Consider the following 113,628-nt stretch of genomic DNA (forward strand, 5'->3'; position numbering starts at 1 on the left):
TGGTGGCGCCTTCCGTGGTGGGGGGGGTTTTTATCGTCGGGGTGTTCTTGGGGGGTTATTTTTGTGGGGGGGGGGGGGGGGGGGCCCGGCGGGGGGGCCCCCGGGGGGGGGGGGGCGGGGGCGCGGCCCCCCGCGCCGCTGGCCAGGTCGGCGGGGGCGGTTCAGACCGCGGAGCGGCGGGACGCGGACGACGGCGAGGACGCGCCGTCGGCGGTGCCGTCACCGGCGGCGGCCTGCGCCGCTGCCGTGGCGTGGCGTTCCTGGATCTTCTCGGCGACCTCGGGCATCTCCGCGGCGACGTCCTCGAGCGCGGCCGGCATCTTCGACAGCCAGGCGGCGGCGAGGCGGCGTTCGTCCGCATCGGGCTCGGGGACGAGCTGGCCCTTGGCGAGGACCGTGATCCCCGAGGCGGTGACCTCGAAGCCGCGGCGCCGGTCGAGCTTCTCGTCCACCCCGATCGTCGCGCCCGGGGGCACCACGACGTTCTTGTCGACGATCGCCCGGTTCACCACGGCCCCGGCCCCGATCTGGACTCCGTCCATGATGACCGAGTCGAGGACGCGCGCGGCGGAGTTGACCCGGACGTCGTGCGAGATCACGGACCCCTCGACGATGCCGCCGGTGATGACCACGCCGCTGGAGACGATGGAGTCGAGCGCGATGCCGACGGTGCCGCCCTCGCCGCGGACGAACTTCGCCGGCGGCGAGACGCTCTGGTGGGTGTAGATCGGCCACCGGGAGTTGTAGAGGTTGAACACCGGCAGCGGGGAGATGAGGTCCATGTGGGCGTCGTAGAACGAGTCCAGGGTGCCCACGTCGCGCCAGTAGGTGCGGTCGCGTTCCGTGGCACCCGGGATCTCGTTCTTGGTGAAGTCGTAGACGCCGGCCTCGCCGCGGTCCACGAAGTAGGGGATGATGTCCCCGCCCATGTCGTGCTTCGTGTCGAGCCGCTCGGCGTCGCTCTTGAGCGCCTCGACGAGGGCATCGGCGTCGAAGACGTAGTTGCCCATCGAGGCCAGGAACTGCGCGGGATCGTCGGGCAGCCCCGGCGTCGTTGCCGGCTTCTCGACGAACGCGGAGATCATGGACGGCTTCGAGGAGTCCGTCTCGATGACGCCGAACTGGTTGGCCATGTCCAGCGGCTGGCGGACCGCGGCCACGGTCGCCTTGGCGCCGGAGGCCACGTGCGAGGCCACCATCTGCTCGAAGTCCATCCGGTACACGTGGTCGGCGCCGACCACGACCACGATCTCCGGCTGGGCGTCGTGGATGAGGTTCAGGGACTGGTAGATCGCGTTGGCGCTGCCCAGGAACCAGCTCTTCCCGACGCGCTGCTGGGCGGGCACGGACGCCACGTAGTTGCCCAGCTGGGGGGAGAGCCTCCACGTCTCCGAAATGTGCCTGTCCAAGGAGTGCGACTTGTACTGCGTCAGCACCACAATCTGCAGGTAGCCGGAATTCACGAGATTCGACATCGCGAAATCGATGAGCCGGTACCCTCCCGCGAACGGCACCGCGGGCTTGGCCCGGTCAGCCGTCAGGGGCATCAGCCGCTTGCCCTCCCCACCTGCGAGGACGATCGCCAATACCTTCTTCGCTGCCACTGCGCAACCCCCGTCATCTCTCGTTCAAGACCAGTTTTCCCGGCCTCCGCGGATGCGAAACGCGGTCCCCTTCACACTAGTTCAGGTTCCAATGACCGACTACGTTGAAACCGTGCGAATCGACATTGTGACCAAGGAATTCCCCCCGGAGATCTACGGCGGCGCTGGGGTGCATGTGGCCGAGCTCAGCAGGGTCCTCGCCCGCGAGGTGGACCTGCGCGTGCACGCCTTCGGAGCCCCCCGCGAGGCCCAGGTCAACGGCGCGGCGGTCACCTCGTACCAGGTCCCCGAATACCTCTCCGACGCCAACGCCGCGCTCCAGACCCTCGGGATCGACCTCGGCATCGTGCCCGACGTCGCCGGCGCCGACCTCGTCCATTCGCACACGTGGTACGCGAACATGGCGGGACACCTCGCCTCGCTCATGCACGGCATCCCGCACGTGCTCTCCGCGCACAGCCTCGAGCCCCTGCGCCCGTGGAAGGCCGAGCAGCTCGGCGGCGGCTACCGCCTCTCGTCGTGGGTGGAGAAGACGGCCTACGAGGCCGCGGACGCCATCATCGCCGTCTCCCACGGCATGCGCGCCGACATCCTGCGCTGCTACCCGGAGGTGGACCCGGCGAAGGTCAAGGTGGTCCACAACGGCATCGACGTCTCGCTGTGGGGCCGCGACGAGGGCACCGAGCACCTGGCCGGCCTCGGGATCGACCCGGCCAAGCCCTCGGTCGTGTTCGTGGGCCGCAATACGCGCCAGAAGGGCGTGCCCTACCTGCTGCGCGCGGCGTCGAAGCTCCCCGCGGACGTCCAGCTCGTCCTCTGCCTCGGGGCCGCGGACACCCCGGAGCTCGCGTCCGAGACCGCCGCGCTGATCGACGGCCTGCGCGCCGAGCGGGAGGGTGTGGTCCTCATCGAGCGGATGCTCCCGCGCGCCGAGCTCATCCAGGTCCTCAGCCACGCGACGGCCTTCGCGTGCCCCAGCATCTACGAGCCCCTCGGGATCGTGAACCTCGAGGCCATGGCGTGCGGCGCGGCGGTCGTGGCCACGGCCACCGGCGGGATCCCCGAGGTCGTCGACCACGGCACCACGGGTCTGCTCGTCCCGATCGAGCAGGTCAGCGACGGCACCGGCACGCCGCTGGACGCGGAGAAGTTCGTGGCCGACTTCGCGGCGGCGCTGACCGAGGTCGTGGCCGACCCGGACAGGGCCCGCGCCATGGGCGAGGCCGGCCGCGTCCGGGCCGAGGCGAACTTCTCGTGGGAGAGCATCGCCGAGACCACCCTCGAGGTCTACCGGTCGGTACTCGCGTAGGCTGGAGGCGAGAAGCGAGCGCACGACGGCGGCGGCGCACCCCGTAAGGGGAGCGTCGCCGCCGTCGCTGTGCCTGCGGCCCTGACGCCGGGATTCAGTCCCGGCTCACGTTGACCTTGGTGGGCCCGGGCCCGGCCTCCGGCGCGACGGGAACCCGCACCTCGAGCACGCCGTCGTGGTAGCTCGCCTTGACGTCCTCGCCGCGCGCCCCGCGCGGGAGGTCGACCGTGCGCGCATAGGTTCCGTAGCGGAACTCGCTGCGGTACCCGCCCCTGGTGCGGTTGGCCGTGTCCTCGCGCCGCTCGGCCTTGATCGAGAGGGTCGAGTCGTGGACCGTGACCTCGACGTCCCGCTCGGGGTCGATCCCCGGCAGCTCGGCGCGCACCACGAGGTAGTCGCCGTCGCGGAACTGCTCGGTGCGCAGCCACGTCGTCTCCCACTCGTCGACGAAGCGCTTGAACTGTTCGGGGAACCCGAACCTGCGCATGCCCTCCGGCATCATGTCCCATGGGCCCCTGCGGCCCCATCCCTCGACCATGGATTCCTCCTGACGTGCCCCGGGCACCGGTGCGGCCGGGTCCTGCCTTCAGGCTAGACCCGGCCGCGGGGAGGGGGAAAGGACCTACTTCTTGAGGTCCTTCTCCTTGGTGGGCGCCTCGCCCGAGGCGCGCTGCGCGGCGTAGTAGGCCGCGGCCTCCTCCTGCCGACGGGCCTCGATGCCGCTCGCCACGGTGGCCCGCAGGTGGTCCTGGGTGTAGCCGAACGCCTCGACCAGGTCGAGGGCGTGCGGGCGCAGCCGGGCGAGCAGGCGGTTGATGTACTCGCCCACGGTGCGCCCGCGCTGCATGGAGAGCCGGCCGTTCATGAGGTACCACTCGAGGTGCGCCTCGATGAGGGTCAGGCCGAACAGGTCGCGCAGCCAGGTGAGGACCTGCTTGGTGCCCGGGTCCTCGATCTTCTCCAGGGCCTCGGTGAACGCCTCCCACTGGAGCAGCTCGCCGTGGGCGCGGGCGGCCTCGATGAGCTCGTTCTGGTGCGCGTTGAAGCGCGCGGCGGCCTCGACCTGGGGGAGCTTGGTGGCCCCGGCGAGGGCCTGCGCGGCCTGCGCCACCATGGTCTGGACCCGCTCGGCCAGCAGGAGCCGCTGCGTGTCGGGGTCGCGCAGCGCGAGGGCGGAGCGCTGCGCGCGGCCGGAGTCCGCCGCGAACTGCGCCACCGCGCCCAGTCCCGTCTTGAGGGCCACGCCGCGGGCCTGGCCGAGCGCGAACTTCGCCAGCGCCCCGACGTTCATGGAGCGGAACTCCTTGGCGTAGTCGTTCAGGAGCCGCTTGGCCACGAGCTGCAGCAGCACGTTGTTGTCGCCCTCGAAGGTCACGTAGATGTCGAGGTCCGCGCGCAGGGACGCGAAGCGGTTCTCGATCATGAACCCGGAGCCGCCGCACGCCTCGCGGCACTCCTGGAGCGTGGTGAGCGCGTGCCACGTGGACAGGGGCTTGAGGGCCGCGGCCAGCGTCTCGAGGTCCTGCCGGTCCTCGTCCGTGTCCTGCGCCCCGGAGAACACGCCGTCGAACTTCGCCAGGAGCTCCTCGTGGGCGAAGCTCATCGCGTAGGTCGCGGCGAGCAGCGGGAAGAGGCGGCGCTGGTGGCGCTGGTAGTCCAGCAGCACCTCCTCGGCGGTGTCCGAGGAGGCGTTGAACTGGCGGCGCTCTGCGGCGTACCGGATGGCGGCCGTGAGGCCCACCTTGGAGGCGGCGACGGCGGCGCCGTCGAGCGAGACGCGGCCCTGCACCAGGGTGCCGAGCATCGTGAAGAAGCGCCGGCCCGGGGTGGCGATGGGCGAGCTGTAGGTGCCGTCCTCGGCCACGTCCCCGTAGCGGTTGAGCAGGTTGGTGCGCGGGATGCGCACGTGGTCGAACGCCAGCCGGCCGTTGTCGATCCCGTTGAGGCCGCCCTTGATGCCGTCGTCCTCGCTCGAGACGCCCGGCAGGCACTCCTTGGTCTGGGGGTCGCGGATGGGGACGTAGAAGGCGTGCACGCCGTGGTTGACCCCGCGGGTGATGAGCTGGGCGAACACCACGGCGGCGATGCCGTCCTTGGCCGCGTTGCCCAGGTACTCCTTCCACGCGGCCCGGAACGGGGTGTTGAGGACGAACTCGCCGGTCTCGGGGTCATACGTGGCGGTGGTGCCGATGCTCGCGACGTCGGAGCCGTGGCCGATCTCGGTCATGGCGAAGGCGCCGGGCACAGTGAGGTCCATGATGTCCGGCAGCCACTTCGCATGGTGCTCGGCGGTGCCGAGGTGCAGCACGGCCGCGCCGAACAGGCCCCACTGCACGCCGGACTTGATCTGCAGCGACGGGTCGGCGGTGACGAGCTCCTCGAACCCGGCGATGTTGCCGCCGTGGTTGTCCTCCCCGCCAAGCGCCTTCGGGAACGCGCGCTGGATGGCGCGGTGGTCCACGAGGTACTTGAGCTGGCCGAACACGCGCTCGCGGTGCTCGGTGTGGGTCAGTCCCTCGAGCTTGTGCAGTTCGGGGCGGGCGGCGAGCTCGCGGGCCTGCTTGCGCACGTCGGCCCAGGTTCCCAGCAGCAGCTCGCCCAGCGCGGCGACGTCGATCTTCGGCGACTGCTCGAGGTCGGCCACGTCGGTCTCCGCCTCCGCGGAGGGGGAGGTGGAGAGGCCAGCGGTCTGGTGGGTCATCGTGTCTCCTGTGGTGGAAGGGGTGGGGCCTGCCTGCGGTCGGCGTCGGCGGCTGATCCGACGGGAACGGCCGCCTGGGCGGCGATTCCCGCGAAGAGCCAGTCGGCGATCAGGCCTGCCATGTCGTCGAGGGAGGGCTTGTGGTCGGAGGGCGCGGCGGTGAGCCAGCGCTCGCCGGCGGCGCGGACGAGGCCGATCGCGGCGGGGGGCCAGTAGTCGAGCGTCGCGGAGGCGGCGGGGCCGAGGTACCGGGCCATGGGGGCCTGGATCATCGACCCCACGGCATCGAAGAAGCTGCCGAAGGCGCGGTCCGGGTCCGCCGGGACCCGCGTGACGAACTCGTACACGTGCGGCGAGCGCGCGGCCATGCCGAGGTAGGCGGCGACCATGGCCCGCAGCCCCTCGTAGGGCGTCTGCGCGGCGGCGGCCGCTGCTCCGATGCGCTCCTGCATCTGCGCCAGGACGAGCGAGCCCATCGCGGCCTGGAGGCCGGCCTTGTCCCGGAAGTACCGGTAGAAGACGGACTTCGACGTGCCGGCCGCGGCTGCGATGTCCTCCATGGGCACGTCCGGGCCGAGCCGGTGCACGGCCCGGCGCGCGGCGTGGACGAGGTCGGCGCGGCGTTCCTCGCGGTGGCTCGCCCAGCGCGCGGTGCGGCCGTCGACGCCGGGCGAGGGCACGGCGTCGTTCGCAGTGGATTGGTTCACGGTACTCAGCGTATCAGGTACGCTAGGTATCGGTAATTCAGATCACAGCTCTCGACCGGAGGACGCTATGCCCACCTCTTCCTCGCCCGGCATCCGCAAGGCCGTCGTCGTCGGCGGCAACCGCATCCCGTTCGCGCGGGCCAACGGCGCCTACACCCGGACCTCGAACCAGGACATGCTCATCGCCGCGATCGACGGGCTCGTGGCCCGCTTCGGCCTGCAGGACGAGCAGATCGGCGAGGTCGCCGCGGGCGCGGTGCTCAAGCACAGCCGCGACTTCAACCTCACCCGGGAGTCCGTCCTCGGCTCGGCCCTGCGCCCCGAGACCCCGGCCTACGACGTGCAGCAGGCCTGCGCGACGGGCCTCGAGACCGTCCTCCAGCTCTCGGACAAGATCAAGCTCGGCCGCCTCGACTCGGCGATCGCCGGCGGCGTCGACTCGGCCTCGGACGCCCCGATCGTGGTCAGCGAGGGCCTGCGCGAGACGATCCTCGAGCTCAGCCGCGCCAAGACCCTCCAGCAGAAGCTCAAGGCCGTCTCGAAGCTGCGCCCCAAGGACCTTGCGCCCATGGCGCCGGGCACCAACGAGCCCCGCACCGGGCTGTCCATGGGCGAGCACCAGGCCCTGACCACCAAGCAGTGGAACATCACCCGCGAGGCCCAGGACGAGCTGGCGCTCGCGTCCCATCGCAACCTGGCCGCGGCCTACGAGCGGGGCTTCTTCGACGACCTCGTGACCCCGTACCGCGGGCTCACGAAGGACTCGAACCTGCGCGCCGACACCTCGATGGAGAAGCTCGGCAAGCTGTCGCCGGTCTTCGGCCGCCAGCTCGGCTCCGGGGCCAGCATGACCGCGGGGAACTCGACCCCGCTCACGGACGGCGCCTCGACCGTGCTGCTCGCCTCCGAGGACTGGGCTGCCGAGCGCGACCTTCCCATCCTCGCCGACATCGTGGACGGCGAGGCCGCGGCCGTGGACTTCGTGCACGGCAAGGACGGCCTCCTCATGGCGCCGGTGTTCGCGGTGCCGCGCCTGCTCGGCCGGCTCGGCCTGACGCTCGAGGACATCGACTACTTCGAGATCCACGAGGCCTTTGCCGGCACCGTGCTCGCGACCCTCGCCGCGTGGGAGGACGCCGACTTCTGCCGCGAGCGCCTCGGTCTCGACGGCGCCTTCGGCAAGGTGGACCGCGCCAAGCTCAACGTCAACGGCTCCTCGCTCGCCGCCGGCCACCCCTTCGCCGCGACCGGCGGCCGCATCGTCGCGAGCCTGGCCAAGCAGCTCCACGAGCGCACCGCCGCCGGCGACCTCGGCCGGCCGGCCCGCGGGCTCATCTCCGTCTGCGCGGCCGGCGGCATGGGCGTCGTCGCCGTCCTCGAGGGACGCTGAGGCTGGGGAAGGGGACAGGCATGGCTGACAAGTACACCGACTTCGTCTCGCGCGGCTGGGGACGGGACCTCGCCAAGCGCCTCGGGCTCCCGCAGCCCGTGGCCCTGCGCCGCTACGAGCCAGGAGCGCCACTCGTGCCCGGGCCCGTCCTGCTCATCGGCGCCGGCGCCGGGGCGGACGCCCTCGAGACGGCGCTGAAGGGCTGGGATGTCGAGGTCGTCAGGGACCCCGCAGTGGTCCCCGCCGACGGGGGGACGCACGACGCCGGTGCCTCGCCGGCGTCGTCCGCCTCGCCCGCCGCTTCGGCCGGCTCCGGAAGGGGAGGGGCGGCGAAGCTCGGCGGCATCGTGCTCGCCCTCGACACGGTGGCCCGGCCCGAGGACCTGTCCGCGCCGATCCTCGCCGCCGGCCGCGCCCTGCGCTCGCTGGCCCCCAACGCGCGCGTCGTCACGGTCTCGCGGCGGTCCTCGACCGCGGACGAGCCGGCGCTCGCCGCCGCCCGGGCCGGCGTGGACGGCATCCTGCGCTCGCTGGCCAAGGAACTGCGCAGCGGTGCGACCGGCAACGGCATCCTGCTCGCCGAGGGCGTCGGGGCGGACGCCCCCAGCGCGCTCGGGGCGCTGCGCTTCCTGCTCTCCGGGCGGTCCGCCTTCGTCGACGGCCAATTCGTCACCGTCGGCACGGCCAAGGGCGAGCGGCCCGGCGATCCCGAGAAGCCCCTCGCCGGGAAGGTCGCGGTGGTCACCGGGGCCGCGCGGGGGATCGGCGCGGCGATCGCCCGCACGCTGGCCCGCGACGGCGCCAAGGTGGTCGTCGTGGACGTGCCCGCGGCGGGCGACGCCCTCGCGAAGGTCGCCAACGAGGTCCGCGGCACCGCCCTCCAGCTCGACATCACCAAGCCCGAGGCGGGCGAGCGGATCCTCGAGCACGCGCTCGGCCGGCACGGCGCCCTGGACATCCTCGTGCACAACGCCGGCGTCACCCGGGACAAGCTCCTGGCCAACATGGACGCCTGGCGCTGGGACTCGGTCATCGCCGTGAACATCGCGGCCCAGCTGCGCATCAACGACGCGCTGCTCGGCTCCGGCCGGCTGGGCGAGGGGTTCCGCATCGTCTCGGTCGCCTCGACCTCGGGGATCGCGGGCAATCGCGGGCAGACCAACTACGCGGCCTCCAAGGCTGGCGTCATCGGGATGGTCCGCTCCACCGCGGCCCGGCTCGCCCCGATCGGGGGGACGGCGAACGCCGTGGCCCCGGGGTTCATCGAGACCGAGATGACGGCCAAGATCCCGTTCGCGACCCGCGAGGTGGCCCGGCGCCTGAACTCGCTCCAGCAGGGCGGGCTTCCGCTCGACGTGGCCGAGGCGATCGCGTTCCTCGCCTCCGACGCGGCCGGGGGCATCTCCGGCAACGTGCTGCGGGTGTGCGGGCAGAACCTGGTGGGGCAGTGAGCGCCCCGGCGCGCGGGATCGAGACGGTCGAGCTGCCCGAGCTCCCCAGTCTCACCCGGCTCTACGCGGGCGCGGCGGCGGCCGCTGCCCGCCTCATGATCGCTAAGCGCGACGGCGCGCGGCGGCTGCCCCGAGCCCGTCACCACGTGGCCGCGGTGCGGCCGGAGCTGGAACGGCTCACCGCCTACCAGCACCTGGTCGGGGAGCCGGCGCGTGACGTGCTGCCCGCAGGCTACCTCCACACGCTGGCGTTCCCGGTGGCGATGAGCGTGATGGCCCGCGAGGACTTCCCTTTGCCGTTGCTCGGCATGGTGCATGTGCGCAACCGCATTGAGTACCGCGAGCCCGTCGCCTACGACGATGAGCTCGAGATCACGGCATGGACGGAGAACCTCGCCGGGCACCGGGCCGGGACGCTCGTGGACGTCGTGGCCGAGGTGCGCCGTGCCGGGGGAGGGGAGCCGGTGTGGCGCGGCGTTTCGACCAACATCGCCAAGGGCGTCTTCCTGCCCGGCGTGGACAAGGCCCTCGCCAACGGGGAGCGGGAGGACTTCCGGCCACCGCTGCAGACTGCCCTGTGGCGTCTCGGGGCGGAGACCGGGCGCGAGTACGCGGCCGTATCGGGGGACTACAACCCGATCCATCTCTCCTCCCTGTCCGCGAAGGCCCTCGGCATGCGCCGCTCGATCGCCCACGGGATGTATTCGGCCTCACGGGCCCTGGCCGAGGTCGGGACTCAGAAGGGCGACGCGTTCGCCTGGGATGTGAAGTTCGAGGCAGCCGTGTTCCTGCCGGCCCGGGTCTCGCTGAACATCGCGGACTCCGTCGACGCCGAGGGCGCCTGGGAGCGGTCCGAGTTCGTCGGATGGAACCCCAAGTCGGGGCGGCGGCACTTCGTCGGGAGCGTCTCCCGGCTCGGGTGAGCGCTCGGCCTGACGCGCCGCTGCGCGGCCCGTCCCCGTGGGGGGGCGGGCCGCTCCGCGTTCACATCCTCGTCGGCACGTGTGGCCATTCGATCGGGAGCCCCGAAGTGCTGCGCGGCCGCTCCTGCGGCGGGCGCCGCGACTGTCGCAGCGCGCCATGCACAGCCTCGTCTGATGCTGCTGCGCGTGTGCCCGGCCCCGTCGCCGGCGTCGGTGCTGACTTCCTCTGGTCACCATAGGCGTGACTCTTGGCATCAACCATGGTCCGTGTCCCCCCTCGGAACGGTGGTCTCGATGGGTGGACCCTAACCAAGGGGTCCGACATTCCTCGGCCACGCCCGGTGCGGCCGTGCCGCCACAGCGGGAGGGGGCCACGTCGTCGTGTGTCGACCAACGCCGCTGTACCTCTCAGGACGGCAACTGCCGCTCGTCGTGTACTCGAAGGACCCGGGCCTCGGGGGGCGCAGGTCCTGGACCCGGTCCGGATGTTCATCGCCGGCTTCTACTACCTGAGCTACGCCAACGTGACCGAGCGGCTCCGATCGCCCCGAAGCCGAAGGCCGAGCGGCCCAAGCCCGCCGCCGTCCTCCGCTCCCTGGCCCCCAACCGCGGCCTCGTCTCCCTCATCGTCGCCGCGCTCGTGCTGCTGGTCGCGATGGGCATCACCCAGGGCGTTACGGCGTCCCTGTGGCTCGACTACTTCGGCAACGGCTCGCTCAAGGCGCTGGCGAGCCTCGCCACCTACCTCCCCGCCTTCGTCATCGCGCCGTTCGCGACCCGACTGGGCCTGCGGCTCGGCAAGAAGGAGTTCGCCGTGGCGGGGCTCGTCCTCACCGTCGTCGCGCTGACAGTCCTGTACTTCAGCCACTCGCACAACCCGTGGGTCTACACCGTCGCGAACCTCATCGCCGGCGTGAGCCTGGGCCTCTTCAACATGCTCATCTGGGCGTTCATCACAGACGTGATCGACTTCCAGGAGGTCCGCACCGGGCAGCGCGACGACGGCACCGTCTACGCGACCTTCTCGTGGGCCCACAAGGTCGGCCCAGCGCTCTTGGGCGGCCTCAGCGGCGCCGTGCTGACGTTCATCGGGTACCAGGCCACAACCGGCAAGCACGTCCAGCAGTCGGCAGGGACGCTTGACGGGCTGTTCGCCTTCTCGACCGTCGACCTCGCCGCGTTCTACCTCGTGATCGCCCTCGTCCTCGTGTTCTCGTGCCCGCTCAACCGGCGCGCCGTGGAGCAGAACGCGGCCATCCTCGCTGGGCGGCCTGAGGTGGTCGAAGTCGCGCGGGGGGCTCCTTCAGACGCACGATGGCGCCGCTCACCTTCCCGGTGAGCGGCGCCGTTCGGTGTGGTTCAGTCCCAACTCCGGCCTAGCAGTCCTTCGTGGCGAGATTTGTGCCACGAGCCCGGCGGTCCGAGATTGAGCGGCGGCCCGCTCGCCCCGGAGCGCACTGAGGCTCTCTCGTCGGCGATACCGTTCCTCGAATCGCGTCGTGCGCCGGGCAGGCGAATCGCCGCGGCGTTCTCATATCGTCGGTAGCGTGACAGCCTCCGTCAGATACGGTCGCAGTTGCAAACGGAAAATTTGCTCGAAATTCCGAGGTTCGTCCGCGTTCTTGCGCGCCAACCCCACGCACGTTCGAAGGAGCCTGTCAATTTCATGCTTCCCCATTTCTATAGCGGCTTGACGCAGTGGTCGCAGTTCGCGGACAAGAACTGAATAGTCTGACATGTCGACCCGTAGCGCTAGCCGTGCCAGATAGCAGTTCACATCTTGCTCCGAAACGATGGGTTCACCATTCTTGTTCCAGGTCGCGTACAACTTCAATAGTTCCAGCCCGGAGAATCCTTCATGGTCCGAGTGCGGCACCGACCCGTCGTAGATATCCCCATCCAAAACGTAACGGATCCGTTTGGCCGATTTGGATATGATCGAGGAAAGGGCGGCCGCAAGTGTGAGTAGCGGCGTATTCGGGCGATCTTCGAAGCTCATCACGAGACAGTCCCCTTCCAAAGCAACCGCAGGCCTCTCGCCAGTGAACCCAAAGGCCAACATCCGAATTGCCTCGAGCGTACCTATCCCCAGATCGTCCAATGCAATCTCTGGGTTTACTGTTGGATACCCAGTGTGAAGTACTACTCGGAAGGCAATAAGCGCGGAGGAGGCAGTCAGGATTGCCGTGTAGATACGATCAATAATTGCATCGAGTGTTGTCTCCTTTTGAACCGACCTAGCGTCCAAGATGATTTTCTCGCCAGCAAGCCGAATTGCGCCGTGGCTTCCCGCATTTCGAATGTCTAGGTCGAAGCCGGACAAATACTCACTCATCCCAGCTTCACGGGCTCGCTTGATAAGCGCGGATGCGTCCTTATGGCGAAGGGTTGAATACGGGGTGGTTCGAGTTCTGGCGGACAATAATGCAACGGCGGCCAAGCACTTGCCTGCGTTTTCCATCAGGTCGTTGTGAACGGCTACCAGGGCCAGTAATGACTGCCGGGAGGTCTGAGCGGACTGAACCCTAAAGAGCAACGCATGCGCTGCGTCGAAAACACTCAGGAGTGCCTCGCGCGTATCGCCCGCAAGATTGGAAAGGTCCTCGGCGCTAAAGGAATCCAATGGAAGTGAAGAAGAGATTCGGTGGAATCCTTTCATCAATCGACGCGCATCGTCTTGCTGCTTGGCGCTGCTCCGCTGAGCGAGCACAAGTGCATAATCGAGCACGAGGTCATCAGATGACTTCTCACCAAAAACGGTCCTAAACTCAGCTGAGGCAGCGCTGCGAAGCTCAATTAAACTCTTCGCATGGAACATTTCTTGTGCGTTTTCCAGACTGAACTCGACTAGCTGCGACACCGACTCTGCCGACGCAAGCTTTTCGATTCTCAAGGATTCCTTGTTGTATGCTGCGAGGGTAGCTGTGGCATGATCAAGAGCCAGTTGGCCGGATCGGGCGTGATGCTTTGCGCCTAACGGGGTTATGTCAGCTAAGGCGCGCAGGAAGGATAGAGCAAATTCAGTGCACGATTGTGCCAATTCTGACATGAGCTCATGTTGCCTGCGGTCGACTTCGCGTAGTGGCGTGGCTCGAATAGATGCGTCAAGGTTCAGGATCCAGGTCAGCTTGCCCTCGAGGGCTTTGCGTTCCTTATCGTGATTTTGGGAGAATCGTTCCAAGCATTCCGTAAAGTCTTGTATCCATGAAGTTACACCGTTCATTGCCTCCAGCCCACTGAGCTCTTGCACGCTGAAAGGAGTTCCCACTCTAATCTGAGACGTTGCGGCGCTTATGACACTGCGGGCGGATCGACTTCGAAGGGCTTGCTCGCTGCCTACCTCGTGATGCTCAGGTTTCTTGCCGCATTCTGGGCATGACAGTCCCCTGAGCCGCCGAGCTCCGCATCCTAGGCACTTAACTTGCTGGAAGGCGAGCTTGATCACTTATCACCAGTTGTTGCCCGGACTGCATATCTTCCCGCCATCGTCTCCATCTGCTCCATCACCAGCTTGATGGCGCCCTGTTGCTTGTCCGGCGGGTAGCCGTTCTTGACGAGTAGTCGTTTGATGGAGGTCCGCAGCTTGGCCCGGACGTCCTCTCGGACAGTCCAGTCGGTGCGGACGTCGCGACGCAGCACTTCGACGAGCTGCCGAGCGATTTCGGCCAGGATGCCGTCGCCCATCACGTCCACCGCGGACTCGTTCTGGGCCACCGCGTCGTAGAACGCGAGTTCGTCCGAGTTCAGCGGGGGAGAGAACCGCTGCCCGCGGTTTCCCTCGGCAGCCACCTCGCGCGACATCTCGATCAGCTCGGCGATCACCTCGGCAGCAGTCAGCTGCGAGTTGGTGTACTTCCGCATGAGCTCGGTGATCCGCTCCGAGAACGCCCGCTGCCGCACAACGTTGTTCCGCGTCGCCTTCGCCGACTCCTCGGCCACAAGCTTTCGCAGCCCCTCGATCGCGAGCTGCGGGTTGCGCGCGTGCCGCGTCTTCTCGATGAACTCCGGCGTGAGGTCGTCCAGAGACGGCTTGGGCATGCCCGCGGCGTCGTAGATGTCCAGGACCTCGCCGGACGCGGTCGCCGTCGCGATCAGCTCGCCCAGCAGCCGCTGGATCTCCTCGGGCACGGGCTCGCCCGAGGCCTGGCGGTCGGCGGCGTCGAACTTCGCCATCCACACCCGGACCTCTTCGTAGAAGCGCACCTCCGGCTGCAGCTCCGCGAGCGTCGTCGAGCCCGAGCACAGGGCCCAGGCCCGGGCGAGCTGCCCGGACAGCCGGCGGAACTTCCCGCCGAGCGAGTCGGCGCCGTTCCCGTGCTCCGGCGACCGCAGGTAGGAGGTCGCCCCGGTCGTCGCGTTGAGGAACGCCTTCGGCCCCGGCTTGGCGAGCACGGCCTTCCAGTCGTAACCGGCGAGCGTGCCACGCAGCTGTTCTACGAGCTGCTGCGTGAGCTCAACAGCCGCGCCAATGTCGCGCCCCGCCGGCTTCTTCGCCCGGTCGGTCTGCGTGTACTCCTCAAGCGCCTTCGCGAGGTTCTCGGCCAGCGGCGCGTACGCCACGAGCAGGCCGTCCTCCTTGCCGCGGAACGTCCGGTTCACGCGCGCGAGCGTCTGCATCAGCAGCGCGCCCTTGAGCGGCCGGTCCAGGTACAGGGTGTGCAGGGGAGGGGAGTCGTACCCGGTGAGCATCATGTCCTTGACGATCACGATCTCGAGCTCGTCGTCCGGGTCCTTCAGCCGCTCCTTGATGGCGGCGTTCTGCGAGTCCCGCCGCACGTGGTCGGCCACGGGCGGCTGGTCGGACGCCGTCCCCGAGTAGACGACCTTGATCCGCCCGCGGTCCAGCTCGTCCGCGTGCCAGTCCGGCCGCAGCTGAACGATGGCCGAGTACAGGTTCGCGCAGATCTCCCGCGTCGCCCCGACGATGAGCGCCTTGCCCGGCCCCTCGATGAACTTGTGCATCTGCGCTCGTCGGTTCTCCCAGTGCGCCACGAGGTCCGCGGCCAGCGCGCGGATCCGTTCGGGCGCGCCGTAGATCGCGTTGACGACGGCGACGCTCGCCTCGATGCGCGCCCGCTCCGTGTCGTCGAGGCCGACCGTGGCCTCGTCGGCGGCGAGGTCGAGCTGCTCCTCTGAGAGCTGGTTCTCGACCTTGATGAGCCGCGGCTCGAAGTACACCGGCACGGTCGCGCCGTCCTCCACGGCCCGGGTGAGGTCGTAGATGTCGATGTAGTCGCCGAACACGTCGCGGGTGTTGCGCTCCTCGAAGGAGATCGGCGTACCTGTGAACGCGATGAGCGTCGCGTTCGGCAGGGCGTCGCGCAGGTGCCGGGCGTACCCGTCGAGGTCGTCGTAATGCGAGCGGTGCGCCTCCTCGACCACCACGATGATGTTCTTCCGGTCGGACAGCAGCGGGTGGTCCTGGCCGGCCTCCTTCTCGGCCTTACTGAGCCCGAACTTCTGAAGCGTGGTGAAGTAGATCCCGCCCGTGGTCCGCCCGGACAGTTCGGAGCGCAGCTCGGCGCGCCGCCGGATCTGGCGCGCCTTCTCGGGGAGCAGTAGGCTCCGCTCGAACCCCGAGAACAGCTGCCCGTCCAGCTCGTTGCGGTCGGTGATCACCACGATCGTGGGGTTCTTCAGCCGCGGGTGCTGCATCACGAGGTTCGTGTACAGCTCCATCTCCATGGACTTCCCGGAGCCCTGCGTGTGCCACACGACGCCGGCCTTGCCGTTGCTTGCCACCGCCTGCACCGTGGAGCCCACGGCCTTGGTCACGGCGAAGTACTGGTGCGGCTTGGCGATGCGTTTGACGAGCCCCTCGGCTCCCTCGTCGAACGCCGTGTACGAGCGCACGAACTGCAGGAACCGCTCCTGGTTGTACAGGCCGGCGAGTGCTGTCTCGAGCGGGGTGACCACATCGCCGTCGAACGTCGCGCCGACGGGGACGGGCACGCCGTCGTCGTCCACGTTCCACGGCGAGATGTGGTTCAGGGGTGTGAACGGGGTGCCGTACTTGGCGTCGATCCCGTCCGAGGCGAGGTTGAACACGGCGAAGCGGAAGGCGAGCGGGAACTCGCGCAGGTAGGTGGCGAGCTGGGCGTGGGCGGCGGCGACGTCGCCGTGCTCGGCGCCGGCCTTCTTGAGCTCGACGGCGCTCACCGGCATCCCGTTGCAGTACAGCACCACGTCGAAGCGGCGCCGGTAGTCGCCTTGGACGATCGTGACCTGGTTGGCCACGAGCCAGTCGTTCTGATCGGGATCCTCGCTCAGGATCCGGATGGTCGGGTTGCGCTCGGTGCCGTCCGCGTCGAGGTAGCTGAGCCGGTAGCCGTGCACGAGGCACTCGTGGATGCGGTGGTTCTCGGTTATCGCGTCCTGCGACTTGGGTTGCGCGAGCTCGGCGAGGGCTTGGCGCAGGTATTCCGCCGGGACCTCGGGGTTGAGCTTCTGCATCGCCGCTAGCAGGCGCGGCCGGATGAGCAGCTCGTCCCAGGACTCCCGCTCGCCGGAGCCGGGCGCGATCTGCTCGCCCGCGACCGGCGCCCACCCGAGCTCCGCGAGCGACTCCTTGGCGAGGCCTTCCCAGTCGGCCTCCGTGTACGGCGCTGACGTCGTGGTCATGCTTCCCCCATAGATGGTTTGTACCACGTCAATGTTGCAGCGGCGCGTTGCAACATTGGTCTTGAGGACGACGGCGGGCGGCCGCCGCTGCGTATTCGCGGACTTGCGCTGTGGTCGCCACGGCGGCCTCCCTTCGTCTACCTCGTTCCACTTGTCGTCACACTGCTGCACCAACGACCTTCTCGGCATCCTTGACCCGCAGCTTGCCGGACATAAGCTGGGGGAGGAGGGCGTCGCGCGTGGCGGCGAGAGCCCGCGATTCGCTCAGAGTCGCGTGCATTGACGCCCGTAGGGTGCCAACTTCCTCGTTGAACTTTTGGAGCAGGCCGATTTCGGGAAGATTCAGCGCGGTGTTGACTATAACCTTGGCATTCATGTTCTTCTGTACAGAGCCCTGCATGGCGCCTTCTGCATAATTCCTGTAGGCCCCGGAGCAGAGGAAGTGATAAATGAACAATGAATGTGCTGGGTTGAGCGCCTGGAGTCTCACAAGATATGACGCAAATGCCGCCGGTGGTGTCCCCGCATCGATATAAGCTGCCTTGCCAGGGTCAGCCATTCTCGCGACGACAATATCTCCGGCTGAGAGAAGATACTTGCTGATGTCGTTCTGATCGGTCGTGAATCCAGGGACATTCGACCAGTCGATCCAGGGCTGCTTGTTTATATCCATGACTCTGAGGAATCGTGGGCCGTCCTGATCGCTCGCCGAAGCCGTCAAGCCGTATTGGGTCGTCACGGCTTCGCTGAGGTGAACTCGTTGGGTGGGTGATCCAGCAAGTGTTGAATAGAGGGTCTGGGAAAGCTTGGCATGGACTGCGACCAGCTTGGTGTTGGCGGCGATCTTGTCGTCGAGGGCACCCAGAACCTCCGCGATGGCCTGCTGCTGGGCGAGTTCGGGCAGCTCGATCCCGAGAGCACGCACGTCGGCGACGTTGAGATGAGCGACAGTTGAACCGGCGCCCAGCGACAGGATTCGATCTTGCTGGACTGGCGAACTCAACCAGTAGAAGAGAAAGTCAGGGGATGCAAAGAGCGGATCAACTCGTAAGAGCACGGTGCGCTGTCCGGGCGCTACGTTCTCCTCAGGAGGTATGCGCACGACTGGACCGACTGGGGCCTCACGCGCAAACAGGAGGTCGCCGGCCTTCGGCGTCAAACGCCGTGTCCATGCACTGTATGTTTCCGCTGAAATTCGGCGCGCCTCCGAATAGTTGATTACGTTCCCCCGCATCGCCGGGGTTCCCACAGCGAAGTAGGCGCCTGACTCATCGATGGGTGCGGTCTTATGTTCGCAGTCGACGATGTGAGAGCAGATCGCGGCAAGGGTTGCCTTCATGACACCCTCCCCAGCTGCTCCCGCACCAGGGCGGCGAGGCGCTCAGACTCGGCGAACTGCGCAAACAGCTCCGCCTTGAGGCGAGCGATCTTCTCCTCGATCGGTTCCCCATCATCCTCGACCTCGGCCGCGCCGACGTACCTACCAGGAGTCAGCGCATAGTCGGCAGCCTTGATCTCCGCCAAGGACGCCGAGTAGCAGAAGCCGGGGACGTCTTCGTATGGTTTCGACTCCGCTTCGCTCCGCTCAACCACCGTTTTGCCGCGCCACGCGTGGTACGCCCCCGCGATCTTCGCGATGTCCTCGTCGGAGAGCGCCCGCTCGGCGCGGTCCACCATGTGCCCCAGGTTCCGGGCGTCGATGAACAGCACTTGCCCGCGCCGGTCCACGGACCCTTGCGCCCCGGCCGACTTGTCCTTCGCAAAGAACCACACGCACACCGGGATGCCGGTGGAGCGGAACAGCTGCGTGGGCAGCGCGACCATGCAGGAGACCAGGTCCGCCTCGACGAGCTGCGCCCGGATGTCGCCCTCGCCGCCGGAGTTAGAGGACATCGACCCGTTCGCCATGACCACGCCCGCGGACCCGCCCGGGGCGAGCTTGGAGAGGATGTGCTGGATCCAGGCGTAGTTCGCGTTCCCGGCCGGCGGCACGCCGTACTTCCACCGCGGGTCGGACTCGTTGCGCGCCCAGTCCTTGATGTTGAACGGCGGGTTGGCCATGACGAAGTCGGCCATCATGTCCGGGTGCTGGTCGCGGGCGAACGTGTCGCCCCAGCGCGAGGCCAGGTTGCCGTTGAGCCCGTGGATCGCGAGGTTCATCTTCGCCATCCGCCACGTGCGCTCGTTGAGCTCCTGCCCATACACGGAGATCGCGGTGCGGTCGCGGTGGTGCGCCTCGAGGAACTTCTCCGCCTGCACGAACATGCCGCCCGAGCCGCAGCACGGGTCGTACACGCGCCCGTGGTCAGGCTCGAGCACCTCGACGAGCACGCGCACCACGCCGGCGGGCGTGTAGAACTCGCCGCCCCGCTTGCCCTCCGCGCGGGCGAACTTCTCGAGGAAGTACTCGTACACCTCGCCCAGCAGGTCGCGGGCCTTCTTCGCCCCGGCGCCGGCGAACGAGAGGTTCCGCGCGTTGAAGAGGTCGATCAGCTCGCCCAGGCGCTTCTGGTCCACGTTGTCGCGGTTGTAGATGCGTGGGAGCGTGCCCTGCAGCGACTCGTTGGACGCCATGAGCTTGTCCATCGCCTCGTCCACGAGCTGCCCGACCGACTTGGCCGGCTCGCCGTCCTGCGCCGGCAGCCCCTTCGCGTGCTCGGCCAGGTACTCCCAGCGGGCGTGCCACGGCACCCAGAACACGCCGTTGCCCGTGTACTCGTCCACGTCATCGGTGAACTGGCCGAGCTGGTCCTCGCCGATCCCGTCCGCGAGCAGCTCCGCCTCGATCTGCGCCCGTCGCTCGGCGTACGCGTCCGAGACGTACTTGAGGAACACGAGCCCCAGGATCACGTCCTTGTACTGCGACGCGTCCATGGAGCCGCGCAGCTTGTCCGCGGCCTTCCACAGCGTGTCCTTGAGCTCCTTCATGGTCGACGGCGCGGCGTCCACCTTCGCTTTGCGCGGGGGCATCAGCGTCCTTCCTCTCGTGCGGGTTCTGTTGGTTCTAGGGCGAGCGCGCCGGAAGCGACGGCATCCGCCAGTAGTCTGTTCAGCTCGGCGAGCCTTTCGAGGCGCACCCTCGCCGCGGCCTGTTCGCGCACGACGGCGCCCATCGCCTCCGCGAGCGGGCCCCGTTGGGCTTCGGGGAGCCGCCGGGCGCGCCACTGCTTCCAGTGGCGGTCGCCGGCCGGGCGGGCGTTGATATCGGCGGCGAGGAGCGCGGGGGAGAGGCCGCCGGGATCGGCCTGGCTGATCCGGAGGATCCGCGCGGGGTAGGGCACGGCTGAGGCCCCTTCCTCGTCCACGACGGCGGCCGGCCGCGGGCTCGTGCAGAAGACGACGTCGCCGGGCTCGGTCAGGCGCGCGCTCGGGTGGAGCGCCGTGAACTCGAGCAGGTCCACTGTGCGGCGGATCGCCGTCGGGTCCATCAGCTCGCGCACGCCCAGCAGCCGGGTGCCGTCTCCCGCGGAGGAGGCCTCGCCGCTGTCCATCCTGGTCCCCGGCAGGCAGGCGAGGTTCCCCGCAGCTATGAGGCGCTCGATGGACTCGGCCGGGAGGGGCGTGTGGGCGCCCGGAGACAGCGTGTGGCCCAGGAGTTCACGTGCGTCGGTGCCGAGCGCGTCGAGGAGCGCGTCGAGGTGCAGCTCGAGCTCCGCGGGGCGGCTGCTGGGCTTCGCGGGCTGGCCGGCGAGCTGAACCAGGGAGCCGCGGGTTGCGAGGAGGGTGCGCGTGTAGGTGATGCGCGCGAAGCGGTACGAGTGCGTCCAGATGGAGTCTTGGTCGAGGAGGGACGCGGCGATGTCCCCCACCAGGTCCTCGCGGACGGCCCGCGTGAGCTGGTGGCCGGTGAGGTCGGCGACCATGGTCCACCGGTCGGAGAGCTCCACGTCGGCGTGGGCAGGTCCTAGGATCCAGAGCGCCTGTGCCTCGCGCGGCCTCGATGGCAGCGCGCCCTCGGGCAGCCGGACGACGGCGCGGACACGCCCGCCGCGGAGGAGGTCGGCGCGGAGGGCCTCAGCCGCCTTGTCCGAGAGCGGGTCGGTCAGCGCCCGCGCGGGGGCGAGGACAACCGCGCGCTGGCGGTCGTCCATCTGCAGCGCGATGTTCTCGACGCGGCCCAGGGTCTGCTCCTGGCCACTCCCGACGAGGTGCGCCACCAGGACCGCGGCGCCGGTGACTGCAAAGTGCCCCTCGGAGTCGACCGCGAGCGCCTCCGGCTGCGTGCCGTGGACGAGCAGGCGGCGACGTGCCCCGCGGCAGGAGGGCCCGCCGTCGTCCGCGAGTAGGATGCGAGGCTCGGCGCCTTCGGGGAGCGCGCGCAGCACAGCGAGGGTGAGCTCGCTGCAACCCGGGACGGGGTCGGCGAGGGCTGCTTCTGGGATAAGGCCCCGCAGGAGTTCCGCGCCGGCGGACCCGATGAGGGCTATCGCCTCAGGGCTGGGAAGGGAGGTGCGCTCGAGGTGGGCCGCCGTGAGCTGTTCGAAGGCGGCCGCAGGGTTGTACGCGGCGTTGATGAGCCTGCGGGTGTAGCGGGCGGCCGTGGAGAGCTCGTCGCCCAGATCGTTCAGCTCGGTCCAGAGGCAGGAATCCTCTGGATCGGCGTCGTCGGCCTCGTCGAGGAGTCCGTCCGAGGAGAGCGTGTCGAGCGGGCTGTCGACGAGCCGCGCGAGTGCGAGGAGGGCTTCGAGTCCTGCGGCAATCCGGGGGCTGCCGTGGTCCAGGGCGCTGCGGATGCTGAAGGCATCGGCGTCGGCCAGGGCTTCCGGGTTGTTGCCGCGGCGCGTGGCCTCGAGCCATTCGCCGATCTCGCTTGCATCGAAGAGCTCCTGGTTGGCGCGGGTACCCCGGGCGGCGGGGAACGGGTGGTCCGTGCCGGCGGCGCGGGTGCGCCATACCGAGACGACGGGGCGCTTCACCCGTGCGAGGCGGGCCACGTCGGGGAGGGTCAGCAGTGGCGCGTCGAGATGCTGCGACATCGGGTCCCCCTCCCATGTGGTGCGCCGCGGGTGCGGTACTGAGACGAGCTTATGTGCTGGTCCGACAATTTCCGGACGCGGTGCGATAAGAGGGGTTATCAGGAGTTCTACGTCAATGCGGATCCCGGGTCTCCTAGCGTCTGGCTTAGCACCACAGCGCACCGAAGGAGCACCGATGAGCCTCAGCCCAGACGACCACGCGGCCCTGCCGCAGCCCGGCGGTCAGACTGCCCCCACCGACGAGCATCCTGTGCCGCCGGCCGCCGGCAATGCCGCCCCATCCTACTCGTCCACGGCACAGGCCGAACGCGAGGACGCAGCGCCGCGTCGCCGGCTCCGTCCCTGGATGCTGCCCGCAGCCGGCGCGCTGGGATGCGTCGTCATCGGAGGGCTCCTTGGCTTCGGTCTCGCAAAGGTTGAGTGGCCCACGGGGTCGCCGTTCCCTGGCGCGCTCAAGGCGTGCGATGTCGCCGACAGCACCTACTTCCGCTTGGGCGACATAGATGCGTCGCTGACCATCCAGTCCGAAGGCAAGGAGGAGGTCGGCGCGGACTACGCCAAGGTCGCCTGCGTCCTGCAGCAGCTCGAGGTGCCGGACTCGGTCGTGACCCGCATGGACACGACCCGCGCTCTCGACGGCCGGCAATCGGCGCACTGGAAGGACCTCGAAGCGTCGTGGACCTACCACCCGGACAACGGCATGAACCTCCTGGTCGAGCTCGCCTCGCACTAGCCGCAGACTCCCGGCCCGGGTGCATTGGGGGCATCCGGGCCGGGTCCACCTTCCCCAACATCACTCAAGGAGAAGCCATGAAGAAGACCATCGCCGCCACCGTGACCGGGCTCGCGCTCGCAGGTGTACTTTCGGCGTGCGGGACCACTGCTGCCGGCGCGCCGACTTCGACGCCGTCGGTGGCACCGGCGGCCGCTGGAGGGAGCGCCCAGGCCGCGCCGACGTCGTCGTCCGCCGCAGACGGCGCGAAGAGCAGCCGCGGCAACCTCGTCAAGAAGGTCGGCGAGCCGGCGAGCGAAACGTACAACGGGGAGACGATCGCCACGTTCGTGGCGAAGTCCATCAAGGTGGTGCCGTCCTGCCCGGGCCAGTACGCTTCGGCGCCCAAGAACGGGCAGATCGTGGTGGCGACCTTCGACGTCGAAACCACTGCGGCGCTGTCGAAGACCATCTCGAAGGACTTCTCCCTCAACATGTTCGGGTGGAAGGCCATCGCGGGGAATGGGACCACCGTGAACGGGAACATCGTGCCGATCATGTGCCTCGACAGTGCTGAGGAGCTGCCCCACGCGATCGGGCCGGGGGAGAAGGCCACGGGCAAGATCGCATTCGACGTCCCTGCCGGAGCGGGAACGCTGGTCTACACCGAGCCCGGCGCGTCCGCAGGGTGGGAGTGGAGCTACGGCAAGTAGCCGTCCGAAGGCCGGCGGCGTCGCTCACGTGGGGAATGAGCGGCGCCGCCTTTCGGCGTGGCATTGGTCCTCCACAGGGCTGGGCGCGAGGAGGCCGGTTCGGTAGAATCGAAACTATATTCGAATAAACGGTGATGCCAGCAGCAGTTGGGAGGGCCGCAGGATGCGGCCGACCTCTCGCGGCTCATCGCTGACGTCCTCGTGGCCGTGGGGGAAGGCTGCCGCCTCGGCGAGCCAGGCCCGCTACAGCGTCCTGCTCGAGCAGCGCATCCGGGAGCCGCGTGCGGGTGGCGATGAGGCGGCATCTTGCTCGATCGAGTGGGGAGATGCAGAGGGCGGCGTACGGCCCGGAGTCGTCGATCCGTCGACCGAGGCGCGGCAGGCAATCGCGTTGGCCCGCGGCGAGTCACCCTCGCGGGGCGGTCGGCTCCTCGGGCTCGCCAAAGCCCTCGTTCACGAGATGCCGCACACCCTCAACGCGCTCGCGGCCGGCCACATCAACGAATGGCGCGCCACACTGGTGGCCCGCGAGACCGCCTGCCTCGAGGCCGAGGACCGTGCCCGCGTCGACGAGGCGCTCGTACCCGCCTACGCGCGGGGTGGTGTCGGCGACCGCCAGCTCGCCGCCGAAGCGCGGGCCCACGCGAAGCGGCTCGATCCTGCGGCCGCAGTGAAGCGGGCACGACGGGCTGTCGCGCAGCGACGAGTCTGGCTCAAGGCCGCCCCGGATTCCATGGCGGTGCTGTCCTGCCTGCTTCCCGCTGCCCAGGCGGTGGCCGCCTACAAGGCCCTGTGCGCCGCCGCTGATTCTGCCCGGACCTCTTGCACTCAGGCGCCGGGCGGCGGCCCGCGCACCCCGCGGGATGGCGACGGCCGCACCAAGGACCAGGCCATGGCGGACACGCTCGTCGAACGGCTCACCGGGCAGGGCAGCGCCGGGAACATCCGGATCGCTGTGAACCTCGTGATGTCAGACGCCGCCCTGATCGGCGGAACACCGGAACCCGCCGCGCTCGCGGGCTATGGAGTCCTGCCGGCCCAGATCGCCCGGGACCTCGTCCTCGCCTCCCCGGACGCGACGCTCCGTCGTGTCTACGCGTCACCCGCCACTGGATCGATGACGGCCCTGGAACCGAGGTCCCGGGCGTTCCCGGCCGGGCTCAAAGACTTCATTGCCCTGCGGGACCACACCTGCCGGAACCCCTGGTGCGATGCCCCGATCCGCCATCACGACCACGTCATCCCGGCGGCACGAGGCGGCCCCACCAGCGCCGTCAACGGACAGGGCCTGTGCGAACGCTGCAATCAGGCGAAGGAAGCACCCGGCTGGGGACACGCGACCACGCCGGCGATCCGGCACACCCTCACGGTCGCCACGCCGACCGGCCACCGGTACAGATCGACCGCGCCCCCGCTGCCCGGGACGCGGGAGCTGATCGGCCACAGGGTCGAGTTCCCCGGCGGCGAGTACGTCTTCCACACGGCTGCGTGAGCGTTTCGCGTGCCGGCGCCGCGGATGGCGGGCCGGGGACTGCCGACGGGCAACGCAAAGGAGCCCCGGTCAGAAGACCGGGGCTCCGTCTGTGCGCGGAGGGGGACTTGAACCCCCACGCCCTATTCGGGCACTAGCACCTCAAGCTAGCGCGTCTGCCATTCCGCCACCCGCGCGGGCAGCCTCCGAAGACCTCGGAAACCACGGTTTCCGTCCTCGGCAGCGGTATATAACCATACACCATTCCAGTCCCCGCTGCGCACGCGGGGCCGAGCGGACAGGCCAGCGAGAGGGCGGCCAGACCGCCCGGACAGACGCAAGGAGCCCCGGTCAGAAGACCGGGGCTCCATCTGTGCGCGGAGGGGGACTTGAACCCCCACGCCCTATTCGGGCACTAGCACCTCAAGCTAGCGCGTCTGCCATTCCGCCACCCGCGCAGGCGGCAACCTCGGAAGCGAAGCGATCACTCGTTTCCCTCCCGGGCGGCGAGAAAGACTCTACACGATCCGCGTCCCAAGCCGAAATCGGCGCCCGCGGCGCCAGCGCACAGGGCCGCACGGGCGCGGGGCTAGGCTGGGGGCACCGGAGACGCCGAGGAGGACCCATGACCGACCATGCCGCCCAGGGCCAGGCCACCGCCGAGGACGAGGTGGTGGGGATCTGCCAGGACCTCATCCGCATCGACACCTCCAACTTCGGAGACGGCTCGGGGCCGGGGGAGCGGGCCGCGGCGGAGTACACCGCCGGCCTCCTCGCCGAGGTCGGGCTCGAGCCGGAGCTGTTCGAGTCCGCGCCCGGGCGGGCGAGCGTGGTGGTGCGCCTCGAGGGCACGGATCCGAGCGCCGGAGCCCTCGTGGTCCACGGCCACCTCGACGTGGTCCCCGCCCAGAAGGAGGACTGGAGCGTCGACCCCTTCGCGGCCGAGCTCAAGGACGGTCTCATCTGGGGCCGCGGCGCTGTGGACATGAAGGACATGGACGCCATGATCCTGTCGGTGGTCCGCGAGATGCAGCGCACCGGCACCCGGCCGCGCAGGGACCTCGTCATCGCCATGTTCGCCGACGAGGAGGCCGGCGGTGCCTACGGCGCGAGCTGGGCGGTCGACAATAGGCCCGAGCTGTTCGACGGCGCCACCGAGGCCATCAGCGAGGTGGGCGGCTTCTCGGCCCAGATCGGCGGCAAGCGGGCCTACCTCCTCCAGACCGCCGAGAAGGGCCTCGGCTGGCTGAGCCTCAAGGCCCAGGGCCGCGCCGGCCACGGATCGCAGGTCAACGACGACAACGCCGTGACGCGCCTGGCGCGGGCCGTGTCCCGCATCGGCGACTACACCTGGCCCATCGAGTTGACCGACACCACGCGGCGGTTCCTCGACGGCGTCACCGAGCTCACCGGGGTCGAGTTCGATCCCGAGAACCCCGAGATCCTCCTCAAGGAGCTCGGCACGGTGGCCCGGTTCGTCGGTGCCACTCTCCAGAACACCTCCAACCCGACCGTCCTCAAGGCCGGCTACAAGGACAACGTCATCCCCGGCACCGCCGAGGCCCGCGTCGACACCCGCACGCTCCCCGGCCAAGACGAACTCGTCCTGGCCAAGCTCAAGGAACTCGCAGGCGACGGCGTCGACTTCAGCTACATCCACCACGACGTCTCCCTCGAGACCCCGTTCGAGGGGCCCCTCGTCGACGCGATGGTCGGCGCCCTCGCCGCCGAGGACCCGGACGCGGTGGTGCTGCCGTACACGCTCTCCGGCGGAACCGACAACAAGTCCCTGAGCAGGCTCGGCATCACCGGCTACGGCTTCGCCCCGCTCCGGCTCCCGGCCGAGCTGGACTTCCCCGCCATGTTCCACGGTGTGGACGAGCGGGTCCCCGCGGACTCGCTGCAGTTCGGCGCGCGCGTGCTGCGCCGCCTGCTGACCACGTACTGACCGGGCCGAAGACCCCGCAACGGCCTGCCAGAGACCCCACAACGAGAGGAGGGGGAGCAGCGTGGCCCTTGACCCTGCCGCAGTGCTGGCCGACGGGCTCCTGGAGGAGATCCGTTCGCGCGCGCCCGGCTACGACGAGCGCAACGAGTTCTTCCAGGAGGACCTCGACGCCCTCGTCGCGGCCGCGTACCTGAAGGCCTTCGTCCCGGAGGGCGAGGGCGGGCTGGGAGCCGGGGTGGCCGACGTCGTCCGTCTCCAGCGGCGCCTCGCCCAGGCCGCGCCCGCCACGGCCCTCGCCGTCAACATGCACCTCGTATGGACCGGCGTGGCGAAGATGCTGGCGGACCGGGGGGACGCGAGCCTTGCCTTCGTCCTCGACGAGGCCGCCGCGGGGGAGGTGTTCGCCTTCGGCGTCTCGGAGGCCGGCAACGACGCCGTGCTCTTCGACTCCGTGACCGAGGCCGTCCCACAGCCCGATGGCGGCTACAGCTTCACGGGCACGAAGGTCTTCACGAGCCTCGCTCCGGCCTGGACCCGCATGGGGACGTTCGGCAAGGATACGACCGGGGAGGAACCTGCCCTCGTGTGGGGGTTCATCCGCCGCGACCGGCCAGGCTGGCGGCACCTCGACGACTGGAACACGCTCGGCATGCGCGCGAGCCAGTCACGCACCACGGTCCTGGAGGGCGCTGTGGCGCCGTCCGACCGGATCGTGCGCCGGCTGCCGGTGGGCCCGCACCCCGACCTGCTTGTGTTCGGCATCTTCGCGGTGTTCGAGACGCTGCTCGCGGCCGTGTACACCGGCATCGCCGAGCGCGCCCTGGACCTCGCGGTCGAGGCCGCCCACCGCCGCCGCTCGCACCGCAGCGGCGGCCGGCCCTACTCGCAGGACCCGGACATCCGGTGGCAGATTGCGGAGCTCGCCATGGCCGTCGACGCGATCGTCCCGCAGCTCGACGCCGTCGCCGCGGACCTGGACGCCGGGGCGGACCGGGGGAGCGCCTGGTTCCGGCACCTGAGCGGCCTCAAGCACCGTGCCACCCAGACCGCGAAGGCCGTGGTGGACGGCGCGATGCGCGTGGGCGGGGGCGGCGGCTACTTCCGCGGCCATGAGCTCGAACGGCTGTACCGGGACGTCCTCGCGGGCCTCTACCACCCCTCCGATCCCGAGTCGGCGCACTCGACCGTCGCGACGAACCTCCTGGGGCCGCTCGAGGATTAGCGGGCCGGGCACCTCCAGGGATCCGGCTATCCGGCTCTCACGGGCCCGACCGGGTCTGGAACGGCATGAGGAGCGTCGCCCTGTCCGTGCGCGGACTGCCGCAGCTCAAGGATCCGTTCCTTGGCCCGCTCGGCCTTGAGGGGGATGCCCGCGTACCTGAACTGCTCGTGCGCCTCCTCCAGGGCCCGCAGCGCCTCGTCGTCCTGGCCGAGGTCCTTCAGGCACTGGCCGTACAGGAGGCACGCCTCCGCCGTGACGTGCGGGCCGAGGAGGTTCCTCTCCCTGTGGATGCCCTGGAGGATCTGGGCCGACTGCGCCAGCTGCCCCGTCAGGTAGAGCCACCGGGCACGGACCAGCGCGGTTTCGAGCTGGTCGGCATCGCTGCCGCCCGCGATAGCAAGCGCCAGTTCGGCGCGCTCGATCGCCGTGATGGTGTCCGGGCCGAGGATGCCTCCATCGAGCCGCGCCGCCGCAGCACTCCTGTTGAAGCAGGCCCATAGCTCGATGTCCTCGAGGGCCAGCAGGAACTGGGCGGCCCGCTCGTGGTGCCGCGCACCCTCGGCCTCGTCTGACCGCACGAAGGCAACCTTCCCGATGACCCACTCCGCCCGGCAGACCAGGCGGTCCATGGCGGCCTTCGCCACGAGCGCACCGAGGTTCGCGCACCACTCCCACGCAGCCTCGGTCCTGCCGCTGTCCGCGAGCGCGTGGATGAGCGTGCACAGCGACGCGACGCGGGTCGCGGAGCGGCCCGGGAGGCCCTCGGAGAGCTCGGTGGCGCGGTGGGCGTGCTCGACCGCGGCCTCGAGCCGCCCGTGGCGGTGGCAGATCTCGGCGTAGAGCTGGTGGGCCCGGGCCTCGAGCTCCCGGTCGCCGGCGAGCGCGGAGTGCTCGAGCAGGTCGCGCGCGGTACGGAGGGACCTCGTGAGCCGGCCCTCCCGCATGAGGCATTCGGCCTGGATGAAGGTCATCTCCCACCAGCCGGACGTGTCCGACCCTTCCTCGGCCAGACGCGCGGCAATCGCGGCGTGGGACGAGGCCCGCGCGTACTCGCGGACGTCGCAGGCCGCCTGCGCGCACAGGCTCGAGAAGACGTACTCGGCCTCCCCGACCATGGGCGGCCCGCTCCACCACGGCATGGCGTGGGGTGCGCTGGCCAGCCGCCCCGCGAGCTCCTGGATCGCCTGCGCCGAGGGCTCGAGGCGCCCGGTCTCCAGCATCGAGATGTAGCTCGGCTCGTAGGCGCCTTCGCCCAACTGCGCCTGGGTGAGTCCGCGCCGGAGGCGTTCGGCCCGGAGCATCCTTCCGAATTCGATCCCCATCAGCTGTACCTCTTCTGAGACAGGGTGCTCCGAGGGCACCGGGCACGAGAGCGGGGCCGGCGGTTCCGCTCCCGCCCTGCCTCCGCGATGGCTCCTCCCGGGACGTCTCGACGACGGGCCATTCCCGGTCCCCCTGCCATCGCAGACGAGTGAATCCCAGCACCCGTTGCGCCCGCGTTATCGGCCGCCGGCGCCGAGCGGGCGCCCCCGCCCCGAGCGATAACGGCGACGCAACGGCCCTCCCGCTCTACTCCTTCTACGGAGCCAAAAGCTCACCGGGCCACCAGGGAGACCGGACAGCCAGTTCACTCCGGCGCGTGCAGTGCACGAGCCGAGGGCCCTCCCCAATCCAACCGCGCTGCCTTACTTCTTGGGGGTTCCTCCATGAGACGTCCGCAACCCGGCGCAGGGAAGCCCGTCTTCTTCGACCCGAGCGGAAACCGGTGGTCGCGGGTGCTCGGCACCCTCGTTACGGTGCTCATCGTCCTGACCGTGCCGCTCGTGTGGATCCTGCCCAGTGCCACGGCTCCGCTGTGGGCCGTCTCCCAGAACGGCGACCCGTCGTATCCCCGCCAGCTGCTGGCCAAGGACGATGTCGAGGACATGCCGGTCGTCGGGGACGAGAACGGGATCTTCCAGAGGATCGAGCTCACCGTGCGCCAGGGCCGGAACGTCTACCTCAAGGACCCCTTCAGCAACACCATCTTCCGGCAGGCGACTCCGGACGAGGCCAGGACCATCGGCGACCACCCGTACGTCATCGACAACTGGGGGGTCCCCGACGACAAGCAGCTGATCCTCACGTTCGACGACGGCCCGGACCCGCGGAACACGCCGGCTCTCCTGGACCTGCTGTCCAAGGAGAAGGTGCCGGCGACCTTCTTCAACGTGGGCTACGAGATGTCTGCCTTCCCTGAGCTCGTCCAGCGGGAGGTCCGAGAGGGCCACATGGTCGGGAACCACACCCTCACCCACGCGAGCTTCACCAACAACCCCGACGTCATCAACCGCGAGGAGCTGATCGGCAACGACCACCTCATCCGGGGCCTCACCGGCTACGCGTCGCGCATGTTCCGCCTCCCCGAGGGCAACCCCCAGGGCAACCCCGTCGGTGTCCTCGAGGCCCAGCAGCTCGGCTACATCCACGTGGACTTCGACCTCGACACCGAGGACTGGTCGTACCCGCCGGGCGTGCCCGTCCCCACGCCGGAGCTGGACGGCAGGGGCCACGTGGTCCTCATGCATGACGGCGGCGGAGACCGGACGGCCACCGTCCACATGCTCCAGGACTTCATCACCAAGGCCAAGGCCGAGGGCTACACCTTCACGACGCTGGCACCTCTGCTGACCCCCCAGGAGCTGCCGCAGAAGATCACTCCCAACGCCGATGACCTGACAACGGTGGCGGTCGGCGCATCGCTGACCCTCGTCCCGGACATCGTCATCTCGTGGCTGTTCTGGTTCGGGATCGGGTCGCTGACCCTCATGTCCGTCCTGTACGTCATCCTCGCCCTCATCTCCAACGGCCGGCAGCACCGGAAGCGCTGGGAGGCGATCCCCGAGGCGCAGCTGCCCTTCGTCAGTGTGATCCTCCCGGTCTTCAACGAGGAAGCCGTGGTCACCAAGACCCTCGATGCGCTCCGGGCCAGCGACTACCCGGCCTTCGAGGTCGTGGCGGTGAACGACGGATCGACCGACCGCACGCTGGCCATCCTGCGGGAGTATGCCCGCTCCTGGCCGCAGCTGCGGGTGGTGGACCAGCCGAACGGCGGCAAGTCCGCAGCGAGCAACAACGGGATCGCCCACTCCCGCGGCGAGGTCATCGTCACGCTCGACGGCGACACGATCTTCGAGCCGCAGACGATCAGGATGTTCGCCCGGCACTTCCTGGACCCGTCACACAAGAAGCCGCTCGGCGCCGTGGCAGGCCACGTGAAGGTCGGCAACCGGCACAACATCGTCACGGCCTGGCAGGCCCTCGAGTACATCTCCGGCATCTGCGTCACGAGGATGGCCGAGGGCGCCGTCGGCGCGATCTCCATCGTGCCCGGGGCCTGCGCCGCCTGGCGGCGGGAGGCCCTGGTCCGCGCCGGCGGCTACTCCCACGACACCCTGGCCGAGGACTCGGATCTCACCCTCACCATCCAGAGCCTGGGCTACAGCATCGTCCAGGAGAACAAGGCGGTGGCCTGGACGGAGGCCCCCATGACCCTCAAGGGCCTCGCCAAGCAGCGCCTGCGCTGGACCTACGGCAACATCCAGGCGCTGTACAAGCACCGGCGCATGCTGTTCAACCCCCGCTACGGGGTCCTCGGACTCGTGAGCATGCCCTACGCGCTGATCTCGGTGCTCATCCCGCTGGTCTTCATGCCGATGACCTTCGTGGTCGCCGGCCTCATCCTGGCCCAGGGCCAGTGGGCGCCGATCGCGATCTTCGCCGCCTTCGTGGCCGGTGCGCACCTCATCATCTCCACCGTGGCCGTGGTCATGGTCCGCGAGAGCCCGCGCCACCTCCTGATGGTGCCGCTCTATCGGCTCATCTACGAGCCGCTGCGGGCCTACGTGCTCTACGGGTCCCTCGTGCACGCCGCACGCGGGCGCATGGTGGGCTGGTACCGCCCCGAGCGGACCAACAGTGTGGCGGTCCCCTCGGCCGCGACCCAGACCGTCCAGGCACCGGCGCGCGAGAAGCCGCGCCCGGGCAAGCCTGCTGTCGTTCCCGTGCTCTCCACAGAAGCAAGCCCTGCCCGCGCTGTCCAAGGACCACCGGTGAGCACGGGCTGACCCATGGCCCCTCCGTCCTCACAGCGCAGAACCCCCTTCCAGCTGCTCAGGCTGGGACCTCTGGCCGCCGCCGTGGCGCTGGGCGCGGCGCTCGCAGCCTGCTCGGCCGGCGCTGCCGGCGGCCCCGGCAGCCAGCCGTCGGACGGCCAGGCATCGGGGAGCCCGGCACCGCCCACCGACTCCGCGTCGCCCTCGCCCTCCTCGTCCACCCACGGCAGCGCGCCGTGGTTCGGCGGCTATGCCGACGTGACCCTGAAGCCGCTCTACCCCTTCGACGACACCACCTCGGACGGCAGGGCCGTCCTCGCCTTCGTCATCGCGGAGCCGGGCAACCCGTGCGAGCCGTCGTGGGGCGGCCAGTACTCGTTGGACAAGGCAGCGGCCGAGCTGGACCTCGACCAGCGCGTGAGCCGGCTGCGGCAGAAGGGGCACGGGGTGGCGCTCTCCTTCGGGGGGGCCGCGGGCGAAGAGCTGGCGAGGGCCTGCCCGGACGCGCGGGCGCTCGCCCAGGCCTACAGGAAGGTGATCGACCGGTACGCCCCCGATGTCCTCGACTTCGACATCGAGGCCAAGAACCTCTCCGATGTCGGGGCAACCGAACGGCGTGCCCAGGCCCTCCGCCAGGTCGCAGGGGAGGTGGGCGCGGCCCGCATGCCCCAGGTGTGGCTCACGCTGCCCGTCACGGCCCAGGGGCTGACCGCTGAAGCGTCCGCCGTCGTCCTCCAGACGCTCCGCGGAGGCGTCGACGTGGCGGGCGTGAACATCATGACCATGGACTACGAGGGCCCCGCGTCGGGCCAGAAGATGCTGGCGACCTCGATCCAGGCCGCCACGAGCACGCACGGGCAGCTCGTGCAGCTGTTCGGGCTGGGGCGCGGCCAGGAGGCTGCCGCGTGGAAGAAGCTCGGCCTCACCCCGATGATCGGAGTCAACGACGTCCTGGGGGAGACGTTCGACCTCCAGGCAGCCCAGGGCCTGAACAAGTTCATCCACGACCACGGAATCGCCCGCCTGTCCATGTGGTCCCTCAACCGGGACCGCCCCTGCTCCCCGGGAGAGAGCCAGAGGCAGGACGGCACCGGCGAGCCCGAGGCCGCGGACACCTGCAGCGGCGTGGGCCATGCCCGCGGCGCCTTCGCGGCGGCGCTCTCCTCCGGCCTCCTGCCCTCCGCGCCGGCGGCTGCCGCGTCCTCCTGACAGCCTCCGGCGGCATTCCGGCGCCGGAGGCGTCAAGAAGCACGACGACGGCCGGCGCCCTCCGCGGGGAAGGCGCCGGCCGTCGTCGTGCTTCAGAGGCGGCCCTCAGCGTTCGGTACGGCACTCACCGTTCGGTCCGGGAGGCCGCTGCCCTCGCAGCCCATCCGGCCTGGGGGCGCGCGGCGGCTGGGCCGCGGTTGACGACCTGCCGCTCGGCCGGGGCCACCCCCATCTCGGTCCACAGCCTGCGCCGGAACTCGAGCAGGGTGCGCTGGGCGTCCGCACGGCTTCCACTGTCGGTCTGCGCCCGGCTGATGAGCTTGTGCGCCGACTCGCGCAGCGGCTCGAGCGCGGCCGCATAGCGGGCGGCCGAGATCGCGGCCTCGTAGTTGCCCGTCGCGAGATGGTTCCGGGCGATCGCCTCGAGCGCCAGCACGCGCAGTCCGCGGAGGCGCTCCTGTTCGTACATGACCCAGTCGTCGTACCACCCCGGCAGCAGCTCGGAGCCGAAGAGGAAGTCCTCGGCGCCCGGCCCCGGCAGGCCGCCGGCGAGCGCCTTCTGGGCCACCCAGCGCAGCCGGTCGAGATCGACGATGATGCCGTCGGCAAGCCGGAGCGGGTCCAGGCTGCGGTCCAGCAGGTCCGGCAGCTGGTGGCGGAGCTTGAAGACGGAGGACCTGAGATTGCCGGCGGCCTGGTGCTCGCTGCTCTCCGGCCACAGGAGCCCCGCGAGATAGCTGCGGGGACGGCTGCCCATGAGGGCCAGCGAGGCGACGAGCCGCTGCTGGCGCCTGCCGATCGGCAGCGGAGTGCCGTCCCTGAGCAGCTCCCAGGACCCCAAGAGATGCAGTTCCCAAGCCACCATGGATGCTCGACCCCCTTCGCCGACTAGCACGGGAGCCGGGGCGGCCGGTGCCGTCCCGGGCTCGTCGGGCCCTCCGTCTCCCGCATCACATCCGTGTGTGAAACTCGGGGCCCGGCTCCAGTAGACAACCCCCGCTCCGCCGCGGTCACGAGTGGTGTCCACGCGAATGGGCGGGGGCGTCCGGGCGGCCACTACTCGAACGGTACGCACCCGCGCGCGGCCGACTACTCGGGCTGAATCTGCCGGCAGAAGGGCTGCGAAAGGCCCTTGACCTCGTCCCGGAAGGGCGCGCACTATCTGTCCACCGGACGCCAGTTCCAGGGAGGTCTGCCATGGGGAAGCGCCGCTCCCGCACGGTATCCAACGCGCCGCCCTCCCCCCTGCGCGCCGGCCTGCTGGCCGCTGCGCTCGCGGCCTCCCTCGGCCTCGCCGCGTGCGGAACGCCGCAGCCGCTCCCGACGGGGCCCGGCGCAGAGGGCGCCGCGGGGCCGACCCCCACTCTGGCGCCCGTGCCGAGCGAGACAGCGACCACCGTCCCCGCCGCCGTCGGGCCGCTCACCGATCCGTCGCAGTTCCAGAGCGCGCCGGCGCGTGCGGTCGCGATCCTGAAGACGAGCGCGAACTGGTACAGGGACCGGTTCGACCAGGGGCACCAGTACCTGCTGGCCCACGACACGGACAGGTTCGAGCTGTGGTGGAACATCATGGACCAGGGCGGGCTCGTCTCCACCGCCCAGACAGCGTTCGGTGACGCCGCCGACGTCTACGGGGGCAACGAGCCGCAGCCGGTGGACGACTGGAGCGTGATCATGGGCGACCAAGGCGAGCTCCAGGCCGCCGCGACGGCGTGGCACACGAGCCAGACGGAAGCCGACTACGCCCGAGTGCTCGCGGCCCTCGACCACGCGGACCGGACGATCGATGCGCTCGCGCCCGGCATCACGATCCCGCGCTCCCACGGGAAGATCGCGGTGCCGCTGCCCTACGTCGCCCCGCATTCGTGACAGCCCGCGCAGGTCTCCGGGAGCCGGCGCGACGTGCCGGGGGCCCCGGCTACGCCGTCCGCTCGACCAGCATCACCTTGCGGCGGAGCCAGTACTGACGGCCCCCGCCCATGTACAGGCGGCTCCGCTCGAGCTCCCAGCGGCCGTACTCGGAGTGCTCGCGCACCCGCTGGCGGGCGTCCGCGAGCGAGTCTCCGGGCCCCACCGAGAGGACCAGGTACTCGTACTGCCGCCCGGGTCCCGCGGGGCGGCCCCCCGCGGCGAGCGACTGCGTCGTGGAGAGGATCCGCTCCTTCATGGCCCTCGCTTCCTCATGCTGCTGCCGCGCCCGCCGGTGCCCGACCGGGTACCTAGGCGCGCCCAATGGTTTCAGACTACCGTTGCACCATGAGCATTGATCCGCGCGTGGCCCTCGGTTCGCTCACGGCTGCATTGGAGGAGCACCTCGTCGCGGCAGCCTCGCGGCGCGGCGACGACGACCCCGCGGTCGAGGCCGCCTTCTTCGCGGTCGCCGACGCCTTCGAGGCGTACTCCGACGCCCTGTACGACGCCTACGGCGAGGATCTGCCGCTCGACCTCCTCGATTCGGATGATGACGACGACGATGATGACGACGACGATGACGGCGAGGACGAAGAGGACGAGGAGGGCGACGACGAGGCGGAGGAGTAGGGCGGCCCGGAGGGCCCGCCCCGCCGCGGCGCTCGGCTGAGCCCGGGCACCGCTGTCAGGGAATTCCCAGCAAGGCAGGGGTGTCCACGTAGAGTGGCACGCGTGAATCTCCTCGAAGCCGCGTTCCTCGGGCTCATCCAGGGTCTGACGGAATTCCTCCCCGTGTCCTCCAGCGCCCACCTCAGGATCGTGGGGGAGTTCCTTCCCAATGCCCAGGATCCCGGCGCGGCCTTCACGGCGATCACCCAGCTGGGCACGGAGACCGCGGTCATCATCTACTTCTGGCGGGACATCGTCAGGATCATCAGGGCCTGGGGCCGCTCCCTGACCGGCCGGGTGCCGCGCAGCGACCCGGACGCCCGGATGGGATGGCTCGTGATCCTCGGGAGCATCCCGATCGTGGTGCTCGGGCTCCTGTTCCAGGACCAGATCGAGACGGTGCTCCGCTCCCTGTGGATCACGGCCACCACGCTGATCGTGTTCGGCCTCATCCTCGCCGTGGCCGACGCCCTCGGCCGGCACGCCCGCACCCTCGACCACCTCAGCACCCGGCACGGCATCGCCTACGGCTTCGCGCAGGCCCTCGCCCTCATCCCCGGCGTCTCCCGCTCGGGGGGCACCATCACGGCGGGCCTCTCGATGGGCTACACGCGCGAGGCCGCGGCCCGCTACTCCTTCCTGCTCGCGATTCCCGCGGTGTTCGGCTCAGGCCTGTACCAGCTGTACAAGTCGCTCAAGGGCGGGTTCGACGGCGGCCCGTACGGGCTCGGGGAGACGGCCGTCGCGACCGTGGTGGCCTTCGTGGTCGGCTACGTCATCATCGGCTGGTTCCTCAAGTACGTCTCGAGCAACTCCTACCGGCTCTTCGTCTGGTACCGCATCGGCCTGGGCGCGGCCCTGTATGTGCTGCTCGGATTCGGGGTCATCACGGCCGGGCACTAGAGTGGTCAGGTGAAAACCTGGAGGCAGACACCCGTCCCACAGCTGCCCGGCTCGGCCGGCCCGGTCCGGCTCTTCGACACGCGGCTGCGGGACACCGTGGAGATTCCAACGGCCCCTCAGCAGTCGATGTACGTGTGCGGGATCACCCCCTACGACGCAACCCACCTGGGCCACGCCTCCACCTACCTCGCGTTCGACCTCCTCAACCGCATCTGGCGCGACGCGGGCAGCACCGTCGCCTACGTGCAGAACACCACCGACGTCGACGACCCGCTCCTCGAGCGCGCCGACGCGACCGGTGTGGACTGGCGCACCCTCGCCCACCAGCAGATCGACCTCTTCCAGTCGGACATGGAGGCCCTGCGCGTCCTGGCCCCCGACCACTACGTCGGGGCCGTGGAGTCGATCCCGTGGATCGTCCCCGAGGTCGAGCGGCTCCTCGCGGAGGGCCTCGCCTACCAGCTCGCCGGCGCCGAGGGCGAGCCCGACAGCGACGTCTACTACGACGTGACCGAGGCAACGCGCCGCGCCGACAGCGCCGATGCGTGGCGCCTCGGCGAAGTCTCCCACCTGACGGTCGCCGAGATGATCGAGATCTTCGGCGAGCGCGGCGGCGACCCGGAGCGGCCCGGCAAGCACAGCCCCCTCGACCCGATCCTCTGGCGCGAGGCCAGGCTCGGCGAGCCCCACTGGGACGGCGGGACCCTCGGCCCCGGCCGTCCCGGCTGGCACATCGAGTGCACCGTGATCGCCCAGAAGTTCCTCCCCGCCCCGTTCACCGTGCAGGGCGGCGGCTCCGACCTCGCCTTCCCGCACCACGAGATGGGCGCCGGGCACGCGTGGAGCCTCCACCACGTGCCGCTCGCGCGGCACTTCGCCCACACCGGCATGGTGGGCCTGGACGGCGAGAAGATGAGCAAGTCGCGCGGCAACCTCGTGATCGTCTCCACCCTGCGGGCCGCCGGCGTCGAGCCAGCAGCGATCCGGCTGGCCGTCCTCGCCAACCACTACCGCTCCGACTGGGAGTGGACGGGCGAGCTGCTCGACGCCTCGGTGCGCCGGCTCGAGACCTGGCGCCGCGCCGTCGCCCGTGCCCTTCCCGGCTCGGCGGAACCCCTGCTGGGCGAGATCCGGGGCGCCCTGACCGATGACCTCGACGCACCGCGCGCCCTCGCCGCCGTGGACAAGTGGGCCGAGGACTCGCTCGCCGGCAGCGCCGCGAGCGCGGACGACGGCGCGCTGGCCGCCGCCGCGGTCGACGCACTGCTGGGCGTCGACCTCGGTTAGGCCGACCTCGGCGCGGGCGGCCGCGACTGCGCCGGCCGCCGCCGGGGGAGCCGGCCTCAGCCGCCGGCTGGCGGGTTGTCCTTGCCGCGCCGCTTGAGGTAGCGCTCGAACTCGCGGGCGATCGACTCGCCCGAGGCCTCGGGGAGGTCGGCCGTGTCCTTGGCCTCCTCGAGCTGGTGGATGTACGCGGCCACCTCGGGGTCCTCGGTGGCGAGCTCGTTCACCCCGCGCTCCCACGCCTCGGCGTCCTCCGCGAGCTCGTTCGTGTCGAGCGGGATCTGGAGCAGTTCCTCGATCCGGTGCAGGATCGCGAGCTGGGCCTTGGGGGAGGGGGCCTGCGCCACGTAGTGGGGGACCGCCGCCCACACGGACACGGTCGGGGTGCCGTGGTGGTCCGCGGCGTCCGCGAAGACGCCCACGATTCCGGTGGGCCCCTCGTACTGGGACGCCTCGAGGTTGAGGCGCTCGCGCACGTCGTCGTTCTCGCTGGTGGCGGTCACCGGGATCGGCCGCGAATGCGGCACATCGGCCAGGAGCGCGCCGAGGACGATCAGGTAGTCGACCTCGAGGTCGTCGAGGTACTCGACCAGCTCGTCCGTGAACGCCCGCCAGCGGTACGAGGGCTCGGTGCCCTGGACGAACACCAGGTCCACCGGATGGCCCTCCACGCGCGCCGTCGAGATCTTCGTGGTGGGCCACTTGATGCGCCGGCGCCCCGAGCCGGTCTGGCGCACGGTGGGCCGGGTGAATTGGAAGTCGTAGAAGTCGTCCGCATCGATCGAGCCGACGCGCTGGGCCCCGAAGGCGCGCCGGAGGTAGCGCAGCGCATCGCTCGCGGCCTCGCCCGCATCGTTCCAGCCCTCGAACGCGGCCAGCATCACCGTGACCCGCTCGCCCTCAGCAGGAACCGGGAAGAGGCCGGGGTGGGGAGCCGGGGCATCGGCGTCGAACTCGTTCATCGGTCCAGACTAACGCGCGCGCCCGTGCGGGCCCGGCCGGCACCCTAGACTGGTGCATATGCGTCTGCCGGCCGAGAATCCCGCCACCAGCCCTGCCCTCGGCAGTGCCGAGCCGCTGCGAGCCGTCCTGTGGGACATGGACGGCACGCTCGTGGACACGGAGCCGTACTGGATCACCGCGGAGCGCGAGCTGGTCGAGCAGTTCGGCGGGGAATGGACCCACGAGCAGGCGATGCCGCTTGTGGGCCAGGCGCTGACCACCTCCGCGCGCATGCTCCAGGAGGGCGGGGTGCAGATGGGCGTGCGCGAGATCATCGACGCGCTCACCGGGCGCGTCATCGAGCAGCTCGGGGCGGCCGTGCCGTGGCGTCCCGGCGCGCGGGAGCTCCTCGCGGCGCTGCGGGCCGAGGGCGTCCACTGCGCCCTCGTGACGATGTCGGAGAAGCCCATGGCGCACCGCATCGTCGACCACCTCCCGGAGGGGACGTTCTCCGCCGTCGTCACCGGCGACTCGGTGGGCCGCGGCAAGCCCGACCCGGAGCCCTACGTCCGCGGCGTCGAACTGCTCGCGCAGGGCCTCCCGGGGCTCGCGCTGACCGAGTGCCTCGCCGTCGAGGACTCGACCCCCGGCGCCACCTCCTCGAACGCCGCCGGACTGGCCACCGTCGTCGTGCCGAACGCCCTCGCCGTGCCCGTCCACCTCGGGGTGGCGCACTGGGAGACGCTCGCGGGCCGGACACCGCGCGATCTCGCCGCGGCCCTGGAGGCCTCCCTTGCCGGCACCACGGCCGGCGGTGCGGCATGAGCGGCAGCCACGAGTCCGGTGGCCGGCGCGAGGGGATCCCGCTCGGCCGGATCGCCGGCGTGCCCGTGGTCCTCGCCTATTCCTGGTTCGTCATCGCCGCCTTCACAGTGATCGTCTACGGCCCCACGCTCCAGCTGCGCCAGCCGCAGCTCGGAATCGGCGCGTACCTCGTGGCCTTCGCCTACTCGGTCCTCCTCCTGCTGTCCGTCCTCGTCCACGAGCTCGCCCACGCCCTCACGGCCCGCGCGTTCGGCTGGCCGAGCCAGAAGATCGTGCTCAACCTCTGGGGCGGCCACACGCAGTTCGAGGCCTTCACCGCGACGCCGGCGCGCTCGGTCGCCGTGGCCCTCGCCGGTCCCGCCGCCAACTTCGTGCTGGCGGGCGCCGCGTGGCTGATCGTCTTCGGCGTCCACCTCACCGGCGTCGCAGACATCCTCGTGAACATCTTCATGTGGGCGAACTTCCTCATCGCCGTCTTCAACGTGCTCCCGGGCCTGCCACTCGACGGCGGCCGCATCGTCGAGAGCGCCGTCTGGAAGGCCACCGGCTCGCAGGAGAAGGGCACCATCGCCGCAGGCTGGACCGGCCGCGCGATCGTGGCGGGGATCGTCTTCCTCGCAGTCGTGCTGCCGCTCGCCCAGGGGCAGCAGCTCGACCTGCCCTTCACCATGGTGACCCTCCTCGTCGCCGTCTTCCTCTGGCAGGGCGCCTCCGCGTCGATCCGGCACGCCGGGTTCCGCTCGCGCCTGCCCGAGGTCGTCGCCGGACGCCTCGCGCGCCCGGCCGTGGGGATCCCCAACTTCGCCAGCGTCGACGAGGCCGTGCGGGCCGGCGCGGAGGCCGGCGTCGCCGTCGTGCTCTGCTCGCCCGACGGCAAGCCGCAGGGGGTCGTCGATCCGTCGGCGATCGGGCGGGTGCCCGCCCCCGCGCGGACGACGACGCCGGTGACCGCCGTCGGCTATGCCCTCGCCCCGGGCGCCTACGTCCCGGACTCTGCGGCGGGCCAGGAACTCATCCAGTACCTCGCGCAGCTCGCCGGCACGGAGTACGCCGTGGTCGACGCGGCCGGCCGGGTCACCGGGCTCCTGAGCCAGCGCGACGTCGTCGCGGTGATCTCCGGCCGGCCCCTGCGGCCGGCGAGGTAGCAGCCCATTTCACCGTTCCGTCGCGACGTGACGGGACCAGAGAGGACACCCATGAGCTTGAGCGCCCAGCCCGCCGCGGCGGACGGACCCACCGGTGCGGCGTACCGACGAGGCCCCTTCCGCGCCGGGGAGCGCGTGCAGCTGACTGACGAGCGCGGGCGGATGAACACCATCACCCTCGCCGAGGGCGGCGCCTTCCACACGCACAAGGGCTTCCTCAACCACTCCGAGATCATCGGCAGGCCGGACGGCTCCGTCGTGACGAATACCGCAGGCCACCAGTACCAGGCGCTGCGTCCGCTCCTGTCCGACTTCGTGCTGTCGATGCCCCGCGGCGCCGCGGTGGTGTACCCCAAGGATGCCGGCCAGATCGTCACGATGGCGGACATCTTCCCCGGGGCGCGCGTGGTCGAGGCCGGCGTCGGGTCCGGCGCCCTGTCGATCTCGCTCCTGCGGGCGGTGGGCGACCGCGGCTACCTCCACTCGTTCGAGCGCCGGCAGGAGTTCGCGGACATCGCCCGCGGGAACGTCGAGACCATCTTCGGCGGCCCGCACCCGGCGTGGAGGATCTCGCTCGGCGACTTCCAGGACGAGGTCGTCGCTGCGGAGGAGCCCGGCAGCGTCGACCGGGTGGTCCTGGACATGCTGGCACCGTGGGAGTGCCTCGAGGCCGTGGCCACCGTCCTGGCCCCGGGCGGTGTCTGGATCAACTACGTCGCCACCGCGACCCAGCTCTCCCGCACCGCGGAGGCGATCCGCGCCGACGGCCGCTTCACCGAGCCCGACGCCTGGGAATCGATGGTGCGCGGATGGCACCTCGAGGGCCTCGCCGTCCGCCCCGAGCACCGCATGGTGGGCCATACCGGCTTCCTCCTGATCACCCGCCGCCTCGCCGAGGGCGTGGCCCCGCTGGTGCGCAAGAAGCGCAACAAGGCGGAGTTCAGCGAGGAGGACCTCAACGCCTGGACCCCGGAGTCGGTCGGCGAGAAGACGGTCTCCGACCGGCGCCTCCGGCGCGTTGCCCGGGACGCCCGGGCCGGCAGCCCCGAGTCCTGACCTCCCGTTTCCACGCTGCGGAACCGCCGTGTAACTGTTCGGTTTCCAAGGCCCGTCGGTGGGGTACGTGAGGTGCATGCCGCGCTAGTGTCGATGCAAGAGGGGAGTGGCTCCGGCGTCTGCGCCGGGCGCCCCGGCAGCCCGCAGGGGCGGCACGGATCGAAGAGGACGTGGTTGCGATGGTGGAGAACGGACAGCCCGGCACCGGCCCCGAGGCGGTGCCTCCGTCGGCCCCGGCTGAGCAGCTGAGCATTGCCGAGCGCCAGATCAACGTGCTGCGGGACAAGCTGCGCGCCGTCGACCGTCAGCTCGCCGCCGCGACGGGCAACAACTCCCGCATGACGGAGATGCTCAAGACCGCCAAGGCGGAGATCGTGCGCCTCAAGGCCGCCCTCGAGCATGAGGGCCAGCCCCCGTACTCCTTCGGCAGCATCGTCCAGCTCAACCGCCGGCGGCCCGCCGGCGGCGCGTCCGCGGCCGTGACCGAGGAGAGCGCCGACGTCGTCACCAGCGGCCGGAAGATGCGCGTGGGCCTGAGCCCGCTCGTGAGCCTGTCGGAGCTCAGCGTGGGCCAGGAGGTCCTCCTCAACGAGGCCTTCGAGGTCGTTGCCGGGCTCGGTTACGAGCGCTCCGGCGAGCTCGTCACCATCAAGGAGCTCCTCGGCCAGGACCGGGTGCTCGTGATCGGCCGCGGCGACGAGGAGCGCGTCCTGCGGCTTTCGGGCCCCCTCCAGCTCGAGCGGCTCCGCGTGGGCGACGCCGTCTCGGTGGACAACCGGACCGGGTACGCACTGGAGAAGGTGCCCCGGTCCGAGGTCGAGAACCTCGTCCTCGAGGAGGTGCCGGACATCAGCTACGCGGACATCGGCGGGCTCGCGTCCCAGATCGAGCAGATCCGCGACGCCGTCGAGCTGCCGTTCCTGCACCCCGACCTCTACCGGGAGCACGGACTCAAGGCTCCCAAAGGCATCCTGCTCTACGGCCCCCCGGGGTGCGGGAAGACCCTCATCGCCAAGGCCGTGGCGAACTCGCTCGCGGCGCGCGCCATGGAGCGTGCGGGCAGCGCGGACGTCAAGAGCTACTTCCTGAACATCAAGGGCCCGGAGCTGCTCGACAAGTACGTGGGCGAGACGGAGCGCCACATCCGGCTGATCTTCGCGCGTGCGCGCGAGAAGGCCTCGGACGGGAGCCCGGTGGTGGTGTTCTTCGACGAGATGGACTCCCTGTTCCGCACCCGCGGCACCGGGGTCTCCTCGGACGTCGAGACCACGATCGTGCCGCAGCTGCTCAGCGAGATCGACGGCGTGGAGCGGCTCGACAATGTGATCGTCATCGGCGCCTCCAACCGCGAGGACATGATCGACCCTGCGATCCTCCGCCCGGGCCGGCTCGACGTGAAGATCAAGATCCACCGCCCGGACGCCGAGGCCGCCGCCGACATCTTCTCGAAGTACCTCACCGAGGACCTGCCGATCCACGCGGCGGACCTCGCCGAGTGCGGCGGGGACCCGGGCGCCACGGTGGCCACGATGATCCAGCGCACCGTCGAGGCGATGTACGCCACGGACAAGTCCACGGAGTACCTCGAGGTGACGTACGCGAACGGGGACACCGAGATCCTCTACTTCAAGGACTTCAACTCCGGCGCCGTGATCCAGAACGTGGTCGACCGTGCCAAGAAGGCCGCGATCAAGGAACTGCTCATGACCGGCGCCAAGGGCCTGCGCATGGACCACCTGCTGCGGGCGGTGGCCGACGAGTTCCGCGAGCACGAGGACATGCCCAACACCACCAACCCCGACGACTGGGCGCGCATCTCGGGCAAGAAGGGCGAGCGCATCACGTACATCCGGACCATCGTCCAGGGCAAGGGCGGCGCCGAGCCCGGCCGGACCATCGAGACGACCCCCAGCACGGGCCAGTACCTGTAAGGCGGAGCAGTGAGCAGCGACCCGAGCCCCGGCCTCGCGGCCGGGGGAACCCAGCGTGTCATGGGCTCCGAGACGGAGTTCGGCATCCATGCGCCGAACTCGCCCGGAGCCAACGCCACCTACCTGTCCTCGCAGGTGATCGCCGCGTACGCGCGGCTGACCCGCTCGGCCAGCCGCGCCGAGACCGGCTGGGACTACACCGACGAGACGCCCCTGCGCGACGCGCGGGGCTTCTCCGTCGCGCGGTCCGAGGCCCATCCGGACCAGCTCACGGACGCCGAGCCCGTCCTCACCGCCGAGGCGGTGGCGCTGGCCCACGGACCCGCGGAGATCGAGCTCGACGGCGACCAGGAGCCGGCGCTGATGAACCTCGTGCTCGGGAACGGGGCCCGCCTGTACGTCGACCATGCCCACCCCGAGTACTCGAGCCCCGAGGTGACCAACCCCCGCGATGCCGTCCTCTGGGACGTCGCGGGGGACGCCGTGGCCCTTGCCACGGTGCGTTCCCTCGCCGAGGACCAGGCCCGCGGCCCCATCAACCTCTACAAGAACAACACCGACGGCAAGGGCGCCTCCTACGGCTCGCACGAGAACTACCTCGTGCCGCGCTCGGTGCCGTTCTCCGACCTCGTCCGGGGGCTGACCCCGTTCTTCGTCTCCCGCCAGCTCGTCTGCGGCGCGGGGCGCGTCGGCCTCGGGCAGGACGGCAAGGGGCCCGGCTACCAGATCAGCCAGCGGGCCGACTACTTCGAGGCCGAGGTGGGGCTCGAGACCACCATGCGCCGCCCCATCATCAACACCCGGGACGAGCCGCACGCGGTCGCGGACAAGTACCGCAGGCTCCACGTGATCATCGGCGACGCCAACGTGAGCCAGGTGGCGAACTACCTCAAGTTCGGCATGACCGCCCTCGTCCTGAGCCTCATCGAGGCCGGCAGGGCACCGCAGGTGGAGGTCCACGAGCCCGTTTCGGCCCTGCATCGGCTCAGCCACGACACCTCCCTGGGGGAGAAGGTCCGTCTGCTCGACGGGCGCCACGTCACCGGGCTCGAGCTGCAGTGGATGTACTTCGAGGCGGCGGCGAAGCTCGCGGCGGACTCCGGCGTCGCCTCCGCCGACGGCGGCGACGGGCACACCGCAGAGGTCCTCGCCCGCTGGGAGCGGGCCCTCACCGACCTCGGAGGGGACCGCGACGCGGCCGCCGGCTACGTCGAATGGCTCGCGAAGCTGCGGGTGCTCGAGGGCTACCGCAGCCGGGACGGCCTCGCGTGGGGCGACGCGCGCCTCGGCCTCGTGGACATCCAGTGGTCGGACGTGCGGCCCGAGCGGGGGATCGCCCTGCGGCTCGCGGCCCGGGGATCGCTCGAGACTCTGGTCGACGCCGGGTCCGTCACCGCCGCCGTCGCCGAACCGCCCCCCGACACGCGCGCCTGGTTCCGGGGCACAAGCATCAAGCGGTTCCCCGGCTCCGTCGTGAGCGCCAGCTGGGACTCGGTCGTCTTCGCGACCCCCGGAAGCTACCGGCTCCAGCGGGTCCCCACCCGCGAGCCCCTGCGGGGGACCCGGGCCCTGACCCAGGGGCTCTTCGACGAGCACGCCCGCATCGAGGACTTCCTCGCGGCCCTGCTCGGGGACCGCAGGACGTAGGGCACGGCATGCGTCCGACACCGCGGCCGGCACCCGTGACACGCGGCCGAAAAGTGACAGTATAGGGACCAGAAGGATCCAGACCCGGCGCCCTCACGGCGCCCGACGCAAGGAGGCGGCCATGGCCGGTCAGGAGCAGAAGAGCACGCAGCCGCGGGGCGAGGACGAGGCGGTCGAGGTCGACGTCCCGGCCCCCGCGGCACCGGACGCCGCGGCGCAGGACACCGCCAGCACCCAGGGCGTCGACGACCTCCTGGACGAGATCGACGGCGTCCTCGAGACCAACGCCGAGGAGTTCGTGCGGGGGTTCGTCCAGAAGGGCGGGCAGTAGGACCCAGATGAACGACTTCCTCGCCGAGCGTGTCGTGTCCGCCGCCACTTCATCCTTCACCGAGCACGTGGCAGCGACCCGGCCGGACCTCCTCCCCTTCCACCGGAGCCTGCCGGCCGACGCCTCGGCGGTTGCCCCGCGTGCCACCACGATCGTGGCCCTCGCCTTCGCCGGCGGCGTCATCATGGCGGGGGACCGGCGGGCGACCATGGGGAACATGATCGCCAGCCGGCACATCGAGAAGGTGTTCCCGGCGGACCGCTTCTCCGTGCTCGGCATCGCGGGGACTGCGGGCATCGCCATCGACATCGCCCGTCTGTTCCAGGTTGAGCTCGAGCACTACGAGAAGATCGAGGGGACGCTCCTGAGCCTTGAGGGCAAGGCGACGCGTCTCGGAGCGATGGTGCGCGGCAACCTCCCTCTGGCCCTCCAGGGGCTGGCTGCCATCCCCCTGTTCGCTGGCTTCGACCTCGAGACCGCTGCGGGGCGCCTGTTCTCCTACGACGTGACCGGCGGCCGCTACGAGGAGCTCGAGCACCATTCGGTCGGCTCCGGCTCGGTCTTCGCCCGCGGGGCCCTGAAGAAGCTCTGGCGCCCCGGCCTTGCCGAGGACGACGCCGTGCGGGTTGCCGTCGAGGCGCTCTACGACGCCGCCGACGACGACTCCGCCACCGGGGGGCCCGACCCGGTCCGGCAGCTCTGGCCCGTGGTCTACACGGTCACGCGCCTCGGAAGCCGGCGCGTGGCCGAGCGGGAGCTGGCCGCCATCGCCAGCGGAATCATCGCGGAGCGCAGCGTCGCTGGACGGGAGGCCTGAGCATGACCCAGCAGTTCTACGTCTCACCCGAACAGCTCATGAAGGACCGGGCGGACTTCGCCCGGAAGGGCATCGCCCGCGGCCGCTCCGTCGTGGTCCTGAGCTGCCGCGACGGGATCGCCCTCGTGGCCGAGAACCCGTCCCCCTCGCTGCACAAGATCGGGGAGATCTACGACAAGATCGCCTTCGCAGCCGTGGGCAAGTACAACGAGTTCGAGAGCCTGCGCCAGGCCGGCGTGCGGTACGCCGACGTCCGCGGCTACTCCTACGACCGTGAGGACGTCACCGGCCGGGGCCTCGCGAGCGTGTACGCCCAGAGCCTCGGCGCCGTGTTCACCGCCGAGCAGAAGCCCTTCGAGGTCGAGCTCACCGTGGCCGAGGTCGGCAATGACGTCGAGGGCGACCACCTCTTCCGGCTGACGTTCGACGGGTCCATCGCCGACGAGCGTCGCTTCGTGGTCATGGGCGGCGCGGCCGAACGCGTCGCAGAGGCCGTGATCGACGGCTGGACCGCCGAGGCGGACTTCCCGGAGGCCATCCGGCTCGCCGCGCGTGCGCTCCGCGAGGAACGCACCGAGCCGATCACACTCGAGGTCGGAGTCCTCGACCGCGACTCCGAGACGACCCGGGGCGCACGCCGCGCCTTCCGCCGCATCGGCCCGGACGAGCTCGCGGGCATGCTCGACGGCCTCGCGGAACGGCAGGGCTGAGCATGGACCGGCGCATCTACGGAGTAGAGACCGAGTTCGGCATCGCCTACTCGAGTCCCCAGGGCCGTCCCCTCGCGCCGGAGGAAGTCGCCCGGTACCTCTTCCGCAAGGTCGTCAGCTGGGGCAGGTCCTCGAACGTGTTCCTGGCGAACGGCTCGCGCCTGTACCTCGACGTCGGCTCGCACCCGGAGTACGCGACCGCGGAGTGCGACGACGTGGCCCAGCTGGTCGCCCACGACAAGGCGGGGGAGCGAATCCTCGTCGACCTCATTGCCGAGGCCGAACACCGCCTCGCGGAGGAGGGCTTCGACGGCCGCGTCTACCTCTTCAAGAACAACACCGACACGGCAGGCAACTCGTACGGCAGCCACGAGAACTACCTCATTCCCCGCCGCACCGAGTTCTCACGGCTGGCCGAGGTGCTCATTCCCTTCCTCGTCACCCGGCAGCTGCTCTGCGGCGCAGGCAAGGTGCTGCGCACCGCGCAGGGTCCCGTCTACGCGTTCTCCCAGCGTGCGGACCACATCTGGGAGGGCCTCTCGTCGGCCACCACGCGCTCCCGGCCGATCATCAACACGAGGGACGAGCCACACGCGGACGCCGAGCACTACCGCCGCCTGCACGTGATCGTCGGCGACTCGACGATGTCCGAGACGACCACGATGATGAAGCTCGGCACCGTGGACCTGGTGCTGCGGATGATCGAGGCCGGCACGATCATGCGCGACGCCCGGATGGAGAACCCGATCCGGAGCATCCGGGAGATCTCCCACGACCTCACCGGCAAGGCCCCGGTGCGGCTCGCCAACGGGCAGCAGTCGAGCGCCCTCGCCCTGCAGCAGATGTACTTCGAGAAGGCGCAGGAGTTCGTCGCGGCGAACGGGGCCCACACCCCGCACGTCGAACGCATCCTCGACCTGTGGCAGCGGACCCTCGAGGCGGTCGAGTCGCAGGACACGCGCGCGATCGACACCGAGGTCGACTGGGCGATCAAGAAGAAGCTCATCGACCGCTACTGCAGCAGCCACGACGTCGACCTCGACTCCGCCCGTGTGGCCCACCTCGACCTGACCTACCACGACATCAGCCCGGACCGCGGACTGTTCTACCTGCTCCAGCGCCGCGGCGCTGCAGCCCGGGTCGTCGACGACGCGGCCATCGCCGGTGCCGTCGCGAACCCGCCGCAGAGCACGCGCGCCCGCCTGCGGGGGCGCTTCGTCAAGGCGGCCCAGGCCGCAGGTGTGGACTACACCGTGGACTGGGTCCACCTCAAGCTCAACGACCGGGCCCACCACACGATCCTCTGCAAGGACCCCTTCGCCAACGAGGACCCACGAGTGGACGAGCTGCTCGACAGCCTCAGGCCCTTCACAGGCTGACCCGGTAGGCTTGTCGGGGCCCGCGCGGCCCGTCCGCCGCCACACACCCGTGGCGGGATCCCCCACAGGAAGTTGACCAGTGCGCCGTCTCATCGCCCTGCTGCTGCCGCTCGCCCTGTTCGTGGCCGGCTGTGGCAGCTCAGCCCCGTCATCCTCGGACCCCACGCCCTCCAACGCCGGGCAGGTCGCAGCACTCGACCAGCTCAAGGTCACCCCCGGCGACAAGGCGCCGAAGGTCGACTTCCCGAAGCCCCTCGCGGTCAAGGACGAGACGATCAAGATGGTCCAGGCCGGCGACGGCCCCGCGGCGAAGGCCGGGCAGACCGTCGAGATCGGCTACGTGGCCCTCAACGGCGGCGACGGCTCGGTCCTCGAGGACACCTTCAGCAAGGGCACCTCCGAGAAGGTCGAGCTCTCCGACCAGCTCAAGCAGGGCAGCTCGGTCGTCTACAACGGCCTCGTCGGGGCCAAGGTCGGCTCCTACCTCGCCTACGCCACCCCCGCCCAGTCCGCCGGCGAGAACCCGGAGTCGGCGGCGTCGACCCTCCTCGTGATCAAGATCCTCTCGGTCAAGGACACCCCCACGGCCCTCAGCAAGCCCGAGGGCGATGCGGTGACCAACCTCCCGGCCGGCCTGCCCAAGGTCTCCGTGGACGGCAAGGGCGTCCCGCAGATCGACGTCAAGGGCGCCGACAAGCCCAAGGACGTCGTCGCGCAGGACCTCATCACGGGCCACGGCGACAAGGTCAAGGCCAGCGACACGATCGTCGCCAACTACGTCGGCGTGAACCTCTCCGACGGCACCAAGTTCGATTCGAGCTTCGACAAGGGCCAGCCGGCCACCTTCAGCCTCCAGGGCGTCATCCCCGGCTGGACGAAGGGCCTCACGGGCAAGACGGTCGGCTCGCGCGTGCTCCTCGTGATCCCCGCGGCCCAGGCCTATGGGGACCAGGGCCAAGGCCAGGCCAAGGGCGACCTCGTGTTCGTCGTCGACATCCTCGGCATCAAGTAACCCACCACATCCACCTCAGGAGGCACCATGTCCTTCGGACAGCGCCAGTACGACCGCAGCAAGCCCGAGATCGAGTTCCCCGAGGGCGAGACCCCGACTGAGCTCAAGATCGTCGACCTCATCGAGGGCGACGGCCGCGAGGTTGTCGCCGGGGACACCGTCTCGACCCACTATGTCGGCGTGGCCTGGTCCACCGGCGAGGAGTTCGACGCCTCCTGGAACCGCGGCACGCCGCTCGACTTCCGCGTGGGCGTCGGCCAGGTCATCCAGGGCTGGGACCAGGGGCTGCTCGGCATGAAGGTCGGCGGCCGCCGGCGGCTCGAGATCCCCTCCGACCTCGCGTACGGTTCCCGCGGGGCCGGCGGGGCCATCAAGCCCAACGAGGCCCTCATCTTCGTCGTGGATCTCGTCGGCGTCCGCTGACCCGGCCGCCTTCGGCGCGCGCACTGCGGGCGGCGACCAGCCTCGGCTGGTCGCCGCCCGTTTCGGTCTAGGCTCTTCACTGTGTCCGAAGCCAAGACCTCGCGCCTGCTGAACCTCCTCATCGCCCTGCTCCACACCGAGCTCGGGATCTCCCGCGAGAGGATCCTGCGGGACGTCTACGGGCACACCCCGCTCTCCGCGGACGCCGCCGACACCGACTCCGAGACCGAGGCCGTCCTGCGCAAGTTCGAGCGCGACAAGGCGGACCTGCGCGCCATGGGCGCGGTCATCCTCGAGGAGCTCGGCTACGAGCGCATGGAGAGCGACGAGGAGGTCGCCAAGTACCGGATCGACCCCGCGGGCTTCCGGCTGCCGCCCCAGCGCTTCAGCGCCGAGGAGTCCACCTGGCTGGCCCTCGCCGCCCTCGCGTGCGACGACGCGGTGGCCGGCGCCGATGCGCAGCGCGCCCTCCGGCGGCTCGAGGCGGCCGGCGCCCTGCCCGAGACGCCGCCGTCGCAGGTGCAGCCCAGGGTGCGGCTCGACACCCACTGGGTGGCCCTGACCGATGCGGCGGCGCGCGGCGCCGAGGTCACCTTCGACTACCACGCGACCAGCACGGGCGAGACGCGCAGGCGCCGGGTCCAGCCGTGGGGGCTCGGCCAGCGCTACGGGCAGTGGTACCTCGCCGGCAACGACCTGGACCGCGGCGGCCTGCGGGTCTTCCGGCTCTCCCGCATCAACGGCACCGTGGCCGTGGGGGAGCCCGGCACCTTCGAACCGCCCAGCGAGGGAGCCGTCCGGGACGCCCTCAACGGGTTCGACGCCCTCGCCGAGCGGCGGGCGAGCCTCCTCATCGCGGAGGACCGCGCGCTCGACCTGCGCCGGCACTGGGAGCCGGCCGGAGCGGGGCCTTCCGGCTGGGATGCCGGCGAGTTCCCCTTCCGCGACGTCTCCGTCGCCGCCGAGCGGCTCGCAGGCTTCGGCGACGCGGTGAAGGTCCTCGGCCCCGAGGACCTCGTCGGCGAGGTCCTCGGACGGCTGCGCGGCGCCCGGGAGGCCATCGGGTCCGAAGGGGCGGCCGAGACGCCCGGACAGAGGCCGGGCCGCCGGATCACCACGGGCCAGGAGCGCCTCGAACGGCTCATGGACCTCGTGCCGTTCCTCCTCTCCGGTCCCGTCACGGTGCAGGAGATCGCCGAGGAGTTCGGCCTGACGCGGAAGGCCGTGCTGCGCGAGCTCGAGCTCCTCAGGGATGCCGGTCCCATCGACCCCGCCGGCTTTCAGAGCTACATCGAGATCTCGGTGGACGACGACGTCGTGGCGGTCGCGAACGCCGAGGAGCTCTCACGCCCCCGCCGGCTCAGTCCCGGAGAGGCCGTGGCGCTGCAGCTCGGCCTCAAGGCCCTCCTGCCGCTCGCCGATGCGGCGTCGGCCGAGGCCATCCTGCGCCTCGCCGACAGGGTCGGCGCGGCAGCGGTCGAAGGCGGCCGGGCCCTGCCGGAGGTGGACCTGCGGTCCGAGCCCCAGCACAATGCGGACCTCGTCCCGGTGCTCGCGGAGGCGGCCGTCGCAGGCCGCACGCTCCGGCTGCGGTACCTCAACCCGACCAAGGACGAGGTCACCGAACGGCTCATCAACCCCCTCGGGGTCTTCTCCGACGCCGACCGCTGGTACGTCAACAGCTACTGCCACCGTGCCGGGGACCGCCGGGTCTTCCGCATCGACCGGATCGAGGCGGTGGAGGCGGCCGAGCCCCTGCCGCTGCCCGAGGGATTCGAGCCCGGCGACGGATCCCTGTTCATGCGCCGGCCGAGCGACCTGGAGGTGACCGTGCGCCTCGCCCCCGAGGCCCGCTGGGCGGAGGCGAGCTTCGACGCCCACGACGGAAGGGACCTCGAGGACGGAAGCCGCCGGGTCCGCCTCACAGTCCTCGACCTGGCCTGGCTGCCCTCCTTCCTCGCCCAGTTCGGCGGCGCCGCGGCCCTGGAAGGCCCGGCCGCCGCCGTCGAGGCCGCCCGAGCCTGGTTCGACCGGGCGCTGGCGCTGTACGGGGCCGCCGCGGCGACCCGATAGGCTGGGTCCCGTGCCGTGGTGGTCGTGGATCCTCATCTGGGTGGCCCTGGTGGCCTGCACCCTCGTCGTCCTCCTGCTGGGCGGGATCTACCTGTTCCGCAAGGGCATGGCGGTCCTGCGCAGCGCCTCCGCGGACCTAGAGCGGGTCACGTCGCGGCCCGCGGCAGGCGGGACGACGGACGACGCCGGCCCCGCCGCCGTCGTGCGCGTCCCGGGCAGTGCCGTCTTCGCCGACCCGGAACGCCTGCGCGAGGAATACGAGCAGGGACGCGAGCAGCGGCGCCTCGCCCGGCGTGACAGGCGGGTGGCACGGCGGCGCGAACGGGGCCAGATGCAGTCCCTCCGCGACCTCGGCCTCAACTAGACTTGTACCAACGAAAGGATTCCCGTGGGACGACTCTTCGATGGCCCCTGGCCCATCGTCATCATCATCATTGTGGCGCTGCTCCTGTTCGCCGCTCCGAAGCTGCCGGCCATGGCACGCAGCCTCGGGCAGTCGATGCGCATCCTCAAGTCCGAGGTCAAGGAGATGAAGAACGACGGCAAGGACACTGCGTCCTCCGGCCAGTCCGCCTCCTCCGGCGCCGAGCAGCCCGTCGAGGGCAAGGTCATCCCGCCGAAGGGCGCTGGCCGGGCCGACGGGGACGCCGGTCCTTCCTCGCACGCCTGAGGTGGCCGCCGGGAAGGGGCGGAAGGCCAACCCCGAGGGGCGGATGCCCCTCCTCGAGCACCTGCGGGAGCTGAAGAACAGGCTCATCAAGGCGGCCATCGGTGTGGCCGTCGGCGCGGTGGCCGGCTGGTTCCTCTACGACCCGATCCTCCGGGAGCTCGAGAAGCCGGTCGAGAACATCGCCCACCAGACCGGCGGGCTCTCCTCGGTCAACTTCTCCACGATCGCCTCGCCGTTCGACTTCAAGCTCCAGCTGGCCATCCAGATCGGCCTTGTCATCTCGAGCCCCGTCTGGATCTACCAGGTCTGGGCGTTCATCATGCCCGGGCTGACCGCCAAGGAGCGCAAGTACACGCTCGGCTTCATGATCGCCGCGGTACCCCTGTTCCTCGCCGGCGTCTGGGTCGGCTGGAGCGTGGTGCCGCAGGTGGTGCGTGCGCTCACGCAGTTCACGCCCGCGGGCTTCTCCAACATGATCGACGGGCGCGAGTACATCGACTTCGTCACGCACATGCTCCTCTTCCTCGGCGTGGCATTCCTCGTTCCGGTCATCCTGGTCGGGGTCAACATGGCCGGGATCCTGCCCGGCAGGACCATCCTCAAGGCCTGGCGCATCACCGTGTTCCTCGTGTTCGTCCTCGCCGCCGTGGCGGCGCCCGGGGCGGACGCGATCTCGATGTTCATGCTCGCCATCCCGCTCCTGGGGCTGTTCTTCGCCGCGATCGGGGTGTGCATGGCCAATGACCGGCGCCGGGCCCGGCGCATCGAGAAGGTGGCCGCGGAGACCGACGCCATCGCGGACACCCCGACCTCCCGGGCCGACCTCGAGAACCTCTGACCCCTGCGGCGGGACTAGGCTGGACCCATGTCCACCCCCGCCGAGAGCCTGTCACCGGCCGAACGCTACGCCGCGGACGCGAGGCGCAGGGCGTTGGCCAAGACTGAACTGGGAGCGTTCGCCGCCACGGTGGACTTCCCCCTCGATCCGTTCCAGGTCGAGGCGTGCCGGGCCCTCGAGGCGGGGCGCGGCGTCCTCGTCGCGGCACCCACCGGCGCCGGCAAGACCATCGTCGGCGAGTTCGCGATCCACCTGGCCCTCCAGCAGGGCCTGAAGGCGTTCTACACGACGCCGATCAAGGCGCTGTCGAACCAGAAGTACGCCGAGCTGTGCGCGATCCACGGCGTGGAGCGGGTGGGGCTCCTCACCGGGGACACGACCATCAACGGCGAGGCGCCCGTCGTGGTGATGACCACCGAGGTCCTGCGGAACATGCTGTACGCGGACTCCGACACCCTCGCCGGCCTCGGCTACGTGGTGATGGACGAGGTCCACTACCTCGCCGACCGCTTCCGCGGGGCCGTGTGGGAAGAGGTCATCATCCACCTCCCGCGCGACGTCCGGCTCGTCTCCCTCAGCGCCACGGTCTCCAATGCCGAGGAGTTCGGCGCGTGGCTCGACACGGTCCGCGGCGAGACGGAGATCGTGGTCTCCGAGCACCGGCCGGTGCCCCTCTGGCAGCACGTCCTCGTGGGGCGGCAGCTCGTGGACCTGTTCGCGACGAGGCAGTCCTTCGAGGTCCTCGCGGATGTCCACGACCGCGACGCCGGGGAGCGCGAGGCGGGGGAGCCGCCGTCGGCCCCGTCTGGCGCGGCGCCCCGTGCCGAGGCCAGCATCTCCGAGGTCACCGCGGTCAACCCGGAGCTCGTCGAGCTGGGCCGCCGCGAGTCGCAGCAGCTCTACCGCGGCCGGTTCGGGCACGGCGGCCGCGCGCGCCGGCGCGAGGAACGCCAGCGGGGCGAGAAGCAGTCCTCGCGCACCGGGCGGCCCGGCGACGCGCCGCCGCTCCCGGGGACACGGGCGAGCCGTCCCCAGATGGTCCAGGCGCTCGAGCGCCGCGGACTCCTGCCCGCCATCGACTTCATCTTCTCCCGGGCCGGGTGCGACGCCGCCGTCCAGCAGTGCCTCGACGCGGGCCTGGACCTGACGACGCCCGCCGAGAAGGCCGAGATCACGGCCGCGGTCGAGGCCTCGGCCGCCGACATCCCGCCCGCCGACCTGCCCGTGCTGGGCTTCTGGGCCTGGCGCGAGGGGCTCCAGCGGGGCCTGGCCGCCCACCACGCAGGCCTCCTGCCCACCTTCAAGGAGACGGTCGAGAAGCTGTTCGCCGCCGGGCTCGTCAAGGTCGTGTTCGCGACGGAGACCCTCGCCCTCGGCATCAACATGCCCGCGAAGAGCGTGCTCATCGAGAAGCTCGAGAAGTTCAACGGCGAGGCCCACGTCGACATCACCGCGGGGGAGTACACCCAGTTGACCGGCCGCGCCGGCCGGCGCGGGATCGACGTCGAGGGGCACGCGGTGGTCCAGTGGCGCCCGGGGCTCGATCCCTCCGCCCTGGCGGGCCTCGCCTCCCGCCGCACGTATCCGCTGAACTCGAGCTTCCGGCCCACCTACAACATGAGCATCAACCTCGTGGCGCAGTTCGGCAGGGAGCGGGCGCGCGAGATCCTGGAGAGCTCCTTCGCCCAGTTCCAGGCGGACCGCTCTGTGGTCGGGCTCGCCCGGCAGGTGCGCAGCCGCGAGGAGTCGCTCGCCGGCTACGAGAAGGCCATGACCTGCCACCTCGGGGACTTCACCGAGTACTCGAGGCTCCGGCACGAGCTCTCCGAAGCGGAGAAGGCCGCCTCCCGCCAGGCGGGCCGTGCCCGGCGCTCCATGACCGTCGACTCGCTCGCCCGCCTCGCTCCGGGGGACGTCGTGGAGATCGGGCAGGGGCGGCTCGCCGGCAGCGCGGTGGTGCTCACCTCGGACCCGAACGGCCGCGAGCCGAGGCCGCAGGTCCTCACCTTCGACCGGAACATCCGCCGGATCGGCCTGCACGACGTCGACGGCCCCCTCGAGCCGATCGCGCGGATCCGGATCCCGAAGCACTTCGACGCGAAGAGGCCCAAGGACCGCCGCGACCTCGCTGCGTCCCTGCGGCACGCCACCGAGCGGGCACGCCTCGAAGGCCCCGAGGCGGGCGCCCAGGGACGCCGGTCCCGGCGGGACTTCGCATTCGCGGGCGGCTACCAGGACACCGAGAAGCGCATCACCGATCTGCGCCGCCAGCTCCGCACGCATCCATGCCACGGCTGCGCCGAACGCGAGGACCACGCGCGCTGGGCCGAGCGCTGGATCAAGCTGCGCCGCGAGACCGACCGCCTGGTCGAGCAGATCCAGGGGCGCACCAACACGATCGCGAAGACCTTCGACAGGGTGTGCGAGGTCCTCCAGTCCTACGGGGCCCTGGCCCAGGGCGCCTCCGGTCCAGAGGTCACGGCCTTCGGGCAGCAGCTGCGCCGCATCTACGGCGACAAGGACATGCTCACCGCCCTCGCACTGCGCGAGGACGCCTTCGAGGACGTGGACGCCGCCGAGCTCGCCGCGCTCGTGAGCGTGCTCGTGTACCAGGCGAAGCGCGAGGAGCGCGGCCTCACACCCAAGATGCCCAGCATCTCCCTCGACGTCGCCGTGGACGTCGTCCTGCGCGAGTGGTCCCAGCTCGAGGACGCGGAGGAGCAGCACCGGCTGCCGCACACGTCCGAGCCGGACTTCGGCCTCGTCTGGCCCATCTACAAATGGGCCCGCGGCCGCGAGCTGCAGAACGTCCTCTCGGGCACCGAGCTCGCGGCGGGCGACTTCGTGCGGTGGGTCCGGCAGGTCATCGACCTGCTCGACCAGCTCGCCGACGTGCCCGGGACGGACCGGCGGATCTCGCGGCTGTGCCACGAGGCGATCGGCCTGCTGCGCCGCGGCGTCGTCGCGTACTCGACGCTCTCCGACTAGAACACCTCACCACCAAGGACACCGCGAACGATGCAAGGGGACCCTTCCATGCCCGAGGAGCGCGCGCTCACCCTCTACCGCAACGGCTCGGTCTACTCCGCCGCCGACCCGTTCGCCTCGGCGATGCTGGTGGAAGGCGGGACCGTCGCCTGGGTCGGATCAGAGCAGGCGGCCGCCTCCCTCGTCGACGACCGGATGGCGGTGGTGGACCTCGACGGGGCGCTCGTGGCGCCGGGCTTCGTTGACTCGCACGTGCACGTGGCGGACACCGGCCTCGCTCTCTCGTCGCTGGACCTTTCCGCGGCCGCCTCGGCGGCGGACCTCCTCGACGCCGTGGCGCGGGCGGCAGAGGGCCTGCCCGCCGACGCCGTGCTGCGCGGCCACGGCTGGGACGAGTCGCGGTGGGCTGAACCCGCGCTGCCGGGCGCCGAGCAGCTCGCGCGGGCCGCCGGCGGACGCCGCACCGTCCTGACCCGGGTGGACGTCCACTCGGCGCTCGTCTCCCCGGAGCTCGCCGGCGGCGGCTCCGCCGGGGAGACCGCCCTCGTGGCCGGCGACGCGCTGCACGCCGCCAGGGCCGGAACGCGGCCGGCCGCCCCGGAGGAGCTGGGGCGCCTGCACGGGCTGGCCCTGCGCCACGCCGCCTCCCGCGGCTACGTCGCCCTCGTCGAGCAGGCGGCGCCCCAGTTGGGCGGCGTCGAGGACCTGAGGCTCCTGCTCGGCCGCGGGACCGCCTCGGAGCCGGAGGTGATCGCCTACTGGGGCCAGGCGGTCTCCTCGGCAGACGAGGCCCGGGCGGTCCTCGGGGGCCTCGGGGTCCCCGTGCACGGCCTCGCCGGCGACCTGAACATCGACGGCTCGATCGGCAGCCGGACCGCGCTGCTGGGAGCCGACTACGACGACGCGCCGGGCCACCGCGGCACGGCCTTCCTGACAGCCGAGCAGATCGGGGCCCACCTTGCGGCCGTGTCGGAGATCGGGGTCCAGGGAGGCTTCCACGTGATCGGCGACGCCGGCCTGCAGCTCGCGCTCGACGGCTTCCGGCTCGCCGCGGAGCGGGTGGGGCAGCATGCTGTGCGCGCCGCCGGACACCGGCTCGAGCACGTCGAGATGGCCGGCGACGCCGAGGCCGCCGCCCTCGCCGAGTATGCCGTCACGGTGAGCGCCCAGCCCCTCTTCGATGCGGCCTGGGGCCACCCAGGCGGCCTGTACGAGCAGCGCCTCGGCCGCCGCCGCGAGGGGATGAACCCGTTCATCCGCTTCTACTCGGCCGGCGTCCCCCTGGCCTTCGGCTCCGACTCGCCGGTCTGCGCGCTCTCGCCGTGGGAGAGCGTACGGGCGTGCCTGACACACTCGGACCCGTCCCAGCGGATTTCGGCCCGCGCAGCGTTCCTCGGACACACGCGCTCCGGATGGCGTGCCGTCAGGCACCCCAACCCGCTGATGGGACAGCTCGTCCCCGGCGCCCCCGCGAGCTTCGCAGTCTGGCGTGCCGACGAGCTGATGGTGCAGGTCGCGGACGAGCGGGTGCAGGCCTGGAGCACCGACCCGAGGGCCCGCACCCCGCTGCTCCCGGCGTTGGACACCGAGCAGCTGCCCGAATGCCTCCTCACGGTGCACGAGGGGCGCCAGCTGTTCAGCAGCGGAGCCGTCTCGCCCGGACATCCGGCAGCCTGACCGTCGCACGTCCCGGCAGCGTCCGGGAGGCGGCCCCTCATCAGCGACAACACGAGAAACCGCAGATGAATAGACGGTTGACACCTGAGTATGACCCCGTAGGATCGAGGACAACGGGTGTGAACTGCCCGGTAGGGCCCGGTTCACCGAGCATTCGGGGGATTAGGCGTCACGACAGGCCCGTGCGTCCGTAGAAAACAGTCCGGGGGACCGACCAGCTGCCGGCCCCGCGCGACTGGCCCGAAGACGCACGGGCTTGTCTGTTCCCCGGAATCCCCGAGTGGCCCGGATCGGCTGGCTATAATGGGCTCTTGCGCCTTCGAGGCGCTCGACGACCCCGCCCCGAAAGGCCCACTTCGTGCGCATCCTGACGATCATTCCGACGTACAACGAGCTCGATTCGCTGCCCAGAACCCTGGGCCGGCTGCGGGCGGCCGTTCCGGCGTCGGACGTCCTCGTCGCGGACGACAACAGCCCCGACGGCACCGGCGCCCTCGCCGACCGGATCGCGGCCGAGGATCCCCAGGTGCACGTCATGCACCGCCGCGGCAAGGAGGGCCTCGGCGCGGCCTACATCGCCGGGTTCCGCTGGGCCCTCGAGCGCGACTACGACGTCATCGTGGAGATGGACGCGGACGGCTCGCACCAGCCGGAGCAGCTCCCGGCGCTCCTGTCCGCCGTCGAGGACGGCGCCGACCTCGTCATCGGCTCGCGGTGGGTGCGCGGCGGGTCCGTGGTGAACTGGCCCTTCTACCGCCAGCTCATCTCCCGCACCGGCAGCACCTACGCCCGCCTCATGCTCGGCCTCGGGCTGCGCGACATCACGGCGGGGTACCGCGCCTTCCGGCGCACCACACTCGAGAAGCTGGACTTCGACTCGATCGAGTCGAAGGGCTACGGATTCCAGGTCGACCTCGCCTGGCGCGTGGCCAGGATGGGCCTCTCTGTGGTCGAGGTGCCCGTGACCTTCGTGGAGCGTGAGCTCGGCAGCTCTAAGATGAGCGGCAACATCGTCGTCGAGGCCATGATCAACGTGACCCGCTGGGGCCTGAGGGAGCGGTGGTCCCAGCTCACCCGCCGCAGCCGGCAGGGCTAGGCACTTCGCGGCAGCACGCAGACACAGGAGGAGGGCGAGAACCTGAACGGTTCCCGCCCTCCTCCTGTGTGGCGTGTGCGCGGCCCTCGCCGCGCCCGCGGTGACGGCGCGGGCCTCAGGCCCCGCGCTTGCTCCGCAGGAGCTCGAGGCGGTCCGCCAGGATCTGCTCGAGCTCGGGGATCGAACGGCGCTCGAGGAGCATGTCCCAGTGCGTGCGGACAGCCTTCTCGTTCGTGTCAGTGGGACGCTCTCCGTCGACCAGGAACGCCTCCTTGCCGGTCTTGGAGGTCCAGACCGGGGGGATCTCCGCCTCGGACGAGAACGTGACGAACACCTGCTCGCCGTCCTCGCAGCGGTACTCGACGCGCTGGCGCGGCGCCGGCTCGACGCCCGCCTCCGTCTCCATAGACTGTGCACCCAGGCGCATGCCGCGCAGGCTGCGGTCGCTCATCTCTTCTCCCTCGCGTTCTGCCGGACCTGGAGGGGCCCGACCCCTATGCCAACGCGTGCCGGGGCAGCGGTGTTCCCACCCACCGGTCTGCACGCTCTCTTGACCGACCTCCCATTATAGGCGAGTCCCGGACGCGGCGGCCGCCACGCTAGTGCTGGGACCCGTCCTCGCCGGGGACCGGCCCGGGCTCCACGGGGCCGACCGGGTCGCCCTCGAGCGCCCCGAGCCCCCGGTGGACACCGTGGCGGAGGATCCCCTCGGCCTCGGCGTCCAGCTCCGAAGGCTTGGCGGCCTCCTCCTCGAAGGCCCGGGCATCTTCCTCGAGCCGGTCGACGGACTCCTCGGGCGAGGCGCCGACGGACTCCTCGGGCGTGGCGCCGACGGCCGCCGCGGGCCGCGCCGGCTCGGAGCCCCCTGCCTGGGACACGTTTCCGAGCACCCCTCCGATGCCCTTGAGGGCCTCGCCGATCTCGCTGGGGATGATCCACAGCTTGTTCGACCCGCCCTCGGCGATCTTCGGCAGGGTCTGGAGGTACTGGTAGGCGAGGAGCTTCTGGTCCGGGTTGCCCTGGTGGATCGCGTCGAAGACCTTCTGGATCGCCTGGGCCTCGCCGTCGGCCTTGAGCACTGCGGCCTTGGCCTGGCCCTCGGCCTTGAGGATCTGGGACTGCCGCTCGCCCTCGGCGGTGAGGATGGCCGACTGCTTGGTGCCCTCCGCGGTGAGGATGGCTGCGCGACGGTCGCGCTCGGCGCGCATCTGCTTCTCCATCGAGTCCTGGATCGAGTGCGGCGGCTCGATGGCCTTGAGCTCCACGCGGGAGACCCGCAGCCCCCAGCGGCCGGTGGCCTCGTCGAGCACACCGCGCAGCTGGCCGTTGATCTGGTCGCGGGAGGTGAGCGCCTCCTCGAGGTTGAGGCCGCCGACGACGTTGCGGAGCGTCGTGATGGTGAGCTGCTCGACCGCCTGGATGTAGTTCGCGATCTCGTACGTCGCCGCGCGCGGGTCCGTCACCTGGAAGTAGACCACGGTGTCGATCGAGACGACGAGGTTGTCCGAGGTGATGACCGGCTGCGGGGGGAAGGACACGACCTGCTCGCGGAGGTCGAGCAGCGGCAGCAGCCTGTCGACGAACGGGATGAGGAGGGTCAGGCCCGGATTGAGCGTGCGCTGGTACTTCCCGAGCCGCTCGACGACGCCGGCCCGTGCCTGCGGGATGATCCGCACAGAGCGGCCGAGCACCGTGCCCACGAACAGGATGACGACGATGACGACCACGAGCAGAAGGATGCTTCCGGCGTCCATGGTGTTCCCCCTTGACTGGTAGTGGTGTGCCTAGCTTCGGCAGGGCGACGTGGTGCCGCTGGGGGCCACGACGGCGGTGGCGCCGTCGATCGCGACGACCTTGACGACGTCGCCCGGGAGGAACTCGCCGCGCTCGGCGCGGGCCGTCCAGACGTCGCCGCCGATCTTGACCAGCCCGCGGGCGGAGTCGACGGGCTCGACCACGGTGGCCGGAGCGCCGACGAGGCGGTCGACGTTGGTGCGGACATCCTCGATGGAGGGGCGCATGTGCTTGACGGCGACGGGACGGACGAACGCGATCATGGCCACGGACACGGCCGCGAAGACCAGTCCCTGGAGCCAGGCGGGGCCGCCGAGGAGCGCTGTGACCAGGGCGGCGAGCGCGCCGCCGGAGAGCATGACGAACACGAGGCTCAGACTGAGCATCTCGATGCCCCCCAGCACGAGCGCGAGCACGAGCCACACCATCCAGGCGTTGTGTTCGAACCAGTCCATCCGCCCCTCCTCGCGCACGCCCCTGTGCTCCCACACTAGCCCAGCCCACCCGGCCCGGGGCCGTCCGGCCGGTTGCGGTTCGGCAACCGCGCGCCAGGCCGGCGGCAGGATGGTCAGACCGCCACGAGGGACGGCCTCGCCGGGCCCACGGAGGCGTCCGAGGCAGCGGCCCTGATCGCAGCGACGGCCTGCCGCAGCTCCTCGGGTGACGCCGTGAAGGGCAGGCGCAGGCGCTGCTCGAAGGCGCCGTCCATCCCGAACCGGGGTCCGGCGGTCAGGGCCACGCCCCGGGCGCGGGCCGCGACGACGAGCCGCGACGAGGACAGCGGGGTGCAGTCCGCCCACACGGACATGCCGCCCTCGGGCGCGGTCCATGTCCAGCCGGGGAAGTGTTCGGCGAGCGCCCCGGCCAGGGCGGCCAGGCCCTCGCCGAGCCGCTGGCGCCGCTCGGCCACGAGGACGTCCTGGTGCTCGAGCAGCTCGGCCGCGACAAGCTGCTCGAGCACCGGCGTGCCGAGGTCCAGGCTGGTCCTGGCCTGGGCAAGCCGGGCCACCATGGCCCGCGGGGCCCGGATCCAGCCCACCCGCAGGCCGCCCCAGGCGAGCTTGGCGAGTCCACCGAGCGTGACCGAGGCCGGGGCGAAGGCGGCGAGCGGCGGCAGTGGCCCGCGGCTGATGTCCAGCAGGGCCGTCGTCTCGTCGGCGACGAGGACCGTGCGGTGCCGCTCGGCCAGCCGGGCGAGCTGCTCGCGCCCGGTCGGGCTGAGGCTCGCGCCGGTGGGGTTGTGGAAGTCGGGCATGGTGTATGCGAGCGCCGGCGAGGCTGCCCGGAAGGCGGCGGCCGCTGCCTCGAGGTCCCACCCGCCGGGCGTGACGGGCAGCGCCACGAGCCGCGCCCGCGCGGCCTGGAGCGTGTCCATCGCGTGCGGGTAGGTGGGTTGCTCGACCGCTGCGCGGTCGCCGGGGGAGAGGAGGGTGCGGGCCACGAGGGAGATGGCGTGCTGGACCCCGGTGGTGACCATCACCTGGTCCGGGTCGGTGGGGACGCCTCGTGCGGCATAGTGCTCGGCGATCGCGATGCGCAGCCGCGGCAGCCCGATGACCTCGTAGCCGGAGCGGGCCAGCTCCGGGCCGAGCGCGTCCGCGGCGCGGCGGACGCAGTCCCCCACCGGGCTCGCTGCGGGCATCGTTGCCTTGGTCAGGTCCAGCACGCCGGCCTCGTCCGGTGCGGCGCCCGCGGGACGATCGGGGAGGACGACGTAGCTTCCGGAGCCGCGGACGCTGCGCAGGCAGCCGAGCTCGCGCAGCAGGCCGTAGGCGCCGGCCACCGTGGTGCGGGACATCCCGAGCGCCGCCGCGAGCTCCCGTTCGGCCGGCAGCCGGACGCCGTCGGGGAGCCGGCCGTCGACGGCGAGGAGCCGGAGCCTCTCAGCGAGCTCTGAATAGAGGGGCCCGTGGCCCGGCAGGGCTCCCAGCATCCGCCCGAGCCTCTGGGGTGTGACCGTGACCATAAGGCCACGCTACCGGAATTGGCACTGTCGGATGATGCCAATACTCCGGGAGAGTGGTCCCGTGAAAGCCTTTCTCGACAGCCGCCGCCTGCCCGTCCGGCTCGTCCGGCTCTACGTGGGGCTTGCAGCGTACGGCGTGGCCATCGCCCTCCTCCTGCGCTCGGGCCTCGGATCCTCCCCCTGGGATGTCCTCTCCCAGGGCGTGGCGCGCAGCGTCGGCCTCAGCTTCGGGATGACCACGGTGGCGGTCAGCGTCCTCGTGCTCGCCGCATGGATCCCGCTGAGGCAGCGGCCGGGCTGGGGGACGCTCTCGAACACCCTGCTCATCGGCGTGTTCGCCGACCTCGGCCTGGCATGGATCCCCGCACCGGCGGACGGGGCGCTCCACCTCCTCTGGCAGTCCGCGGCCCTCGTGGGGGGCCTCGTGCTGCTCGCCCTCGCCTCTGCCCTCTACATCGGCGCGAGGCTCGGCCCGGGCCCGCGCGACGGCCTCATGACCGGGCTCGTGGCCCGCACGGGCCGCCCCGTGTGGCTGGTGCGCTGCGCGATCGAGCTGACGGTGGTGCTGGCCGGATGGCTTCTGGGAGGGACGGTCGGGATCGGCACGGCCGTGTTCGCCTTCGGGATCGGTCCGCTCATCCAGGCCGCCATGCGCCTCCTGCGGGTGGACCTCGGGCCGCACCCGCGCCGGGTCCGGGAGGCCGGCCGCGTCCCCGACGGCCAGGGGATCAGCGGCGCCGCAGCACGCTGAGCTCGACGGCCGCCGTGGCGGCCAGATCCTCTGCCCCGGCGAGCCGCTCGAGCTCGGCGCGCTCCGTGTGGTGGCCGGCCGGGCCCATCTGGGCCAGGTCCGCCGCCGAGGCCGGGCTGAGGACGAGCTCGAAGGACAGCTGCGTGCGCGAGACGGGCTCGTAGTCCCCGGCGGCGGCCAGTTCCAAGGCCTCGGCCTTGCCCTCCGGCACGTCCAGGAGGGGCAGTCTGGCCCGGAGCTCGGCGAGGTGCTGGGGAAGGGGCGTCACGGCCACGAGGAGGCCCCCGGGCCGGGTGACGCGTGCGAACTCCGGGAGGTTCCGCGGGGCGAAGACGTCGAGCACGGCGTCGACGGCGCCCGCGGCCACGGGAAGCGGCTTCCACAGGTCCCAGACGAGCGCTGCGGCCCGCTCCAGCCGCGCAGCACGCCTCAGGGCCTGCGGGGAGAGGTCGAGCGCGATGGCCCGCGCGCGCCGGGGACCGCCGGCGGCCAGCCTCCCGAGCACCGCATCCAGGTAGTATCCGGTCCCGGCACCGGCGTCGAGGACCGCGGCGTCCTCCGGCAGCGCGGAGCACGCGCCTGCCAGCGCCTCGGCGATCGGGGCATAGTGGCCCGTTCGGAGGAAGGCCCCCCTCGCGGCGACCATGTCCGCCGTGTCCGGCGTGGAGCGGCTCGGGCGCCCCGTGAGGAGGTTGACGTAGCCGTGCCGCGAGGCGTCGTAGCGGTGCCCCTCGGCGCAGACCAGCGCCCTGGCGCCGCTGGCCGCCGCGTCCCAGTCGGCGCCGCAGTGCGGGCAGATCAGCAGGTCCAGGGCGTCGGCGAGCATGCCTCCCATCGTATCGGGGCCACACTGCGTAGGATTCGGCGCATGCTCCCTGCGCACCTCGACCTCGTCCGCTCGCTGTCCGCCCCTTCCGTGCACCCTGCCGCCGGCCACTGCGCCGTCGCGGTGGCCCGGCCCGACTTCCGCGCCGACGCCGCGGTGGGCCAGCTCTGGGAGGTCCCCCTGCACAGCGGCGCCGCCCGGCTGCTCACCCGGGGCTTCCGCGACACCGCGCCGCAGTACTCGCCGGACGGCCTCGTCCTGGGGTTCCTGCGCGCCGCACCCGCAGGCCGGCCGCAGCTGGCGATCGTGGACGCCCACGGGGGCGAGCCGCGCATCCTCACGGACGCCCCGCTCGGCGTGGCGCAGTTCGCCTTCTCCCCGGATGGCACCCGGATCGCCTACACGGCGCGCGTTCCCGAGCCCGGCCGCTACGGCTCCACCGACGGCGTGGCGGCAGGCGCCGAGGACCCCAGGCTCATCCGCGACCTGAACTACCGCATGAACGGCGTGGGCTACACCGGCGACCAGCGCACGCGCCTGTTCATCCTCGACGTCCCCGCCCTCGACGCGGAGCCCTTCGTGGCCGCGCGCGGGCGGGCCGCGGCAGAGGAGGGCGCCAAGGAGCAGGGCCCCGCCGCCGGCGAGGGCGGCGCACAGAAGGGGCTCCCCGAGGCCCGCCAGCTCACGGACGGCAGCGTGGACCACAGCGAGCCGCGCTTCAGCGCAGACGGCGCCTGGGTCTACACCGTGTCCGGCTTCGACCCCGCCGCCGTCGACACCCTGGGCAGCCGGGCGGTCCGCACCCCCGTCACCGGCGGCGCGAGCGAGGCCCTCGACCTCGGAACCCCGGACGCCGCTTCGGTCGACCTGGCCGCGGAGGCCCCCGACGGCTCTGGCGTGTTCGTCCTGGCCTCGTCGCTCGGCGAGTCCGGGGCCGACTTCGTGGGACGCGCGACCCACTTGTTCTGGCACACCCCGGCCGACGGCGCGACGGTCCGCCTCTCCGCGGAGGGAGACGACCTCGGCGAGGCCGCGGGGGCCCTGCAGGTCACCTCGGACGGACGGGCCCTCGTCCTCGCCCGCGCGCGAGGGACCGTCCAGCTGACCGCCTTCGCTCCCGACGGCGCCCGCGAGCAGCTGACGTCGGGCCCGCTCGTGGTGACCGGCGCGGGGGAGGCGCGCGGCGCCGTCGTCCTCGCAGCGGCCGACGCCGACGGGCCGGGCGAGCTCTACCGGCTCACCGAGGACGGGGGGATGGAGCAGCTGACCGACGTCAACGCGCCCCTGCGTGCGGCGGCGCCGCCGCGCGCGCCCCGGGAGTTCACGGGCACGAGCGCGGACGGGAGCGAGGTGCACGGCTGGGTGGTGCTCCCCGAGGGGGACGGGCCGCACCCGACCCTGCTCATGATCCACGGCGGCCCCTTCGCGCAGTACACCGGCGCCTGGTTCGACGAGGCCCAGGTCTACGCGGGCGCCGGGTACGCCGTGGTGATGTGCAATCCGCGCGGGGCCGCCGGCTACGGCGAGGAGCACGCGCGCGCCATCCGCGGACGCATGGGCACGCTGGACCTCGAGGATGTCCTGGGCTTCCTCGACGCCGCGCTCGCCGCCTTCCCCCGGCTCGACGCGGGACGGCTCGGCATCCTCGGCGGCTCCTACGGCGGCTACCTCACCGCCTGGACGATCGCGCACGACCACCGGTTCAAGGCCGCCGTGGTCGAGCGGGGCTTCCTCGACCCGGTCAGCTTCGTGGGCTCGAGCGACATCGGGTGGTTCTTCCCGGGCGAGTACACCGGGTGGGACCCGGCGGCCATGACGGCGCAGAGCCCCATGGCCCGAGTCGGCGACGTCCGTACGCCGACCCTCGTGGTGCACTCCGAGGAGGACTGGCGGTGCCCCATCGAGCAGGCCCAGCGGTACTACGCGGCCCTCCGGCTCGGCGGTGTCGACGCGGAGCTGCTGGTGTTCCCGGGCGAGAACCACGAGCTCTCCCGCGCAGGCACCCCCCACCACCGCAGGGCGCGGTTCGAGCACATCCTGCGCTGGTTCGCGCAGTACCTCTAGCGCCCGGGCTAGGCCGAGAAGCCGAGGGCCCGGGCGGCCCGCTCCGGGGTCGGCTGGGCCCAGCGGGCCGTGTACTCCTCGTTGGCGCACAGCGACCGGGGCTCCGCGCGGTCGAGGTAGAGGGTCCCGGCGAGGTGGTCCGTCTCATGCTGGACGATGCGGGCCTGCCAGCCCGTGAAGTCCGCCGAGCGGGCGCTGCCGTCCGGCGCGGTCCACTGCGCCCGGACGGCGGTGGCCCTGCGCACCACGGCGGTGTAGCCGCGCACCGAGAGGCAGCCCTCGTAGAAGCCTGCACGCCCGTCCCCGAGCGGCGCGTAGGCCGGATTGAGCATGGCGACGAAGGGCAGTGGCACGCGGTCGCGGGCGCGCGCCGACTCCTCGTCGGCGGCCCACGTGTCCTCCAGGACCGCAAGGCGCAGCGGGAGCCCGATCTGCGGTGCGGCGAGCCCCACGCCCGGTGCCGCGTGCATGGTGCGGCGCATGAGGAGGACCAGCGCGTCCAGGAGCTCGGCGTCGAGCTGGCCCTCGAAGGGCACGGCCCGGGTCCGCAGGACGGGGTGGCCCGCCTGCACGATCGGTGGGAGGCCGTCCGCGGCCACGAGCTCGGCGGCCGCCTCGGCGAGGCGGCCCGCGGTCCAGTCGCTCTCCGGGGCCCCGGCGCGGTGGTGGGCTGACGATGGGGTGCTCATGGGCCAAGCCTAGGCGGGGCGGGGGGCGCTAGCCCGCCGGCCAGCCGCAGGCCCGGGCGACGAAGCGGTAGAGGGCCGCCCGCAGCGCCGGCGAGGCCGCGACCTTCACCACGCCGGCCGCCTCTCCGACCTCGAGCCCGACGGGGATGAGGGTGCCGACCTTGTCTTCGGCCACCGCGTGCGGATCGCAGCGGGCCGGCCGCACCACGAGCGCGATCCTCGCCCGCGGCGCCAGGACGAGCGCGCGCGGCCACGGCCGCTCAGGATCCTCGCCGAGGAGCGGGGTGCCCTCCACCGAGGTGAGGACGGTCCGAGGCGGCACGCCGGATGGGCCGGCCGGTGGGTCTGCGACGAGTGTCAGGATGGCGGTCCTGGCCGTGGTGCCTGCACCGAGCGCGTCCTCGAGCCGCAGCCGGACCGCGCGGGCGGCCTCCTGGGCGAAGCACTGGTCTCCATGGAGCCGGGCCAGCACCCCGTGCGGGTCGGCCGCGGCCACCGTGCGCTCCGTGCCGTCGGCGAGCCGGACGCGGAGGGAGGGTGCGGCGTCGGACGCCCCCGCGCCGCAGCGGGGCGCCGCGAGCGCGGCGGGAAGGCTCAGGGTCTGGCCGGCGGCGAGCTCCGCGGAGCCGGCCCACGCCGTGCCGTCGGCGAACCGGGGATCGGCGAGCTCGGCCCCGACCACGGTGAGCGGGGCGGCGCCGGTGTCGGTGAGCTGGATGACGATGGAACCCGCGGCGTACTCGTCACGGAACTGGTCGACGGCGGCGGCCACCGGTGCCTCCGTCGCCGGCGCGGCAGGGGGAGCCGCGGGCGAGCAGCCTGCGGCGCACACGAGCGCTGCGAGCGCGCACAGCGTCCGGGTGGCCGCGATTGACCGGGGCATGCCCCCAGCGTACGTCCGCTAGTGCCGCCCCACGACGACGCGCAGGAAGTCCCCGGCGGCCGGATCGAGCGGCCCCGACGCCCGCCATACCGCGCGCAGCACGCGGCCGAGCTTGAGGCCGGGCGTGGCCACCTCGACGAGGCGCCCGCCCCGCAGCGCGGCCTGCACCGCGAGCCGGCTGACCACCCCGGGCCCCAGCCCCGCCGCGACGCTTGCCGCCAACGCCGCGTTGCTGCCGACCTCGAACCGTTCCCCGGAACCGTGCGGGGCGAGCACCAGATCGGTGATCTGGCGCGTCCCCGATCCGGGCTCCCGCACCACGAGCCCCGCCGAGGCGACCCCGGCCGGGGACACCTCGCCGTCGGCCGCCCACGGATGGTCCGGGCGCACGACGACGACCAGCTCGTCCCGCCCCACGTCCAGGTACCGGAAGCCCGTCTGCACCGTCGGGCCCTCCACGAAGCCGAGGTCGGCAGCTCCGGAGCGGAGGCGGTCGAACACCTCGTCCGAGTTCCCGACGTCGAGCGTGGTGCTCACCCCGCGCAGCCGCTGCTGGGCCGCGGCCAGCCACCCCGGCATCAGGTGCTCGGCCACCGTGAGCGACGCGCACAGGTGCAGGGTCCCGCGGCCGCCCTCGAGCGCGCCGACCGCCCGGCCCACGTTCTCCGCGGCGCCGACGACCTCGGCGGCCAGCCCCGCGACCACCCGGCCCCGATCCGTCAGCTGCGTCCCCCGGGGAGTGCGCCGTGCGAGCGGGAACCCGGCCTCGCGTTCCATCTGCTCGAGCAGGCGCGAGGCGTTGGGCTGGGCCATTCCGATCAGGCGCGCGGCGCCGCCGATGCTGCCCTCCTCGGCGAGCGCCGCGAGGAACCTGTAGTGCCGCAGCTCCCAATCGCGCACAGACATATCGCCAGCATATGGTGCCAGGTCCGGCGCTCAGCTGGGACACAGCCGGGAACCCTATGGCGCACAGGCGCCGATTCCTAGACTGGACGCATGATCAGGGTCAGCCGCCGCCACTTCCTCCAGGGCGCCGGGATCGCCGTCGCCGGTGCATTCGCCGGGGCGGGCGTGGCCCGGTCGAGCATCTTCCCCCTCCCGCCGACCGCCGCGGCGGCCGCGCCCACGCCCAGCCCGTCGACCTCCGCGGGAGCCGGACTCCCGGACCGGACCTTCACCACCACCAAGCTGACCGCTCCCAGAGTGAGCATCTGGACCTCGGCCGCCACGGCCCCGGGTCTGCTGTTCACCGGGCCGATGGGGCACGGGACGAACGGCCTCATCATGGACAACTCCGGGGCGCCGGTCTGGATGGAGCCCACCGGCGCCGGCGTCACGGACCTGCGCGTGCAGACGTACAAGGGCAACCCGGTCCTCACCTACTGGTCGGGCAAGGGGATCGGCGGCCACGGCGAGGGGGTGGGGATCATCAAGGACACGGGCTACACGACGATCGCTCAGGTCTCCGCCGGCGGCGGGCTCAAGGCGGACCTCCACGAGTTCACGCTCACCTCGGCCGGAACCGCCCTGCTGACCTCGTACCCCACGGTGCAGGCCGACCTCACCCCGCTCGGCGGCCCCGCAGCGGGCTACATGTACGACTGCCACGTCCAGGAGGTCGACGTCGCGAGCGGAGCCGTGCTCTTCGACTGGACGGCTTCCCAGCACGTCGGCCTCACGGAGTCCTTCGTCAAGCCCGCCGACGACCCCACGGCCAACGGGGCGAGCGCCGCGACGGCCTTCGACCCGTTCCACGTCAACTCGGTCGACCGCCGTGCGGACGGGTACCTCGTCTCAGCCCGCCACACCCACGCCGCCTACCTCGTCGGCCCGGACGGCTCGGTGCGGTGGCGGCTGGGCGGGGCCCGGAACGACTTCTCGATCCCCGATGCTGCGGCGTTCGCCTGGCAGCACGACGTCCGCCAGCGGCCCGGCGGCCTCATCAGCATGTTCGACAACCACTACAAGGACGGCACCACCGGGACCTCCCGCGGCCTCATCCTCGCCGTCGACGAGCGTGCCCGGAAGGTCACCCTCCGGCTAGCCCTCGAGCGCGGAGGCCACCGCGGCAACGCCATGGGAAACGTCCAGTTCCTCGACAACGGCCACTACCTCGTCGGGTGGGGATCGGACCCTGCCGCCACCGAGTTCACGGCCGACGGCACGCCTGTCGCCGAGGCCACGGGGATCGGCGGCGGGTGCTACCGGGCCTACCGCCACGTCTGGTCCGCGACGCCGACGACGCCGCCCGACGTTGCCGTCGTGACGGGGAACGGCTCCTCCATGCAGGCCTACGCCAGCTGGAACGGCGCGACCGAGGTGGCGAGCTGGAGGTTCCTCACGGGGAGCAGCCCGCAGACGCTCAGCGAGGCCGCCGTCGTGAAGAAGCGCGGCTTCGAGACCAACGCGGCCGTCGCCGCGGCGGCGCACCTCGCGGTCCAGGCCCTCGACGCGAAGGGCACCGTCCTGGCGACATCCGCGGTCATCGCGGCGTAGCGTGGGGGCCACGGGCCCTCCGCTCCGGGAGCGGCCCCGCCCGAACGGAAGGTGCGAGGTGAGCCGTGCACGCCGCGACGCTGCGCTCGGCGTCGCCTGCGTGCTCGGTGCATCCGTGCTGTGGGGCACCACCGGCACGGCGTCCGCGCTCGCCCCGTCCGTGACGCCGCTCGCCGTGGGCGCGGCGTCCATGGGGTTCGGCGGCCTCCTGCTCGCCGCGACCGCCCACCGGCAGCTTGCCCGGCACCGGCGCACGCTGGTCCGCTCCTGGCCCGCCATCGCGGCGGGAGGAGCGGCGGTGCTCGCCTACGCGCTCACCTTCTACTCCTCGATGCGCCTCGCCGGCGTCGCGGTCGGCGCCGCCGTGTCGATCGGCGGCGCCCCCGTCGCCGCCGCGCTGCTCGAGCGCCTCGTCGACGGGCGGCCCCTCTCCGGCCGGTGGGCCGCCGGGGCGGCCGCCGGGATCAGCGGCGCGGTGCTCCTGTGCCTCTCCCGGGCAGCAGGCAGCGCGCCCGGGGCGCACGGAGCAGCCCAGACGCTGGCGGGGGTCGCGCTGGGAGCCGCGGCCGCGGCGTCGTACGCCCTCTACTCGTTCACGTGCCATCGGCTGATCCGGGCCGGCATCGGCTCCCGTGCCGCCGTGGGGGCCACGTTCGCCCTCGCGGCGCTGGGGCTGCTCGTGGTGCTCGCCTTCACCGGCGGGGCCTTCCTCGCCTCCTGGGGCAATGTCGCCGTGGGCGCCTACCTCGCCGTCGTGCCGATGTTCCTGGGCTACCTGCTGTTCGGCTGGGGCCTGGCCCGCGTCCCGGCCAGCGTCGCCACCACGGCGTCCCTGGCCGAGCCGGTGGTCGCCGCCGTCCTCGCCGTCGCGGTGGTGGGGGAGCGGCTGCCGCCCGCGGGCTGGGCGGGGATGGCGCTGATCGTGGCGGGCCTCGCCGTGCTCACTGTGCCCGTCCCCGCGCTGGCGGGGCGGCGTCGTGTATCCGCGGACGCGCCGAGAGTGGAGGGATAGCAATGGACCCCGTCGAGGCGCTCCGCGAGATCGCGTTCTGGCTCGAGCGAGAGCAGGCCGAGACCTACCGGGTCAGGGCCTTCCGATCGGCCGCCGGCATCGTGGCCGCCATGCCGGCGGACGAGGTGGCCTCGCGCGCACGTGGCGGCAGCCTGCGGCGGGTCAAGGGGATCGGCGAGCGCACCTATACCGTGATCCGCGAGGCGGTCGACGGCGGGGTCCCCGCCTACCTCGGCGAGCTCAGGGAGCGGGCGGCCGCGCCCCTGGCCGAGGGCGGCGAGGGGATCCGCGGGCAGCTGCGCGGCGACCTGCACGCGCACTCCGACTGGTCCGACGGCGGCTCCCCGCTGGCCGAGATGGCCGAGGCAGCCCGCTGGCTCGGCCGCGAGTACCAGGCCCTCACCGACCATTCGCCGAGCCTGACCATCGCGCACGGGCTCGACGCCGAACGGCTCCGTCGGCAGATCGACGCCGTGGCCGAGGCGAACGCGTCACCCGACGTGGAAGGATTCCGGCTGCTCACCGGCATCGAGGTGGACATCCTCGAGGACGGCGCCCTGGACCAGACGCCGGAGCTGCTCGGCCGCCTCGACGTCGTGGTCGCGAGCGTGCACTCCAAACTCCGCTCGGAGTCCGGCCCGATGACGCGGCGCATGCTCGCCGCGGTCGAGGACCCCCACACGGACGTGCTCGGCCACTGCACGGGCCGCCTGCTGCGCGGAGGCCGCGGCCCGCGCCCGGAGTCCCAGTTCGACGCCGAGCGGGTGTTCGCCGCGTGCGCCGAGGCGGGCGTCGCCGTCGAGATCAACTCCCGTCCCGAGCGGCAGGATCCCCCCGACCGGCTCATCCAGACCGCGCTCGACGCCGGCTGCCTCTTCAGCATCGACAGCGACGCCCACGCGCCGGGCCAGCTGGACTTCCTCCAGTACGGCGCCGCGCGCGCCGAGGCGAACGGAGTCCCGGCCGAGAGGATCGTCACGACGTGGCCGCTCGAGGACCTGCTCGACTGGACCGGCAGGCGGCGCTGACCGCCGCTGCGGTTTGGCGCCCCCGCCCGCGGGTAGGCGACGGGCATGCCGACCAGCAGGAGGAACATCATGCCCTTCGAACCGCGCACCGCCATCGTCACCGGCTCGGACTCCGGGATCGGCCGCGCCACCGCCGTCGCGCTCGCCGAGGCGGGGCTCGACGTCGGCATCACCTGGCACACTGACCGGGACGGCGCCGCGCGCACCGCCGACGCCGTCCGCGCGGCCGGCCGGCGCGCCGTCGTCGAGCAGCTCGACGCCTCAGACGCCCCGCGCTGCGCGGACACCGTGGACACGCTCGCGGACCAGCTCGGGCGGCTCGACGTCTTCGTCAACAACGCGGGCACGGGGGCCAACGTGCCCTTCCTCGAGATGGACTACGGGCGCTGGCGCGGGATCGTCGCGACCGACCTCGACGGACCCTTCATATGCCTCCAGCGCGCCGCACGCCGGATGGTCGCCCAGGGCGCCGGGGGGCGCCTGATCGCGGTCACGAGCGTGCACGAGCACCAGCCGCGCGTGGGGTCCTCCGCCTACGACGCCGCCAAGCACGGCCTCGGCGGCCTCATCAAGACCATGGCGCTCGAGCTCGGGGCCGAGGGGATCACCGCCAACTCCGTGGCCCCGGGGGAGATCGCCACGCCGATGACGGGGCAGGAGGACGAGGACCCGCGCACGGTCCACCGCCCGGGCGTGCCGCTCGGCCGGCCCGGCGACGCCCGCGAGGTCGCGGCCGTCATAGCGTTCCTCGCCTCGCCCGCGTCCGCCTACGTGACGGGAGCCTCGTGGACGGTCGACGGCGGGATGCTGCAGATGGGCCCGCAGGCGGGGTCCCACCTCAGCGACGACGCCTGGCGCAAGGGGTAGACCGGTCTGCATCTGGGGTGTTGGGTGCATCACAGAAGGACCGCCTCTGCGTACCGGTCTAGCTATGATGGCGGGGCAGGCTCAACGAGGAGGCTGCCAGGGCCACCCCTGATACCAGAGAAGGCATTCAGCGCATGACTTTCGACTCTCATTCCGTGACCCTCAAGATCTGGGACCCCTCGACCGTCGACCACACGCTCGAGGAGGCCATCTCGCACGTGTCCACACTCGCCGGGGCGCACCGCGACCACGTCAAGGTCAGCCGCAGCGGTCCGGACGTCTTCACCGTCCATGTCGGGGACCTCGCCTGAGCGAAGCCCCTCGGAGGATCTGACCGGGGCGCCGTTCCAGCACAGCTGGGGCGGCGCCTCCCGCATGTCGGGGCCAATGGCACTTCCGCGGCCGGCCGCCCGGGGGAGACGGTGGGGGCATGGCCGGAGCCGGCACCGGAGGCGACCACGGCGCACGACGGCGCCGGGCCCGCTCGCGCGTGCTGCTCGCCGCCGCGGCGCTCCTCGTACTGGTCGGCTCGGCCGTCGGCTGGTTCGCGCTCACCCGTCCGCCGGGTACGGGGCCCGGTGCGTCCCCCACCGCCTCGATGCGCCCCACAGCGAGCGCCAGCGCGACGGCTGCCGCCTCGCTGCCCGACCTGGGCCCTGGCGCCCTGAACATCCTGCTCATCGGCAGCGACATCCGCGGCAGCGCCCGGGACGCCCTCGCGCGCCAGGCCGCCTCCGGCGGCACCGCCGACCAGCGGGCCGACATGATGATGCTCCTGCACGTCCAGGCTGACCACCGCCGGCTGTTTGGGATCTCGATCATGCGCGATACGTGGGTGACGGTGCCCGGGCACGGGGAATCCAAGATCAACGCGAGCCTCGCCCTCGGCGGGCCGTCGCTCGCCGCCGCGACCGTCGGCTCGATCCTCTCGGTCCACATCGACCACTGGGCCCTGCTGGACTTCGACGGCTTCACGGCGATCACGGACGCACTCGGCGGGGTCGACGTCGACGTGCCGGTCGCGTTCACCGCGACGTTCGGCACCCACCACGCCTTCACGCGCGGCGTCAACCACCTCGACGGCCGGGCGGCCCTCGAGTTCGTGCGCGAGCGCTACGCCTTCCCCGACGGCGACTACCAGCGCGTGCGCGACCAGCAGGCCTTCGTCCGCTCCGTCATCGCCGAGCTCCTCGCCCAGGGGCGCGTGGGGAACCCCGCCGGGGTGCTCGCCCTGATCGGGCTCGCCGGCCCGCACCTCGTCACGGACCCGGGACTCGGGGCAGACGGCCTGGCCGTTCTCGCGTTCGGGCTGCGGCACGTGGATCCGTCGTCGGACGTCTTCTTCACGCTGCCGACGTCCGGCACGGGCACCTCACCTGACGGGCAGTCCATCGTGATCGCGGACCGGGCCGGAATGGCCGCCGTGGCAGCGGCGCTCGCCACCGACAGCCTCGGGCAGTACGCCGCCCTCCACGGCCTCTCCTAGCCGGTTCCCGGCCCGGCTCCCGCCTACACTGGCCCCATGCACGCTGCCGATTCCCACGACGTGATCCGTGTCCAGGGTGCGCGCGAGAACAATCTCAAGGACGTGAGCCTCGAGCTGCCCAAGCGCCGGCTCACCGTCTTCACCGGGGTCTCCGGCTCCGGCAAGAGCTCGCTCGTGTTCGCGACCATCGCTGCCGAGTCGCAGCGCATGATCAACGAGACGTACTCCACCTTCGTCCAGGGGTTCATGCCCACCATGGCGCGCCCCGACGTCGACCTCCTCGAAGGGCTCACCACCGCGATCATCGTCGACCAGGAGCGCCTGGGCGCCAACGTGCGCTCCACAGTCGGCACCGTGACCGACGCCAACGCGATGCTGCGCATGCTCTTCAGCCGGCTGGGCGAACCGCACATCGGCTCTCCGCAGGCGTTCTCGTTCAATGTCCCGTCGGTGAGCGGCGCCGGGGCGATCAGGACGGCCACCGGCCGCACCGAGAAGCGCTCCTTCACGGTGGTCGGCGGGATGTGCCCGCGCTGCGAGGGCACGGGCCAGGTCAGCGACTTCGACCTGTCCGCCCTGTACGACGGCACCAAGTCGCTCGCCGGCGGTGCACTCAAGGTCCCCGGCTACAGCATGGACGGGTGGTACGGGCGCATCTTCGCCGGGTCCGGGTACTTCGACATGGACAAGCCGGTCGGGCAGTTCACCGAGAAGGAGCTCGACGACCTGCTCCGCCGCGAGCCGACCAAGATCAAGGTCGAGGGCATCAACCTCACCTACGAGGGCCTCATCCCGAAGATCCAGAAGTCGATGCTGTCGAAGGACCCCGAATCGATGCAGCCCCATATCCGGGCCTTCGTCGAGCGGGCGATCACCTTCCAGGCGTGCCCCGAGTGCGGCGGCACCCGCCTCGCCGAGGGCGCGCGCTCGTCGAAGATCAGGGGCATCAGCATCGCCGACGCCTGCGCCCTGCAGATCACGGACCTCGCCGCGTGGGTCCGCGCGCTCGAGGAGCCGTCCGTGGCACCGCTGCTGAAGGGCCTGCAGCACCTGCTCGACTCCTTCGTGGACATCGGGCTCGGCTACCTCTCGCTGGACCGTCCCTCGGGGACCCTTTCGGGCGGTGAGGCCCAACGGACCAAGATGATCCGCCACCTCGGCTCCTCGCTCACGGACGTCACCTATGTCTTCGACGAGCCGACCATCGGCCTCCATCCCCATGACATCCAGCGCATGAACGAACTGCTTCTCCAGCTGCGCGACAAGGGGAACACCGTCCTCGTCGTCGAGCACAAGCCCGAGGCGATCGAGATCGCGGACCATGTGGTGGACCTCGGGCCCGGTGCCGGCGCCGGCGGCGGGGAGGTCTGCTTCGAGGGGACGGTCGAGGCGCTGCGGGGGAGCGGCACCCGCACCGGCAGGCACCTCGACGACAGGGCGCGCACCAAGGACGCCCTGCGGTCCCCGAAGGGCCGCCTCGAGGTCCGCGGCGCCTCGACGCACAACCTGAAGGACGTCGACGTCGACATCCCGCTCGGCGTGCTGACCGTCGTCACGGGCGTCGCGGGCTCAGGCAAGAGCTCGCTCATCCACGGCTCAGTGGCGCCGGCCGAGGGCGTCGTCACCATCGACCAGAGCGCGATCAAGGGCTCGCGGCGCAGCAACCCGGCCACCTACACGGGCCTGCTCGAGCCGATCCGGAAGGCCTTCGCGAAGGCCAACGGCGTCAAGCCCGCACTCTTCAGCGCGAACTCCGAGGGTGCCTGCCCGGTGTGCAACGGCGCCGGGGTGATCTACACCGAGCTGGGCTTCATGGACACGGTCAGCACGCCGTGCGAGGAGTGCGAGGGCAAGCGCTACCAGCCGGCCGTGCTCGAGTTCACGCTGGGCGGCCGGGACATCGCCGAGGTGCTGGCCATGTCGGTCGAGGACGCCGAGCAGTTCTTCTCCGCGGGGGAGTCCGCGATCCCCGCCGCGCACCGGATCCTGGCGCGGATGGCGGACGTCGGGCTCGGGTACCTCTCGCTCGGGCAGCCGCTCACCACGCTCTCGGGCGGCGAACGGCAGCGGCTCAAGCTCGCCGCGCAGATGGGGGAGAAGGGCACGGTCTACGTCCTCGACGAGCCCACCACCGGCCTGCACCTGGCCGACGTCGAGCAGCTCCTCGGCCTGCTCGACCGCCTCGTGGACGCCGGCAAGTCGGTGATCGTGATCGAGCACCATCAGGCGGTCATGGCGCACGCGGACTGGATCATCGATCTCGGACCGGGTGCCGGGCACGACGGCGGCCGGGTCGTCTTCGAGGGCACCCCGGCCGACCTCGTGGCGAGCCGGTCGACCCTGACGGGGGAGTACCTCGCCAGATATGTCGGGGCGCAGCCCGCGGGCCGGGTGGCCGGGCGGTAGGCGTCCTCGGCTAGGCCGTCGCGTACCGCCCGGAGCGCTCGGCCCGGGCGCGTGCCTTGGCCGCTTCCTCGTCGCGGTTCTTCGGCGGGGTCGTGGCCACCAGATCGTCGAGCAGGTGCGCGGTGATGTGCGCGATCTCGGCGACGGCGTGATCGAACGCGTCCTGGTTGGCCTTGGAAGGCTTCGTGGTGCCCGCGATCTTGCGCACGTACTGCAGGGCCGCTGCGTGGACCTCCTCCGAGGTGGCCGCAGGCTCGAAGTTGTGGAGGGTGTGGATGTTCCGGCACATGCCTCGACGATACGCGGCAGGGCCGCCTGGGTCACTGGTGCACAGACGCCCGGGTGCCGTGTCCGTCGGCTGTTCTGTCGGTCCGGTGCGGGACACTGGCGGCAGGCGATGGACTCGTCGCCGGGGGAGCACCGAGGAAGGCACAGACCATGGGATTCATCTTCCGCAGGACCGCGAAGCTCGGGAAGAACACGCGGCTGAACATCTCCAAGAGCGGGGCCTCGGTCAGCCGGCGGATCGGCCCGGTGACGGTCAACAGCCGCGGCAGGATCAGGATCAGGCTCGGCAAGGGCCTGTCCTGGAGGCTGTGACTGGCCAGACGGGCGTGCGCGGGACCTTCTTCGGCCCTACTCGTCCACCCGGCGCGGCGGTGCGCTGGCAGGGCAATCCCTGCACGCGGAAGGACTGGTCATCATGGGCGACGCAGCGGTACCGGATGCCTTCGCGCCGGAGGACGGCCGGCTTGGTCTGGGGGACCCCGACTTCCCCCAGCACGCCTTCGAGCGCTACGCGGCCCTGCGCGCCGCCTGCCCTGTCCACCGTGCGCTGCTCGCAGACAGCACGCTCGGGTCGGTGCCGGCGCCCCTCCGCGATCGCCCGCTCTGGGCGGTGACCGGATACGACGCCGCGGTGGCCGCGCTGGTCGACGAACGCCTCAGCGTGGATCCACACACCGGGTTCACCGCTGAGGACCTCGCGGCGATGCCTGGCGGGAACGAGCCCGAGACGCGCGTGCTCCTGCGCACCATGCTCTCGGTGGACCCGCCTGAACACACCAGGCTGCGCAAGCTGGTGCAGCCGAGCTTCACCGCGCGGGCGATCGCGGCGTGGGCGCCGCGGATCCAGCAGATCGCCGACCGCCTCCTCGACGCCGCCGAGGCGGGGGCCGCAGCCCGTGGCGAGGCCGCTCCCCGGCGGGGGCTCGAACTCGTGTCCGCCTACGCGTATCCGCTTCCCATTGCGGTGATCTTCGAGCTCCTGGGCATCCCGGAATCGGACCGTTCCCGCGTCCACGGGTGGACCGAGGATCTGTTCCGCTCGGGCCTGGAGCCCGACGGGCGCATGGCCGCCGGCATGCGTGCGTTCGCCGCCTACGGCCGGGAGCTTGTCGCCGCCAAGACGGCCGCACCGGGGGAGGACCTGCTCACACAGCTGGTGCACGCCGCCCAGGACGGCGACAGCCTGGACCAGGACGAGCTGGTGGCGATGATCTTCCTGCTGATCCTTGCCGGGCATGTCACCACGGTGAACCTGATCGCCTCCGCCGCGTACGCCCTGCTCACCCATCCGGATCAGCGGGCCCTGCTGGCGGACGACCCCGACCTCGTTGACGGCGCGATCGAGGAGACGCTGCGATGCTGGGGGCCGGCCGAACTTGCCAGCGAGCGGTACGCCCTCGAAGACCTCGAGCTGAGCGGGATCGACGTCCGGCGCGGCGATCTGGTGCTGCCGATCCTCGCAGCCGCCGACCGGGATCCGGCGCGGTTCGCCGACCCCGACCGGTTCGACCTTGCCCGCCCGGATGCCCGTCGCCACCTGGCGTTCGGCAAGGGGGTGCACGCCTGCCTCGGCGCGCCGTTGGCCCGGCTCGAGGGCCGGATCGCCGTGGGGACATTGTTCAGGCGCTGCCCGGATCTCCGGCTCGCAGTCCCTGCCGAGCAGATCCGCCAGAGAGCCATGCCCTTGCGCGGAATCGATGCTCTGCCGCTGACGTACTGAAACCCATGAACTCGAGCAGCGATGGGCTCGCCAGCCTGCGCTGCACACGCCGGGAATCCTCGGCCGGCGCGGCATCGCTCCTCTTTCGCCCATCGCGCGCCGATAATCGACATTATGTCAACTAATGGCTCGGAGGGCTGCCGAGCGCACCGGCTGCATCGTTCCGCCGCTTCCCCGATGCTCCGCGGCGTCGGGCCGCGCCCGGCCGCCCCCGGGACCCCCGTCGGAGCGCAGCCCTGAAAACCCGGAAATCGGCGAGAGGTACCTCTCGCGGTTTTGTGGCCCCGCGCGGGCGGCGCGTTCTTCGGGGCCCGTCGATTATGTCAACTGCGCCGGAATCAGCCGGTGGGAGTTCGTGTTCGATTCGCACGGCGGAGACCGCCTCAGATCCGGCCGTCACGTCCGGTGAGCCGACGGCCCCGCGCCTCGAGATAGGCCCTCTCCCCTGCGCCCGGCGCCAGCCGCGCAGCCTGGGCGAACTCGGCGGCCGCCTCGGCGTCACGGCCCGTCCTCGCGAGGAGGTCGGCTCGCACGGCGTGGAACACGTGGTATCCCGTGAGGCCGAGCCCGTCGACGAGCGCCAGGGCGACCGCCGGGCCCTCGGCCTCGGCGACCGCGACCGCCCGGTTGAGCGCGACGACCGGCCCCGGCGCCACCTCGGCGAGCAGGTCGTACAGCCTCACGATCCGGTGCCAGTCGGTGGCCTCGGCCGATCCGGCCACGGCATGAACCGCCTGGATGGCCGCCTGGAGCTGGTACTGCCCGAGCCGTCCGCGCCCGAGGCACTCCCGCACGAGCGCCCTGCCCTCGCCGATGAGCGCAGCGTCCCAGAGCGACCGGTCCTGCTCCGCGAGCGGGACGAGGACGCCTCCCGGCCCGGAGCGCGCCATCCGCCGCGACTCGGACAGCAGCAGCAGCGCGAGCAGCCCGACGGCCTCCGGTTCGCCCGGGAGGAGCCGGACCAGCACGCGGGCGAGCCGCACCGCTTCGGAGCACAGCCCGGCCCGAGCGGGCGGCTCCCCCAGCCCGGCCGAGTACCCCTCGTTGTAGATGAGGTAGATCACAGCGAGGACCCCCGAGAGCCGCTCGGGCAGCTCCTGGGCCGGCGGCAGCCGGTACGGGATGCGCGCGTCGCGGATCTTGGCCTTCGCGCGCGAGATCCGCTGGGCGAGCGTCGCCTCGGGGACCAGGAACGCGGCGGCGATCTGCGCCGTTGTGAGTCCGCCGATGATCCTCAGGGCGAGGGCCACCCTGGCCGGCATGGCCAGGGCCTGGTGGCAGCACACGAACAGCAGCGCGAGCCGGTCGTCGCCGAAGGGCTCCGAGCGGGGCGCGTCGTCGGCGAGGGCTGCCGCCGCGGCCTCCCTGCCTCCCCGGGTCACTTCCCGACGGAAGCGGTCGACGGCGCGGCGCCGCGCCGCCGTGATGATCCACGCGCCGGGGTGCTCGGGCGTGCCGTCGGCTGGCCAGCGCTCGGCGGCCGCGGCGAAGGCCTCCTGCACCGCGTCCTCCGCGAGGCCGAGGTCGCCCGTGGTGCGCACGAGCACGGAGACCGCCCTGCCGTACTCCTCCCGGAACACGGCAGCGACGGCCCCGCCGTCCCCTGCCTCAGCCACCCGTGCTCGGCGCAGGGACGCCGGCGAAGGGACGGACCTCGATCGGCAGGCCCGTGATCTCGGCGAATCGGCGCCCCCAGGCCAGGGCCGCGTCCAGGTCGGGGGCCTCGATGATGTCGAAGCCGCCCATGTGCTCCTTGCCCTCGAGGTAGGGCCCATCGGTGACGAGCACCTCTCCCCCCTCCGCGCGCAGCACCGTCGCGGACGACGCGTCGGCGAGCCCGTTCCCGTAGACGTAGGCCCCCGCCGCCTTGAGGTCCTCGGTCAGCTGCCCGAGCCTGGCCATAATGGGCGCGAGGAATTCGGGCGGCGGCACAACGCCGTCGGGCTGGTACATGCTGATCAGGTACTGGGTCATGGCTCCTCGCCTCCTGTCGTAGGGGCCCGTGCGGCCCCTCAGCTACTGGACGAACGGCCGGGGCGGATTTCGACACCGCGGGCCGAAGAGGCGTCCGGTGAGGTTTCCCGCCCAGCTGCTCAGCCGGCGTCGGCCGCCGCCTCGAGGTCCGCGATCACGATCTTCCGCATGGAGAGCATGGCGGCGAAGGCGCGCTGCGCGCGGGCGCGGTCCGGGTCGGTGCGCAGTTCCTCAAGGCGCGTCGGGATGACCTGCCACGAGAACCCGAAGCGGTCCTTGAGCCAGCCGCACTGGCTCTCCATGCCGCCGTCGGCCGTGAGCGCGTTCCAGTAGTGGTCCACCTCGTCCTGGTCCCGGCAGAAGATCTGGATCGAGACCGCCTCCGTGAACGTGAACTCCGGGCCGCCGTTGAGGGCCAGGAACGGCCGCCCGTCGAGCTCGAAGGCGACGGTCATCACAGTCCCCTGCTCCCGCGGGCCGGCCTCCCCGTACCGCTCGATCCCGGTGATGCGCGAACGGGGGAAGATGCCCGCGTAATACCGGGCGGCATCCTCGGCCTGCGTGTCGAACCACAGGCAGGTGGTCATCTCGGGCATAGTTCCTCCGGGCGGTCCTGGGCATCCCCTGCTGCCCCGCATTCTTCCGCGCACCGCCCCGGGGCGGAAGGGTCTGGGCCGGCACCGCCGCACGCCGGGGTCGGGACGGACGACGCCGGCCGGTCGCCTCCCGCGCGTAGGCTGGAGGCATGCGTCCTTCCCCTTCCTCTTCCGCGCCCTCGGCTCCCCGGGCCGGGGCCCCCGGCATCCGCCCGGGCATCGCGGCCGCCCTCGCCGACGCGGTCATCGTCCTCGCCTTCGCCGCCACCGGGCGTGCGAGCCACGGCGAGGCCGATCCCGTGCTCGGAGCGCTCGCCACGGCGTGGCCGTTCGCCGTGGGCCTCGCGCTCGCCTGGGCGCTGCCCCTTGTCCGCCGCAGGCCCCTGTCCGTGTGGCCGGCGGGCGTCCTCGCCTGGCTCGGCGCCTATGCGGTGGGAATGCTGCTGCGGGCCGTGACCGGCCAGGGCACGGCGGTGCCCTTCCTCATCGTGGCGGCGAGCGTGCTCGGCGTCGCGCTCATCGGTTGGCGCGCCGTTGCCCTCGGGGTGCGGGCTGCCCGGCGCCGGCCGGCCGGGCACTAGGCTGAATCCAGGGAACGCCCCTTCTTCGAACGGAGGACCATGATCACCGCATTCGTCTTCATCCAGACGGACTCAAAGAAGATCCCCGAGGTGGCCGAGGAGATCTCCGCGATCCCGGGCATCAGCGAGGTGTACTCGGTCACCGGCGACTGGGACCTCATTGCGATCGCGCGCGTGCGCGAGCACGAGGAGCTCGCCGATGTTGTCGCCGACCGGCTGTCCAAGGTCGACGGCGTGATCGAGACGACGACCCACATCGCGTTCCGCGCGTACTCGCGGCACGACCTCGACGCGGCCTTCTCCCTCGGGCTGTCCTGACTCCAGGCGGGCCACGAGCAGGGTGGAGAACGGGGGCCGGGCCATGTGGCCCGGCCCCCGTTCTGGACCAAGGAGCGGGAATCAGGAGCGGGTGAAGTCCACCCACGCCTGGAGCACCCGGGCCGCGGCGCCGGAGTCGATCGAGTCCTCGGCGCGCCGCTTCGCGGCGGCGAGCCGCTCGACCAGTGGGCCCTCCGCGGAGAGGTCGTAGGCCACAAGCCCAGCGGCTGCATTGAGCACCACGGCGTCGCGCACCGGGCCCCGGTCGCCGGCGAGGGTACGGCGGAGGACTCCGGCGTTGTGCGCGGCATCTCCCCCGCGCAGGTCGTCGAGCGTCGCCCTCGGGATGCCGAGGTCGAGCGGATCGAGGACCGACTCCGTGAGCTCCCCGTCCCGGACCTCCCACACGCGCGAGGTGGTCGTGATGGTGAGCTCGTCGAGCCCGTCGTCGCCGCGGAAGACCAGCCCCCGGCTCCCGCGCTCGGCGAGGACGCCGGCGATCAGCGGCGCCATCCGGGCATCCGCCGCCCCGACCGCCGAGGCCTGCACGTGCGCAGGGTTCGTGAGCGGGCCGAGGATGTTGAACGCCGTCGGGATCGCCAGCTCCTTGCGCGGCACGGCCGTGTACCGGAACGACGGATGGAAGACCTGGGCGAAGCAGAAGGTGATGCCCACGTGCTCCGCGGCCGCTGCCACGCGGTCGACGCCCATGTCCAGCCGGACCCCGAGCGCCTCCAGGACGTCCGCGGAGCCGGAGGACGACGACGCGGCGCGGTTGCCGTGCTTGACAACCTTGGCGCCCGCGCCGGCCATGACGAGCGCAGCCGTGCTCGAGATGTTCACCGTGTTCTGCTGGTCCCCGCCGGTGCCCACGATGTCGAGCTTCTCCCCCGAGATCGTGATAGGCGTGGCACGGGCGACCATGCCCTTGACGAGGCCCGCGAGCTCGTCGACGGTCTCCCCCTTGGCGCGCAGGCCCACGAGGAACCCGGCGATCTGGGAGTCGGTGGCGTCACCGGCCATGATCGTGTCCATGGCCCAGGCCGCCTCGGCCTGGCTCAGATCGCGCCCCGCGACGAGAGCGCCGATCAGGGACCGCCACGTGGGCGCGGTCGCAGGGGCAGATTCTCCAGGGGCAGATTCATTGCCGGAAGCCACGGTGTTCACGCCTCTGATGCTATCGACCCCGCACGGGTGGTGCCGAAACCTCCGGCCATGAGACGGGCCGCGGCCGCGCGCGGCCGCGGATCCGCATGTTTTCGAGGGTTTGTAGAAAAAGTTCCCAGAAGGTGCGGTTCGCGTTGGGCGAACCCGAGGTTTGTAGACATAATGTCCTTGTGACGACAGCGACTCATGCCCCGACAACCCCGGCACATCCCACGCTGAATCGCCCCAACATGGTCTCGGTCGGGACCGTGGTGTGGCTGTCCAGTGAGCTGATGTTCTTCGCCGGCCTCTTCGCCATGTACTTCACCCTGCGTGCCGCCTCGGGCGGCCTGTGGGCTGAGGAGACGGCCAAGCTCGACTTCCCCTACGCGCTCGTGAACACGATCGTCCTCGTGGCGAGCTCCTTCACGTGCCAGATGGGCGTCTTCGCGGCGGAGAGGCTCCAGCCCCGCCGTAGCGGCGGCGTCTTCGCGTTCGCCAAGTGGGGCATGGTGGAGTGGTTCATCCTCACGTTCTTCATGGGCACCTGGTTCGTCGCCGGGCAGGCGACTGAGTACGCGAACCTCACCGCGGAGCACGTGACCCTGAATGCCAATGCCTACGGTTCCGCGTTCTACATGACGACCGGCTTCCACGGCCTCCACGTGATGGGCGGCCTCGTGGCCTTCCTGTTCATCATCGGCCGCGCCTTCGCAGCCAAGCGCTTCGGCCACTACGAGGCCACCTCGGCCATCGTCACCTCGTACTACTGGCACTTCGTGGACGTCGTGTGGATCGGGCTCTTCCTGGTCATCTACGTCCTCAGGTAGTCCCCAGGAGCACAGCAGCAGATTTCGGACCGCGCCCGGACGGCGGCGGCAGCAAACGGATAGGAACGGATTCGTGAAGGCACTCTCGCAGAAGCGGCGTCACCCGATGGCAGTCATCGCACTGTTGGTCATGGGGCTGCTGCTGACCGGCGGAATGTACGCAATGTTCAGCACTGCCAACCAGGCCAAGGCGGACACCAGCTTCTCGGCGTCGGACGTCAGCGAGGGGCAGAAGCTCTTCGTGGCGAACTGCGCCACGTGCCACGGCATGGGCGCCTCCGGCACGGCCGCCGGCCCGTCCCTGGTCGGCGTCGGCGCAGCAGCGGTGGACTTCCAGGTCGGCACCGGCCGCATGCCGATGCAGATGAACGGCCCGCAGGCGCAGAAGAAGCCGGTGCAGTTCAATGATGACCAGACCAAGCAGCTCGCGGCCTACGTCGCCTCGCTCGGCCCCGGCCCGGCCCTGCCGGACTCGGCGATGCTCGATGACAAGGGAGACGCCACCCACGGCGGCGAGCTCTTCCGCGTCAACTGCGCCATGTGCCACAACGCCGCGGCGGCCGGCGGTGCCCTGACCCAGGGCAAGTTCGCTCCGTCCCTCGCGGGCGTCACCGAGAAGCACATCTACGAGGCCATGGCCACGGGCCCGCAGAACATGCCGGTGTTCTCCGACGCCAACATCTCCCCCGAGGGCAAGCGCGACATCATCACGTTCCTCAAGACGATCGAGACCCAGGGCTCGCCCGGCGGCGCCACCCTCGGCTCGCTCGGTCCTGTCTCCGAGGGCCTCTTCGTGTGGGTTGCAGGCCTCGGCGTCATCATCGGCTTCACGATCTGGCTCACGTCCCGCACGTCCTGACGCGCCAGCGCATCGCAGTATGGGCCGCCCAACGAGTGGCGGCATAGATTTGAACATCGTCCCCCGGCTGCCGGGGGCCAGGAAGGATGAGGGGAAATATGGGCAACCATAGTGACGGTTCTCCCCAGACCGGGGGCGCCGTAGCTACGGCTGGTCAGACAGAGAAGTTCGCGGATCCGGGACTCCCGCCGCACCGCCTCCGTCTGGCTGACACCGACCCCAGGGCTGCGAAGCGCGCTGAGCGCCAGGTCACGATTCTGTTCATCATCTCGGTGATCGGCACCATCGTGTTCCTCGTCGCGTACTTCGCCATCGACTTGGGCAGCGACTCGACGATCCCGACGATCCGCCTGCAGAACATCCTGCTCGGCCTCGGCACCACCTTCGCCATGCTCGGCATCGGCACGGGGATCGTGCACTGGGCCAAGGCGCTCATGCCGGACCACGAGGTCTCGGAGTCGCGGCACGCGATCAGCTCCGAGGAGGACCGCGTCGCCGCGGTCAAGATCGTCGACGACATCATCGAGGAGACGGGCATCAAGCGCCGTCCCCTCATCCGGAACACGCTCATCGGCGCGCTCGCGCTCGCCCCGCTCCCGGCCCTCGCCGTCTTCGGCGACCTGGGACCGAACGCGAACGACAAGCTGCGCCACACGATGTGGGCCCCGAAGAACGGCAAGAAGGTCCGCCTCACCCGTGACCCGGACGGCACGCCGATCAAGGCTTCGGACGTCACCATCGGCTCCGCGTTCCACGTCATTCCCGAGGGTCTGAACGACCTCACCGAGGGCAAGCTGAACGAGAAGGCAAAGGCCGTCGTCCTGCTCATGCGCCTCAACCCGACGGACCTGCACATCTCGCCCGGCCGCGAGAGCTGGAGCTACAACGGCATCGTCGCGTACTCCAAGATCTGCACGCACGTCGGCTGCCCGGTGGCCCTCTACGAGCAGCAGACCCACCACCTGCTGTGCCCGTGCCACCAGTCGACCTTCGACCTCACCCACGAGTGCGAGGTCATCTTCGGTCCTGCGAGCCGTCCGCTTCCGCAGCTCCCGATCGAGGTCGACGCCGACGGCTACCTCGTGGCCACGTCGGACTTCCACGAACCTGTTGGACCTAGCTACTGGGAGCGTGAGTACTCGTGAGCGGCACTACCGCCTCCACCTATCAGCCGCCGACCAAGGTCGGCCGGATCGCCAGCTTCGTCGACCAGCGCACGGGCGCGTCGAGCGTGGTGCGGGAGTTCGGCCGCAAGGTCTTCCCCGACCACTGGTCGTTCATGTTCGGCGAGGTCGCCCTCTACAGCTTCGTCATCCTGCTGCTGTCGGGCACCTTCCTGACGTTCTTCTTCGATCCGTCGATGGCGGAGACGCACTACGCCGGCGCCTACGTGCCGCTGCGCGGCATGGAGATGTCCGTCGCCTACCAGTCTTCGCTGCACATCTCCTTCGAGGTGCGCGGCGGCCTCTTCATGCGCCAGGTCCACCACTGGGCCGCCCTGCTGTTCGTGGCCTCGATGAGCGTGCACATGCTGCGCGTGTTCTTCACCGGCGCGTTCCGCAAGCCGCGTGAGATGAACTGGGTCATCGGCGGCGTGCTCCTCATCCTGGGCATGGCCGCCGGCTTCACCGGCTACTCCCTGCCCGACGACCTGCTCTCGGGCAACGGCCTCCGCATCATCGACGGCGTCATCAAGTCCATCCCGATCATCGGCACCTGGATCTCGATGTTCCTCTTCGGCGGTGAGTTCCCGGGCTCGGCCATCATCGGCCGCCTCTACGTGCTGCACATCCTGCTCATCCCGGCGATGATCCTGCTGTTCGTGGCGCTGCACCTGATGTTCGTCGTGGTGCACAAGCACACGCAGTACCCCGGCCCGGGCCGCAACGACGGCAACGTGGTCGGCTACCCCCTCGGCCCGGTCTACGCGGCCAAGGCGGGCGGCTTCTTCTTCATCGTGTTCGGCGTGATCGCCGCGATGGCCTCGGCCTTCACGATCAACCCGATCTGGAACTACGGTCCCTACGACCCCTCCCCCGTCTCGGCCGGCACCCAGCCGGACTGGTACATCGGCTGGGTCGACGGCGCGCTGCGCCTCATGCCGGGTGTCCTCGGCCCGATCGGCGGGTACCGGCAGCACTTCGAGTTCATGATCTTCGACCAGACGCTCACGCTCAATGTGCTCCTGCCGGCCCTCGTCCCCGCGGGCATCGTCTTCACCGTGCTGTTCACGTACCCGTGGATCGAGCGGTGGATCACCAAGGACGAGCGCGAGCACCACGTCCTGGACCGTCCCCGGAACGCCCCGACGCGCACCGCGATCGGCATGGCCGGGTTCACGTTCTACTGCGTCATGTGGGCTGCAGCCAGCTCCGACCTCATCGCGACCCACTTCCACGTGGCGCTCAACGATGTGACCTACTGGCTCCGCGCGCTGTTCTTCGCAGGCCCGATCATCGCGTTCGTCGTCACGAAGAGGATCGCCCTGGCGCTCCAGCGCAAGGACCGCGAGATCGCCCTCCACGGCCGGGAGACCGGCCGCATCGTCCGGCTCCCGCACGGCGAGTTCATCGAGGTGCACGCCCCGGTCGACGAATACAAGCGCTACCGTCTTGTGGGCTTCGAGTCGCCCCATGCCCTTCCGGCACAGCCGAATGCCAAGGGTGTCGTGGACCGCAAGGAGAAGCGCCGCGCGAAGCTCTCCAAGTGGTTCTTCGAGGACCGCGTCGCTCCGGTGACGCCGGCCGAGCTCGAGGCCGCCCACGCCCATGGGCACCACGAGGCGATCGAGTCGCACGACGAGGCCAAGAGCATCAGCCACTGACGCTGGCAGCCTCCCCAACGGGAAGGACCCCCCACCATCATGGTGCGGGGTCCTTCCCGTCTGCGGCTCACCACGGATACTCGGCTGAGCGTTCCCCCAAGGCCGCTCAGAGCGCGCGGAAGCGCTTCGGCGAGTAGCTGCGGGGGGTGCGGACTCCCGGACGCTGGAGCGGCACCCAGAGCTTGTAGCGGTCGGCCCGGTAGTAGGACACCGAGTAGTCCACGATCGACTTCGAGACGTAGGCATGGCGCTGGATCTTGAGAAGCGGCGAGCCCATCTCGACGTTGAGGAGGCGGGCCGTGGACGGGGAGGCAGCCGTCGCCTCGATGGTGTCCTCCCCCCACTCCATGACGAGTCCGTACTTCTCGCTGAGCACCTGGTAGAGCGAGTTGGGTGGCGGCCCGTCGGTGAAGCCGGGGACCCGGCTGGCCACGATGTAGTTCTCGTCGACGCTCATCGGCTCCTTGTCCGCCAGCAGGAGCCGGCGGAAGCGGACCACAGGGGTGCCCTCGTCGACCTTGAGCTCCCGGGCGAGGTAGGCGGAGGCACCGATCTGCTCGAAGCTGAGGACCTTGGCGTCCGGGACCATTCCACGGCGCTGCATCTCCTCCGAATAGGAGGTGAGCTTCATCTGCAGGTCGAGCTTCGGGCGGCTGACGAACGTCCCGAGGCCGACGATGCGGTCCAGCACGCCCTCCGCCACGAGCGCATCGATCGCCTGGCGCACCGTCATCCGGGCCACGCCGAAGCGCAGCGAGAGGTCCCGCTCGGACGGCAGCGGGGCGCCGGGTGCGAGCTTCACGGCGATGTGCGAACGGAGGATCTCCCGCAGCTGGATGTACATGGCGGTCTTCGACGAGCGGTCGAGCTCGCCGTCGATGCCCTCGGCGTTGTGCACAGTCCTCCTCGTGAGCCGCGGGGCCGCGTGCCCCGGCAGGGGCCGCGGCACGTGTCGCGATTCAATCCTGACACACGCCCACGGGGCGCGCGCACGCCGCCCCACGCTCTCGGCCGAGGGCAGAAACGCCGATGGCCGGCACCCTCATCGTGAGGGTGCCGGCCACCGGCGTGAAGGCAGACCGAGCTCAGTGTGCGTGGTCTCCGCGGCTGTACTCGAAGACCCAGCCGACGAGCGCGACAATGGCGATGCCTGCACCGATGAAGAGGATCCACCAGCCGACTGCCACACCGAGGAAGCTGATCGCCGCCGAGGCGCCCAGGACCAGCGGCCACCAGCTCCAGGGGCTGAAGTGGCCCTGCTCGCCGGCGCCCTCGTGGATCTCGGCGTCCTCGCGGTCCTCGGGACGAAGCCCCACGCGGCGGCCGGTGACCATGATGTACGAGCTGATCATGACGCCCAGCCCGAACGCGAGCAGGAGGCCGATGATGCCGACCCATTCGGTCCAGTGGGTCATGAACCCGTAGACGATCGCCACGGGCAGGAAGAACAGCCCCACGATCGCGAAGATCATCGTCTCGATTTTCACTTGGCGGTGTCCTTACGGTCGGCGGCCGCGACGGCGGCGGTGGCCCCCGCGTGCTGGACTGCTCCAACGCTCGAGAGCTCCGGGTGGTGGAGGTCAAGCGCGGGACGCTCGGAACGGATGCGCGGCAGCGACGTGAAGTTGTGCCGCGGCGGCGGGCAGGAGGTTGCCCACTCGAGCGATCCGCCGAAGCCCCACGGGTCGTCCACGAGGACCTTCTTGCCGTGGCGGGCCGTGATGTAGACGTTCCAGAAGAACGGAATCAGCGAAGCGCCCAGCACGAAGGAGAAGATCGTGGAGAACTGGTTCATCCAGGTGAAGTTGTCCTGGGGGAGGTAGTCGGCGTAGCGGCGCGGCATGCCCATGACGCCCAGCCAGTGCTGGATCAGGAAGGTGCCGTGGAAGCCGATGAGGAGCAGCCAGAAGTGGATCTTGCCGAGACGCTCGTTGAGCATCTTGCCGGTGAACTTGGGCCACCAGAAGTAGAACCCGGCGAACATCGCGAACACGACCGTGCCGAAGACGACGTAGTGGAAGTGCGCCACCACGAAGTAGGTGTCCGAGACGTGGAAGTCCAGCGGCGGCGACGCGAGGATGATGCCCGTGAGGCCACCGAAGAGGAACGTGATGAGGAAGCCGAGGCTCCACAGCATCGGCGTCTCGAAGGTCAGCGAGCCCCGCCACATCGTGCCGATCCAGTTGAAGAACTTCACGCCTGTCGGCACCGCGATCAGCATCGTCATGAACGAGAAGAACGGGAGCAGGACCGCGCCGGTCACGTACATGTGGTGTGCCCACACGCTGACCGAGAGGGCCGCGATGGCGATGGTCGCGAAGACGAGGCCCTTGTAGCCGAAGATCGGCTTGCGGCTGAAGACCGGGAAGATCTCCGAGACGATGCCGAAGAACGGCAGCGCGATGATGTACACCTCGGGGTGGCCGAAGAACCAGAACAGGTGCTGCCAGAGGATGGCGCCGCCGTTCTCCGGGTCGAAGATGTGGGCGCCGAAGCGGCGGTCCGCTCCGAGGCCGAACAGCGCAGCGGCGAGCGGCGGGAACGCCATCAGCACCAGGATCGAGGTGATGAACACGTTCCACGTGAAGATGGGCATGCGCCACATGGTCATGCCCGGGGCGCGCATGCAGATCACGGTGGTGATGAAGTTGACGGCTCCGAGGATCGTGCCGAAGCCCGAGAGCGCGAGTCCGAAGACCCACAGGTCACCGCCCACCCCCGGCGTGAACGTCGTGTTCGACAGCGGCGCGTAGGCGAACCATCCGAAGGAGGCGGCGCCCTGGGGCGTGATGAAGCCGGCGGTCGCGATGGTGGAGCCGAAGAGGAAGAACCAGAACGCGAGGGCGTTGAGACGCGGGAACGCGACGTCGGGGGCGCCGATCTGCAGCGGCATGATCACGTTCGTGAAGCCCGCGAAGAGCGGGGTCGCGAACATGAGCAGCATGATCGTGCCGTGCATCGTGAACAGCTGGTTGTACTGCTCCTTGGTCTGCAGGATCTGCATGCCCGGCTCGAAGAGCTCCGCGCGGATGAGCAGTGCCATCACGCCGCCGAGGCAGAAGAACACGAACGACGCGATCAGGTACATGTACCCGATGGTCTTGTGGTCGGTCGAGGTGATCCAGTTGACGACGATGCGCCCCTTGGACGTCGGCACCACCGGTGCGCTTACAGCACCGGCAGAAGGCGACTGGGTATAGGTAGCCATGGTCCCTACTTCTGGTTCTGGTTAGGGTTGCGGTCGTACTTCGTGTCCAGGAGGCCCTTGTCGAGGCCCGCCAGATGCGCCTGGAACTCCGCCTCGGGGACGACCTTCACGCGGAACAGCATCTCCGAGTGGTACTCGCCGCAGAGCTCGGCGCACTTGCCGTCGTAGGTGCCTTCCTTCTGCGGCGTGAAGTACATGTAGTTCGGCTTGCCCGGGATCATGTCGCGCTTCTGGAGGAACGCGGGGACCCAGAACGAGTGGATGACGTCGCGGGAGGTGAGCTCGACGGTCACCGACTTGCCGACCGGCAGGTAGAGGGTCGGCAGCGTGTTGAGGTCGATCGCCTGGCCCGTCAGCTGCGCCTGGGTGCCGGCCTCGTGCACATCGTCCTTGACGACGCCGCCCTGCTTGTAGTTGAAGTCCCAGGACCACTGCTTGCCGACCACATTGACGGTCACGTCCGGGTTCGCGTTCGGGGTGTCGATCGCGCGCTGGTCGCGGTCGGTGAAGTAGAAGAACGTGAAGACGAGGAACAGCGGGATCGCCGTGTAGAAGATCTCGAGCGGCAGGTTGTAGCTCGTCTGGCGGGGGAAGCCCGTCGTGCCCTTGCGCCGGCGGTAGGCAACGATGCACCAGAGGATGAGGGCCCAGGTGATCAAGCCGATGGCCATGGCCGCGATCCAGGAATTCACCCAGAGGTCCGTCAGGATCGGCGTATTGCTCGTGGTATCCCGATCAGTGGGTAGCCAGCCACGCTGGACCTCGGGTGAACATCCAGACAGCGCGAGCGCGCCGGCCGCGGCTACTGCCGAGACCGTGATGATGCGTGCGCGCTGCCTGCTGGTTCGGTTCTGCGACCTCACAGACGGCCCTTCCTCTTGGTGCTTCTCTCCGGTGGCAGCACGGCAGACGAGCTCCCGTGCACGCGACCGGGCGACATAGTTTTACTACTCGGTGTAGAGCTTACAGCGAACATCGGCCAATATCCCACATGTCCCGCAGACGCGTCGGCCGCGCCCCGACGGGACCGTTGGCGGTCCTGTCGAGGCGCGGCCGATGCCGTGCCCGAAGCGGCTCAGTGGAAGGAATCACCGCATGCGCACGAGCCCTGCGCATTGGGGTTGTCGATCGTGAAGCCCTGCTTCGAGATGGAGTCCTCGAAGTCGATGGTGGCGCCCGCGAGGTACGGCACGCTCATCTTGTCCACGACCACCTCGACGCCGTCGAAGTCCCGCACCGCGTCCCCGTCCAGCAGGCGCTCGTCGAAGTACAGCTGGTAGATGAGTCCCGAGCAGCCCCCGGGCTGGACCGAGACACGCAGGCGCAGGTCAGTGCGTCCCTCCTGCTCCAGCAGGCTGCGGACCTTCCCGGCCGCGACCTCGGTCAGCTGCACCTCGTGCGAGGCCAGGGCCTCGGCAGGCTCATTGATTGCAGTGCTCATTCCGTACCTTCTCTCGTGCCGTCCTGCGTGGCCGGCGGAGTGCCCGCCCGGCCTCGTTGGGCCTTCCCTCCATGCTACGACCGAGGCGGCAGGCCCTGCCAACCCTCTGAGGGCGAGTTCACACTCGGTCGCGGTGCAGTCCGGCCAGGAGCAGGCTCTCCGCCACGATGCACTTCTCGAAGTCCCCGAGGTGGAGGGACTCGTTGGCGCTGTGGGCCCGCGAGTCGGGGTCCTCGACGCCGGTGATGAGGACCTCGGCGGCGGGGAAGACCTCCTTGAGGTCTGCGATGAACGGGATCGAGCCGCCCATGCCGGTGTGGACCGCAGGCGTCCCCCACGCCTCACCGAGCGCCCACAGCACGGTGCCGGCGGCCGCGGAGCCGGTGTCGGCCTGGTACGCGCTGCCCTTTTCCTTGGGGCTGAAGGTGAGGTGGGCGCCGAACGGCACATGGGCCTCGAGGTGCTCGCGGACGCAGTCCATCGCCGCGTCCGGGTCCTGTCCGGGGGCGAGGCGGAGGCTGAATTTCGCGCGCGCCCGGGCCTGGATGGTGTTGGACGCGACGTCCACGGCGGGGACATCGATGCCGATGATGGACAGCGCGGGCCGGCGCCACAGCCGGGCGGCGATGCTGCCCGTCCCCGCGAGGCGCACTCCCTCCAGCACCGAGGCGTCCTGCCGGTACTGCTCCTCGGGATAGTCGAGGTCGGCGTCGTCGTGGGCCACAAGCCCCTCGATGGCGACGTTGCCGGCGTCGTCGTGCAGCGTGGCGATCAGCCGGGCGAGGATGGTGGGGGCGTCGAGGACCGGGCCGCCGAACACGCCGGAGTGGACCGAGTGGCCGAGCACGGCCACCTCGAAGGTGCCGTCGACGAGCCCGCGGAGGCTCGCCGTGAGCGCGGGTCGGCCGACCGCCCAGTTGCTCGAGTCGGCGACGACGATCACGTCCGCTGCGAGCCGTTCGCGGTGCGCCTCGAGGAAGGCGCGGAAGGACGGGGAGCCGAATTCCTCCTCGCCTTCGATGAAGAGGGTGACGCCGATCCCGAGCCTGTCAACGAGGACCTCGGAGAGCGCGCGGAAGGCTGCGAGGTGGACCAGGATGCCGGCCTTGTCGTCCGCACTCCCCCGGCCGTACAGCCGGCCGTCGCGTTCCGTCGCGATGAACGGCTCGGTGTCCCAGAGGTCCAGGTCCCCCGGCGGCTGCACGTCGTGGTGGGCGTAGAGAAGGACCGTGGGCTGGCCGGGCTCAGCCGCGTGCCGGGCGACGATGGCCGGGCCGCCCTCGGTGCCGTCGGGGCGGGGAGCGCGGAGGATCTCGGCGTCCTGGATGCCGGCGTCGCGGACGAGCTCAAGCACGGCCTCGGCGCTGCGCTCGATCTCGGCGGGCGGGAAGGACGGCCAGGCGATCCCGGGGATCGCGACGAGCCGGGTCAGCTCGGCGACGGTGTCGGCGAAGCGGCGGGCGACGGCGGCCCGCAGCGCCGCGACGTCGGCGGCGGGCACATGCTGGGGTAGATGTGAAGGCATGGCTTGACATTACAAGGGAGCCACTCCCCCATCAATGGCCGGCACGTCCCCGCGGCCGGGCGTCCGCGGCGGTCGCACACGGCACCGCCCGGTATCCTTGGAGGGTGTTTGGACGCAAGAACGAGCCAGCTGCCGAGACGACCCCGCAGCCCGCCGAGCCCCAGGTCCCGGTCGTGGGCAAGGGGACCCCGACCCCGAGGCGCAAAGACCAGGAGGCGGCGCGGCGGCGTCCCCTCGTCCCCACGGACCGCAAGGCCTCCAGGGCCGCCGAGCGGCAGGCCGCCGTGGAGGAGCGCCAGCGCGTGCGCCGGGCCCTCGAGACCGGCGACGAGCGGAACATGCCGTTCCGCGACCGGGGCCCGCAGAAGCGGTTCGCCCGCGATTTCGTCGACGCGCGCTTCAACCTCGGCGAGTACCTGATGTTCGCGGCCCTCGCCTTCGTGGTCATCTCGTTCATCGTCCCGCAGGCCGCCGCCGCCCAGGTGTTCATCCTCGGGGCCTTCTGGATCGTCTTCCTCCTGGTGTTCGTGGACACCTTCTGGCTCTCCCGCCGCCTCAAGCGCGCGCTGCAGGCCAAGTTCGGCGAGGTCGAGCGCGGCACCGTGTGGTACGGCAGCATGCGGGCCCTGCAGTTCCGCCCGCTGCGGCTGCCCAAGGCGCTCGCGAAGCGCGGCCAGTACCCGGCCTGACGGCCCGGGCCCCACAGCGGCCGGGGCATTCCCCGGCAGCCCTGACCACGACGGCGGCGCGGCCCCACCCGGGTGCCGCGCCGCCGTCGTCTGTCCTCCCGGCCCGGACGCGCGGGGCGCGGCCGAGGCTGGGGGTCAGCGAGTCCGCGCGGGGGCGGGCCGGCGGGCGAGGCCGCGGTTGACGGCTGCCGCCCAGAAGGGGCCCTCGTAGAGGAAGGCGGTGTAGCCCTGGACGAGGGTGGCGCCGGCGTCCAGGCGCTCGCGGACATCGTCCGCCGTCTCCACCCCGCCCACCGCGACGAGGGCGAGCCGGTCCCCCACCGCGGCCTTGAGGCGGCGCAGCACCTCGAGGGAGCGGCCCTTGAGCGGGGCGCCCGAGAGGCCGCCGGCCCCCGCGGCGTCGACGGCCTCGGCGGGGCTGGCGAGACCTTCCCGCGAGATGGTGGTGTTCGTGGCGATGATGCCGTCGAGCCCCATCTCGAGCGCAAGCCGGGCCACATCGTCGATGTCCGCGTCGGAGAGGTCTGGGGCGATCTTCACCAGCAGCGGCACCCGGCGGCCCGCGGCGGCCTCCGACTCCTCGCGCACCGCGGCCAGGAGCGGCCGCAGAGTCTCGACGCTCTGCAGGAGGCGCAGCCCCGGCGTGTTCGGCGAGCTGACGTTCACCACCAGGTAGTCCGCCACCGGGGCCAGCGCCCGCGCGCTGACGCGGTAGTCATCGGCGGCGTCCTCGAGCTCCACGACCTTGGTCTTGCCGATGTTGACCCCGATGACCGGCCGGTCGGCGCCGTAGCGCGCCTCGAGGGCGGCCCGCGCTGCGGCGATGCGGGGTGCCACGGCGGCGGCACCGTCGTTGTTGAAGCCCATCCTGTTCACGACCGCGCGGTCCTCGATGAGGCGGAACAGCCGCGGCCGGGGGTTGCCCGGCTGCGCCTGACCGGTGATGGTGCCGACCTCGATGTGGCCGAAGCCCAGCTCGGCGAGGGCCTCGATCCCCCGGCCCTCCTTGTCGAAGCCAGCCGCGAGGCCGAAGGGCGAGGGGAAGGCGAGCCCCAGGGCCTCGGTGCGCAGCGACGGCGCAGGCGCCGTGCACCTGGCGAGGACTCGGCCGAGCCCGCAGGAGTGCACAGCCCGGATCGCTCCGAACCCGATCCGGTGGGCCCGCTCGGCGTCCATCCAGGAGAAGGCAGCACGGAAGAACAGGGGGTAGAAGCGCATGGGTCTAGTCTCCCATGCCCGCTGCTCTCTACTCTCGTTCTTGACGCCACGATCAGGAGGCCCCATGCCGCTCCACTGGACCCAGGACTTCCTGGGCCGCGGTGTCGAGTCGGCTCCGCTCGGCCGCGGGCGGCACGGCGAGCTCGGCACGCTCATCAGGTTCGACCCCGCGGAGGGGACGACGGGTCCCGGAGGCCCGGCCCTGCAGCCGGCGGAGGGGGCCCTGCTCTACGTGCACGGCTGGAGCGACTACTTCTTCAACCTCGAACTCGCCCACTTCGCCGCTGCCCGCGGCTACCGGTTCTACGCCCTCGACCTCCCCGAGCACGGGCGGAGCCTGGCGGGAGGGGAGATGCCCGGATTCGTCGGTTCGGCCGAGCACTACCTCGAGAGCCTGGACGCTGCGGTTGCCGCGGTCTGCGCCGACTCGGGCACCCGGCCGGTGCTCATGGGGCACTCGACAGGCGGCCTCGCGGCGGCGCTGTACGCGCAGCGGTCCGGGGAGCAGCTCACCGGGCTCGTCCTGAGCAGCCCGTGGCTCGTCGCGCACGGCGGTGCGGCGGCCGGCCGGGTCCTGGAGGCCGCCCTGCGCCCGGCGTCGCTGCGGTGGCCGCGCCAGCAGCTTCCCCTGCCGTCCCGCGGCTACTTCTGGCGCGCGGTCGCGAAGGAGGCCGGGGGCGAGTGGGAGCTGCGCGAGGACCTGCGCCCGCGCAACGCCTTCCCGGTGCGGGTGGGGTGGCTCCATGGCGTCCTCCAGGGGCAGCGCCTCCTGCGGTCGGGGCCGCGGATCGAGCTGCCGTCCCTGCTGCTCGCTTCCACCACCTCGGACGTCGGGCCGGTGTGGCGGGAGCGGATGCGCGAGCGGGACGCGGTGCTCTCCATCGCGCCCATGCGCCGGGCGGCTGCGGAGCTCTGCGTGCAGCTCGACGAGGCCCTCGTGGAGGGCGGCCTGCACGATGTGCTGCTCTCGCCCGCGCCCGTCCGCAACGAGGCCTACGGCAGGCTGGGGAACTGGCTCGAACAGCTCGGCTGGCAGGCCGGCTAGCTCACGGGGGCCCGGTCGACCGCGCCCCCATAGCGGCGGTCGCGGCGCGCGTAGATCTCCACGGCCTCCCAGAGGGTCCGCCGGTCGACGTCCGGCCACAGCGTGTCGAGGAACACCATCTCGGCATACGCCGACTGCCACAGCAGGAAATTGCTCAGACGTTGCTCGCCCGAGCTGCGCAGGAACAGGTCCACGTCCGGCAGGTCCGGTTCGTCGAGGTATCGCTGGATGGTCTTCTCCCCCACGCTGCTCGCGCGCAGGCGGCCTGCCTCGACGTCGCGGGCGATCGCCGCGACGGCATCCGCGATCTCCGCCCGGCCCCCGTAGTTGACGCACATCGTCAGGTGGCAGACCGTGTTCTCGCGGGTGTAGGCCTCGGCCTCCTCGAGCTCCTTGATCACCGAGCCCCAGAGTCGGGGCCGCCGCCCTGCCCAGCGGATGCGAACCCCCCACGAGTCCAGAGTGTCGCGCTGGCGCCGCAGGACGTCCTTGTTGAACCCCATGAGGAACCGCACCTCCTCGGGCGAGCGCTTCCAGTTCTCGGTGGAGAACGCGTACACGGAGACGTACTCGATGCCGAGCTCGATCGCGCCCGCCATGACGTCGAGCAGCGCCGGCTCCCCGGCCTTGTGCCCCTCGATGCGCGGGAGGCCGCGCTGGTTGGCCCAGCGGCCGTTGCCGTCCATGACGATCGCGACGTGCCGGGGCACGAACTCACGCGGGATGGCGGGCGGGGTCGCGCCCGAGGGGTGTGGGAAGGGCGCGGCAGGGGCAGGGCGGCCCGTGCGGGTGCGTCGCGGGGAGAGGGGTGTCACGAGGGCGGTCACCGTCCGGGTCGGGTTGTGGGGTCTTCACGGCCGCGGACGACGCCGCGCGGCCGGCTGTCAGGGATCGGCGGCCTCGCGCTCGACGAGCTTGAGGGAGCCCACCGCGCGTTCGAGGTGCCATTGCGCATAGGCGGCGACGAGCCCGGCGGCCTCCCGCCGGTGTGGAGGCTCGGACGCATCGGCCGCGACCCAGTCGCCGGCCAGAAGCGCGGCGAGCAGCCGGACGGTCTCCCTGGCCGGGGCCGGGGACCCGGGCGGCCGGCAGGCCGCGCAGACGATCCCGCCGAGGGCCGCACTGAAGGCCCCGTGCGGTCCCGGCTCGCCGCAGCGGGCGCAGTCGGTGAAGCTCGGCGCCCAGCCCGCGGTCGAGAGCGCCCGCAGGAGGTAGGAGTCGAGGATGAGGCCGGGCGGATGCGCTCCCCTGCTCAGCGCGGCGAGGGCACCGACGAGGAGCAGGTACTGCGCGGTCGCGGCGTCGGCCTCGGAGGCCGTGAGCCGCTCCGCGGTCTCGGCCATCGCGGCCGCCACGGTGTAGCGGGAGTAGTCGGCGGCGATCGGGGCGCCGTAGCTGGCCCGCGCGGCCGCCTGGCTCACGATCTCGAGGGACCGTCCGTGCACGAGCTGGAGCTCGGAGACCATGAACGGCTCGAGGCTCGCCCCGAAGCGGCTGCGGGTGCGCCGCACCCCGCGCGCAACCGCGCGGACCTGTCCGTGCGAGCGGGTCAGCAGGACCACGATCCGGTCCGCTTCGCCGAGCTTGTGGGTCCGCAGCACGACGCCGTCGTCCCGGTAGCTCCGGGATGCGAAGGTCGTCTCAGCCATGACGTCCATTCTCCCACCGGAAGTGACACCCGGGCGGCACGACGGCGCCGGAGCGGCCCGGCGCCGTCGTGCGCACTGCGTCCGGGTGCCTCAGGCGGCGACCTCCGCGTCGCGCAGGGCCCGGTTCACGGCGGAGATGACGGCCTTGAGCGAGGACATGGAGGTGTTCGGGTCGATGCCGACGCCCCAGAGGACGCGCTCCCCGACGGCGCACTCGACGTACGCGGCCGCCCGGGCGTTGCCGCCCTCGCTCAGGGCGTGCTCGCTGTAGTCCAGGACCCGGACGTCGAGGCCCTCCTGGGCGAAGATGTCCAGCAGCGCGGCGATGGGCCCATTGCCGGTGCCGGTGCGCTCCACGCGCTGGCCGTCGATCCGCAGCGTGGCGTTGAGCGTCATCGTGCCGTCCTCGTCGGACTCCGCGGTGACGTGGCTCAGCGCGTACTTGCCCCACGCCCTGCCGTCCTCCGCTGCGGGCAGGTACTCGTCGCTGAAGATCGCCCACAGCTGGGCCGCGCTGACCTCGCCGCCCGCCGTGTCCGTGTGCCGCTGGATGACGCCGGAGAACTCGATCTGGGCCCGCCGCGGGAGGTCCAGGCTGTGCTCGTTCTTGAGCAGGTAGGCCACGCCCCCCTTGCCGGACTGCGAGTTCACCCGGATCACGGCCTCGTAGCTGCGGCCGAGGTCCTTGGGGTCGATCGGCAGGTAGGGGACCTGCCAGGTGAAGTCCTCGACGGTCTTCCCGGCGGCCGCGGCGTCGCGCTCGAGTGCCTCGAAGCCCTTCTTGATCGCGTCCTGGTGGGAGCCGGAGAACGCGGTGAACACGAGGTCGCCGCCGTAGGGCACGCGTTCGCCGACCGGCAGCTGGTTGCAGTACTCGACCGTGCGGCGGATCTCGTCGATGTTCGAGAAGTCGATCATCGGGTCGACGCCCTGGACGAACATGTTCAGCCCGAGCGTGACCAGATCGACGTTGCCGGTGCGCTCGCCGTTGCCGAACAGGCAGCCCTCGATGCGGTCCGCGCCGGCCATGTAGCCGAGCTCGGCGGCCGCGACCCCGGTCCCGCGGTCGTTGTGCGGGTGGAGGGACAGGATGATCCCCTCGCGCGGATGCAGGTTGCGGCTCATCCATTCGATCGAGTCGGCGTAGACGTTCGGGGTCGCCATCTCGACCGTGGCCGGCAGGTTCACGATCACCTGGTTGTCCGCGCTGGCCTCGAAGACCTCCGCGACGGCGTTGCAGACGCGCGCCGCGTACTCGAGCTCCGTCCCCGTGAACGACTCCGGGGAGTACTCGTACGTGATGTGCGTGTCCGGGATCATCTCCTGGTACTTCTTGCAGAGCAGCGCGCCCTGCACTGCGATGTCGAGGATGCCGTCCTCGTCCTGGTTGAACACGACGCGCCGCTGCAGCACGGAGGTCGAGTTGTAGAGGTGCACGATCGCCTGCTTCGCACCGGCGAGGGCCTCGTAGGTCCGCTCGATGAGGTGCTCGCGCGCCTGGGTCAGGACCTGGATCGTGACGTCGTCCGGGATATGGTTGCCGTCGATGAGCTGGCGGACGAAGTCGAAGTCCGTCTGCGACGCCGAGGGGAAGCCGACCTCGATCTCCTTGTAGCCCATGTCGACGAGGAGCTTGAACATCTTCAGCTTGCGGGCCGGGCTCATGGGGTCGATGAGCGCCTGGTTGCCGTCCCGCAGGTCCACCGCGCACCAGCGCGGCGCCTTCTCGATCCGCCGGTCCGGCCACGTGCGGTCGGGCAGTTCGACGGTGATCTGCTCGTGGAAGGGCAGGTAGCGGTGGACGGGCATGCCCGAGGGCTTCTGAGCGTTGCGCATGATTTTACTGTAGGCCTTTCGTAGCTGCTGTGATCCGCGGCGGCCGGGCACGTAGGAACTCCGCGGCGGGGGTGGCCTGCAACGGATCAGCACTGCGCTGGATCAGCGGCTAGAAGGCCCCGCCACGGCAGCTAAGAAGAAGCAGCGCGGTTGGCACACGCCCACGATAGCATCCGCTCATGGCGCGCCCGCCCGGGTGACGCCGCGGCGCCTAAGATGAAGCGTCCGCAGACAGGAGGCACCATGACCATGCCAGCCGCGCCGTCCGGCGTCGACCGCCAGTACTTCGATGACCGGGTCAGGGCACAGGACGACCTCTACCGACACGTCAACGGAGGGTGGCTGAGCTCGACCGAGATCCCCGCGGACCGGGCCCTGGTCGGCACGTTCGTCCAGCTGCGGGACCTCTCCGAGGAGAACGTCCGTGCCCTCATCGAGGACCTCGCCGGCGGCGACCACCCGGAGGGCTCGGACGAGGCGAAGATCGGCGCGTTCTTCCGCTCGTTCATGGACGTCGGGCGCGTCGAGGAGCTGGGGGCCGCTCCCCTGCAGCCGCTGCTCGCCCAGATCGCGGCCGTGGACGACGTCGGCTCCCTCGTCACGACGTCGGCGCGCCTCGGGCGCGGGGGCACCGAGGGACTGTTCAGCTTCTACGCGGCACCCGACGCCGGCAACCCCGAGCGCGTGGTCCTGTATGCGAGCCAGGGCGGCCTCGGCCTTCCCGACGAGTCCTACTACCGGGATGAGAAGTTCTCCGAGACGGTCACCGCCTACGAGGACTACCTCCGCGACGTCTTCGCCCTGCTGGGCGCGGCGACGCCGGCGGAGGACGCGGCCGCGGTGCTCGGCCTCGAGCGGCGGATCGCGGCGCTCCATTGGGACCGGGTGGCGCTCCGCGACCCGCAGCGGACGTACAACCTCCGCACCGAGGCCGAGGCGACCGAGGCGTTCGGGCATTTCGCTGCCTGGGCTGAGGCCACCGGCGTCCGACCCGACGCGCGGGCCGAGCTCGTGGTGGGCAACCCGGACTTCCTCGCGGGCATCTCCGGGCTCCTGGAGGAGGTCCCCCTGCAGACCTGGAAGCTCTGGCTGACCGCCCATCTCGTGGGCTCCGCCGCGCCGTTCCTGTCCTCGGTATTCGTCGACCGCCACTTCTCGTTCTATGGCACGGTCCTCTCGGGCACGCCCCAGAACAAGGAGCGGTGGAAGCGCGGCGTCGGCGCGGTCGAATCCGGCCTCGGCATGGCGGTGGGCCGCCTCTACGTCGCGCGGCACTTCCCCGAGGGCCACAAGGCGGCCATGCAGGAACTCGTGGCCAACATCGTCGAGGCGTACCGCGAGAGCATCTCCGTCCTCCCATGGATGGGCGGCCAGACGCGGGAGCGCGCGCTGGAGAAGCTCGCGGCCTTCCGGCCCAAGATCGGCTACCCCGACGAGTGGATCGACTTCTCTGATGTCGTGGTCGACGAGGCGGACCTCCTCGGCAACGTCTGGCGCGCCCACGCAGCGGAGCTCGACCGCCTGCTGGACGAGATCGGCAAGCCGGTGGACCAGGTCAAGTGGCTCATGACCCCGCAGACGGTCAACGCGTACTACCACCCGCTGATGAACGAGATCGTGTTCCCGGCGGCCATCCTGCAGGAGCCGTTCTTCCACCCCGACGCGGACCCGGCCGTGAACTACGGCGGGATCGCAGCTGTGATCGGGCACGAGATCGGGCACGGGTTCGACGACCAGGGGTCGCAGTTCGACGGGACCGGCGCCCTGCGGAACTGGTGGACGGACGCGGACCGCGCCTCCTTCGAGGCGCTCACGGCCCGGCTCGTGGACCAGTTCGACGCACTGGCACCGGCGGAGACACCCGGCCACACCGTGAACGGGCGGCTGACGCTCGGCGAGAACATCGGCGACCTCGGGGGCCTGGGCATCGCCTACAAGGCCTACCGGCTGAGCCTGCACGGACAGGAGGCGCCGGTCATCGACGGCCTCACCGGGGCGCAGCGGTTCTTCATCTCGTGGGCCACGGTGTGGCGGCAGGTGTGCCGGCCGGAGGAGACGCTGCGCCGCCTCTCGATCGATCCGCACTCCCCCAACGAGTTCCGCACGAACGCCGTCGCGAGGAACCTCGATGCCTTCCACGAGGCGTTCGGCGTGGCCGAGGGCGATGCGATGTGGCTCGCGCCCGAGGAGCGCGTGACCATCTGGTAGGGCCCTGCGCCCACCGTCCTGGCACGGCGGCCCCGGAATCCCTGCAGGGATTCCGGGGCCGCCGCTCTCTGACCGCTAGTTGGGCACCGTCACTGCCCGAAGGCTGCCTGGCAGGTGCTCTGGGCCGCGGTCTGGGCCACGAGGTTGTCCGGCATCTTCGGCGTGTAGTGCGTTCCGGTCGTGAAGTCCTGCCCGACGTAGACCTGCACCCCGTAGACGTTGGGCGCCTGCTGCACCTGGGACGAGGGGATCCCGAGGCTGGCGGCGACGTCGGCCGCGACGTCGGCGAAGTCGCCGCCGTAGTAGACGTTCGTCGTGGCGACCGGGGGCGCCGTGAACTGGGTCGTCTTCGTGAAGCCCTGGCCTGCGAGGAACTGCACCAGTGCCGCGGCCCTGCCGGTGACGGCCGAGCCGTCGGCCACGGTCACGGGCTGGATCGTCTTGTCGTACGCGGGCGGAGCGGGAGAGGAGGAGGACTTCGTCGGGGCGGCGCTCGCGGTCTGGTTCGGCGCGGGCGCCGGCGCGGTGAGGTCGCGGTTCTCCCGGAGCGCCTGGAAGAGCGCGCCGGCGGCCGGCTGCTTGATCTGCACCCGGTTGGGGTCCCCGGTGTAGGGCTCCCACGGCACGGTCACGAACGAGACCTTGGCCAGGTCCACGGCCTTGAGGCGGCCGGCGATGGTCAGCATCGTCTGGGGGCTGCCGAGCCCCTGGTCGACGGTGAGGTTCTTGGTGATCGTGTCAGCGATGGAGAGGAGCTTCGACACGTCCGAGAGGGTGCCGTCCGACTTCACCTTCCGCGCGAGCGACGCGAGGAACTCCTGCTGGGACTTGATGCGGGACAGGTCGCTGCCGTCGCCCACACCGTGGCGGCTGCGCAGGAAGGCCAGTGCCTGCTCGCCCTGGACCATGTTGTTCCCGGCGTTGAGCTTGAGTCCGGAGGCAGGGTCGTCGATCGGGGCGTTGACGCACACCTGCACCCCCCCGATCGTGTTGGAGAGGTCCTTGACGGCGTTGAAGTCGGCGACCATGAAGTGGTCGATCTTCAGCCCGGTGAGCGCGTTGACCGTGTCCACGGCGCAGCCGGGACCGGCCTCCGCCATCGCGGAGTTGATCTGGCCCACGGTCTGCGCCGGGAAGTCCCGGTTCGTCTTGGGGTCGTGGCACTTCGGGATCGGCACCATGAGGTCGCGCGGGAAGCTCGTCATCGACACGACCTTGTTGTCCCCCGAGATGTCCATGAGGATCATCACGTCGGAGTTGCCGTACCCGGAGCTGTCCGCCTGGGAGCCATAGGCGGCGTCGGCGCCCGACCGGGTGTCGGTGCCGATGATGAGGATCTGGAGGGGGTCGGTCGCGTCGTTCGTCGCGTCCGCCGTCGCATTGCCGGCGCTCAGCGGCGCCTGGTGGAGGTTGGATCCGAGCCGGATGAACCAGTACCCGGCGAAGGCGATGACTCCCACGAGGACCAGCGCCACCACACCGCCGATGATCTTGAGTGCGAGATGCCGCCTCCCGAGGGGTCGCGCATGTCGCAGCGGGGCGGATCCGTTCGGGCGTGCATGGTGCACGCCGCTGCGTCGGGCGCTGCTGGGAGCAGCCGGCGCGGCATCGGCGCGTCGAGCCAAGGAGAGGCCTTCCTGCGAGGGGCTGGGTCGGTATATAGTAACCGGCCACCCTGTGTGGGCCCTGTAGCCACAGCGGGGCGGCTCGCGCCGCGCTAGAACCCGAGCCGGCCCAGCTGCTTGGGGTCGCGCTGCCAGTCCTTGGCGACCTTGACGTGCAGGTCGAGGTAGATCCGGGTCCCGAGCAGCGCCTCGATGCCGCGCCGGGCCACCGTGCCGACCTCGCGCAGCCGTGCTCCGCCCTTGCCGATGATGATGGCCTTCTGCGAGGGCCGCTCGACGAACAGGTTCACCCTCACGTCGAGCAGCGGGTTGTCCTCGCTGCGTCCCTCCCGCGGCACGATCTCGTCGACCACGACCGCGAGCGAGTGCGGCAGTTCGTCGCGCACGCCCTCGAGGGCCGCTTCGCGGATGAGTTCGGCGACCATGACCGCCTCGGGCTCGTCCGTCAGCTCTCCGTCCGGGTACAGCGGCGGCGAGGGCGGCATGTGGCCGATCAGCACGTCCGCGACCGTGGAGACCTGGTATCCGTCCTGCCCGGAGACGGGCACCACGTCGGCCCAGCCCTCGCCGCCGAGCACTTCGCGCCCGAGGGCGTCGACGGCGAGGAGCTGCTCGGTGAGCTGGGCGCGGTCGACGAGGTCGGCCTTGGTGACGAGGGCGACGATCGGCTTGCGCGGGACGCCGGCCAGCTGGTTGGCGATGTACTTGTCCCCCGGTCCGATCCGCTCGTTCGCGGGAATGCAGAACCCGATCGCGTCGACCTCGGAGAGGGTCTCCGCCACGAGGTCGTTCAGCCGCTGCCCGAGCAGGGTCCGCGGGCGGTGCAGCCCGGGGGTGTCCACGAGGATCAGCTGGCCGTCCTCGCGGTGGACGATGCCGCGGATCGTGTGCCGCGTGGTCTGGGGCTTCGCCGAGGTGATGGCCACCTTCTGGCCCACGAGCGCGTTGGTCAGCGTCGACTTGCCCGCGTTGGGGCGCCCCACGAGCACGGCAAATCCGGCGCGGTAGTCCGGGGCTCCGTGCCCCTCGGTCTTCTCAGCCATGGGTGTTCCCTGCCTCGTCGTTGTTCTCAGTTGTCGTGGTCGGCTCGGCGCGCTCGGCGAGGATGTGGCTGATCCGGTTCCGGCGCCCCACCCGCCGTTCGGCGGTGAGGCGGATTCCGTGGACCTCGGCCGTGCTCCCCACGATCGGCACGCGCCCGAGGCCCTTGGCGAGGAGCCCGCCGACGGTCTCCACCTCGTCGTCCTCGAGGTCGACGTCGAACAGCTCTCCGAGGTCGTCCAGCCCCATGCGGGCAGTCACCCGGAACCGGCCGTCGCCGAGGTCGAGGGCCTCGGCCTCGTCGTCGTCGTACTCGTCGACGATCTCGCCGACGAGTTCCTCGATGAGGTCCTCGAGCGTGACCAGCCCGGCGGTGCCGCCGTACTCGTCGACGACGATGGCCAGATGCGTCGACTCGCGCTGCAGCTCCTTCAGCAGCTCGTCGACCGGCTTGGACTCGGGCACGAACCGCGGCTCGCGCGCGAGCGAGTCGACCGGCTCGCGTTCGGCACCGGCGGCCTCGTGGAGCCGCGCCGCGACGTCCTTGAGGTAGAGGACGCCGCTGACGTCGTCGAGGCTCTCCCTGAACACCGGGACGCGCGAGCAGCCCGACCGCAGGAACAGCGACATGGACTGGCGCAGCGTCGAGCCGGACTCGATCGCGACGATGTCGGTCCGTGGCACCATGACGGCGCGCACGAGCGTCTCGCCGAGTTCGAACACGGACTGGAGCAGTTCGGCCTGCTCATCCTCGAGGTCCTCGGTGTCGCTCGAGCGCTCGACGAATTCGCGCAGCTCGGTCGAGGTGTACGTGGCCTCCTCGTGGCGGGGGTCGGTGCCGGTGGCCGCGCTGCCGATCCGCACGAGCCAGCCGGGGACCGGTCCGAGGGCGGCCCGGAGGCCGCTCAGGAGCGGCGCGGAGACCGCGGCGATCGGCAGCGCGTGCTGGCGCCCGAGCTGGCGGGGCGAGACCCCGACGAGCAGGAAGCCGATGAGGGCCATGACCACGGTCGCGGCGAGCCCGGCGAGCCAGACGTTGTCCAGCCAGCTGTGCACGAGGACGGCCACGGCCACCGCCGCGGCGGTCTCGAACCAGATGCGCCAGAACCGCAGCGCGTGCAGATGCGGCACCGGGTCCGCCAGGACGCGGGCGAGGGCCGCGGCACGGCCGGTCTCGATGTGCTCCTCCGCGTCGTGGCGCGGGAGGAAGGCGAAAGCCGCCTCAGCGGCGGCGAGGAATCCTGCGAGGACGACGAAGACGAGGGCGAGGATGAGCAGGAATGCGGTGGTCACGCCACCGTCTCGCTCGGTGCCGGCCTCCCGAGGAATTCGGTGAGCAGCTCGCGCTGGAGCGCGAACATCTCGTCCCGTTCCTCCGGCTCCGCGTGGTCGAAGCCGAGCAGGTGCAGGATCCCGTGGGTCGCGAGCAGGAGCATCTCGTCGTCCGCCGTGTGCCCGCCGCGCTGGGCCTGCTGGACCGCGACCTGGGGGCAGATCGCGATGTCACCGAGCATGCCCTGCGGGGTGGGGCGCCCCGGGGCGCCGGGCGTGAGCTCGTCCATGGGCACCGAGAGCACGTCGGTGGGCCCCGGCTCGTCCATGAGCTCGAGGTGCAGGCGCTCCATCGCCTCCTCGTCGACGAGCAGGATCGACAGTTCGGTCTGCGGGTGGAGCCACAGGCGCTCGAACACGAACTGGCCAAGGCGCACGAGGGCCTCGGCATCGACCTCGAGGCCGGACTCGTTGTTGACTTCGATGCTCACGAGTCCAGCTTAGACTCAGGCGCGCCCGCGACCGGCGTGGAGGAGCCCTGGGCGCGGGCTTGGTCCCGCCGGCGCTGGACCCGGGCGCGCTCCTTGGCATCCCACCGTCCGTAGGCGTCCACGATGTCTCCGACAAGCCGGTGCCGGACCACATCGCTGGCATCGAGCACGGAGAAGTTCACGTCCTCCACCCCTTGGAGGATCTGCTGGACGATCCGCAGGCCCGAGGCGGCGCCTGTCGGGAGGTCGACCTGAGTCACATCCCCGGTCACGACCATCTTCGAGCCGAACCCCAGGCGCGTGAGGAACATCTTCATCTGTTCGGGCGTCGTGTTCTGCGCCTCGTCGAGGATGATGAAGGCGTCGTTGAGGGTGCGCCCGCGCATGTACGCGAGCGGGGCCACCTCGATGGTGCCGGCCGCCATGAGGCGCGGAATGGACTCGGGGTCCATCATGTCGTGCAGGGCGTCGTACAGGGGGCGCAGATACGGGTCGATCTTGTCGCTGAGCGTGCCCGGGAGGAAGCCGAGCCGCTCCCCCGCCTCGACCGCGGGCCGCGTGAGGATGATCCGGCTGACGTCCTTGTGCTGGAGCGCCTGGACCGCCTTGGCCATCGCGAGATAGGTCTTGCCCGTGCCGGCAGGACCGATCCCGAAGATCACGGTGTTGGCGTCGATCGCGTCGACGTACTCCTTCTGGTTGGCCGTCTTGGGGCGGATCGTCCTGCCCCGGCTCGAGAGGATGTTGTGCGTGAGCACATCGGACGGGCTCGCGACCGTCTGGGTGCGCAGCATCGCGACGAGCTGCTCGAGCGACGCGGTGGTCACGGTGGCCCCGCTCGCGGCGATGGCCGAGATCTCCTCGAAGAGCCGCCGGATGTGCGGTACCTCGGCGGTCGGACCGACGATGGTGAGCTCGTTGCCGCGCGCATGGATCGACACTGCCGGGAACTGCTCCTCGACGTACCGCAGGGCTTCGTCGTGCGGGCCGAGGATGCGGACCATCTCGTCGCTCGAACCGAAGCGCAGCACTTCGGTGCGGGCCGCGGGCGTGGTGTGCGGGAACTCCGCGGTCACAGGCGTGTCTCTCCTCCTCGGTGCGGCCGTCGGCCGCTCGTGGCCGGCCCTCTGGCCGCCCGTCCAGTCCATCCTACTGCCGCGCCCGCCGCAGGGGCCGTGTGATGCGGGGGCCGTGCCGGGCCAAAGTCGTTGGAAATATCAATCGTGCATCACTTGGGACACTATTCCCCCCTCGGCCGGGACCACGCCGGAATGCTGTGCCAAGCTGGACGGTGGCCCCGCCGGAGGGGCACGGACTGATCTGCGAGGGAAGCGATGGCACTTCGAGCTGGGCTGGGGAGCCGGCGCCGACGCGGCGCGCGGACCCTCGCTGCCGCCCTCCTCGCCGCGGGCCTGCCCCTCGCCGGCTGCACGGCCGCGGGCACACCCCAGCCGAGCATCGCCGCGGGGTCGACGGCCGGGCCCAGCAGCGGGATGACGCAGGCCTCGGCCCCTCTCGAGACGTCCCAGACCTCGGCGAAGGCCCCGGTGTACTGGCTGGGCCGGGCGCGGGACGGGGTCTATCTGTACCGGGAGTTCCGCGATGCAGACTCCCGGGACAACCCCATCGCCACGGCCCTGCGGATCATGATGTCGCAGAAGCCGCTCGACCCCCACTACTTCACGCCCTGGCAGTCGCCCAAGAAGCTCGCCGCGTCGGTCTCGGGGCGGAACTACATCACGGTCGATGTCTCAGACGACGCCTTCAACACCGGCGTGGACGAGCCGACGGCCCAGCTCGCGGTCCAGCAGCTGGTCTACACCGCGACGGCTGCGGCGGCGAGCTCGGGACTGGTGGACGCCGGCCAGCCGATCTCGGTCATGCTCCTGGTCGACGGCCGGACCTCGCAGCTCGCCTTCTCGCGTGTCCAGCTGGGGCAGCTCATGCAGCGTGACCCCTCGATGATCGCGCCGGTGTGGATCATCGACCCGCAGGAGGGCACCCAGCTCAAGGGCGCGCTCAAGGTCTTCGGCAGGGCGACCCAGCCGGACAGGCCCTTCGCGTGGCAGGTCCTGCGGCACGATGCCCAGGGGAACCGGTCGGTGTACGTCAGCGGGAACATCACCTCGGGCCACGAGCCCGGGCACGTCGGCGAGTTCACCTTCTCGGTCAACCTGCCGCCCGGCGACTACGAAGTGCGGATCCTGCCAGCGGACGACGCCTCGCCGTCGGCCGCCTCGAGCACTGCCGCCTGGGACTCCAAGTCCTTCACCATCACGGGCTAGCGGCCGTCCCGGGTCCCCCACCGGCCCAGGCGTTCGCCGGCGAGGGCGAGAGCGGCCGGCCCGGCGGTCGAGGACCGCAGCACGTGGGGGCCGAGCAACGCCAGACGCGCCCCCGCCAGCACGAAGCGCTCGAGTTCGGCCGGGCTGATTCCACCCTCGGGGCCGACGATGAACAGGACCTCGCCCTCGCCTGAGTCCACGCCGTCCTCGGGCGCCACACCGCGGAGGATGCCGGCGAGCGATTCGCTCGCCTCCTCGTGGAGCACGACGGCGAGCCGCGCCTGCGCGATGCGCTCGGCGAGGCGGGCGTCGTCGACCGCGGGCTCGACCGCCGGCACCCAGGCGCGGCGGGCCTGCTTGGCTGCGGCGAGGACCACGGAGCGCCACTTCGCGAGCGCCTTGTCGGCCCGTTCACCCTTCCAGCGCACGATCGAGCGCTCGGCCTGCCACGGGATGACCGCGTCCACGCCGAGCTCGGTCGCCGTCTCCGCGGCGAGCTCGTCCCGATCGCCCTTCGCCAGCGCCTGGACGAGGACGAGTCTGAACGGGGGGCGCGCCTCGTGGTCGACAGAGTCGATGACGGCCTCGAGCACCGAGCCCTCGGCCCTGCTGACCGTGCCGACGGCGCGCGTCCCGGCGCCGTCAGAGACGTCGACGCCCTCCCCGACGCCCAGCCGCCGGACGGCGACAGCATGCCGCCCCTCGGCCCCGTCGACCGTCATGGTGCTGCCGGGGGCTGCGCCGTCGAGCGCGCCGGGGGCGACGTAGAAGAGCGGCCGGGACATCGTCAGAGGTTGCCGAACTTGTCGCGGAGCTTGGCGAACATGCCGCCGCTGCCCACGAGCTTGCCCTCGCCGACCTGCTCGCCGCGCAGCTTGGCGAACTGGCGCAGGAGCTCCTCCTGCTCCGCGTCGAGCTTCGTAGGCGTCTCGACCCTGACGTGCACGAGGAGGTCTCCGCGGCCGGCGCCGCGCAGCCGGGCCACGCCGAGGTCGTGCAGGGTCACCACATCACCGGACTGGCTGCCGGGCCGCAGCGTGATCCCCTGCTCGCCGTCGAACGTCTCCAAGGTCATCTCGGACCCGAGGGCGGCGGCGGTCATCGGGACGCTGAGCGTGGCGTGCAGGTCATCGCCCTCGCGCGTGAAGGTCGGGTGGGAGGCCACCCGGATCTCCACGTAGAGGTCGCCCGACGGTCCGCCGGCCGTTCCCGCCTCGCCCTGGCCGGCGAGCTGGATGCGCGTGCCGGTGGACACACCCGCCGGGATCTTGACGGTGAGCGAGCGCCGGCTCCGGATGCGGCCCTCGCCGCCGCACTCGTTGCACGGGCTGGGGATCTCGGTGCCGAATCCCTGGCAGGTGGGGCACGTGGCCATGGTCATGACCTGGCCGAGGATCGAACGGACCGGCCGCTGGATGTGTCCGGAGCCGCCGCAGACGCCGCAGCGGACCGGCTCGGTGCCGGGCTCGCAGCACGAGCCGTCGCAGCGGGTGCAGACCACGGCGGTGTCGACCTCGAGCTTCTTGTTGACGCCGAACACCGCGTCCTTGAGCTCGATCCGGACGGCGATGAGGGCATCCTGTCCGCGCCGGACGCGCGAAGCGGGGCCGGACTGTGCCGCGCCGCCGCCGAAGAAGGTCTCGAAGATGTCCTGGAACGCGAAGCCCGCCCCGTTGTAGCCGCCGGAGAAGCCGTTGTCGGTGCCGTTCTCGTTCCCCGTCGTGTCATAGACGCGGCGCTTCTGCGGGTCCGAGAGGACCTCGTAGGCGTGGGTGACCGCCTTGAACCGGTCCGCGGCGTCTTCGCCCGGGTTCATGTCCGGGTGGAGCTTGCGGGCCAGCTTCTTGTAGGCCTTCTTGATCTCCTCGGGCGTCGCATCGGTCTGGACGCCGAGGGTTTCGTAGTGGCTGCTCACAGTTCTCTTTCTTCTCAGCTTCCGGCGATGATCTTCGACAGGTAGCGGGCGACCGCCCGCACTGCGGCCATCGTGGCCGGATAGTCCATGCGTGTGGGGCCGAGGATGCCGAGCTTCGGGCCGTCGTCCTGCCCGTACCCGGTGGCCACCACGGAGGTCTCGGCGAGGCCGACATACGGGTTCTCCCGCCCGATGGTGACCGTGACGCCGCGCGGATCGCTCGCCATCTCGGACAGGAGCCGCAGCAGGACGACCTGTTCCTCGAGTGCCTCGAGCACCGGCGAGATGCTCTGCAGGAAGTCGCTGTTGGACCGGGCGAGGTAGGCCGTGCCGGCCATCACCATCCGGTCCTCACGGCTTGCCTCGGCCAGGGTGCCGAGGCCGTAGGCCAGCTCGGCGCCCAGCCGCTGGTCCTGGGGCGCGAGCGAGGCGACGACGTCCGCCGCGCCGGCGGCGAGCCTCGCGACCGCCGTGCCGGCCAGCCCCTCGAGGAATCGCTGCCGCAGGTAGGCGAGCCTGTCCCGGTCGACGTCCTCGCCCACGGTGTGCACGCGCTGCTCGACCGTCCCGGTGTCCGCGATGAGGACGAGCAGCACCTGGCGCGGGGCCATCGACACCGCCTCGACGTGGCGCACCTTGGCCCGGCCCAGCTGCGGGTACTGCACGACGGCGACCTGGTTGGTCAGCTGGGACAGGAGCCTGACCGTGCGCTCGAGGACATCGTCCAGGTCGTCCGCCCCGTCCAGGAGCGTCTGGATCGCCTGCTTCTCCGCCGCGGACAGCGGCCGCACCGCCGAGAGGTGGTCCACGAAGACGCGGTAGCCCTTGTCGGTCGGGACCCGGCCCGCGCTCGTGTGGGGGGCCGTGATGAGGCCGTCGTCCTCGAGGGCCGCCATGTCGTTGCGGATCGTGGCGCTCGAGACACCGAGCCGGTGGCGTTCCACGAGCGCTTTGGACCCGACGGGCTCGCGGTAGTGGACGTAGTCCTCCACAATCGCCCGCAGGACCTCCAGCTTCCGGGGCTCGTTCATCACACCTCCTGCTCCGACGGCGGGCGGCGCGCCCGCGGCTTAGCACTCTCTGGGATCAAGTGCTAAGTCTAGTACGCCCACCGCCCCGGGCGGGAACCCCCGGGCTGTGCGCTCGGCCACGGCGCGTCCCCGGGTGCCGCGGCCCGGGCCGCCGTAGGATTCGGCGGGTGGACCGACTCAGCTATGACTCCTGGGGGCCGGCCGACCTCGCTGCCCCGTCCCGTGCCGAACTGCCCCTCGTCCCCGCCGATCTCGGGCTCGTCCTCGAAGACGCCGAGAGCGGATGGGTCGGTGCCGTGGTCCGCGTGGAGAAGTCCGGGGGCATGCACCTCATGAGCCTCGAGGACCGGCGCGGGCGCACCCGCTC

The 113,628-nt window shown here is 71.0% G+C and carries 100 protein-coding genes and 2 tRNA genes (1 of these 102 only partly in view); 56 read left to right on the plus strand and 46 right to left on the minus strand.

Annotation, left to right across the window (positions count from 1 at the left end):
• Nucleotides 1–161: 161 nt before the first annotated feature.
• Nucleotides 162–1,547, minus strand: coding sequence for a glucose-1-phosphate adenylyltransferase (locus J2W20_RS15400; RefSeq protein ID WP_373458028.1), 1,386 nt, complete (start codon nt 1,545–1,547; stop codon nt 162–164).
• A gap of 169 nt (nt 1,548–1,716) precedes the next feature.
• On the opposite strand from J2W20_RS15400, the gene glgA reads away from it, so the two are divergent.
• Entirely contained in the window at nt 1,717–2,913 is a 1,197-nt protein-coding gene (gene glgA, locus J2W20_RS15405) for a glycogen synthase (protein ID WP_307007614.1), read from the plus strand.
• A 94-nt stretch (nt 2,914–3,007) separates the two neighbouring features.
• On the opposite strand, the gene J2W20_RS15410 is transcribed toward glgA, so the two are convergent.
• The 3 genes from J2W20_RS15410 to J2W20_RS15420 form a co-directional block, all read right to left on the minus strand.
• Nucleotides 3,008–3,451 (minus strand): Hsp20/alpha crystallin family protein, encoded by a 444-nt coding sequence (locus J2W20_RS15410; RefSeq protein ID WP_307007616.1) that lies wholly within the window; start codon nt 3,449–3,451, stop codon nt 3,008–3,010.
• Nucleotides 3,452–3,535: 84 nt separating this feature from the next.
• Entirely contained in the window at nt 3,536–5,614 is a 2,079-nt protein-coding gene (locus tag J2W20_RS15415; RefSeq protein WP_307007618.1) for an acyl-CoA dehydrogenase family protein, read from the minus strand.
• The gene (locus J2W20_RS15420; RefSeq protein ID WP_307007620.1) at nt 5,611–6,321 is read right to left on the minus strand and encodes a TetR/AcrR family transcriptional regulator; all 711 of its coding nucleotides are present in this window, start codon (nt 6,319–6,321) and stop codon (nt 5,611–5,613) included. Before J2W20_RS15420 ends, J2W20_RS15415 begins: the two co-directional genes overlap by 4 nt.
• A 67-nt stretch (nt 6,322–6,388) precedes the next feature.
• Here J2W20_RS15420 and J2W20_RS15425 point away from each other — a divergent pair, with 67 nt between their 5' ends.
• The 4 genes from J2W20_RS15425 (at nt 6,389) to J2W20_RS15440 (ending at nt 11,424) form a co-directional block, all read left to right on the plus strand.
• On the plus strand, nt 6,389–7,711 hold the full coding sequence (locus J2W20_RS15425) for an acetyl-CoA C-acetyltransferase (protein ID WP_307007622.1): 1,323 nt from the start codon (nt 6,389–6,391) through the stop codon (nt 7,709–7,711).
• 20 nt (nt 7,712–7,731) lie between these two features.
• Nucleotides 7,732–9,162 (plus strand): 3-oxoacyl-ACP reductase, encoded by a 1,431-nt coding sequence (locus J2W20_RS15430; RefSeq protein ID WP_307007624.1) that lies wholly within the window; start codon nt 7,732–7,734, stop codon nt 9,160–9,162.
• A complete protein-coding gene (locus J2W20_RS15435) occupies nt 9,159–10,085 on the plus strand; it encodes a MaoC/PaaZ C-terminal domain-containing protein (RefSeq protein ID WP_307007625.1) in 927 nt (308 codons plus the stop codon). Before J2W20_RS15430 ends, J2W20_RS15435 begins: the two co-directional genes overlap by 4 nt.
• Before the next feature lie 349 nt (nt 10,086–10,434).
• The gene (locus tag J2W20_RS15440; RefSeq protein WP_307007626.1) at nt 10,435–11,424 is read left to right on the plus strand and encodes an MFS transporter; all 990 of its coding nucleotides are present in this window, start codon (nt 10,435–10,437) and stop codon (nt 11,422–11,424) included.
• 192 nt (nt 11,425–11,616) lie between these two features.
• Here the strand turns inward: J2W20_RS15440 and J2W20_RS15445 are convergent, their stop codons facing one another.
• From J2W20_RS15445 to J2W20_RS15465, 5 genes are all read right to left on the minus strand, one after another.
• Entirely contained in the window at nt 11,617–13,335 is a 1,719-nt protein-coding gene (locus J2W20_RS15445) for a hypothetical protein (protein ID WP_307007627.1), read from the minus strand.
• A 191-nt stretch (nt 13,336–13,526) separates the two neighbouring features.
• Nucleotides 13,527–16,706, minus strand: a complete 3,180-nt coding sequence (locus J2W20_RS15450; protein WP_307007628.1) for a type I restriction endonuclease subunit R — start codon at nt 16,704–16,706, stop codon at nt 13,527–13,529.
• A 157-nt stretch (nt 16,707–16,863) separates the two neighbouring features.
• Entirely contained in the window at nt 16,864–18,045 is a 1,182-nt protein-coding gene (locus tag J2W20_RS15455) for a restriction endonuclease subunit S (RefSeq protein ID WP_307007629.1), read from the minus strand.
• Entirely contained in the window at nt 18,042–19,676 is a 1,635-nt protein-coding gene (locus tag J2W20_RS15460; protein WP_307007630.1) for a class I SAM-dependent DNA methyltransferase, read from the minus strand. Before J2W20_RS15460 ends, J2W20_RS15455 begins: the two co-directional genes overlap by 4 nt.
• Nucleotides 19,676–21,682, minus strand: coding sequence for a hypothetical protein (locus tag J2W20_RS15465; protein ID WP_307007632.1), 2,007 nt, complete (start codon nt 21,680–21,682; stop codon nt 19,676–19,678). The genes J2W20_RS15460 and J2W20_RS15465 overlap by 1 nt, the downstream gene beginning before the upstream one ends.
• 175 nt (nt 21,683–21,857) lie before the next feature.
• On the opposite strand from J2W20_RS15465, the gene J2W20_RS15470 reads away from it, so the two are divergent.
• The 3 genes from J2W20_RS15470 to J2W20_RS15480 all read left to right on the plus strand — a co-directional run bounded on the left by J2W20_RS15470 (nt 21,858) and on the right by J2W20_RS15480 (nt 24,599).
• Complete coding sequence (locus J2W20_RS15470; protein WP_307007634.1) at nt 21,858–22,415, plus strand: hypothetical protein; 558 nt, start codon at nt 21,858–21,860, stop codon at nt 22,413–22,415.
• Nucleotides 22,416–22,492: 77 nt separating this feature from the next.
• A complete protein-coding gene (locus tag J2W20_RS15475) occupies nt 22,493–23,107 on the plus strand; it encodes a hypothetical protein (RefSeq protein WP_307007636.1) in 615 nt (204 codons plus the stop codon).
• A 163-nt stretch (nt 23,108–23,270) separates the two neighbouring features.
• Nucleotides 23,271–24,599 carry an HNH endonuclease gene (locus tag J2W20_RS15480; protein WP_307007637.1) on the plus strand — a complete coding sequence of 443 codons (1,329 nt, stop codon included), beginning with the start codon at nt 23,271–23,273 and terminating at the stop codon, nt 24,597–24,599.
• A gap of 92 nt (nt 24,600–24,691) precedes the next feature.
• On the opposite strand, the gene J2W20_RS15485 is transcribed toward J2W20_RS15480, so the two are convergent.
• Nucleotides 24,692–24,775, minus strand: a tRNA-Leu gene (locus J2W20_RS15485).
• Nucleotides 24,776–24,952: 177 nt separating this feature from the next.
• Nucleotides 24,953–25,036 (minus strand) — tRNA-Leu (locus J2W20_RS15490).
• A gap of 167 nt (nt 25,037–25,203) precedes the next feature.
• On the opposite strand from J2W20_RS15490, the gene J2W20_RS15495 reads away from it, so the two are divergent.
• Both J2W20_RS15495 and J2W20_RS15500 read left to right on the plus strand, forming a co-directional pair.
• Entirely contained in the window at nt 25,204–26,526 is a 1,323-nt protein-coding gene (locus tag J2W20_RS15495; protein WP_307007639.1) for a M20/M25/M40 family metallo-hydrolase, read from the plus strand.
• Nucleotides 26,527–26,587: 61 nt separating this feature from the next.
• Nucleotides 26,588–27,748: an acyl-CoA dehydrogenase family protein gene (locus J2W20_RS15500; RefSeq protein WP_307007641.1), complete on the plus strand. Its 1,161-nt coding sequence runs from the start codon at nt 26,588–26,590 to the stop codon at nt 27,746–27,748.
• Between the two features lie 26 nt (nt 27,749–27,774).
• Here J2W20_RS15500 and J2W20_RS15505 read toward each other — a convergent pair whose 3' ends face one another.
• Nucleotides 27,775–29,070 (minus strand): helix-turn-helix domain-containing protein, encoded by a 1,296-nt coding sequence (locus tag J2W20_RS15505; protein ID WP_307007642.1) that lies wholly within the window; start codon nt 29,068–29,070, stop codon nt 27,775–27,777.
• A gap of 384 nt (nt 29,071–29,454) precedes the next feature.
• Between J2W20_RS15505 and J2W20_RS15510 the strand changes: the two genes are divergently transcribed.
• Nucleotides 29,455–31,854 (plus strand): bifunctional polysaccharide deacetylase/glycosyltransferase family 2 protein, encoded by a 2,400-nt coding sequence (locus tag J2W20_RS15510; RefSeq protein ID WP_307007644.1) that lies wholly within the window; start codon nt 29,455–29,457, stop codon nt 31,852–31,854.
• A 3-nt stretch (nt 31,855–31,857) separates the two neighbouring features.
• Nucleotides 31,858–33,051 (plus strand): chitinase, encoded by a 1,194-nt coding sequence (locus J2W20_RS15515; protein WP_307007646.1) that lies wholly within the window; start codon nt 31,858–31,860, stop codon nt 33,049–33,051.
• 124 nt (nt 33,052–33,175) lie between these two features.
• Here J2W20_RS15515 and J2W20_RS15520 read toward each other — a convergent pair whose 3' ends face one another.
• On the minus strand, nt 33,176–33,916 hold the full coding sequence (locus J2W20_RS15520) for an AfsR/SARP family transcriptional regulator (RefSeq protein WP_307007647.1): 741 nt from the start codon (nt 33,914–33,916) through the stop codon (nt 33,176–33,178).
• Nucleotides 33,917–34,248: 332 nt separating this feature from the next.
• Between J2W20_RS15520 and J2W20_RS15525 the strand changes: the two genes are divergently transcribed.
• Nucleotides 34,249–34,920, plus strand: coding sequence for a hypothetical protein (locus tag J2W20_RS15525; RefSeq protein ID WP_307007649.1), 672 nt, complete (start codon nt 34,249–34,251; stop codon nt 34,918–34,920).
• 49 nt (nt 34,921–34,969) lie between these two features.
• Here J2W20_RS15525 and J2W20_RS15530 read toward each other — a convergent pair whose 3' ends face one another.
• The gene (locus J2W20_RS15530) at nt 34,970–35,218 is read right to left on the minus strand and encodes a DUF5703 family protein (RefSeq protein WP_066497726.1); all 249 of its coding nucleotides are present in this window, start codon (nt 35,216–35,218) and stop codon (nt 34,970–34,972) included.
• Nucleotides 35,219–35,307: 89 nt separating this feature from the next.
• On the opposite strand from J2W20_RS15530, the gene J2W20_RS15535 reads away from it, so the two are divergent.
• From J2W20_RS15535 to mshC, 3 genes are all read left to right on the plus strand, one after another.
• A complete protein-coding gene (locus J2W20_RS15535) occupies nt 35,308–35,592 on the plus strand; it encodes a hypothetical protein (protein WP_307007654.1) in 285 nt (94 codons plus the stop codon).
• 102 nt (nt 35,593–35,694) lie between these two features.
• Nucleotides 35,695–36,534 carry an undecaprenyl-diphosphate phosphatase gene (locus J2W20_RS15540; RefSeq protein ID WP_307007656.1) on the plus strand — a complete coding sequence of 280 codons (840 nt, stop codon included), beginning with the start codon at nt 35,695–35,697 and terminating at the stop codon, nt 36,532–36,534.
• A 9-nt stretch (nt 36,535–36,543) separates the two neighbouring features.
• Nucleotides 36,544–37,821, plus strand: a complete 1,278-nt coding sequence (gene mshC / locus J2W20_RS15545; RefSeq protein ID WP_307007658.1) for a cysteine--1-D-myo-inosityl 2-amino-2-deoxy-alpha-D-glucopyranoside ligase — start codon at nt 36,544–36,546, stop codon at nt 37,819–37,821.
• Nucleotides 37,822–37,877: 56 nt separating this feature from the next.
• Here mshC and J2W20_RS15550 read toward each other — a convergent pair whose 3' ends face one another.
• A complete protein-coding gene (locus tag J2W20_RS15550; protein ID WP_307007660.1) occupies nt 37,878–38,780 on the minus strand; it encodes a PAC2 family protein in 903 nt (300 codons plus the stop codon).
• A gap of 58 nt (nt 38,781–38,838) precedes the next feature.
• On the opposite strand from J2W20_RS15550, the gene J2W20_RS15555 reads away from it, so the two are divergent.
• The 18 genes from J2W20_RS15555 to J2W20_RS15640 all read left to right on the plus strand — a co-directional run bounded on the left by J2W20_RS15555 (nt 38,839) and on the right by J2W20_RS15640 (nt 59,378).
• Nucleotides 38,839–39,585 (plus strand): HAD family hydrolase, encoded by a 747-nt coding sequence (locus J2W20_RS15555; protein WP_307007661.1) that lies wholly within the window; start codon nt 38,839–38,841, stop codon nt 39,583–39,585.
• Complete coding sequence (locus J2W20_RS15560) at nt 39,582–40,730, plus strand: site-2 protease family protein (protein ID WP_307007663.1); 1,149 nt, start codon at nt 39,582–39,584, stop codon at nt 40,728–40,730. Before J2W20_RS15555 ends, J2W20_RS15560 begins: the two co-directional genes overlap by 4 nt.
• A gap of 51 nt (nt 40,731–40,781) precedes the next feature.
• Entirely contained in the window at nt 40,782–41,786 is a 1,005-nt protein-coding gene (locus J2W20_RS15565) for a tRNA (adenine-N1)-methyltransferase (protein ID WP_307007664.1), read from the plus strand.
• A gap of 179 nt (nt 41,787–41,965) precedes the next feature.
• Nucleotides 41,966–43,717, plus strand: a complete 1,752-nt coding sequence (gene arc / locus J2W20_RS15570) for a proteasome ATPase (RefSeq protein WP_373458025.1) — start codon at nt 41,966–41,968, stop codon at nt 43,715–43,717.
• A 60-nt stretch (nt 43,718–43,777) separates the two neighbouring features.
• The gene (gene dop, locus J2W20_RS15575) at nt 43,778–45,364 is read left to right on the plus strand and encodes a depupylase/deamidase Dop (protein WP_307007782.1); all 1,587 of its coding nucleotides are present in this window, start codon (nt 43,778–43,780) and stop codon (nt 45,362–45,364) included.
• A gap of 121 nt (nt 45,365–45,485) precedes the next feature.
• Nucleotides 45,486–45,695 (plus strand): ubiquitin-like protein Pup, encoded by a 210-nt coding sequence (locus tag J2W20_RS15580; RefSeq protein ID WP_307007666.1) that lies wholly within the window; start codon nt 45,486–45,488, stop codon nt 45,693–45,695.
• A 7-nt stretch (nt 45,696–45,702) separates the two neighbouring features.
• Entirely contained in the window at nt 45,703–46,512 is an 810-nt protein-coding gene (prcB, locus tag J2W20_RS15585) for a proteasome subunit beta (RefSeq protein ID WP_307007668.1), read from the plus strand.
• 2 nt (nt 46,513–46,514) lie between these two features.
• Nucleotides 46,515–47,222, plus strand: a complete 708-nt coding sequence (gene prcA / locus J2W20_RS15590; RefSeq protein WP_307007670.1) for a proteasome subunit alpha — start codon at nt 46,515–46,517, stop codon at nt 47,220–47,222.
• Between the two features lie 2 nt (nt 47,223–47,224).
• Entirely contained in the window at nt 47,225–48,601 is a 1,377-nt protein-coding gene (gene pafA, locus J2W20_RS15595) for a Pup--protein ligase (RefSeq protein ID WP_307007672.1), read from the plus strand.
• Between the two features lie 79 nt (nt 48,602–48,680).
• Nucleotides 48,681–49,613, plus strand: coding sequence for an FKBP-type peptidyl-prolyl cis-trans isomerase (locus J2W20_RS15600; protein ID WP_307007674.1), 933 nt, complete (start codon nt 48,681–48,683; stop codon nt 49,611–49,613).
• Nucleotides 49,614–49,640: 27 nt separating this feature from the next.
• Complete coding sequence (locus J2W20_RS15605) at nt 49,641–50,036, plus strand: FKBP-type peptidyl-prolyl cis-trans isomerase (protein WP_307007675.1); 396 nt, start codon at nt 49,641–49,643, stop codon at nt 50,034–50,036.
• 81 nt (nt 50,037–50,117) lie between these two features.
• Nucleotides 50,118–52,109, plus strand: coding sequence for a helix-turn-helix transcriptional regulator (locus tag J2W20_RS15610; protein ID WP_307007677.1), 1,992 nt, complete (start codon nt 50,118–50,120; stop codon nt 52,107–52,109).
• A gap of 10 nt (nt 52,110–52,119) precedes the next feature.
• Nucleotides 52,120–52,473, plus strand: a complete 354-nt coding sequence (locus J2W20_RS15615) for a hypothetical protein (protein WP_307007679.1) — start codon at nt 52,120–52,122, stop codon at nt 52,471–52,473.
• 24 nt (nt 52,474–52,497) lie between these two features.
• The gene (gene tatA, locus J2W20_RS15620) at nt 52,498–52,779 is read left to right on the plus strand and encodes a Sec-independent protein translocase subunit TatA (protein WP_307007681.1); all 282 of its coding nucleotides are present in this window, start codon (nt 52,498–52,500) and stop codon (nt 52,777–52,779) included.
• Nucleotides 52,780–52,822: 43 nt separating this feature from the next.
• A complete protein-coding gene (gene tatC, locus J2W20_RS15625; RefSeq protein ID WP_307007784.1) occupies nt 52,823–53,617 on the plus strand; it encodes a twin-arginine translocase subunit TatC in 795 nt (264 codons plus the stop codon).
• Between the two features lie 27 nt (nt 53,618–53,644).
• Nucleotides 53,645–56,605 (plus strand): DEAD/DEAH box helicase, encoded by a 2,961-nt coding sequence (locus J2W20_RS15630; RefSeq protein ID WP_307007683.1) that lies wholly within the window; start codon nt 53,645–53,647, stop codon nt 56,603–56,605.
• 48 nt (nt 56,606–56,653) lie between these two features.
• A complete protein-coding gene (locus J2W20_RS15635; RefSeq protein WP_307007685.1) occupies nt 56,654–58,282 on the plus strand; it encodes an amidohydrolase in 1,629 nt (542 codons plus the stop codon).
• 358 nt (nt 58,283–58,640) lie between these two features.
• Nucleotides 58,641–59,378, plus strand: a complete 738-nt coding sequence (locus J2W20_RS15640; protein WP_307007686.1) for a polyprenol monophosphomannose synthase — start codon at nt 58,641–58,643, stop codon at nt 59,376–59,378.
• Nucleotides 59,379–59,493: 115 nt separating this feature from the next.
• Here J2W20_RS15640 and J2W20_RS15645 read toward each other — a convergent pair whose 3' ends face one another.
• The 4 genes from J2W20_RS15645 to yczR all read right to left on the minus strand — a co-directional run bounded on the left by J2W20_RS15645 (nt 59,494) and on the right by yczR (nt 63,138).
• Complete coding sequence (locus J2W20_RS15645) at nt 59,494–59,829, minus strand: RNA polymerase-binding protein RbpA (RefSeq protein WP_307007688.1); 336 nt, start codon at nt 59,827–59,829, stop codon at nt 59,494–59,496.
• A 148-nt stretch (nt 59,830–59,977) separates the two neighbouring features.
• On the minus strand, nt 59,978–61,132 hold the full coding sequence (locus J2W20_RS15650; RefSeq protein ID WP_307007690.1) for an SPFH domain-containing protein: 1,155 nt from the start codon (nt 61,130–61,132) through the stop codon (nt 59,978–59,980).
• A 30-nt stretch (nt 61,133–61,162) separates the two neighbouring features.
• Nucleotides 61,163–61,627, minus strand: a complete 465-nt coding sequence (locus tag J2W20_RS15655) for an NfeD family protein (protein WP_307007692.1) — start codon at nt 61,625–61,627, stop codon at nt 61,163–61,165.
• Between the two features lie 113 nt (nt 61,628–61,740).
• Nucleotides 61,741–63,138, minus strand: a complete 1,398-nt coding sequence (gene yczR / locus J2W20_RS15660; RefSeq protein ID WP_307007694.1) for a MocR-like transcription factor YczR — start codon at nt 63,136–63,138, stop codon at nt 61,741–61,743.
• Nucleotides 63,139–63,199: 61 nt separating this feature from the next.
• On the opposite strand from yczR, the gene yczE reads away from it, so the two are divergent.
• Nucleotides 63,200–63,889, plus strand: a complete 690-nt coding sequence (gene yczE, locus J2W20_RS15665) for a membrane protein YczE (RefSeq protein WP_307007696.1) — start codon at nt 63,200–63,202, stop codon at nt 63,887–63,889.
• Here the strand turns inward: yczE and J2W20_RS15670 are convergent.
• Complete coding sequence (locus tag J2W20_RS15670) at nt 63,867–64,715, minus strand: methyltransferase domain-containing protein (protein ID WP_307007698.1); 849 nt, start codon at nt 64,713–64,715, stop codon at nt 63,867–63,869. The two genes, yczE and J2W20_RS15670, sit on opposite strands and share 23 nt — an antisense overlap.
• 42 nt (nt 64,716–64,757) lie before the next feature.
• Between J2W20_RS15670 and J2W20_RS15675 the strand changes: the two genes are divergently transcribed.
• Nucleotides 64,758–66,779: a S9 family peptidase gene (locus tag J2W20_RS15675; protein ID WP_307007700.1), complete on the plus strand. Its 2,022-nt coding sequence runs from the start codon at nt 64,758–64,760 to the stop codon at nt 66,777–66,779.
• Between the two features lie 8 nt (nt 66,780–66,787).
• On the opposite strand, the gene J2W20_RS15680 is transcribed toward J2W20_RS15675, so the two are convergent.
• Genes J2W20_RS15680 through J2W20_RS15690 form a run of 3 tightly spaced genes read right to left on the minus strand, consistent with a single transcriptional unit; the run spans nt 66,788 to nt 69,257 of the window.
• Entirely contained in the window at nt 66,788–67,468 is a 681-nt protein-coding gene (locus tag J2W20_RS15680) for a peptide deformylase (protein ID WP_307007702.1), read from the minus strand.
• Nucleotides 67,469–67,496: 28 nt separating this feature from the next.
• Entirely contained in the window at nt 67,497–68,351 is an 855-nt protein-coding gene (locus tag J2W20_RS15685; protein WP_307007704.1) for a hypothetical protein, read from the minus strand.
• Between the two features lie 18 nt (nt 68,352–68,369).
• Entirely contained in the window at nt 68,370–69,257 is an 888-nt protein-coding gene (locus tag J2W20_RS15690; protein ID WP_307007705.1) for a LysR family transcriptional regulator, read from the minus strand.
• A gap of 90 nt (nt 69,258–69,347) precedes the next feature.
• Here J2W20_RS15690 and J2W20_RS15695 point away from each other — a divergent pair, with 90 nt between their 5' ends.
• From J2W20_RS15695 to J2W20_RS15725, 7 genes are all read left to right on the plus strand, one after another.
• Nucleotides 69,348–70,847, plus strand: coding sequence for an arylsulfotransferase family protein (locus J2W20_RS15695; RefSeq protein ID WP_307007707.1), 1,500 nt, complete (start codon nt 69,348–69,350; stop codon nt 70,845–70,847).
• Between the two features lie 58 nt (nt 70,848–70,905).
• Entirely contained in the window at nt 70,906–71,859 is a 954-nt protein-coding gene (locus J2W20_RS15700; protein WP_307007709.1) for a DMT family transporter, read from the plus strand.
• A 2-nt stretch (nt 71,860–71,861) separates the two neighbouring features.
• A complete protein-coding gene (locus tag J2W20_RS15705; RefSeq protein ID WP_307007710.1) occupies nt 71,862–72,887 on the plus strand; it encodes a PHP domain-containing protein in 1,026 nt (341 codons plus the stop codon).
• A gap of 69 nt (nt 72,888–72,956) precedes the next feature.
• Complete coding sequence (locus J2W20_RS15710; RefSeq protein ID WP_307007711.1) at nt 72,957–73,754, plus strand: SDR family oxidoreductase; 798 nt, start codon at nt 72,957–72,959, stop codon at nt 73,752–73,754.
• Between the two features lie 134 nt (nt 73,755–73,888).
• Nucleotides 73,889–74,065, plus strand: a complete 177-nt coding sequence (locus J2W20_RS15715; RefSeq protein ID WP_169803067.1) for a hypothetical protein — start codon at nt 73,889–73,891, stop codon at nt 74,063–74,065.
• A 119-nt stretch (nt 74,066–74,184) separates the two neighbouring features.
• Nucleotides 74,185–75,240: an LCP family protein gene (locus tag J2W20_RS15720; RefSeq protein ID WP_307007714.1), complete on the plus strand. Its 1,056-nt coding sequence runs from the start codon at nt 74,185–74,187 to the stop codon at nt 75,238–75,240.
• Nucleotides 75,241–75,276: 36 nt separating this feature from the next.
• Nucleotides 75,277–77,646 (plus strand): excinuclease ABC subunit UvrA, encoded by a 2,370-nt coding sequence (locus tag J2W20_RS15725; protein ID WP_307007715.1) that lies wholly within the window; start codon nt 75,277–75,279, stop codon nt 77,644–77,646.
• 10 nt (nt 77,647–77,656) lie between these two features.
• Here J2W20_RS15725 and J2W20_RS15730 read toward each other — a convergent pair whose 3' ends face one another.
• Nucleotides 77,657–77,935 (minus strand): DUF2277 domain-containing protein, encoded by a 279-nt coding sequence (locus tag J2W20_RS15730; RefSeq protein ID WP_307007717.1) that lies wholly within the window; start codon nt 77,933–77,935, stop codon nt 77,657–77,659.
• Between the two features lie 149 nt (nt 77,936–78,084).
• Here J2W20_RS15730 and J2W20_RS15735 point away from each other — a divergent pair, with 149 nt between their 5' ends.
• Together J2W20_RS15735 and J2W20_RS15740 are read left to right on the plus strand one after the other, a co-directional pair.
• Nucleotides 78,085–78,246 carry a DUF4236 domain-containing protein gene (locus tag J2W20_RS15735; protein ID WP_307007719.1) on the plus strand — a complete coding sequence of 54 codons (162 nt, stop codon included), beginning with the start codon at nt 78,085–78,087 and terminating at the stop codon, nt 78,244–78,246.
• A 103-nt stretch (nt 78,247–78,349) separates the two neighbouring features.
• The gene (locus J2W20_RS15740) at nt 78,350–79,654 is read left to right on the plus strand and encodes a cytochrome P450 family protein (RefSeq protein ID WP_307007720.1); all 1,305 of its coding nucleotides are present in this window, start codon (nt 78,350–78,352) and stop codon (nt 79,652–79,654) included.
• Between the two features lie 383 nt (nt 79,655–80,037).
• Here J2W20_RS15740 and J2W20_RS15745 read toward each other — a convergent pair whose 3' ends face one another.
• The 3 genes from J2W20_RS15745 to J2W20_RS15755 all read right to left on the minus strand — a co-directional run bounded on the left by J2W20_RS15745 (nt 80,038) and on the right by J2W20_RS15755 (nt 82,224).
• The gene (locus J2W20_RS15745) at nt 80,038–81,270 is read right to left on the minus strand and encodes an RNA polymerase sigma factor (RefSeq protein WP_307007723.1); all 1,233 of its coding nucleotides are present in this window, start codon (nt 81,268–81,270) and stop codon (nt 80,038–80,040) included.
• On the minus strand, nt 81,263–81,628 hold the full coding sequence (locus J2W20_RS15750) for a YciI family protein (RefSeq protein WP_307007725.1): 366 nt from the start codon (nt 81,626–81,628) through the stop codon (nt 81,263–81,265). Before J2W20_RS15750 ends, J2W20_RS15745 begins: the two co-directional genes overlap by 8 nt.
• 119 nt (nt 81,629–81,747) lie before the next feature.
• On the minus strand, nt 81,748–82,224 hold the full coding sequence (locus J2W20_RS15755) for a VOC family protein (protein WP_307007726.1): 477 nt from the start codon (nt 82,222–82,224) through the stop codon (nt 81,748–81,750).
• A 149-nt stretch (nt 82,225–82,373) separates the two neighbouring features.
• On the opposite strand from J2W20_RS15755, the gene J2W20_RS15760 reads away from it, so the two are divergent.
• Both J2W20_RS15760 and J2W20_RS15765 read left to right on the plus strand, forming a co-directional pair.
• Nucleotides 82,374–82,805: a DUF3054 domain-containing protein gene (locus J2W20_RS15760; protein WP_307007727.1), complete on the plus strand. Its 432-nt coding sequence runs from the start codon at nt 82,374–82,376 to the stop codon at nt 82,803–82,805.
• 39 nt (nt 82,806–82,844) lie between these two features.
• On the plus strand, nt 82,845–83,123 hold the full coding sequence (locus J2W20_RS15765) for an Lrp/AsnC family transcriptional regulator (protein ID WP_307007728.1): 279 nt from the start codon (nt 82,845–82,847) through the stop codon (nt 83,121–83,123).
• A gap of 81 nt (nt 83,124–83,204) precedes the next feature.
• Here J2W20_RS15765 and trpD read toward each other — a convergent pair whose 3' ends face one another.
• The gene (gene trpD, locus J2W20_RS15770) at nt 83,205–84,281 is read right to left on the minus strand and encodes an anthranilate phosphoribosyltransferase (RefSeq protein ID WP_307007788.1); all 1,077 of its coding nucleotides are present in this window, start codon (nt 84,279–84,281) and stop codon (nt 83,205–83,207) included.
• A gap of 179 nt (nt 84,282–84,460) precedes the next feature.
• On the opposite strand from trpD, the gene ctaE reads away from it, so the two are divergent.
• From ctaE to qcrB, 4 genes are all read left to right on the plus strand, one after another.
• Complete coding sequence (ctaE, locus tag J2W20_RS15775; protein ID WP_307007729.1) at nt 84,461–85,099, plus strand: aa3-type cytochrome oxidase subunit III; 639 nt, start codon at nt 84,461–84,463, stop codon at nt 85,097–85,099.
• Between the two features lie 73 nt (nt 85,100–85,172).
• On the plus strand, nt 85,173–85,958 hold the full coding sequence (gene qcrC, locus J2W20_RS15780) for a cytochrome bc1 complex diheme cytochrome c subunit (RefSeq protein WP_307007730.1): 786 nt from the start codon (nt 85,173–85,175) through the stop codon (nt 85,956–85,958).
• A 98-nt stretch (nt 85,959–86,056) separates the two neighbouring features.
• Nucleotides 86,057–87,103, plus strand: a complete 1,047-nt coding sequence (gene qcrA, locus J2W20_RS15785; RefSeq protein ID WP_307007732.1) for a cytochrome bc1 complex Rieske iron-sulfur subunit — start codon at nt 86,057–86,059, stop codon at nt 87,101–87,103.
• Nucleotides 87,100–88,782, plus strand: a complete 1,683-nt coding sequence (qcrB, locus tag J2W20_RS15790) for a cytochrome bc1 complex cytochrome b subunit (protein ID WP_307007734.1) — start codon at nt 87,100–87,102, stop codon at nt 88,780–88,782. The genes qcrA and qcrB overlap by 4 nt, the downstream gene beginning before the upstream one ends.
• A 106-nt stretch (nt 88,783–88,888) precedes the next feature.
• On the opposite strand, the gene J2W20_RS15795 is transcribed toward qcrB, so the two are convergent.
• The 6 genes from J2W20_RS15795 to J2W20_RS15820 form a co-directional block, all read right to left on the minus strand.
• On the minus strand, nt 88,889–89,626 hold the full coding sequence (locus J2W20_RS15795; RefSeq protein WP_307007789.1) for a GntR family transcriptional regulator: 738 nt from the start codon (nt 89,624–89,626) through the stop codon (nt 88,889–88,891).
• 241 nt (nt 89,627–89,867) lie between these two features.
• Nucleotides 89,868–90,269, minus strand: coding sequence for a cytochrome c oxidase subunit 4 (locus tag J2W20_RS15800; protein ID WP_307007736.1), 402 nt, complete (start codon nt 90,267–90,269; stop codon nt 89,868–89,870).
• Nucleotides 90,266–91,990: an aa3-type cytochrome oxidase subunit I gene (gene ctaD, locus J2W20_RS15805; RefSeq protein WP_307007737.1), complete on the minus strand. Its 1,725-nt coding sequence runs from the start codon at nt 91,988–91,990 to the stop codon at nt 90,266–90,268. Before ctaD ends, J2W20_RS15800 begins: the two co-directional genes overlap by 4 nt.
• Before the next feature lie 5 nt (nt 91,991–91,995).
• Nucleotides 91,996–92,853, minus strand: a complete 858-nt coding sequence (gene ctaC, locus J2W20_RS15810) for an aa3-type cytochrome oxidase subunit II (RefSeq protein WP_307007739.1) — start codon at nt 92,851–92,853, stop codon at nt 91,996–91,998.
• Between the two features lie 212 nt (nt 92,854–93,065).
• Nucleotides 93,066–93,431 (minus strand): iron-sulfur cluster insertion protein ErpA, encoded by a 366-nt coding sequence (erpA, locus tag J2W20_RS15815; protein WP_066497818.1) that lies wholly within the window; start codon nt 93,429–93,431, stop codon nt 93,066–93,068.
• 118 nt (nt 93,432–93,549) lie between these two features.
• Nucleotides 93,550–94,956 (minus strand): dipeptidase, encoded by a 1,407-nt coding sequence (locus J2W20_RS15820; protein ID WP_307007741.1) that lies wholly within the window; start codon nt 94,954–94,956, stop codon nt 93,550–93,552.
• Nucleotides 94,957–95,060: 104 nt separating this feature from the next.
• Between J2W20_RS15820 and J2W20_RS15825 the strand changes: the two genes are divergently transcribed.
• The gene (locus J2W20_RS15825; RefSeq protein ID WP_307007743.1) at nt 95,061–95,645 is read left to right on the plus strand and encodes a DUF3043 domain-containing protein; all 585 of its coding nucleotides are present in this window, start codon (nt 95,061–95,063) and stop codon (nt 95,643–95,645) included.
• 135 nt (nt 95,646–95,780) lie between these two features.
• Here J2W20_RS15825 and J2W20_RS15830 read toward each other — a convergent pair whose 3' ends face one another.
• Nucleotides 95,781–96,863, minus strand: a complete 1,083-nt coding sequence (locus J2W20_RS15830) for a quinone-dependent dihydroorotate dehydrogenase (RefSeq protein WP_307007744.1) — start codon at nt 96,861–96,863, stop codon at nt 95,781–95,783.
• A gap of 64 nt (nt 96,864–96,927) precedes the next feature.
• Here J2W20_RS15830 and J2W20_RS15835 point away from each other — a divergent pair, with 64 nt between their 5' ends.
• A complete protein-coding gene (locus J2W20_RS15835) occupies nt 96,928–97,908 on the plus strand; it encodes an alpha/beta hydrolase (protein ID WP_307007745.1) in 981 nt (326 codons plus the stop codon).
• On the opposite strand, the gene J2W20_RS15840 is transcribed toward J2W20_RS15835, so the two are convergent.
• From J2W20_RS15840 to leuA, 3 genes are all read right to left on the minus strand, one after another.
• Nucleotides 97,905–98,723 carry an isoprenyl transferase gene (locus tag J2W20_RS15840; RefSeq protein WP_307007791.1) on the minus strand — a complete coding sequence of 273 codons (819 nt, stop codon included), beginning with the start codon at nt 98,721–98,723 and terminating at the stop codon, nt 97,905–97,907. The two genes, J2W20_RS15835 and J2W20_RS15840, sit on opposite strands and share 4 nt — an antisense overlap.
• 69 nt (nt 98,724–98,792) lie before the next feature.
• Nucleotides 98,793–99,557 (minus strand): DNA repair protein RecO, encoded by a 765-nt coding sequence (gene recO / locus J2W20_RS15845; protein ID WP_307007746.1) that lies wholly within the window; start codon nt 99,555–99,557, stop codon nt 98,793–98,795.
• A 90-nt stretch (nt 99,558–99,647) separates the two neighbouring features.
• Nucleotides 99,648–101,393 carry a 2-isopropylmalate synthase gene (gene leuA / locus J2W20_RS15850; protein ID WP_307007747.1) on the minus strand — a complete coding sequence of 582 codons (1,746 nt, stop codon included), beginning with the start codon at nt 101,391–101,393 and terminating at the stop codon, nt 99,648–99,650.
• 243 nt (nt 101,394–101,636) lie between these two features.
• On the opposite strand from leuA, the gene J2W20_RS15855 reads away from it, so the two are divergent.
• Nucleotides 101,637–103,601: a M13 family metallopeptidase gene (locus J2W20_RS15855; protein WP_373458026.1), complete on the plus strand. Its 1,965-nt coding sequence runs from the start codon at nt 101,637–101,639 to the stop codon at nt 103,599–103,601.
• Nucleotides 103,602–103,690: 89 nt separating this feature from the next.
• Here J2W20_RS15855 and J2W20_RS15860 read toward each other — a convergent pair whose 3' ends face one another.
• The 5 genes from J2W20_RS15860 to J2W20_RS15880 all read right to left on the minus strand — a co-directional run bounded on the left by J2W20_RS15860 (nt 103,691) and on the right by J2W20_RS15880 (nt 109,178).
• The gene (locus J2W20_RS15860; protein ID WP_307007748.1) at nt 103,691–105,079 is read right to left on the minus strand and encodes an LCP family protein; all 1,389 of its coding nucleotides are present in this window, start codon (nt 105,077–105,079) and stop codon (nt 103,691–103,693) included.
• Nucleotides 105,080–105,318: 239 nt separating this feature from the next.
• Nucleotides 105,319–106,269, minus strand: coding sequence for a GTPase Era (gene era / locus J2W20_RS15865; protein WP_307007749.1), 951 nt, complete (start codon nt 106,267–106,269; stop codon nt 105,319–105,321).
• The gene (locus J2W20_RS15870; protein ID WP_307007750.1) at nt 106,262–107,560 is read right to left on the minus strand and encodes a hemolysin family protein; all 1,299 of its coding nucleotides are present in this window, start codon (nt 107,558–107,560) and stop codon (nt 106,262–106,264) included. The genes era and J2W20_RS15870 overlap by 8 nt, the downstream gene beginning before the upstream one ends.
• Nucleotides 107,557–108,030, minus strand: coding sequence for an rRNA maturation RNase YbeY (gene ybeY, locus J2W20_RS15875; RefSeq protein WP_307007752.1), 474 nt, complete (start codon nt 108,028–108,030; stop codon nt 107,557–107,559). Before ybeY ends, J2W20_RS15870 begins: the two co-directional genes overlap by 4 nt.
• Nucleotides 108,027–109,178 (minus strand): PhoH family protein, encoded by a 1,152-nt coding sequence (locus tag J2W20_RS15880; RefSeq protein ID WP_373458027.1) that lies wholly within the window; start codon nt 109,176–109,178, stop codon nt 108,027–108,029. Before J2W20_RS15880 ends, ybeY begins: the two co-directional genes overlap by 4 nt.
• Before the next feature lie 186 nt (nt 109,179–109,364).
• Here J2W20_RS15880 and J2W20_RS15885 point away from each other — a divergent pair, with 186 nt between their 5' ends.
• The gene (locus J2W20_RS15885; RefSeq protein ID WP_307007754.1) at nt 109,365–110,315 is read left to right on the plus strand and encodes a GerMN domain-containing protein; all 951 of its coding nucleotides are present in this window, start codon (nt 109,365–109,367) and stop codon (nt 110,313–110,315) included.
• On the opposite strand, the gene J2W20_RS15890 is transcribed toward J2W20_RS15885, so the two are convergent.
• From J2W20_RS15890 to hrcA, 3 genes are read right to left on the minus strand one after another with little or no spacing between them, the layout of a single operon-like run.
• Nucleotides 110,312–111,100: a 16S rRNA (uracil(1498)-N(3))-methyltransferase gene (locus J2W20_RS15890; protein ID WP_307007756.1), complete on the minus strand. Its 789-nt coding sequence runs from the start codon at nt 111,098–111,100 to the stop codon at nt 110,312–110,314. The genes J2W20_RS15885 and J2W20_RS15890 overlap by 4 nt on opposite strands.
• Nucleotides 111,101–111,102: 2 nt before the next feature.
• A complete protein-coding gene (gene dnaJ / locus J2W20_RS15895) occupies nt 111,103–112,230 on the minus strand; it encodes a molecular chaperone DnaJ (protein ID WP_307007757.1) in 1,128 nt (375 codons plus the stop codon).
• 14 nt (nt 112,231–112,244) lie between these two features.
• The gene (hrcA, locus tag J2W20_RS15900; RefSeq protein WP_307007758.1) at nt 112,245–113,261 is read right to left on the minus strand and encodes a heat-inducible transcriptional repressor HrcA; all 1,017 of its coding nucleotides are present in this window, start codon (nt 113,259–113,261) and stop codon (nt 112,245–112,247) included.
• Nucleotides 113,262–113,428: 167 nt separating this feature from the next.
• Between hrcA and J2W20_RS15905 the strand changes: the two genes are divergently transcribed.
• Nucleotides 113,429–113,628: the 5' end (the start) of a DUF3097 family protein gene (locus J2W20_RS15905; RefSeq protein ID WP_307007759.1), read on the plus strand. Its footprint extends 652 nt past the window's final position; 200 of the gene's 852 nt are visible here — the first part of the coding sequence; the start codon lies at nt 113,429–113,431; its stop codon lies beyond the right edge, outside the window.

This window comes from Sinomonas atrocyanea, assembly GCF_030812675.1.
Classification (GTDB): domain Bacteria; phylum Actinomycetota; class Actinomycetes; order Actinomycetales; family Micrococcaceae; genus Sinomonas; species Sinomonas atrocyanea_B.

What these genes read in the sequence shown, in the direction of transcription:
- J2W20_RS15680 (WP_307007702.1), bottom strand. Translation starts at nt 67,468, where the DNA reads ATGAGCACCCCATCGTCAGCCCACCACCGCGCCGGGGCCCCGGAGAGC.
- J2W20_RS15730 (WP_307007717.1), bottom strand. Translation starts at nt 77,935, where the DNA reads ATGTGCCGGAACATCCACACCCTCCACAACTTCGAGCCTGCGGCCACC.
- era (WP_307007749.1), bottom strand. Translation starts at nt 106,269, where the DNA reads ATGGCTGAGAAGACCGAGGGGCACGGAGCCCCGGACTACCGCGCCGGA.
- J2W20_RS15480 (WP_307007637.1), top strand. Translation starts at nt 23,271, where the DNA reads ATGCGGCCGACCTCTCGCGGCTCATCGCTGACGTCCTCGTGGCCGTGG.
- J2W20_RS15685 (WP_307007704.1), bottom strand. Translation starts at nt 68,351, where the DNA reads ATGCCCCGGTCAATCGCGGCCACCCGGACGCTGTGCGCGCTCGCAGCG.
- J2W20_RS15555 (WP_307007661.1), top strand. Translation starts at nt 38,839, where the DNA reads ATGCGTCTGCCGGCCGAGAATCCCGCCACCAGCCCTGCCCTCGGCAGT.
- J2W20_RS15475 (WP_307007636.1), top strand. Translation starts at nt 22,493, where the DNA reads ATGAAGAAGACCATCGCCGCCACCGTGACCGGGCTCGCGCTCGCAGGT.
- J2W20_RS15760 (WP_307007727.1), top strand. Translation starts at nt 82,374, where the DNA reads ATGCGTCCTTCCCCTTCCTCTTCCGCGCCCTCGGCTCCCCGGGCCGGG.
- J2W20_RS15425 (WP_307007622.1), top strand. Translation starts at nt 6,389, where the DNA reads ATGCCCACCTCTTCCTCGCCCGGCATCCGCAAGGCCGTCGTCGTCGGC.
- J2W20_RS15530 (WP_066497726.1), bottom strand. Translation starts at nt 35,218, where the DNA reads ATGAAGGAGCGGATCCTCTCCACGACGCAGTCGCTCGCCGCGGGGGGC.
- yczR (WP_307007694.1), bottom strand. Translation starts at nt 63,138, where the DNA reads ATGGTCACGGTCACACCCCAGAGGCTCGGGCGGATGCTGGGAGCCCTG.
- J2W20_RS15695 (WP_307007707.1), top strand. Translation starts at nt 69,348, where the DNA reads ATGATCAGGGTCAGCCGCCGCCACTTCCTCCAGGGCGCCGGGATCGCC.
- tatC (WP_307007784.1), top strand. Translation starts at nt 52,823, where the DNA reads ATGCCCCTCCTCGAGCACCTGCGGGAGCTGAAGAACAGGCTCATCAAG.
- ctaD (WP_307007737.1), bottom strand. Translation starts at nt 91,990, where the DNA reads ATGGCTACCTATACCCAGTCGCCTTCTGCCGGTGCTGTAAGCGCACCG.
- J2W20_RS15855 (WP_373458026.1), top strand. Translation starts at nt 101,637, where the DNA reads ATGACCATGCCAGCCGCGCCGTCCGGCGTCGACCGCCAGTACTTCGAT.
- J2W20_RS15470 (WP_307007634.1), top strand. Translation starts at nt 21,858, where the DNA reads ATGAGCCTCAGCCCAGACGACCACGCGGCCCTGCCGCAGCCCGGCGGT.
- J2W20_RS15410 (WP_307007616.1), bottom strand. Translation starts at nt 3,451, where the DNA reads ATGGTCGAGGGATGGGGCCGCAGGGGCCCATGGGACATGATGCCGGAG.
- prcA (WP_307007670.1), top strand. Translation starts at nt 46,515, where the DNA reads ATGACCCAGCAGTTCTACGTCTCACCCGAACAGCTCATGAAGGACCGG.
- J2W20_RS15740 (WP_307007720.1), top strand. Translation starts at nt 78,350, where the DNA reads ATGGGCGACGCAGCGGTACCGGATGCCTTCGCGCCGGAGGACGGCCGG.
- J2W20_RS15635 (WP_307007685.1), top strand. Translation starts at nt 56,654, where the DNA reads ATGCCCGAGGAGCGCGCGCTCACCCTCTACCGCAACGGCTCGGTCTAC.
- J2W20_RS15670 (WP_307007698.1), bottom strand. Translation starts at nt 64,715, where the DNA reads ATGCTCGCCGACGCCCTGGACCTGCTGATCTGCCCGCACTGCGGCGCC.
- J2W20_RS15890 (WP_307007756.1), bottom strand. Translation starts at nt 111,100, where the DNA reads ATGTCCCGGCCGCTCTTCTACGTCGCCCCCGGCGCGCTCGACGGCGCA.
- J2W20_RS15515 (WP_307007646.1), top strand. Translation starts at nt 31,858, where the DNA reads ATGGCCCCTCCGTCCTCACAGCGCAGAACCCCCTTCCAGCTGCTCAGG.
- J2W20_RS15505 (WP_307007642.1), bottom strand. Translation starts at nt 29,070, where the DNA reads ATGGGGATCGAATTCGGAAGGATGCTCCGGGCCGAACGCCTCCGGCGC.
- J2W20_RS15655 (WP_307007692.1), bottom strand. Translation starts at nt 61,627, where the DNA reads ATGGACTGGTTCGAACACAACGCCTGGATGGTGTGGCTCGTGCTCGCG.
- J2W20_RS15605 (WP_307007675.1), top strand. Translation starts at nt 49,641, where the DNA reads ATGTCCTTCGGACAGCGCCAGTACGACCGCAGCAAGCCCGAGATCGAG.
- J2W20_RS15645 (WP_307007688.1), bottom strand. Translation starts at nt 59,829, where the DNA reads ATGAGCGACCGCAGCCTGCGCGGCATGCGCCTGGGTGCACAGTCTATG.
- J2W20_RS15400 (WP_373458028.1), bottom strand. Translation starts at nt 1,547, where the DNA reads ATGCCCCTGACGGCTGACCGGGCCAAGCCCGCGGTGCCGTTCGCGGGA.
- J2W20_RS15520 (WP_307007647.1), bottom strand. Translation starts at nt 33,916, where the DNA reads ATGGTGGCTTGGGAACTGCATCTCTTGGGGTCCTGGGAGCTGCTCAGG.
- J2W20_RS15495 (WP_307007639.1), top strand. Translation starts at nt 25,204, where the DNA reads ATGACCGACCATGCCGCCCAGGGCCAGGCCACCGCCGAGGACGAGGTG.
- J2W20_RS15705 (WP_307007710.1), top strand. Translation starts at nt 71,862, where the DNA reads ATGGACCCCGTCGAGGCGCTCCGCGAGATCGCGTTCTGGCTCGAGCGA.
- J2W20_RS15735 (WP_307007719.1), top strand. Translation starts at nt 78,085, where the DNA reads ATGGGATTCATCTTCCGCAGGACCGCGAAGCTCGGGAAGAACACGCGG.
- J2W20_RS15715 (WP_169803067.1), top strand. Translation starts at nt 73,889, where the DNA reads ATGACTTTCGACTCTCATTCCGTGACCCTCAAGATCTGGGACCCCTCG.
- J2W20_RS15835 (WP_307007745.1), top strand. Translation starts at nt 96,928, where the DNA reads ATGCCGCTCCACTGGACCCAGGACTTCCTGGGCCGCGGTGTCGAGTCG.
- J2W20_RS15525 (WP_307007649.1), top strand. Translation starts at nt 34,249, where the DNA reads ATGGGGAAGCGCCGCTCCCGCACGGTATCCAACGCGCCGCCCTCCCCC.
- J2W20_RS15465 (WP_307007632.1), bottom strand. Translation starts at nt 21,682, where the DNA reads ATGTCGCAGCATCTCGACGCGCCACTGCTGACCCTCCCCGACGTGGCC.
- J2W20_RS15710 (WP_307007711.1), top strand. Translation starts at nt 72,957, where the DNA reads ATGCCCTTCGAACCGCGCACCGCCATCGTCACCGGCTCGGACTCCGGG.
- qcrA (WP_307007732.1), top strand. Translation starts at nt 86,057, where the DNA reads ATGGGCAACCATAGTGACGGTTCTCCCCAGACCGGGGGCGCCGTAGCT.
- prcB (WP_307007668.1), top strand. Translation starts at nt 45,703, where the DNA reads ATGAACGACTTCCTCGCCGAGCGTGTCGTGTCCGCCGCCACTTCATCC.
- pafA (WP_307007672.1), top strand. Translation starts at nt 47,225, where the DNA reads ATGGACCGGCGCATCTACGGAGTAGAGACCGAGTTCGGCATCGCCTAC.
- arc (WP_373458025.1), top strand. Translation starts at nt 41,966, where the DNA reads ATGGTGGAGAACGGACAGCCCGGCACCGGCCCCGAGGCGGTGCCTCCG.
- J2W20_RS15650 (WP_307007690.1), bottom strand. Translation starts at nt 61,132, where the DNA reads ATGGACGCCGGAAGCATCCTTCTGCTCGTGGTCGTCATCGTCGTCATC.
- J2W20_RS15750 (WP_307007725.1), bottom strand. Translation starts at nt 81,628, where the DNA reads ATGACCCAGTACCTGATCAGCATGTACCAGCCCGACGGCGTTGTGCCG.
- J2W20_RS15565 (WP_307007664.1), top strand. Translation starts at nt 40,782, where the DNA reads ATGAGCTTGAGCGCCCAGCCCGCCGCGGCGGACGGACCCACCGGTGCG.
- J2W20_RS15755 (WP_307007726.1), bottom strand. Translation starts at nt 82,224, where the DNA reads ATGCCCGAGATGACCACCTGCCTGTGGTTCGACACGCAGGCCGAGGAT.
- J2W20_RS15560 (WP_307007663.1), top strand. Translation starts at nt 39,582, where the DNA reads ATGAGCGGCAGCCACGAGTCCGGTGGCCGGCGCGAGGGGATCCCGCTC.
- J2W20_RS15690 (WP_307007705.1), bottom strand. Translation starts at nt 69,257, where the DNA reads ATGTCTGTGCGCGATTGGGAGCTGCGGCACTACAGGTTCCTCGCGGCG.
- J2W20_RS15830 (WP_307007744.1), bottom strand. Translation starts at nt 96,863, where the DNA reads ATGCGCTTCTACCCCCTGTTCTTCCGTGCTGCCTTCTCCTGGATGGAC.
- J2W20_RS15630 (WP_307007683.1), top strand. Translation starts at nt 53,645, where the DNA reads ATGTCCACCCCCGCCGAGAGCCTGTCACCGGCCGAACGCTACGCCGCG.
- J2W20_RS15720 (WP_307007714.1), top strand. Translation starts at nt 74,185, where the DNA reads ATGGCCGGAGCCGGCACCGGAGGCGACCACGGCGCACGACGGCGCCGG.
- J2W20_RS15510 (WP_307007644.1), top strand. Translation starts at nt 29,455, where the DNA reads ATGAGACGTCCGCAACCCGGCGCAGGGAAGCCCGTCTTCTTCGACCCG.
- J2W20_RS15765 (WP_307007728.1), top strand. Translation starts at nt 82,845, where the DNA reads ATGATCACCGCATTCGTCTTCATCCAGACGGACTCAAAGAAGATCCCC.
- J2W20_RS15885 (WP_307007754.1), top strand. Translation starts at nt 109,365, where the DNA reads ATGGCACTTCGAGCTGGGCTGGGGAGCCGGCGCCGACGCGGCGCGCGG.
- J2W20_RS15430 (WP_307007624.1), top strand. Translation starts at nt 7,732, where the DNA reads ATGGCTGACAAGTACACCGACTTCGTCTCGCGCGGCTGGGGACGGGAC.
- J2W20_RS15460 (WP_307007630.1), bottom strand. Translation starts at nt 19,676, where the DNA reads ATGCCCCCGCGCAAAGCGAAGGTGGACGCCGCGCCGTCGACCATGAAG.
- dop (WP_307007782.1), top strand. Translation starts at nt 43,778, where the DNA reads ATGGGCTCCGAGACGGAGTTCGGCATCCATGCGCCGAACTCGCCCGGA.
- erpA (WP_066497818.1), bottom strand. Translation starts at nt 93,431, where the DNA reads ATGAGCACTGCAATCAATGAGCCTGCCGAGGCCCTGGCCTCGCACGAG.
- J2W20_RS15795 (WP_307007789.1), bottom strand. Translation starts at nt 89,626, where the DNA reads ATGTACATCCAGCTGCGGGAGATCCTCCGTTCGCACATCGCCGTGAAG.
- J2W20_RS15725 (WP_307007715.1), top strand. Translation starts at nt 75,277, where the DNA reads ATGCACGCTGCCGATTCCCACGACGTGATCCGTGTCCAGGGTGCGCGC.
- J2W20_RS15820 (WP_307007741.1), bottom strand. Translation starts at nt 94,956, where the DNA reads ATGCCTTCACATCTACCCCAGCATGTGCCCGCCGCCGACGTCGCGGCG.
- J2W20_RS15450 (WP_307007628.1), bottom strand. Translation starts at nt 16,706, where the DNA reads ATGACCACGACGTCAGCGCCGTACACGGAGGCCGACTGGGAAGGCCTC.
- J2W20_RS15415 (WP_307007618.1), bottom strand. Translation starts at nt 5,614, where the DNA reads ATGACCCACCAGACCGCTGGCCTCTCCACCTCCCCCTCCGCGGAGGCG.
- J2W20_RS15675 (WP_307007700.1), top strand. Translation starts at nt 64,758, where the DNA reads ATGCTCCCTGCGCACCTCGACCTCGTCCGCTCGCTGTCCGCCCCTTCC.
- J2W20_RS15880 (WP_373458027.1), bottom strand. Translation starts at nt 109,178, where the DNA reads ATGGACTGGACGGGCGGCCAGAGGGCCGGCCACGAGCGGCCGACGGCC.
- J2W20_RS15455 (WP_307007629.1), bottom strand. Translation starts at nt 18,045, where the DNA reads ATGAAGGCAACCCTTGCCGCGATCTGCTCTCACATCGTCGACTGCGAA.
- recO (WP_307007746.1), bottom strand. Translation starts at nt 99,557, where the DNA reads ATGGCTGAGACGACCTTCGCATCCCGGAGCTACCGGGACGACGGCGTC.
- leuA (WP_307007747.1), bottom strand. Translation starts at nt 101,393, where the DNA reads ATGCGCAACGCTCAGAAGCCCTCGGGCATGCCCGTCCACCGCTACCTG.
- J2W20_RS15580 (WP_307007666.1), top strand. Translation starts at nt 45,486, where the DNA reads ATGGCCGGTCAGGAGCAGAAGAGCACGCAGCCGCGGGGCGAGGACGAG.
- J2W20_RS15550 (WP_307007660.1), bottom strand. Translation starts at nt 38,780, where the DNA reads ATGAACGAGTTCGACGCCGATGCCCCGGCTCCCCACCCCGGCCTCTTC.
- J2W20_RS15535 (WP_307007654.1), top strand. Translation starts at nt 35,308, where the DNA reads ATGAGCATTGATCCGCGCGTGGCCCTCGGTTCGCTCACGGCTGCATTG.
- hrcA (WP_307007758.1), bottom strand. Translation starts at nt 113,261, where the DNA reads ATGAACGAGCCCCGGAAGCTGGAGGTCCTGCGGGCGATTGTGGAGGAC.